Origin of the sequence: Streptococcus downii (genome assembly GCF_004353325.1) — a bacterium.
GTDB classification, from domain to species: Bacteria; Bacillota; Bacilli; order Lactobacillales; family Streptococcaceae; genus Streptococcus; species Streptococcus downii.
Genome location: NZ_MZNX01000001.1, coordinates 1 through 114,568 on the forward strand (window position 1 = coordinate 1; position 114,568 = coordinate 114,568).

The 114,568-nt window shown below is 42.1% G+C and carries 117 protein-coding genes, 1 other RNA gene and 3 pseudogenes (1 of these 121 cut by a window edge); 97 read left to right on the plus strand and 24 right to left on the minus strand.

What is annotated here, in order from left to right; translation table 11 throughout:
• Positions 1-282 precede the first annotated feature (282 nt).
• Together comW and E2R31_RS00010 are read left to right on the plus strand one after the other, a co-directional pair.
• Positions 283-516: a sigma(X)-activator ComW gene (comW, locus tag E2R31_RS09885; protein ID WP_061419175.1), complete on the plus strand. Its 234-nt coding sequence runs from the start codon at positions 283-285 to the stop codon at positions 514-516.
• Between the two features lie 239 nt (positions 517-755).
• Positions 756-2,042, plus strand: a complete 1,287-nt coding sequence (locus E2R31_RS00010; RefSeq protein ID WP_132972212.1) for an adenylosuccinate synthase — start codon at positions 756-758, stop codon at positions 2,040-2,042.
• A gap of 481 nt (positions 2,043-2,523) precedes the next feature.
• Here E2R31_RS00010 and E2R31_RS00015 read toward each other — a convergent pair whose 3' ends face one another.
• The gene (locus tag E2R31_RS00015; protein WP_084947551.1) at positions 2,524-3,069 is read right to left on the minus strand and encodes a hypothetical protein; all 546 of its coding nucleotides are present in this window, start codon (positions 3,067-3,069) and stop codon (positions 2,524-2,526) included.
• Positions 3,070-3,334: 265 nt separating this feature from the next.
• On the opposite strand from E2R31_RS00015, the gene tadA reads away from it, so the two are divergent.
• The 8 genes from tadA (at position 3,335) to E2R31_RS00055 (ending at position 8,631) form a co-directional block, all read left to right on the plus strand.
• Complete coding sequence (gene tadA / locus E2R31_RS00020) at positions 3,335-3,802, plus strand: tRNA adenosine(34) deaminase TadA (protein ID WP_084947550.1); 468 nt, start codon at positions 3,335-3,337, stop codon at positions 3,800-3,802.
• A gap of 32 nt (positions 3,803-3,834) precedes the next feature.
• An RNA gene (ffs, locus tag E2R31_RS00025) (signal recognition particle sRNA small type) lies at positions 3,835-3,931 on the plus strand.
• 57 nt (positions 3,932-3,988) lie between these two features.
• Complete coding sequence (locus E2R31_RS00030) at positions 3,989-4,432, plus strand: dUTP diphosphatase (protein ID WP_000701981.1); 444 nt, start codon at positions 3,989-3,991, stop codon at positions 4,430-4,432.
• Entirely contained in the window at positions 4,383-4,949 is a 567-nt protein-coding gene (locus tag E2R31_RS00035) for a histidine phosphatase family protein (protein ID WP_162284864.1), read from the plus strand. Before E2R31_RS00030 ends, E2R31_RS00035 begins: the two co-directional genes overlap by 50 nt.
• A gap of 13 nt (positions 4,950-4,962) precedes the next feature.
• Positions 4,963-6,324, plus strand: coding sequence for a DNA repair protein RadA (gene radA / locus E2R31_RS00040; protein WP_081021137.1), 1,362 nt, complete (start codon positions 4,963-4,965; stop codon positions 6,322-6,324).
• 72 nt (positions 6,325-6,396) lie between these two features.
• Entirely contained in the window at positions 6,397-6,891 is a 495-nt protein-coding gene (locus E2R31_RS00045; RefSeq protein WP_002876632.1) for a beta-class carbonic anhydrase, read from the plus strand.
• 213 nt (positions 6,892-7,104) lie between these two features.
• Positions 7,105-8,073, plus strand: a complete 969-nt coding sequence (locus tag E2R31_RS00050; RefSeq protein ID WP_000010174.1) for a ribose-phosphate diphosphokinase — start codon at positions 7,105-7,107, stop codon at positions 8,071-8,073.
• Between the two features lie 120 nt (positions 8,074-8,193).
• Complete coding sequence (locus E2R31_RS00055; RefSeq protein ID WP_132972216.1) at positions 8,194-8,631, plus strand: CoA-binding protein; 438 nt, start codon at positions 8,194-8,196, stop codon at positions 8,629-8,631.
• A gap of 26 nt (positions 8,632-8,657) precedes the next feature.
• On the opposite strand, the gene E2R31_RS00060 is transcribed toward E2R31_RS00055, so the two are convergent.
• Entirely contained in the window at positions 8,658-9,668 is a 1,011-nt protein-coding gene (locus tag E2R31_RS00060) for a YeiH family protein (protein ID WP_132972218.1), read from the minus strand.
• Positions 9,669-9,818: 150 nt separating this feature from the next.
• On the opposite strand from E2R31_RS00060, the gene E2R31_RS00065 reads away from it, so the two are divergent.
• The 26 genes from E2R31_RS00065 to purB all read left to right on the plus strand — a co-directional run bounded on the left by E2R31_RS00065 (position 9,819) and on the right by purB (position 35,739).
• Complete coding sequence (locus tag E2R31_RS00065) at positions 9,819-10,988, plus strand: pyridoxal phosphate-dependent aminotransferase (RefSeq protein ID WP_132972220.1); 1,170 nt, start codon at positions 9,819-9,821, stop codon at positions 10,986-10,988.
• A complete protein-coding gene (gene recO / locus E2R31_RS00070; protein ID WP_132972222.1) occupies positions 10,985-11,755 on the plus strand; it encodes a DNA repair protein RecO in 771 nt (256 codons plus the stop codon). Before E2R31_RS00065 ends, recO begins: the two co-directional genes overlap by 4 nt.
• The gene (plsX, locus tag E2R31_RS00075; protein ID WP_132972224.1) at positions 11,752-12,744 is read left to right on the plus strand and encodes a phosphate acyltransferase PlsX; all 993 of its coding nucleotides are present in this window, start codon (positions 11,752-11,754) and stop codon (positions 12,742-12,744) included. Before recO ends, plsX begins: the two co-directional genes overlap by 4 nt.
• Before the next feature lie 4 nt (positions 12,745-12,748).
• Entirely contained in the window at positions 12,749-12,985 is a 237-nt protein-coding gene (locus E2R31_RS00080; protein WP_000136433.1) for an acyl carrier protein, read from the plus strand.
• A gap of 453 nt (positions 12,986-13,438) precedes the next feature.
• Positions 13,439-13,582: a class IIb bacteriocin, lactobin A/cerein 7B family gene (locus E2R31_RS00085; protein WP_000180834.1), complete on the plus strand. Its 144-nt coding sequence runs from the start codon at positions 13,439-13,441 to the stop codon at positions 13,580-13,582.
• A gap of 15 nt (positions 13,583-13,597) precedes the next feature.
• On the plus strand, positions 13,598-13,756 hold the full coding sequence (locus E2R31_RS00090; RefSeq protein ID WP_001056955.1) for a class IIb bacteriocin, lactobin A/cerein 7B family: 159 nt from the start codon (positions 13,598-13,600) through the stop codon (positions 13,754-13,756).
• 396 nt (positions 13,757-14,152) lie between these two features.
• Positions 14,153-14,308 (plus strand): hypothetical protein, encoded by a 156-nt coding sequence (locus E2R31_RS09805; protein WP_165941768.1) that lies wholly within the window; start codon positions 14,153-14,155, stop codon positions 14,306-14,308.
• Between the two features lie 38 nt (positions 14,309-14,346).
• Entirely contained in the window at positions 14,347-14,559 is a 213-nt protein-coding gene (locus E2R31_RS00095) for a bacteriocin immunity protein (protein WP_131200676.1), read from the plus strand.
• Positions 14,560-14,639: 80 nt separating this feature from the next.
• The gene (locus E2R31_RS00100) at positions 14,640-14,828 is read left to right on the plus strand and encodes a hypothetical protein (protein ID WP_132972226.1); all 189 of its coding nucleotides are present in this window, start codon (positions 14,640-14,642) and stop codon (positions 14,826-14,828) included.
• Positions 14,829-14,852: 24 nt separating this feature from the next.
• Positions 14,853-15,062: a bacteriocin immunity protein gene (locus E2R31_RS00105; RefSeq protein WP_132972228.1), complete on the plus strand. Its 210-nt coding sequence runs from the start codon at positions 14,853-14,855 to the stop codon at positions 15,060-15,062.
• Positions 15,063-15,385: 323 nt separating this feature from the next.
• Positions 15,386-15,580: a hypothetical protein gene (locus E2R31_RS09890; RefSeq protein WP_132972230.1), complete on the plus strand. Its 195-nt coding sequence runs from the start codon at positions 15,386-15,388 to the stop codon at positions 15,578-15,580.
• A gap of 164 nt (positions 15,581-15,744) precedes the next feature.
• The gene (comA, locus tag E2R31_RS00115) at positions 15,745-17,898 is read left to right on the plus strand and encodes a peptide cleavage/export ABC transporter ComA (RefSeq protein WP_132972232.1); all 2,154 of its coding nucleotides are present in this window, start codon (positions 15,745-15,747) and stop codon (positions 17,896-17,898) included.
• A gap of 12 nt (positions 17,899-17,910) precedes the next feature.
• A complete protein-coding gene (gene comB / locus E2R31_RS00120; protein WP_132972234.1) occupies positions 17,911-19,260 on the plus strand; it encodes a competence pheromone export protein ComB in 1,350 nt (449 codons plus the stop codon).
• A 167-nt stretch (positions 19,261-19,427) separates the two neighbouring features.
• Complete coding sequence (gene purC, locus E2R31_RS00125; protein WP_132972236.1) at positions 19,428-20,135, plus strand: phosphoribosylaminoimidazolesuccinocarboxamide synthase; 708 nt, start codon at positions 19,428-19,430, stop codon at positions 20,133-20,135.
• Between the two features lie 56 nt (positions 20,136-20,191).
• Positions 20,192-23,917, plus strand: coding sequence for a phosphoribosylformylglycinamidine synthase (locus E2R31_RS00130; protein ID WP_132972238.1), 3,726 nt, complete (start codon positions 20,192-20,194; stop codon positions 23,915-23,917).
• A gap of 12 nt (positions 23,918-23,929) precedes the next feature.
• Positions 23,930-25,372 carry an amidophosphoribosyltransferase gene (gene purF / locus E2R31_RS00135; RefSeq protein ID WP_132972240.1) on the plus strand — a complete coding sequence of 481 codons (1,443 nt, stop codon included), beginning with the start codon at positions 23,930-23,932 and terminating at the stop codon, positions 25,370-25,372.
• Between the two features lie 40 nt (positions 25,373-25,412).
• On the plus strand, positions 25,413-26,435 hold the full coding sequence (purM, locus tag E2R31_RS00140; RefSeq protein ID WP_084947514.1) for a phosphoribosylformylglycinamidine cyclo-ligase: 1,023 nt from the start codon (positions 25,413-25,415) through the stop codon (positions 26,433-26,435).
• Positions 26,432-26,983 carry a phosphoribosylglycinamide formyltransferase gene (purN, locus tag E2R31_RS00145; RefSeq protein ID WP_084947512.1) on the plus strand — a complete coding sequence of 184 codons (552 nt, stop codon included), beginning with the start codon at positions 26,432-26,434 and terminating at the stop codon, positions 26,981-26,983. Before purM ends, purN begins: the two co-directional genes overlap by 4 nt.
• A 3-nt stretch (positions 26,984-26,986) precedes the next feature.
• Complete coding sequence (locus E2R31_RS00150; protein ID WP_084947509.1) at positions 26,987-27,691, plus strand: hypothetical protein; 705 nt, start codon at positions 26,987-26,989, stop codon at positions 27,689-27,691.
• Positions 27,688-29,235 (plus strand): bifunctional phosphoribosylaminoimidazolecarboxamide formyltransferase/IMP cyclohydrolase, encoded by a 1,548-nt coding sequence (gene purH / locus E2R31_RS00155; protein WP_084947506.1) that lies wholly within the window; start codon positions 27,688-27,690, stop codon positions 29,233-29,235. Before E2R31_RS00150 ends, purH begins: the two co-directional genes overlap by 4 nt.
• 121 nt (positions 29,236-29,356) lie before the next feature.
• Positions 29,357-30,619, plus strand: a complete 1,263-nt coding sequence (gene purD, locus E2R31_RS00160; RefSeq protein WP_084947504.1) for a phosphoribosylamine--glycine ligase — start codon at positions 29,357-29,359, stop codon at positions 30,617-30,619.
• A gap of 94 nt (positions 30,620-30,713) precedes the next feature.
• The gene (locus E2R31_RS10090) at positions 30,714-30,830 is read left to right on the plus strand and encodes a phosphoribosylaminoimidazole carboxylase (RefSeq protein ID WP_080641271.1); all 117 of its coding nucleotides are present in this window, start codon (positions 30,714-30,716) and stop codon (positions 30,828-30,830) included.
• Between the two features lie 27 nt (positions 30,831-30,857).
• A complete protein-coding gene (gene purE, locus E2R31_RS00170; protein ID WP_038804287.1) occupies positions 30,858-31,349 on the plus strand; it encodes a 5-(carboxyamino)imidazole ribonucleotide mutase in 492 nt (163 codons plus the stop codon).
• Positions 31,336-32,427 carry a 5-(carboxyamino)imidazole ribonucleotide synthase gene (gene purK, locus E2R31_RS00175; protein WP_084947502.1) on the plus strand — a complete coding sequence of 364 codons (1,092 nt, stop codon included), beginning with the start codon at positions 31,336-31,338 and terminating at the stop codon, positions 32,425-32,427. The genes purE and purK overlap by 14 nt, the downstream gene beginning before the upstream one ends.
• Positions 32,428-34,407 carry a hypothetical protein gene (locus tag E2R31_RS00180; RefSeq protein WP_084947498.1) on the plus strand — a complete coding sequence of 660 codons (1,980 nt, stop codon included), beginning with the start codon at positions 32,428-32,430 and terminating at the stop codon, positions 34,405-34,407. It abuts the gene before it with no gap.
• A gap of 33 nt (positions 34,408-34,440) precedes the next feature.
• Positions 34,441-35,739 (plus strand): adenylosuccinate lyase, encoded by a 1,299-nt coding sequence (gene purB, locus E2R31_RS00185; RefSeq protein ID WP_132972244.1) that lies wholly within the window; start codon positions 34,441-34,443, stop codon positions 35,737-35,739.
• A gap of 58 nt (positions 35,740-35,797) precedes the next feature.
• Here the strand turns inward: purB and strH are convergent, their stop codons facing one another.
• A complete protein-coding gene (gene strH / locus E2R31_RS00190) occupies positions 35,798-39,796 on the minus strand; it encodes an LPXTG-anchored beta-N-acetylhexosaminidase StrH (protein ID WP_132972246.1) in 3,999 nt (1,332 codons plus the stop codon).
• A gap of 299 nt (positions 39,797-40,095) precedes the next feature.
• Positions 40,096-40,812, minus strand: coding sequence for a GntR family transcriptional regulator (locus E2R31_RS00195; RefSeq protein ID WP_001007187.1), 717 nt, complete (start codon positions 40,810-40,812; stop codon positions 40,096-40,098).
• A gap of 316 nt (positions 40,813-41,128) precedes the next feature.
• On the opposite strand from E2R31_RS00195, the gene E2R31_RS00200 reads away from it, so the two are divergent.
• The 9 genes from E2R31_RS00200 (at position 41,129) to E2R31_RS00245 (ending at position 50,081) form a co-directional block, all read left to right on the plus strand.
• The gene (locus E2R31_RS00200) at positions 41,129-42,916 is read left to right on the plus strand and encodes a glycoside hydrolase family 35 protein (RefSeq protein WP_132972249.1); all 1,788 of its coding nucleotides are present in this window, start codon (positions 41,129-41,131) and stop codon (positions 42,914-42,916) included.
• Positions 42,913-43,389: a PTS sugar transporter subunit IIB gene (locus E2R31_RS00205; RefSeq protein ID WP_000156968.1), complete on the plus strand. Its 477-nt coding sequence runs from the start codon at positions 42,913-42,915 to the stop codon at positions 43,387-43,389. Before E2R31_RS00200 ends, E2R31_RS00205 begins: the two co-directional genes overlap by 4 nt.
• 26 nt (positions 43,390-43,415) lie before the next feature.
• The gene (locus E2R31_RS00210; protein WP_000616994.1) at positions 43,416-44,321 is read left to right on the plus strand and encodes a PTS mannose/fructose/sorbose/N-acetylgalactosamine transporter subunit IIC; all 906 of its coding nucleotides are present in this window, start codon (positions 43,416-43,418) and stop codon (positions 44,319-44,321) included.
• Positions 44,308-45,129, plus strand: a complete 822-nt coding sequence (locus E2R31_RS00215) for a PTS system mannose/fructose/sorbose family transporter subunit IID (RefSeq protein WP_000185287.1) — start codon at positions 44,308-44,310, stop codon at positions 45,127-45,129. Before E2R31_RS00210 ends, E2R31_RS00215 begins: the two co-directional genes overlap by 14 nt.
• A gap of 3 nt (positions 45,130-45,132) precedes the next feature.
• Positions 45,133-45,537 (plus strand): PTS sugar transporter subunit IIA, encoded by a 405-nt coding sequence (locus tag E2R31_RS00220; RefSeq protein WP_132972251.1) that lies wholly within the window; start codon positions 45,133-45,135, stop codon positions 45,535-45,537.
• A 223-nt stretch (positions 45,538-45,760) separates the two neighbouring features.
• A complete protein-coding gene (locus E2R31_RS00230; protein ID WP_132972253.1) occupies positions 45,761-46,927 on the plus strand; it encodes an SIS domain-containing protein in 1,167 nt (388 codons plus the stop codon).
• A gap of 10 nt (positions 46,928-46,937) precedes the next feature.
• Entirely contained in the window at positions 46,938-47,933 is a 996-nt protein-coding gene (gene lacD, locus E2R31_RS00235) for a tagatose-bisphosphate aldolase (protein ID WP_132972255.1), read from the plus strand.
• 145 nt (positions 47,934-48,078) lie between these two features.
• Positions 48,079-49,116: an aldose epimerase family protein gene (locus E2R31_RS00240; RefSeq protein ID WP_132972258.1), complete on the plus strand. Its 1,038-nt coding sequence runs from the start codon at positions 48,079-48,081 to the stop codon at positions 49,114-49,116.
• 110 nt (positions 49,117-49,226) lie between these two features.
• Positions 49,227-50,081 carry a VOC family protein gene (locus tag E2R31_RS00245; protein WP_125450525.1) on the plus strand — a complete coding sequence of 285 codons (855 nt, stop codon included), beginning with the start codon at positions 49,227-49,229 and terminating at the stop codon, positions 50,079-50,081.
• A gap of 121 nt (positions 50,082-50,202) precedes the next feature.
• Here E2R31_RS00245 and E2R31_RS00250 read toward each other — a convergent pair whose 3' ends face one another.
• The 3 genes from E2R31_RS00250 to E2R31_RS00260 are packed head-to-tail and all read right to left on the minus strand — an operon-like array spanning position 50,203 to position 52,740.
• On the minus strand, positions 50,203-51,435 hold the full coding sequence (locus E2R31_RS00250; RefSeq protein ID WP_084947481.1) for a sensor histidine kinase: 1,233 nt from the start codon (positions 51,433-51,435) through the stop codon (positions 50,203-50,205).
• Positions 51,436-52,110, minus strand: a complete 675-nt coding sequence (locus E2R31_RS00255; RefSeq protein WP_084947478.1) for a response regulator transcription factor — start codon at positions 52,108-52,110, stop codon at positions 51,436-51,438.
• Positions 52,111-52,119: 9 nt separating this feature from the next.
• Positions 52,120-52,740: a GTP pyrophosphokinase gene (locus tag E2R31_RS00260; protein ID WP_380435603.1), complete on the minus strand. Its 621-nt coding sequence runs from the start codon at positions 52,738-52,740 to the stop codon at positions 52,120-52,122.
• 182 nt (positions 52,741-52,922) lie between these two features.
• Between E2R31_RS00260 and E2R31_RS00265 the strand changes: the two genes are divergently transcribed.
• From E2R31_RS00265 to E2R31_RS00280, 4 genes are all read left to right on the plus strand, one after another.
• Positions 52,923-53,180, plus strand: a complete 258-nt coding sequence (locus E2R31_RS00265) for a metal-sensitive transcriptional regulator (RefSeq protein ID WP_000185156.1) — start codon at positions 52,923-52,925, stop codon at positions 53,178-53,180.
• Between the two features lie 53 nt (positions 53,181-53,233).
• Complete coding sequence (locus E2R31_RS00270) at positions 53,234-54,547, plus strand: DUF6630 family protein (RefSeq protein WP_132972260.1); 1,314 nt, start codon at positions 53,234-53,236, stop codon at positions 54,545-54,547.
• A gap of 31 nt (positions 54,548-54,578) precedes the next feature.
• Positions 54,579-54,857, plus strand: a complete 279-nt coding sequence (locus tag E2R31_RS00275; protein ID WP_132972262.1) for a hypothetical protein — start codon at positions 54,579-54,581, stop codon at positions 54,855-54,857.
• A 131-nt stretch (positions 54,858-54,988) separates the two neighbouring features.
• Positions 54,989-55,477 (plus strand): prolyl-tRNA synthetase associated domain-containing protein, encoded by a 489-nt coding sequence (locus E2R31_RS00280; RefSeq protein ID WP_132972264.1) that lies wholly within the window; start codon positions 54,989-54,991, stop codon positions 55,475-55,477.
• A gap of 43 nt (positions 55,478-55,520) precedes the next feature.
• Here E2R31_RS00280 and E2R31_RS00285 read toward each other — a convergent pair whose 3' ends face one another.
• Genes E2R31_RS00285 through E2R31_RS00295 form a run of 3 tightly spaced genes read right to left on the minus strand, consistent with a single transcriptional unit; the run spans position 55,521 to position 57,791 of the window.
• Positions 55,521-55,817 (minus strand): rhodanese-like domain-containing protein, encoded by a 297-nt coding sequence (locus E2R31_RS00285; protein ID WP_084947468.1) that lies wholly within the window; start codon positions 55,815-55,817, stop codon positions 55,521-55,523.
• Positions 55,807-57,462: an FAD-dependent oxidoreductase gene (locus E2R31_RS00290; RefSeq protein WP_084947465.1), complete on the minus strand. Its 1,656-nt coding sequence runs from the start codon at positions 57,460-57,462 to the stop codon at positions 55,807-55,809. The genes E2R31_RS00285 and E2R31_RS00290 overlap by 11 nt, the downstream gene beginning before the upstream one ends.
• A 20-nt stretch (positions 57,463-57,482) precedes the next feature.
• Positions 57,483-57,791, minus strand: coding sequence for a rhodanese-like domain-containing protein (locus E2R31_RS00295; protein WP_000468869.1), 309 nt, complete (start codon positions 57,789-57,791; stop codon positions 57,483-57,485).
• Positions 57,792-57,965: 174 nt separating this feature from the next.
• On the opposite strand from E2R31_RS00295, the gene E2R31_RS00300 reads away from it, so the two are divergent.
• Entirely contained in the window at positions 57,966-58,523 is a 558-nt protein-coding gene (locus E2R31_RS00300) for a sugar O-acetyltransferase (protein ID WP_084947462.1), read from the plus strand.
• A 292-nt stretch (positions 58,524-58,815) separates the two neighbouring features.
• Positions 58,816-60,051, plus strand: coding sequence for a carbohydrate-binding domain-containing protein (locus E2R31_RS00305; protein WP_132972266.1), 1,236 nt, complete (start codon positions 58,816-58,818; stop codon positions 60,049-60,051).
• A gap of 61 nt (positions 60,052-60,112) precedes the next feature.
• Here E2R31_RS00305 and E2R31_RS10120 read toward each other — a convergent pair.
• Positions 60,113-60,247: pseudogene (locus E2R31_RS10120) on the minus strand (low temperature requirement protein A); the annotation flags it as partial.
• 230 nt (positions 60,248-60,477) lie between these two features.
• On the opposite strand from E2R31_RS10120, the gene E2R31_RS00320 reads away from it, so the two are divergent.
• The 16 genes from E2R31_RS00320 to E2R31_RS00400 all read left to right on the plus strand — a co-directional run bounded on the left by E2R31_RS00320 (position 60,478) and on the right by E2R31_RS00400 (position 72,753).
• Positions 60,478-61,194, plus strand: a complete 717-nt coding sequence (locus E2R31_RS00320; RefSeq protein WP_132972268.1) for an ABC transporter ATP-binding protein — start codon at positions 60,478-60,480, stop codon at positions 61,192-61,194.
• A gap of 1 nt (position 61,195) precedes the next feature.
• Positions 61,196-62,278, plus strand: a complete 1,083-nt coding sequence (locus E2R31_RS00325) for an ABC transporter permease (RefSeq protein WP_132972269.1) — start codon at positions 61,196-61,198, stop codon at positions 62,276-62,278.
• A 39-nt stretch (positions 62,279-62,317) separates the two neighbouring features.
• The gene (locus E2R31_RS00330; RefSeq protein ID WP_125389021.1) at positions 62,318-62,941 is read left to right on the plus strand and encodes a TetR/AcrR family transcriptional regulator; all 624 of its coding nucleotides are present in this window, start codon (positions 62,318-62,320) and stop codon (positions 62,939-62,941) included.
• 272 nt (positions 62,942-63,213) lie between these two features.
• On the plus strand, positions 63,214-63,978 hold the full coding sequence (locus E2R31_RS00340; RefSeq protein WP_000615016.1) for a nucleoside phosphorylase: 765 nt from the start codon (positions 63,214-63,216) through the stop codon (positions 63,976-63,978).
• 33 nt (positions 63,979-64,011) lie between these two features.
• On the plus strand, positions 64,012-65,391 hold the full coding sequence (locus tag E2R31_RS00345; RefSeq protein ID WP_125384926.1) for a TrkH family potassium uptake protein: 1,380 nt from the start codon (positions 64,012-64,014) through the stop codon (positions 65,389-65,391).
• 13 nt (positions 65,392-65,404) lie between these two features.
• Positions 65,405-66,070, plus strand: a complete 666-nt coding sequence (locus E2R31_RS00350; protein WP_001283887.1) for a potassium channel family protein — start codon at positions 65,405-65,407, stop codon at positions 66,068-66,070.
• A gap of 156 nt (positions 66,071-66,226) precedes the next feature.
• Positions 66,227-67,867 carry an SSURE domain-containing protein gene (locus E2R31_RS00355; RefSeq protein WP_132972271.1) on the plus strand — a complete coding sequence of 547 codons (1,641 nt, stop codon included), beginning with the start codon at positions 66,227-66,229 and terminating at the stop codon, positions 67,865-67,867.
• Between the two features lie 80 nt (positions 67,868-67,947).
• Entirely contained in the window at positions 67,948-68,646 is a 699-nt protein-coding gene (locus tag E2R31_RS00360; protein WP_000751223.1) for a response regulator transcription factor, read from the plus strand.
• On the plus strand, positions 68,643-69,677 hold the full coding sequence (locus tag E2R31_RS00365) for a sensor histidine kinase (RefSeq protein ID WP_132972273.1): 1,035 nt from the start codon (positions 68,643-68,645) through the stop codon (positions 69,675-69,677). Before E2R31_RS00360 ends, E2R31_RS00365 begins: the two co-directional genes overlap by 4 nt.
• A gap of 201 nt (positions 69,678-69,878) precedes the next feature.
• The gene (gene rpsD, locus E2R31_RS00370) at positions 69,879-70,490 is read left to right on the plus strand and encodes a 30S ribosomal protein S4 (RefSeq protein ID WP_000092756.1); all 612 of its coding nucleotides are present in this window, start codon (positions 69,879-69,881) and stop codon (positions 70,488-70,490) included.
• A 617-nt stretch (positions 70,491-71,107) separates the two neighbouring features.
• Positions 71,108-71,290, plus strand: a complete 183-nt coding sequence (locus tag E2R31_RS00375) for a hypothetical protein (protein ID WP_000780387.1) — start codon at positions 71,108-71,110, stop codon at positions 71,288-71,290.
• A gap of 75 nt (positions 71,291-71,365) precedes the next feature.
• Complete coding sequence (locus E2R31_RS00380; protein ID WP_000043341.1) at positions 71,366-71,581, plus strand: hypothetical protein; 216 nt, start codon at positions 71,366-71,368, stop codon at positions 71,579-71,581.
• Between the two features lie 72 nt (positions 71,582-71,653).
• On the plus strand, positions 71,654-71,881 hold the full coding sequence (locus E2R31_RS00385; protein WP_009013763.1) for a hypothetical protein: 228 nt from the start codon (positions 71,654-71,656) through the stop codon (positions 71,879-71,881).
• Between the two features lie 113 nt (positions 71,882-71,994).
• Positions 71,995-72,282 carry a hypothetical protein gene (locus E2R31_RS00390; RefSeq protein ID WP_000542381.1) on the plus strand — a complete coding sequence of 96 codons (288 nt, stop codon included), beginning with the start codon at positions 71,995-71,997 and terminating at the stop codon, positions 72,280-72,282.
• Positions 72,283-72,474 carry a hypothetical protein gene (locus tag E2R31_RS00395; RefSeq protein WP_000177340.1) on the plus strand — a complete coding sequence of 64 codons (192 nt, stop codon included), beginning with the start codon at positions 72,283-72,285 and terminating at the stop codon, positions 72,472-72,474. It abuts the gene before it with no gap.
• A 66-nt stretch (positions 72,475-72,540) separates the two neighbouring features.
• Positions 72,541-72,753 (plus strand): hypothetical protein, encoded by a 213-nt coding sequence (locus E2R31_RS00400; protein WP_000710706.1) that lies wholly within the window; start codon positions 72,541-72,543, stop codon positions 72,751-72,753.
• Between the two features lie 286 nt (positions 72,754-73,039).
• On the opposite strand, the gene E2R31_RS10095 is transcribed toward E2R31_RS00400, so the two are convergent.
• A complete protein-coding gene (locus tag E2R31_RS10095) occupies positions 73,040-73,225 on the minus strand; it encodes a hypothetical protein (RefSeq protein ID WP_009013804.1) in 186 nt (61 codons plus the stop codon).
• Positions 73,226-73,253: 28 nt separating this feature from the next.
• Here E2R31_RS10095 and E2R31_RS00410 point away from each other — a divergent pair, with 28 nt between their 5' ends.
• The 6 genes and pseudogenes from E2R31_RS00410 (at position 73,254) to E2R31_RS00435 (ending at position 76,568) form a co-directional block, all read left to right on the plus strand.
• A complete protein-coding gene (locus E2R31_RS00410; RefSeq protein WP_000250556.1) occupies positions 73,254-73,868 on the plus strand; it encodes a CadD family cadmium resistance transporter in 615 nt (204 codons plus the stop codon).
• Between the two features lie 11 nt (positions 73,869-73,879).
• On the plus strand, positions 73,880-74,218 hold the full coding sequence (gene cadX / locus E2R31_RS00415; RefSeq protein ID WP_000711083.1) for a Cd(II)/Zn(II)-sensing metalloregulatory transcriptional regulator CadX: 339 nt from the start codon (positions 73,880-73,882) through the stop codon (positions 74,216-74,218).
• Positions 74,219-74,616: 398 nt separating this feature from the next.
• Positions 74,617-74,862, plus strand: a pseudogene (locus E2R31_RS00420) (TMEM175 family protein); the annotation flags it as partial.
• Entirely contained in the window at positions 74,844-75,185 is a 342-nt protein-coding gene (locus E2R31_RS00425) for a hypothetical protein (protein WP_000397556.1), read from the plus strand. The pseudogene E2R31_RS00420 and the gene E2R31_RS00425, both read left to right, overlap by 19 nt.
• A 13-nt stretch (positions 75,186-75,198) precedes the next feature.
• Positions 75,199-75,522: a potassium channel family protein gene (locus E2R31_RS00430; protein WP_001253404.1), complete on the plus strand. Its 324-nt coding sequence runs from the start codon at positions 75,199-75,201 to the stop codon at positions 75,520-75,522.
• Positions 75,519-76,568, plus strand: a pseudogene (locus E2R31_RS00435) (DUF389 domain-containing protein). Before E2R31_RS00430 ends, E2R31_RS00435 begins: the two are co-directional and overlap by 4 nt.
• Positions 76,569-77,016: 448 nt before the next feature.
• Here the strand turns inward: E2R31_RS00435 and rpmG are convergent.
• Both rpmG and rpmF read right to left on the minus strand, forming a co-directional pair.
• Entirely contained in the window at positions 77,017-77,166 is a 150-nt protein-coding gene (gene rpmG, locus E2R31_RS00445; RefSeq protein WP_001265622.1) for a 50S ribosomal protein L33, read from the minus strand.
• A 15-nt stretch (positions 77,167-77,181) separates the two neighbouring features.
• Positions 77,182-77,364: a 50S ribosomal protein L32 gene (gene rpmF / locus E2R31_RS00450; protein ID WP_000290417.1), complete on the minus strand. Its 183-nt coding sequence runs from the start codon at positions 77,362-77,364 to the stop codon at positions 77,182-77,184.
• A 220-nt stretch (positions 77,365-77,584) separates the two neighbouring features.
• Between rpmF and ilvD the strand changes: the two genes are divergently transcribed.
• Entirely contained in the window at positions 77,585-79,288 is a 1,704-nt protein-coding gene (gene ilvD, locus E2R31_RS00455) for a dihydroxy-acid dehydratase (protein WP_000137380.1), read from the plus strand.
• A 60-nt stretch (positions 79,289-79,348) separates the two neighbouring features.
• Here ilvD and E2R31_RS00460 read toward each other — a convergent pair whose 3' ends face one another.
• A complete protein-coding gene (locus tag E2R31_RS00460) occupies positions 79,349-79,690 on the minus strand; it encodes a metal-sulfur cluster assembly factor (RefSeq protein WP_001206380.1) in 342 nt (113 codons plus the stop codon).
• Between the two features lie 167 nt (positions 79,691-79,857).
• Here E2R31_RS00460 and hisS point away from each other — a divergent pair, with 167 nt between their 5' ends.
• The 10 genes from hisS (at position 79,858) to E2R31_RS00510 (ending at position 86,682) form a co-directional block, all read left to right on the plus strand.
• Entirely contained in the window at positions 79,858-81,138 is a 1,281-nt protein-coding gene (gene hisS / locus E2R31_RS00465; RefSeq protein ID WP_132972275.1) for a histidine--tRNA ligase, read from the plus strand.
• 143 nt (positions 81,139-81,281) lie between these two features.
• Positions 81,282-81,485, plus strand: coding sequence for a helix-turn-helix transcriptional regulator (locus E2R31_RS00470; RefSeq protein ID WP_000916947.1), 204 nt, complete (start codon positions 81,282-81,284; stop codon positions 81,483-81,485).
• Positions 81,485-81,673, plus strand: coding sequence for a hypothetical protein (locus E2R31_RS00475; protein ID WP_001046120.1), 189 nt, complete (start codon positions 81,485-81,487; stop codon positions 81,671-81,673). Before E2R31_RS00470 ends, E2R31_RS00475 begins: the two co-directional genes overlap by 1 nt.
• On the plus strand, positions 81,660-81,863 hold the full coding sequence (locus E2R31_RS00480) for a hypothetical protein (protein ID WP_049478385.1): 204 nt from the start codon (positions 81,660-81,662) through the stop codon (positions 81,861-81,863). Before E2R31_RS00475 ends, E2R31_RS00480 begins: the two co-directional genes overlap by 14 nt.
• Entirely contained in the window at positions 81,860-82,210 is a 351-nt protein-coding gene (locus E2R31_RS00485) for a PspC domain-containing protein (protein WP_049478386.1), read from the plus strand. Before E2R31_RS00480 ends, E2R31_RS00485 begins: the two co-directional genes overlap by 4 nt.
• Positions 82,211-82,223: 13 nt before the next feature.
• Positions 82,224-82,961 (plus strand): DUF3169 family protein, encoded by a 738-nt coding sequence (locus E2R31_RS00490; RefSeq protein ID WP_061428474.1) that lies wholly within the window; start codon positions 82,224-82,226, stop codon positions 82,959-82,961.
• A gap of 9 nt (positions 82,962-82,970) precedes the next feature.
• Positions 82,971-83,612, plus strand: a complete 642-nt coding sequence (locus E2R31_RS00495; RefSeq protein WP_049478388.1) for a CPBP family intramembrane glutamic endopeptidase — start codon at positions 82,971-82,973, stop codon at positions 83,610-83,612.
• A 17-nt stretch (positions 83,613-83,629) separates the two neighbouring features.
• The gene (locus E2R31_RS00500) at positions 83,630-83,848 is read left to right on the plus strand and encodes a hypothetical protein (RefSeq protein WP_000832178.1); all 219 of its coding nucleotides are present in this window, start codon (positions 83,630-83,632) and stop codon (positions 83,846-83,848) included.
• A gap of 151 nt (positions 83,849-83,999) precedes the next feature.
• Positions 84,000-85,763 (plus strand): aspartate--tRNA ligase, encoded by a 1,764-nt coding sequence (aspS, locus tag E2R31_RS00505; protein ID WP_007522677.1) that lies wholly within the window; start codon positions 84,000-84,002, stop codon positions 85,761-85,763.
• Positions 85,741-86,682: a YitT family protein gene (locus tag E2R31_RS00510; RefSeq protein WP_000806299.1), complete on the plus strand. Its 942-nt coding sequence runs from the start codon at positions 85,741-85,743 to the stop codon at positions 86,680-86,682. Before aspS ends, E2R31_RS00510 begins: the two co-directional genes overlap by 23 nt.
• 33 nt (positions 86,683-86,715) lie before the next feature.
• Here E2R31_RS00510 and E2R31_RS00515 read toward each other — a convergent pair whose 3' ends face one another.
• The 5 genes from E2R31_RS00515 to E2R31_RS00535 all read right to left on the minus strand — a co-directional run bounded on the left by E2R31_RS00515 (position 86,716) and on the right by E2R31_RS00535 (position 92,227).
• The gene (locus E2R31_RS00515; protein WP_132972277.1) at positions 86,716-87,702 is read right to left on the minus strand and encodes a LacI family DNA-binding transcriptional regulator; all 987 of its coding nucleotides are present in this window, start codon (positions 87,700-87,702) and stop codon (positions 86,716-86,718) included.
• Between the two features lie 9 nt (positions 87,703-87,711).
• Positions 87,712-88,512, minus strand: a complete 801-nt coding sequence (locus E2R31_RS00520) for a DUF1189 domain-containing protein (RefSeq protein ID WP_132972279.1) — start codon at positions 88,510-88,512, stop codon at positions 87,712-87,714.
• Positions 88,513-88,692: 180 nt separating this feature from the next.
• Complete coding sequence (locus E2R31_RS00525) at positions 88,693-89,535, minus strand: sugar ABC transporter permease (RefSeq protein WP_001065656.1); 843 nt, start codon at positions 89,533-89,535, stop codon at positions 88,693-88,695.
• A gap of 1 nt (position 89,536) precedes the next feature.
• The gene (locus E2R31_RS00530) at positions 89,537-90,829 is read right to left on the minus strand and encodes a carbohydrate ABC transporter permease (RefSeq protein ID WP_000431414.1); all 1,293 of its coding nucleotides are present in this window, start codon (positions 90,827-90,829) and stop codon (positions 89,537-89,539) included.
• A gap of 126 nt (positions 90,830-90,955) precedes the next feature.
• Complete coding sequence (locus E2R31_RS00535) at positions 90,956-92,227, minus strand: extracellular solute-binding protein (RefSeq protein ID WP_000095461.1); 1,272 nt, start codon at positions 92,225-92,227, stop codon at positions 90,956-90,958.
• Between the two features lie 475 nt (positions 92,228-92,702).
• On the opposite strand from E2R31_RS00535, the gene malQ reads away from it, so the two are divergent.
• Positions 92,703-94,220 (plus strand): 4-alpha-glucanotransferase, encoded by a 1,518-nt coding sequence (gene malQ, locus E2R31_RS00540; protein ID WP_049478973.1) that lies wholly within the window; start codon positions 92,703-92,705, stop codon positions 94,218-94,220.
• Positions 94,221-94,244: 24 nt separating this feature from the next.
• Positions 94,245-96,503 carry a glycogen/starch/alpha-glucan family phosphorylase gene (gene glgP / locus E2R31_RS00545; RefSeq protein WP_049490093.1) on the plus strand — a complete coding sequence of 753 codons (2,259 nt, stop codon included), beginning with the start codon at positions 94,245-94,247 and terminating at the stop codon, positions 96,501-96,503.
• Positions 96,504-96,566: 63 nt separating this feature from the next.
• Here the strand turns inward: glgP and E2R31_RS00550 are convergent, their stop codons facing one another.
• Positions 96,567-97,415 carry a putative RNA methyltransferase gene (locus E2R31_RS00550; protein ID WP_001095534.1) on the minus strand — a complete coding sequence of 283 codons (849 nt, stop codon included), beginning with the start codon at positions 97,413-97,415 and terminating at the stop codon, positions 96,567-96,569.
• Positions 97,416-97,566: 151 nt separating this feature from the next.
• On the opposite strand from E2R31_RS00550, the gene E2R31_RS00555 reads away from it, so the two are divergent.
• Together E2R31_RS00555 and E2R31_RS00560 are read left to right on the plus strand one after the other, a co-directional pair.
• Positions 97,567-97,845, plus strand: coding sequence for a DUF6110 family protein (locus E2R31_RS00555; protein ID WP_000910910.1), 279 nt, complete (start codon positions 97,567-97,569; stop codon positions 97,843-97,845).
• A 1-nt stretch (position 97,846) separates the two neighbouring features.
• Positions 97,847-99,907, plus strand: a complete 2,061-nt coding sequence (locus E2R31_RS00560) for a heavy metal translocating P-type ATPase (RefSeq protein WP_000008776.1) — start codon at positions 97,847-97,849, stop codon at positions 99,905-99,907.
• 77 nt (positions 99,908-99,984) lie between these two features.
• Here the strand turns inward: E2R31_RS00560 and tyrS are convergent, their stop codons facing one another.
• The gene (tyrS, locus tag E2R31_RS00565) at positions 99,985-101,241 is read right to left on the minus strand and encodes a tyrosine--tRNA ligase (protein ID WP_132972281.1); all 1,257 of its coding nucleotides are present in this window, start codon (positions 101,239-101,241) and stop codon (positions 99,985-99,987) included.
• A 140-nt stretch (positions 101,242-101,381) separates the two neighbouring features.
• Between tyrS and pbp1b the strand changes: the two genes are divergently transcribed.
• From pbp1b to E2R31_RS00595, 6 genes are all read left to right on the plus strand, one after another.
• Positions 101,382-103,844: a penicillin-binding protein PBP1B gene (gene pbp1b / locus E2R31_RS00570; protein ID WP_132972283.1), complete on the plus strand. Its 2,463-nt coding sequence runs from the start codon at positions 101,382-101,384 to the stop codon at positions 103,842-103,844.
• An 81-nt stretch (positions 103,845-103,925) separates the two neighbouring features.
• Positions 103,926-104,834, plus strand: coding sequence for a DMT family transporter (locus E2R31_RS00575; protein ID WP_125416796.1), 909 nt, complete (start codon positions 103,926-103,928; stop codon positions 104,832-104,834).
• 85 nt (positions 104,835-104,919) lie between these two features.
• Complete coding sequence (gene dapD, locus E2R31_RS00580; protein ID WP_000127460.1) at positions 104,920-105,618, plus strand: 2,3,4,5-tetrahydropyridine-2,6-dicarboxylate N-acetyltransferase; 699 nt, start codon at positions 104,920-104,922, stop codon at positions 105,616-105,618.
• 67 nt (positions 105,619-105,685) lie between these two features.
• On the plus strand, positions 105,686-106,816 hold the full coding sequence (locus tag E2R31_RS00585) for an N-acetyldiaminopimelate deacetylase (RefSeq protein ID WP_132972285.1): 1,131 nt from the start codon (positions 105,686-105,688) through the stop codon (positions 106,814-106,816).
• An 11-nt stretch (positions 106,817-106,827) separates the two neighbouring features.
• The gene (locus E2R31_RS00590; RefSeq protein WP_132972287.1) at positions 106,828-107,370 is read left to right on the plus strand and encodes a 5-formyltetrahydrofolate cyclo-ligase; all 543 of its coding nucleotides are present in this window, start codon (positions 106,828-106,830) and stop codon (positions 107,368-107,370) included.
• Complete coding sequence (locus tag E2R31_RS00595; RefSeq protein ID WP_132972289.1) at positions 107,351-108,031, plus strand: rhomboid family intramembrane serine protease; 681 nt, start codon at positions 107,351-107,353, stop codon at positions 108,029-108,031. Before E2R31_RS00590 ends, E2R31_RS00595 begins: the two co-directional genes overlap by 20 nt.
• A gap of 116 nt (positions 108,032-108,147) precedes the next feature.
• Here E2R31_RS00595 and galU read toward each other — a convergent pair whose 3' ends face one another.
• Positions 108,148-109,047 carry a UTP--glucose-1-phosphate uridylyltransferase GalU gene (galU, locus tag E2R31_RS00600; RefSeq protein ID WP_132972291.1) on the minus strand — a complete coding sequence of 300 codons (900 nt, stop codon included), beginning with the start codon at positions 109,045-109,047 and terminating at the stop codon, positions 108,148-108,150.
• A gap of 21 nt (positions 109,048-109,068) precedes the next feature.
• Entirely contained in the window at positions 109,069-110,085 is a 1,017-nt protein-coding gene (locus E2R31_RS00605; RefSeq protein WP_000745019.1) for an NAD(P)H-dependent glycerol-3-phosphate dehydrogenase, read from the minus strand.
• Between the two features lie 206 nt (positions 110,086-110,291).
• Between E2R31_RS00605 and E2R31_RS00610 the strand changes: the two genes are divergently transcribed.
• The 3 genes from E2R31_RS00610 to E2R31_RS00620 form a co-directional block, all read left to right on the plus strand.
• Positions 110,292-111,998, plus strand: a complete 1,707-nt coding sequence (locus tag E2R31_RS00610) for an ABC transporter ATP-binding protein (protein ID WP_084947356.1) — start codon at positions 110,292-110,294, stop codon at positions 111,996-111,998.
• Position 111,999: 1 nt separating this feature from the next.
• Positions 112,000-113,766 carry an ABC transporter ATP-binding protein gene (locus tag E2R31_RS00615; RefSeq protein ID WP_132972293.1) on the plus strand — a complete coding sequence of 589 codons (1,767 nt, stop codon included), beginning with the start codon at positions 112,000-112,002 and terminating at the stop codon, positions 113,764-113,766.
• 139 nt (positions 113,767-113,905) lie between these two features.
• A protein-coding gene (locus tag E2R31_RS00620) for a gamma-glutamyl-gamma-aminobutyrate hydrolase family protein (RefSeq protein WP_132972295.1) crosses the window boundary here: on the plus strand, positions 113,906-114,568 show its 5' portion. 27 nt of this gene lie beyond the right edge of the window; the window shows 663 of its 690 coding nt (coding positions 1-663); its start codon is at positions 113,906-113,908; its stop codon lies off the right edge, out of view.

Genomic DNA, 114,568 nt, shown 5'->3' on the forward strand with positions numbered 1-114,568 from the left:
TAAAGAAATTATCCAGTGGATGATTTCTTCACGAGTATGAAAATTCGAGAACGAGTAAAGCAGGATATAGCCTTGGTGCAAACCACCCGTTAGACGGGTGGTTATGATTTTATAAATGAAGTAAATTTCTCAAAATTCAAAACTTAATTTTGGCATCTATAATTACCTTTATATTTTATTTTTAGTTTGTTTAGCTTTAAATTCTTCTTTTATAGGATTTGAAGCTTTTTTAGTTCGTTTTTCTGTTAGACTAGTGTTAATAATAAGAAAGGGATTTTTTATATGCTTCAAAAATTTTATGAACGAGCATTTGTCTTTTTGAAACTAGTTGAACAAGAATATGCTTCTTTATGTCAGAGTTGTGCTGAGTGGGAATCACTTCATCTTCGTTTTTTACTTTATTATTTGATAAGATTTAGAATTAAAAGCGATAAAGAGTTTTGTTTATATCATTTTCAGACGGCCTATCGCTTGTATCTAGATAAATTCTTGCTAGAAGGTACTACTCTAAACTAGTGACGTTCATATATCATTTATCACGAACAATAATCTGTATTGATTTTATATTTTGTAGGATTTTGTTTAATTTTTAAGGTTTTGAATTTTGTTATTTACAGAAATTCCAAATCTTTTCCAGTGTTTCTTCTTGATAAAATGGTCTTTTTTTCTTATAATAAATTGTAAGATATAATTGCAGGTGAGACTCCTGCCATGTATATGAGAAAGGAAGAGCTCCTAGTAGCTCAGACAAGATTATGACTTCAGTTGTTGTTGTAGGTACCCAATGGGGCGATGAAGGTAAAGGGAAAATTACAGATTTTCTTTCAGCTAATGCAGAGGTGATTGCTCGTTACCAAGGTGGTGATAATGCTGGTCACACAATTGTGATTGATGGCAAGAAATTTAAATTGCACTTGATTCCATCAGGTATTTTCTTCCCTGAAAAAATTTCAGTTATTGGGAATGGGATGGTTGTGAACCCGAAATCTCTTGTGAAAGAGTTGAGCTATCTTCATGAGGAAGGTGTGACAACTGATAACTTGCGTATTTCTGATCGTGCACATGTCATTTTGCCATATCATATTGAATTAGACCGTTTGCAAGAAGAAGCTAAGGGTGACAATAAAATCGGGACTACTATCAAGGGTATTGGCCCAGCCTACATGGATAAAGCTGCTCGTGTAGGGATTCGAATTGCGGATCTTTTGGATAAGGATATTTTCCGTGAACGCTTGGAACGCAATCTTTCGGAAAAGAATCGTTTGTTTGAAAAATTGTATGACAGTACCCCTATTTCAATTGATGATATTTTTGAAGAGTACTATGAGTATGGCCAACAAATCAAGCAATACGTGACAGATACATCCGTTATCTTGAACAATGCACTTGATAATGGCAAACGTGTGCTGTTTGAAGGTGCGCAAGGTGTCATGTTGGACATTGACCAAGGGACTTATCCATTTGTTACTTCTTCAAATCCTGTCGCTGGTGGTGTGACAATTGGGTCTGGTGTTGGTCCAAGTAAGATTGACAAGGTTGTAGGTGTATGTAAAGCCTACACAAGTCGTGTAGGAGACGGACCTTTCCCAACTGAATTGTTTGATGAAGTGGGAGATCGCATCCGTGAAGTAGGTCATGAATATGGTACAACAACTGGTCGTCCACGTCGTGTGGGTTGGTTTGACTCAGTTGTGATGCGTCACAGCCGCCGTGTATCTGGGATTACCAATCTTTCATTGAATTCTATCGATGTTTTGAGCGGTTTGGATACTGTAAAAATCTGTGTCGCCTATGATCTTGATGGTCAACGTATTGATTACTATCCTGCTAGTCTTGAGCAGTTGAAACGTTGTAAGCCAATCTACGAGGAATTGCCAGGTTGGTCAGAAGACATCACTGGAGTCCGTAATTTGGAAGACCTTCCTGAGAATGCACGTAACTATGTTCGTCGTGTAAGTGAGTTGGTTGGTGTTCGTATCTCAACTTTCTCAGTAGGTCCCGGTCGTGAACAAACTAATATTTTAGAAAGTGTTTGGTCATAGGAGATTTTTAAGATTAGTTTAAGACAGGTTGGGTATACTATAGACAGTTACAAGAAGACCTCCTAACTTGTTGTAACAAATATCCTAAACTTTTCTTTTTCATAATAATCTCCCTATTAAGTCACCGCATTCGGTGGCTTTTTTAGTTCATAAGTCCTATATAGGCTTCTACATGACTTTTTAAGATAAAGAAAAAAACAGTGGGATAGAAATCTCTAGACTAAGTCTCGATTTGGTAAACCTATATCTGTAAGATTTCAACATTTGAGTAAATTGGTTAATGTTGTGAATGGAGAAAAGAAGTTTTGGTAAAAGTAGCTTTTTGAATTCTAAAATACCAACAAATCGTTAAATTTGCTAACACATCAAAGGCTCATAACTAAGCAAAAATGAGGTTGGGATTTTTGATCCCAGCCTCTTCAGTGAACTATTTTCTTTAGAATTTATAAGTTAGATAAAATTAAATTTTTTGTAAATTAGCTTATTTGATAACTTGGTTTCCTGATTTGTCATTTTGAATTTGGTTCATTTCGTGCATAAAAACATCTGCTTTCAGTTTATCTGTGATGATACTGACACTTATTAGCTTATTTAGATTTTTCTCATATCCTTCTAAAAAAATAGGATTTCTAATTTTCATGGTTAACTTTGCACAATTAAAGGGACGCTTTTTAATGGTTATTTGTTTGATATCTTGAAGTTTAAATTGATAATGTAATACGCTGAGGCCTTTGCTACTATAGGTATAATACTGAACAGTATTGTTTTTATGAACTTCTAATTTTACTCCATTTATGAAGAGATAATACCCCATAAACCATAGAAGAAGTGGAGCATAAATCAGTACGATTGCTATAATAATCTTGTCTGTAAAATCGGTATTATAAGCTATCAGATGCTTTAGAATCCAGAGAATCATAACAGATAAAGATATCATGAATGGTCCCCCTGCTCTATTAAATTGATTTTTATATGGAAACATTAAGGTAAATTTTGGTTTATCCAGTAATAACTCTAATTTCATCATTTACCCTTTCATATTGTTTATTGTATAAATATCAGTATATTCATCTCTTGAACTTTCTATGTCAGTTATCCCCATTATTTTAAGTTCATGATTTCTGATTTTCTATCAATTTTGTTAATATTATACTCTTTTTAAAACATTATTTCTACAATCCAGCGATTTGATACTATCTAAAGTTAGTCAGTGTAAATATTATAGAGCTCTTTTTTTGTCTAGGAAAACATGCTATAATGATAGAATTGATAAGCAGGAAAAGAGAGAAACTATGGATTATACAGTTGAAGAAAAAGAATCCTTTATGAGAGAGGCTTTGAGAGAGGCAGAAATTGCTCTGGAACACGATGAAATTCCAATTGGTTGTGTGATTGTCAAGGATGGAGAGATCATTGGTCGTGGGCATAATGCGCGCGAGGAGTTGCAACGGGCGGTTATGCATGCAGAAATCATGGCCATAGAAAATGCGAATGCAAGTGAAGAGAGTTGGCGTCTGCTTGATTGTACGTTGTTTGTGACCATTGAGCCTTGTGTTATGTGTAGTGGGGCGATTGGACTTGCCCGTATTCCAAATGTAGTTTACGGGGCTAAAAACCAGAAATTTGGTGCAGCTGGGAGTCTGTATGACATCTTGACAGATGAGCGTCTTAATCATCGTGTAGAGGTCGAAACGGGAGTTTTGGAGAGTGAGTGTGCAGCGATTATGCAGGATTTTTTCCGAAATCGACGGAAAAAATAATTTCTCTTTAAAAACAGAGGAGAATGTGGTATAATAGATAATGGAGCAACAGTTCTGCGTGAAGCGGGTCAGGGGAGGAATCCAGCAGCCCTAAGCGAGTGTGAATTGTGTGCTCTTTTTTCGTGCTTTTTTCGAATAAATAAGATAAAATAGCCTAGAATAAATGATTATAGAAAAGAGAAAAATATGAAAATTCGTGGTTTTGAATTGGTTTCGAGTTTTACAGATGAAAATTTGCTACCGAAGCGTGAGACAGCTCATGCAGCTGGTTATGATTTAAAGGTTGCAGAACGCACTGTGATTGCTCCAGGAGAGATTGTTCTCGTTCCGACTGGTGTCAAGGCTTACATGCAGCCGACAGAAGTGCTCTATCTCTATGACCGTTCTTCAAATCCTCGTAAGAAGGGTCTGGTCTTGATCAACTCTGTTGGCGTTATTGATGGGGATTATTATGGAAATCCTGGAAATGAGGGACATATCTTTGCGCAGATGAAAAACATTACTGATCAGGAAGTGGTTCTTGAAGTTGGGGAACGTGTGGTTCAGGCTGTCTTTGCACCATTTTTAATCGCAGATGGAGATGAGGCAGACGGCGTGCGAACTGGTGGATTTGGATCGACTGGACACTAGGATGAAAATCATCTTTGTGCGTCACGGGGAGCCAGATTATCATGAACTAGAAGAGCGTTTTTATACAGGTTTTGGAATGGACTTGGCACCCTTATCTGAGAAGGGACGACAACAAGCTCAGGAACTTTGGCAAAATCCTTTGCTACAATCGGCTAATCTACTAGTGACTTCAGCAGTAACGAGAGCTTTAGAAACGGCTTCTTATGTTTCTTGTGCTACTGGACTTCCTTTGAGAGTGGAGCCTATGTTACACGAATGGCAGGTCTATGAAGTAGGCATAGAAAACTTCGAAAAAGCTAGATGTCTGTTTTTAGAAAACAAGGGGGAGTTACTTCCTAATAGCCCTATTCAATATGAGACAGCTACGGAGATGAAGTCTCGATTTCTAGAATCTATGGCTAAGTATCGAGATTACCAGACCGTGATAGTGGTAACTCACAACATGCTCATACGTCAATTTGTGCCAAATGAGAAGATTGATTTTTGCCAAGTGATTGAGTGTGAGATAGAGATTTAGAAAGAGGTTTATTATCGCAAAGAAAAAAGCGACATTTGTATGTCAAAATTGTGGGTATAATTCCCCTAAATATCTGGGACGTTGTCCCAACTGTGGGTCTTGGTCTTCTTTTGTAGAAGAGGTTGAGGTTGCCGAGGTCAAGAATGCACGTGTATCCTTGACAGGGGAGAAAACCAAGCCCATGAAACTGGCTGAGGTGACTTCCATCAATGTCAATCGAACAAAGACGGAGATGGAGGAATTCAACCGTGTACTTGGAGGCGGAGTGGTACCCGGAAGTCTCGTTCTCATCGGTGGGGATCCTGGGATTGGGAAATCAACCCTTCTCCTACAAGTTTCAACCCAGCTGTCTCAAGTGGGGACTGTTCTCTATGTCAGTGGGGAGGAGTCTGCCCAGCAAATCAAGCTACGAGCAGAGCGCTTGGGAGATATCGATAGCGAGTTTTATCTCTATGCAGAAACCAATATGCAGAGTGTTCGAGCTGAGGTGGAGCGCATCCAACCAGATTTTCTCATCATTGACTCTATCCAGACCATTATGTCTCCTGAGATTTCAGGGGTGCAGGGGTCTGTGTCTCAGGTGCGTGAGGTGACCGCTGAGCTTATGCAGCTGGCTAAGACCAATAACATTGCCATCTTTATCGTAGGGCATGTGACCAAGGAAGGAACCTTGGCTGGTCCGCGTATGTTGGAGCACATGGTAGATACGGTACTTTACTTTGAAGGGGAGCGCCACCATACCTTCCGTATCCTGAGAGCAGTCAAAAACCGTTTTGGTTCCACTAATGAGATTGGCATCTTTGAGATGCAGTCAGGTGGATTGGTTGAGGTGCTCAATCCGAGTCAAGTTTTCCTAGAAGAGCGTTTGGACGGGGCGACTGGCTCGTCAATCGTTGTGACCATGGAAGGGACCCGTCCGATTTTGGCGGAGGTTCAGGCTTTGGTGACACCAACCATGTTTGGAAATGCTAAACGCACAACAACAGGTCTTGATTTCAATCGTGCGAGTCTGATTATGGCTGTTTTGGAAAAACGAGCAGGGCTTCTCTTGCAAAATCAGGATGCCTATCTCAAATCTGCTGGTGGTGTCAAATTAGATGAGCCTGCCATTGACTTGGCTGTTGCGGTTGCCATTGCTTCGAGCTACAAAGACAAGCCTACCAATCCTCAGGAATGTTTTGTGGGAGAACTTGGTTTGACGGGAGAGATCCGTCGCGTGAATCGTATCGAGCAACGCATCAATGAAGCGGCTAAGCTTGGATTTACAAAAATCTATGTACCCAAGAATTCCTTGACAGGAATCACTCCACCCAAGGAAATTGAGGTCATTGGTGTGACAACTATTCAGGAAGTTTTGAAAAAGGTCTTTGCTTAATCTGTGACAAATTCTCTTAAAAATGATAAGATAGGAGAAATGTTTGATGATCAAATTTTTAAGGGGGAAATCGTGTCGTATTTTGAACAGTTTATGCAAGCCAATCAGGCTTATGTTGCCCTACATGGGCAGTTAAATTTGCCACTTAAACCCAAAACCAGAGTAGCTATCGTGACCTGCATGGACTCACGTCTGCACGTTGCACAAGCTCTGGGTCTGGCACTTGGGGATGCCCATATCTTGCGGAATGCGGGTGGTCGAGTAACTGAGGACATGATTCGTTCACTGGTGATTTCCCAGCAACAAATGGGGACAAGAGAAATTGTGGTGCTTCACCATACAGACTGTGGAGCTCAAACTTTTCAAAATGAAAGTTTTCATGAACATTTGAAACACGAGCTCGGAGTTGATGTGTCTGATCAAGATTTTTTACCATTCCAGGATGTTGAAGAGAGTGTGAGAGAGGACATGCAGTTGCTTCGAGAATCTCCACTGATTCCTGATGATGTGGTTATTTCAGGTGCTGTCTATGATGTGGATACAGGAAGTATGAGAGAAGTATACTAACTTTGTCTCGAAAAAATCTTATCCTAGCATAAAATCGATTGCTAAAATGTAGGATTTTTAATTTTAATATAGCTAATATAAAAAAGTAAAAAACAAGGGTATAAATGTTTGCTCTTGTTTTATTTTTGATTGAAAAATAAAGGAAAAAGCGCTACAATGGTAGATGGAAAATGTTGTGTAAAAACAAGTGATACATAAATACCGGAGGAAATCATGTCTTTTTCTGATTTAAAGCTGTTTGCCCTTTCTTCTAATAGAGAATTGGCAGAACGTGTGGCGCAAGAAATTGGGATAGAGTTGGGGAAATCGACTGTTCGCCAATTTTCAGATGGGGAGATTCAGGTCAACATTGAAGAATCAATCCGTGGAAAACACGTCTTTATCCTACAATCAACTAGTTCACCTGTAAATGACAATCTGCTCGAAATTTTGATCATGGTAGATGCCTTGAAGCGGGCTAGTGCAGAATCTGTCAATGTTGTTATGCCCTACTATGGCTATGCACGTCAGGATAGAAAAGCGCGCGCGCGTGAGCCAATCACTGCAAAACTCGTTGCAAACATGCTAGAAGTTGCTGGCGTAGATCGTTTGTTGACGATTGATTTGCACGCTGCACAGATTCAGGGATTCTTTGATATTCCTGTAGATCACTTGATGGGTGCTCCATTGATTGCGGACTATTTTGAACGTCGTGGCATGGTTGGTTCTGACTACGTGGTTGTCAGCCCAGACCATGGTGGAGTGACTCGTGCTCGTAAATTGGCAGAGTTTTTGAAAACCCCGATTGCGATTATTGACAAACGCCGTAGTGTAGACAAGATGAATACCAGTGAAGTGATGAACATCATTGGTAAGGTAGAAGGTAAGACTTGTATCTTGATTGACGATATGATCGATACAGCTGGAACCATTTGTCATGCAGCGGATGCTCTTGCTGAAGCAGGTGCTGTTGAAGTTTACGCAAGCTGTACGCACCCAGTACTTTCTGGTCCTGCTATGGATAATATCCAAAAATCAGCTATTAAAAAATTGGTTGTTTTGGATACTATCTACCTACCAGAAGAGCGTTTGATTGATAAGATTGAACAAATTTCGATTGCTCATCTTCTGGGCGATGCTATTATCCGTATCCACGAAAAACGTCCTCTTTCTCCCCTATTTTGTATTGAGAAAAAGATTTAATCTTTCACTTGAAGTAGACAGAACTCCTAGCAGGTTTCTTTTCTTGCTAGGAGATTTTTTGTAGTCAAAATCTGCAAGCCTTTTCAAAATATGCTATACTGAGAAAAAAGGAGGATTTCTATGAGCCAAGAATTTATCAATCCAAGTGATGGTGTGGTCCGTCAATATCTTGCAACCAGTAAAACATTAGCGGTAGTGGGCTTGTCCGACCGTGAAGAAACAACTAGCAATCGAGTGACTAAGGAAATGCAGGCTCGGGGCTATAAAATCATTCCAGTTAATCCCAAGGCTGCAGGTGGTGAAATCTTGGGAGAAAAGGCTTATGCCAGTCTAGATGAGATTCCTTTTCCTGTGGACATTGTCAATGTTTACCGACGTAGCGAGTTTTTACCAGATGTGGCACGTGATTTTCTCAAGGCTGATGCCAAGATTTTTTGGGCACAACTGGGACTAGAAAGTCTAGAAGCGGAAGAAATCTTGCGTGCTGGAGGATGCGACGACATCGTGATGAATCGCTGTATCAAGAGAGAACATACACGCTTAATTCTTGAACAATAAAAGGTAGCCATGGGCTACCTTTTGTGTTAGAAAATGCCGATAAGGGTCTGCATACCAAGACTGGTGAGGATGATGGCAATCCAGCAGATGGCTCCAAGAAGAATGGATTTTCCACTGGATTTGACCATAGCGACCAGATTGGTTTTGAGACCGATAGCACTCATGGCCATGACAATAAGGAATTTAGAGAGTTGTTTGAGAGGGGTAAAGAAACTACTGGACACACCTAGAGAGGTGAGTAGTGTAGTGAGGAGAGAGGCAAGGATAAAGTAAAGGATAAAAAGTGGGAAGACTTTTTTCAGTTGTAGGCTTTGCTTGTTTTCTTGTTGGCGACTTTGCCAGTAGGATAGAAAGAGCGTGATAGGGATAATGGCCAAAGTACGTGTGAGTTTAACAATGGTTGCAGACTCGAGGGTATTGCTTTGGTAAAGACTGTCCCAAGCGCTGGCGGCAGCCGTTACAGAGGAAGTGTCGTTGACCGCAGTCCCTGCAAAGAGGGCGAAGCCTTCATTGGATAGATGAAGCCAGGTGCCGAGGGTTGGAAAGATGAGCGCAGCCAAGACATTGAAGAAAAAGATAACGGAAATGGCTTGGGCTACTTCCTTTTCCTTAGCATCAATAACGGGCGCTGTCGCTGCAATGGCAGAGCCACCACAGATAGAAGAACCTACTCCAACCAAGGTAGCCAGTTTTGTATCCAGTGCAAAGAAGCGCTGGAAGAAATAGGCAATAATCAGAGCTATTGAGATGGTGGACAGGATGACAGGGAGTGAAGATTGTCCGACTGCGAAGACTTGCGAGATATTGAGACCAAAACCAAGCAAGACAACGGCATATTGGAGCAATTTTTTAGAACTAAAGGTCAATCCAGCATCCAGTTGTTTATAAGACGAGAGCCAGGGATGGAGGAGCATCCCAGCAAAAATTGCAAAGACAGGTGCACCCACGACGGGGAAAAATCCTCCCAGGAACCAAGATACGATAGAAATGAGAAGGCAGGCCAAGATTCCTGCTCCATTTTTTGATAAAAATGACATATAAACCTCCGAAAATAAGCACTTATTATTATAGTCCTGTCGAGAAAAAAAGTAAAATAGAAAGTGAAAAATGCAGCTTTCAGATGGATTTTGCGGTCAGGGAGCTTTTGTAGTATAATAGTACTATGTTCTGTAAGCAAGGGGGTATCTATGGACTTAACCAAGCGCTTTAATAAACAATTAGATAAGATTCAAGTGTCCTTGATTCGTCAGTTTGATCAGGCCATTTCAGAGATCCCTGGAGTTCTGCGTTTGACCTTGGGAGAGCCTGACTTTACAACGCCAGATCATGTCAAGGAGGCAGCCAAGCGAGCGATTGACCAGAACCAGTCCTACTATACAGGGATGAGCGGTTTACTGACCTTGCGTCAGGCAGCTAGTGATTTTGTAAAAGAAAAATACCAGTTGGACTACAATCCTGAAAATGAAATCTTGGTTACTATCGGAGCGACAGAGGCCTTATCTGCTACTTTGACAGCTATCTTAGAAGAAGGAGACAGGGTTCTTTTGCCAGCTCCTGCTTATCCAGGATATGAGCCGATTGTCAATCTAGTTGGGGCAGAGATTGTCGAGATTGATACAACTGAAAATGGTTTTGTCTTGACTCCTGAAATGCTGGAAAAGGCAATTTTGGAGCAGGGGGACAAGCTCAAAGCGGTTATTCTCAACTATCCGGCTAATCCGACAGGAATTACCTATAGTAGGGAGCAGTTGGAAGCCTTGGCAGAAGTTTTACGCAAGTATGAGATTTTCGTTGTCTGTGATGAGGTTTACTCAGAATTGACCTATACAGGGGAAGCTCATGTGTCTCTAGGAACTATGCTGAGAGACCAGGCTATTATTATCAATGGCTTGTCTAAATCGCATGCTATGACAGGTTGGCGCTTGGGTCTGATTTTCGCTCCTGCAACTTTCACAGCGCAGTTGATTAAGAGTCACCAGTACTTGGTAACTGCCGCAAATACCATGGCTCAACATGCTGCGGTGGAGGCTTTGACCGCTGGTAAAAACGACGCCGAGCCTATGAAGAAGGAATACATCCAGCGTCGAGATTATATCATCGAGAAGATGACTGCCCTTGATTTTGAGATTATCAAACCAGACGGTGCCTTCTATATCTTTGCTAAGATTCCAGCGGGTTACAATCAAGACTCCTTTGCTTTTCTGAAGGATTTTGCCTATAAGAAGGCCGTTGCCTTTATCCCTGGTGCAGCCTTTGGGCGTTACGGAGAAGGCTATGTGCGTTTGTCTTATGCAGCCAGCATGGAAACGATCACAGAGGCCATGAAACGACTTGAGGAGTATATGAGAGAAGCATGATTCAGTCTATCACGAGTCAAGGTCTCGTACTCTACAATCGTAACTTTCGTGAGGATGACAAGCTAGTCAAAATTTTTACCGAGCAGGCGGGCAAGCGCATGTTTTTCGTCAAACACGCTGGCCAGTCCAAACTGGCGCCTGTTATTCAACCCTTGGTGTTGGCACGATTTCTCTTGCGAATCAATGATGATGGGCTCAGTTACATCGAGGACTACCATGAGGTGATGACCTTTCCCAAGATTAATAGTGACCTCTTTGTCATGGCCTATGCGACCTACGTAGCAGCTCTTGCAGATGCTAGTTTGCAGGATAATCAGCAGGATGCTCCCTTGTTTGCTTTTTTGCAAAAGACTTTGGAATTGATGGAAGAGGGCTTGGATTATCAAGTTTTGACCAATATTTTTGAAATTCAAATCTTGACCCGATTTGGAATTGGGCTCAATTTTAATGAGTGTGTCTTTTGTCATCGAGTTGGTCAGGCTTTTGACTTTTCTTTCAAATATGGAGCCTGCCTCTGCCCAGACCATTATCATGAGGACGAGAGACGTTGCTATCTGAATCCCAATATCCCTTATCTGCTCAATCAATTTCAAGCTATTGATTTTGAGACCTTGGAGACCATTTCGCTCAAGTCCGAAATCAAGCAAGACTTGCGCAAGTTTATGGATCAGATCTACGAAGAGTACGTCGGGATTCACCTAAAATCAAAGAAATTTATTGATTCCCTAGCAGACTGGGGACAATTACTAAAAGAGGAAGACAAATGAAAAAAATCGCAGTAGATGCTATGGGGGGCGATTATGCACCTCAAGCCATCGTTGAGGGAGTCAACCAAGCCCTTACGGACTTTTCAGATATTGAGGTTCAACTCTATGGAGATGAAAGCAAAATCAAGCAATATCTAACGGCGACAGAGCGTGTCAACATTATCCATACGGATGAGAAAATTAACTCAGACGATGAGCCGACAAAAGCTATCCGTAAGAAGAAAAATGCCAGCATGGTATTAGCAGCCAAGGCAGTCAAGGAGGGAGAAGCAGACGCTGTCCTCTCAGCTGGGAACACAGGTGCCTTGTTGGCTGCGGGATTCTTCATTGTGGGTCGTATCAAGAACATCGACCGTCCTGGACTCATGTCGACCTTGCCGACCATTGATGGAAAAGGTTTTGATATGCTAGACCTTGGAGCTAATGCAGAAAATACAGCTCAACACCTGCATCAATATGCTGTCCTAGGTTCCTTCTACGCGAAAAATGTTCGTAGGATTTCGAAACCACGTGTTGGTTTGCTCAACAACGGAACAGAAAGCAGCAAGGGTGATCCCCTTCGTAAGGAAACCTATGCCTTGCTAGTAGCTGATGAAAGTTTGAATTTTATCGGAAACGTGGAAGCGCGTGATTTGATGAATGGCGTTGCGGATGTTGTCGTGACAGATGGTTTCACGGGAAACGCTGTGCTCAAATCCATCGAAGGTACAGCTATGGGAATCATGGGCTTGCTCAAGACAACTATTACAGGTGGTGGGCTTCGAGCAAAACTTGGTGCTCTCCTTCTCAAGGATAGCCTTAAAGGTTTGAAAAAGCAACTCAACTATTCAGATGTTGGAGGCGCTGTTTTGTTTGGTGTCAAGGCACCTGTTGTTAAGACTCATGGCTCAAGTGATGCTAAAGCTGTGTACAGTACGATTCGCCAGATTCGTACCATGCTAGAAACAGACGTAGTTGCTCAAACTGCGCGTGAATTTTCAGGAGAATAAAAAGATGACAGAAAAAGAAATTTTTGACCGTATTGTGATCATTATCCAAGAACGACAGGGAGAGGACTTTGTCGTGACAGAAACCTTGAGTTTGAAAGACGATCTCGATGCAGACTCAGTGGACTTGATGGAGTTTGTCTTGACGCTAGAAGATGAATTTGGAATCGAGATCAGCGATGAGGAAATTGACCAATTGCAAAGTGTAGCAGATGTGGTCAGAACTATTAAAGGTAAGATATAGCAAAAAGCAACATGCAAGTCATGTTGTTTTTTTTATTTGCAGGAAAAAAGAAAAACGTTAAAACTTTTAGTAGAAATTACGAATAAAGAGATGAGAAAGAAAAAAGGAGGAACGTTTATGTACGTGACCGGTTTTTATCCCTGGTTCATTAAGTGGTTTTTAAAATAAAAATGAATGAATTGTTCATTTTCGAATTGTTTTGCGAATGGATAAGTGAGAAGAAAAGAAAGGAGACTACGCGATGTATTTACCAATCTTATTGCCATGGTTTATCAAATGGTATTTAAAATAAATGAAATTTACCTGTTCATTTTAAATCACTTCTTGAATAGATAAGTGAGAAGAAAAGGAAGGAGAGAAAAAATGATTTCAGTAATTTATCCAATCTGGTTTTTAAAATGGTTTAAAATCTAGAAGTCGTAAACTAAAAAATAGAAATAAAGGAGAAAAAAGATGACAAACTTTGACAAAATGGAACAGAACTTTGTAACTCTTACAGAAGAAGAGTTGATGGATGTGGATGGGGGTTCTGTTACTGCTGTGGTAGTAGGGGGCATCCTACTTATTGGCGGTATTGCTTGGGGATACTTTATGTGATAATAGGAGGATAAAATGAATATGAATAATTTAAATAATTGGCCAGAGTTGACAGAAGACGAATTAATGAATACTGATGGAGGCGTGATCACATTCGCTACGATTGGTATTGGAGTGACTATTTTCCTTGGCGGTAGATTAATCGGGCAAGATTTAAAGCGTAGGTTTGGATAAAAAGTGATTAGGTATGAAAAATCGAAAAAATTTAATAGGCGTGCTTTTAATCAGTTTTGGAGCACTCTGCGTTCTAGGTGATTTAAATGTAATTACCTTTAAAGTTGATCAGTATGTAGGCTCGGAATTATGGATTCCAATCCTTATTTTAATGATGAGTTATTTGGATTCAGGCAAAAACAAGGTTTAAAGAGAACTATTGTTAGTGTGTGGGAAATACTATTGAATAGTCATCTTTTAGTTACTATCAATGAAAAAAGAACTAAAAAAATGGAGAAATAAATGAAGATTTCAGAAGAATTTTCAGTAATTATTATATCAGCTTCAGGAATAGTAGAGCTTTTGGTTGGAGTAGCTATTGGATTAGCCAGTATTATTTAAAAAGGAGAGAGAAAAATGAAAAAACTGGATGAAAAATTTGACATCATGACAGAAGCAGATTTGGCTCTTACTGAAGGAGGCTTCGTTGTCACTACTTCCACAGCAATAGCTTGGGGTATATTAGGAGTAGCTTCTTATATGTATGGGCGTTATCTAGGAAGTAGACGTTAAGCTAAAAATTTGGGATAAAGTAGGTAAGGAAATTAACCATGAATCACAACATTAATCTCAACACACTCTTACCTAAATTAGCCACTGTATTTCCTTTGTTGGCAATCGGCCTGCATCTTGCGCTTCATGTGATTCGTACAGGTTCATTAGTATCCTTTGATTGGCAATGGACTTTAGTTGGTTTGCTTGCTTCTGGCTATTTTGGTATTTTTTGTAAAGATTTGTCAAAAAATAATCAAAACTATAAATGATGAATCTGAATGAAAAGGATTTTGTGCATATGAATGGCGGAGTTTTTCCACCTTTCTTATCAGGTAAATAGGAGTCTACCATGAAAAAATTCTTATTAGGATTTGCTGAGGGATATTTTATTGTATCACTCATTATCTACATCGCAACGTATTTGATTTTGAAAAATCCGATCAATACCTTGTTTTATCCAGAAACCTATCCGATTCTGCTTGGTCTGTTTTATGTAGGATATAAGTACGAAACAAAAGAAAGTACGATTGGGAATTGATGGACCATCAGATTGGAGTTCGGGATGAAAGTTGTTCAATTACTAGGAAAAGCTTGGCCAGAGACCACTGTATTGTTTAGCTCGATGGCTTATCTAATTATTAGAATCTTGGCTGATGTAAACAAAATAAACCTAGCTACATGGTTTGAATATTATGATATACCTACGATTTCATTATTCTTGATAACCTTTATCTTACTTTATAGAAGTGAAGAAAAAGATGACAAGTGGTGACAATATTAGTCTGATTTCTGTAGCTCCAGCATAAAAGCAATCTTGGAGTGTTAGACCAATGAACCGTAATCTACATTTAGTTAGGAAGGTGTCTATATGTTAAAAAAGAAGTGATGTTATTAGGGGGCTTCTACTAGTACGTATTGTGCTTTCTATCCTTCAAGTTTTAATGGACTATAAGCTATTGCCAGGAAAGTATAGTGTAAATTTCATGGAAGTTTCATACTTGTTCTCTTATCCCCTACTTCTTTTAATCATTTACATAGCGGTAAAATACCATACTATCCAGAAAATAACGGCTAAAGAAGGCAATGAGGACGAAAATGACTAAGATTTTAAAATCTATTCTTGTATTCACTTTCCTATTTTTGATGAATATTTTCATCTTTGGGATACTAGCAACTCTTGGATTTCAAGTAACAATGAGTGAAAATAGTTATATGGTGCCCCCGGTGTTTGCGTTTATCGTTTTATACGCCATTCACAAAAGAAGTGGGAAAGGTAAGAAATCTCTGTAATTGAATGATCTAGGTAGGACGTTTGTTCTGCCTATTTTTTGCCAAAAAAAGTGCAGTTTAGGCGTGGATATTGTTTTTTCAGAAATAATTCCCTTATTTCTTCTTCGTTTGGTTAAAATAATCTTACAAAGTTTTTAAGAGATTATTAGAAAAAGGAGATGGATATGAAATTTGGGAAAAGACACTATCGCCCTCAGGTGGATCAGATGGATTGTGGTGTGGCTGCATTGGCCATGGTATTTGGCTACTATGGTAGTTATTACTCCTTGGCTCATCTACGAGAGTTAGCCAAGACGACCATGGATGGGACGACGGCTTTGGGTCTTGTAAAGGTAGCAGAGGAGCTTGGTTTTGAAACGCGGGCTATCAAGGCGGATATGACGCTCTTTGATCTGCCAGATTTGACCTTTCCGTTTGTAGCCCATGTGCTCAAGGAAGGGACATTGCTCCACTATTATGTGGTGATAGGTCAGGATAAGAAAACGATCCATATCGCTGATCCAGATCCTGGTGTCAAGCTGACCAAGATTTCCCGTGAGCGATTTGCGCAAGAATGGACAGGGGTCAGTCTCTTTATGGCGCCATCTCCAGACTATAAACCCCATAAGGAGAAAAAACAGGGACTCCTATCCTTCTTGCCGATATTATTCAAACAACGTGGCTTAATTGCCAATATCGTCCTAGCGACACTCTTGGTGACCCTGATTAACATTGTAGGTTCTTATTATCTGCAGTCTATCATTGATAGTTACGTACCAGACCAGATGCGTTCGACCTTGGGTATTATCTCTATTGGGCTGGTCATCGTCTATATTCTCCAGCAGATTTTGTCTTATGCCCAGGAGTACCTCCTACTAATCCTTGGGCAACGCTTGTCAATTGACGTGATTTTGTCTTATATCAAGCATGTTTTTCACCTGCCAATGTCCTTTTTTGCGACACGCAGGACAGGAGAAATCGTGTCTCGTTTCACGGATGCTAACAGTATCATTGACGCGCTAGCTTCGACCATTTTGTCTATCTTTTTGGATGTGTCGACGATTTTGATTATCTCGCTTGTCTTGTTTTCACAAAATATGACACTCTTTTTCATTAGTCTACTTGCGCTTCCCATCTATACAGTGATTATCTTTGCCTTTATGAAGCCTTTTGAAAAGATGAATCGGGACACTATGGAAGCCAATGCAGTTCTGTCTTCTTCCATCATCGAGGACATCAATGGTATTGAGACTATTAAGTCTTTGACCAGTGAAAGTTCACGCTATCAAAAGATTGACAAGGAATTTGTAGCTTATCTGAAAAAATCCTTTACCTATAGTCGAGCAGAGAGTCAGCAAAAGGCTCTGAAAAAGGTTGCCCATCTCTTGCTCAATGTCGGCATTCTCTGGATGGGAGCTGTTCTGGTCATGGATGGCAAGATGAGTTTGGGGCAGTTGATTACCTATAATACCTTGCTTGTTTACTTTACCAATCCTTTGGAAAATATCATCAATCTGCAAACCAAGCTTCAGACAGCGCAGGTTGCCAATAATCGTTTAAATGAAGTGTATCTGGTAGCTTCGGAGTTTGAGGAGAAGAAAACGGTCGAGGATTTGAGCATGATGAAGGGAGATATGACTTTCAATCAGGTTCACTACAAGTATGGTTACGGTCGAGATGTTTTGTCGGATATCAATTTGACGATTCCGCAAGGTTCTAAAGTGGCTTTTGTGGGAATTTCGGGATCAGGCAAGACAACTTTGGCCAAGATGATGGTTAATTTTTACGATCCAAGTCAGGGAGAGATTAGTCTGGGTGGTGTCAATCTCAATCAGATTGATAAAAAAGCCTTGCGCCAGTATATCAACTATCTGCCTCAACAGCCCTATGTATTTAACGGAACGATTTTGGAGAATCTTCTCCTTGGAGCTAAGGAAGGGACGACACAGGAAGATATCTTACGGGCGGTCGAGTTAGCTGAGATTCGGGAAGATATTGAGCGGATGCCATTGAATTACCAGACAGAGTTGACTTCGGACGGAGCTGGAATTTCTGGCGGACAACGGCAGAGAATTGCTCTGGTGCGTGCTCTTTTAACGGATGCACCTGTTTTGATATTGGACGAGGCGACCAGCAGTCTGGATATCTTGACGGAGAAGCGGATTGTGGATAATCTTATGGCTTTAGACAAGACCTTGATTTTTATCGCCCACCGCTTGACCATCGCTGAGCGGACAGAGAAGGTTGTTGTCTTGGATCAGGGCAAGATTGTCGAAGAAGGAAACCATGTAGACTTGCTTGCCCGAGGTGGATTTTACGCCCATTTGGTCAATAGCTAGAAAGAGGAGAAGATGCAACCAGAATTTTTAGAAAGTGCGGAGTTTTACCATCGTCGTTATCATAATTTTTCCAGTCGGGTGATTGTACCCATGACGCTTTTGCTCGTGTTTTTACTTGGCTTTGCAGTCTTTGCAGAGAAGGAGATTAGTTTGTCTACCAGAGCGACTGTCGAACCTAGTCGGATCATTGCCAATATCCAATCGACTAGCAATCAACGCATTGTGGCTAATTATCTAGAAGAAAACAAACTAGTCAAGCAGGGAGATCTCCTCGTTCAGTACCAGCAAGGGGCTGAAGCTGTTCAAGCTGAAGCATACGCCAGTCAGTTGGAGATGTTAAAGGATCAAAAAAAGCAGTTGGGTTATTTGCAATCCAGTTTGAAAGAGGGAACTGATCAATTTCCAGAGGCGGATAAGTTTGGTTATCAGGAGATGTTTCGAGACTATCTCAGCCAAGCTAGTAGTCTTAGGAGTAATGTTTCTCAGCAAAATGCCAACATCTCCTCTCAAAATGCGGCAGCAAGTCAGAGTCAGGCCGAGATTGGCAATCTTATCAGCCAAACGCAGGATAAAATTCGAGATTACAAAACAGCTAAGTCGGCGATTGAAACAGGAGCTCAACTGGATAGTCAAAATGCGGCCTACTCTTTTTATCAGACCTATAAAAACCAAGCTGGAGAAGATCCGCAATCCAAATCGCAAGTTATTGCACAGGTGGATGCACAAATCGCCCAGCTAGAGTCTAGTTTAGCTACTTATCGTGTGCAGTATGCGGGATCTGGAGCTCAACAAGCCTACGCAACGGGACTGGATAGTCAACTTGAATCCCTCAAGTCCCAGCACCTAGTCAAAGTCGGTCAGGAGTTAACCCTTTTGGATCAGAAAATTTTAGAAGCAGAGTCTGGTAAGAAAGTCCAAGGAGGTCTGCTGGACAAGGGGAAAATTACAGCAAGTGAGGATGGGGTGCTTCACCTTAATCCTGAAACCAGTGATTCTACCATGGTCGCAGAAGGAACCCTGCTAGCCCAACTCTACCCATCCTTGGAGAAAGAAGGGAAAGCCAAACTCACAGCCTATCTCAGTTCAAAAGATGTTGCAAGGCTTAAGGTAGGTGATTCTGTTCGCTTTACTACAACCAAGGATGCCAACAAAGAGCTCGTTCTTGTTTCTGCGATTACGAATATTGATGCGACAGCTACTAAGACTGAAAAGGGAAATTTCTTTAAAATAGAGGCGGAGACAAGTCTGACTCCTGAACAAGCAGAAGAGCTTCGCTACGGTTCAGAAGGACGTTTGACACTAATCACAGGAAAGAAAAGTTATCTGCGATACTACTTAGATCAATTTTTAAACAGAGAATAATGTTTGTTTTTAACGCGATATTATACTTTTAAAACTGTAAAATGTTTTGGTTTTACAGTTTTTCTTAATATTTAAAAGAGGTATCTTCGCCGTCGTTCGCAAATTCTTGCTATTTCCGTTATTTTGTAGTAGAATGAAGTAAAGAAATACGAAAGGCGAACTTTAAAATGTCAAAAGAATTGATCTATTCGGGAAAAGCCAAGGATATCTATACAACTGAGGATGAAAATCTCATTATTTCAACTTACAAGGATCAGGCGACTGCTTTCAACGGTGTCAAGAAGGAGCAGATTGCGGGCAAGGGAGTGTTAAATAATCAGATTTCATCTTTTATTTTTGAGAAATTAAATGCGGCTGGTGTAGCGACTCACTTTGTGGAGAAACTTTCGGACACGGAACAGCTCAATAAAAAGGTTGAGATTATTCCTTTGGAAGTTGTGCTCCGCAACTACACGGCTGGTTCCTTTTCAAAACGTTTTGGTGTGGATGAGGGCATCGCCTTGGAGACTCCGATTGTTGAATTTTACTATAAAAATGATGATTTGGATGATCCCTTTATCAATGACGAGCATGTGAAATTCCTTAAAATTGCGGATGACCAGCAGATTGCTTACTTGAAGGAAGAAACCCGTCGTATCAATAAACTTTTGAAGGCTTGGTTTGCTGAGATTGGTCTTAAATTGATTGACTTTAAGCTAGAGTTTGGTTTTGACAAGGATGGTAAGATTATCTTGGCAGACGAGTTTTCACCAGATAACTGCCGTTTGTGGGATGCAGATGGCAACCACATGGACAAGGATGTTTTCCGTAGAGGACTCGGAGAATTGACAGATGTTTATGAGATTGTCTGGGAGAAATTGCAGGAGTTGAAGTAATAACCTAAAGGCTGTTTGGGAATATTGCAAGAGCTGAAATAAAGGAATAAGAATTGATGAATAAACGTATTTTTGTTGAGAAAAAGGCCGATTTTCAGGTTAAGTCAGAGAGTTTGGTAAGAGAACTCCAGCATAACTTGGGGCTTTCAACCCTGAAAAGTATTCGCATTGTGCAAGTTTATGATGTCTTTGACTTGGCTGAGGACTTGTTTGCGCCTGCAGAGAAACACATCTTCTCTGAGCAGGTGACAGACCATGTCTTGGACGAAGCGGTTGTGCAGGCGGATCTTGCCAATTATGCTTTCTTTGCTATTGAAAGCCTGCCTGGTCAATTTGACCAACGTGCAGCTTCTTCGCAAGAAGCCTTGCTTTTACTGGGAAGTACGAGTGATGTGACGGTCAATACAGCCCAACTGTACTTGGTTAATAAAGATATTGATGCGACTGAGTTGGAAGCAGTCAAGAACTACCTGCTCAACCCAGTTGATTCTCGTTTCAAGGACATCACGACAGGAATTGCCAAGCAGGAATTTTCAGAGTCAGACAAGACCATTCCAAAATTGACTTTCTTTGAAAGCTATACGGCAGAAGACTTTGCCCGCTACAAGGCAGAGCAAGGGATGGCCATGGAAGTGGATGATTTGCTCTTTATCCAAGACTACTTCAAGTCAATCGGGCGCGTGCCGACGGAAACAGAGCTCAAGGTTTTGGACACTTACTGGTCTGACCACTGCCGTCACACGACTTTTGAGACCGAGTTGAAACAGATTGATTTCTCAGCTTCTAAATTCCAAAAGCAGTTGCAGGCGACTTATGAAAAGTATATTGCCATGCGTGAGGAGTTGGGCCGTTCTGAAAAACCGCAAACCTTGATGGATATGGCGACTATTTTCGGTCGTTATGAGCGCGCTAATGGTCGTTTGGATGATATGGAAGTGTCTGACGAAATCAATGCTTGCTCGGTTGAAATCGAAGTGGACGTTGATGGTGTCAAGGAACCTTGGCTCCTCATGTTCAAAAACGAAACCCACAACCACCCAACGGAAATTGAACCATTTGGTGGGGCTGCTACTTGTATCGGTGGTGCCATTCGTGACCCATTGTCAGGTCGTTCCTACGTTTACCAAGCCATGCGTATCTCAGGTGCAGGTGACATTACAGCGCCGATTTCGGAAACGCGTGCTGGTAAATTGCCACAACAGGTCATTTCTAAGACAGCGGCTCATGGTTATTCTTCTTACGGGAATCAGATTGGTCTTGCGACGACCTACGTTCGTGAGTACTTCCACCCAGGCTTTGTAGCCAAACGCATGGAGCTTGGTGCCGTTGTTGGTGCTGCTCCCAAGGGCAATGTTGTCCGTGAAAAACCTGAAGCGGGCGATGTGATTATCCTCCTTGGAGGTAAGACTGGGCGTGATGGTGTCGGTGGTGCGACAGGGTCTTCTAAGGTTCAAACAGTTGAATCGGTTGAAACAGCTGGTGCTGAAGTTCAAAAAGGAAATGCCATCGAAGAGCGCAAGATTCAACGTCTTTTCCGTAATGGCGATGTCACTCGTCTTATTAAGAAATCCAATGACTTTGGTGCTGGTGGTGTCTGTGTAGCCATCGGTGAATTGGCAGACGGTCTTGAAATCGACCTCAACAAGGTTCCTCTTAAATACCAAGGCTTGAATGGTACAGAAATTGCCATCTCTGAATCACAAGAACGGATGGCGGTTGTGGTTCGTCCTGAGGACGTAGATGCCTTCGTTGCAGAATGTAATAAAGAAAATATTGACGCTGTTGTGGTTGCGACAGTGACTGAAAAACCAAATCTTGTCATGCACTGGAATGGTGAGACAATCGTGGACTTGGAACGCCGTTTCCTTGATACCAATGGTGTGCGTGTCGTTGTCGATGCCAAGGTTGTGGACAAGGATGTCAAGCTTCCAGAAGAGCGCAAGACAAGTGCTGAAACCCTTGAAGCGGATACTCTTGCAGTCCTATCTGACCTCAACCATGCGAGTCAAAAAGGCTTGCAGACTATCTTTGACTGCTCGGTCGGTCGTTCAACGGTTAACCACCCACTTGGTGGTCGCTACCAACTCACGCCAACTGAGGCATCTGTGCAGAAATTGCCAGTTCAACACGGCGTGACTCATACTGCGTCTGTCATGGCTCAAGGGTTCAACCCTTATCTAGCAGAATGGTCTCCATATCACGGGGCTGCCTATGCAGTTATCGAAGCGACAGCTCGTTTGGTGGCTACTGGTGCCAACTGGTCTAAGGCTCGTTTCTCTTACCAAGAGTACTTCGAGCGGATGGACAAGCAAGCAGAGCGTTTCGGTCAGCCAGTAGCAGCTCTTCTAGGCTCTATCGAAGCACAAATCCAACTTGGCTTGCCATCTATCGGTGGTAAGGACTCTATGTCTGGTACCTTTGAAGAATTGACCGTACCACCAACCTTGGTTGCCTTTGGGGTGACGACAGCGAATAGCCGCAAGGTACTCTCTCCAGAGTTCAAGAATGTTGGTGAAAACATCTACTACATCCCAGGTCAAGCCCTCTCTGCAGAGATTGATTTTGACTTGATTAAGCAAAACTTTGCTCAATTTGAAGCCATCCAAGCTGGACACAAAGTAACATCTGCATCAGCTGTTAAATACGGAGGTGTCCTTGAAAGCTTGGCACTTGCTACCTTTGGAAATCATATCGGTGCAGAGGTGACCTTGCCTGAATTTGAAACAGCCTTGACAGCTCAATTAGGTGGATTTGTCTTCACATCTCCTCAAGAAATCGCTGGAGTAGAGAAGATTGGACAAACAAGCGCAGACTTTACACTCCTTGTCAACGGTGTGAAGCTAGATGGACACAAACTTGACAGTGCCTTCCAAGGAAAATTAGAAGAAGTCTACCCTACTGAATTTGCACAAGCTAAAGAATTGGAAGAAGTGCCAGCTGTCGCTTCTAACGCAGTCATCAAAGCCAAGGAAAATATTGAAAAACCGGTGGTTTATATCCCAGTCTTCCCAGGAACCAACTCAGAATATGACTCAGCTAAGGCATTTGAAAAAGAAGGTGCAGAGGTTAACTTGGTGCCATTTGTGACCTTGAATGAAGAAGCTATTGTCAAGTCAGTTGAAACCATGGTTGACAATATCGGCAAGGCAAACATTCTCTTCTTTGCAGGTGGCTTCTCAGCTGCGGACGAACCAGATGGATCAGCTAAGTTTATTGTCAATATCCTGCTCAATGAAAAAGTGCGTGCAGCCATTGATAGCTTTATCACTCGCGGTGGCTTGATTATCGGTATCTGTAATGGATTCCAGGCCTTGGTCAAATCAGGTCTTCTTCCATATGGAAACTTTGAGGATGCTAATAGTACTAGTCCAACCCTTTTCTACAATGATGCCAACCAGCACGTGGCCAAGATGGTGGAAACTCGAATTGCCAATACCAACTCACCATGGTTGGCTGGAGTGCAAGTGGGCGATATCCATGCCATCCCAGTATCGCACGGTGAAGGGAAGTTTGTCGTGACGGCTGAGGAATTTGCAGAGCTCCGCGACAATGGTCAAATCTTTAGCCAATACGTTGACTTTGATGGCAAACCAAGTATGGATTCTAAGTACAATCCAAATGGTTCTGTAAATGCCATCGAAGGAATTACTAGCAAGAATGGTCAAATTATCGGTAAGATGGGACACTCAGAACGTTATGAAGACGGTCTCTTCCAAAACATCCCAGGAAATAAAGACCAGCACCTGTTTGCATCGGCTGTGCGTTATTTCACAGGGAAATAAAAGGTATAAAAAATGACATACGAAGTAAAATCTCTTAATGAAGAATGTGGTGTTTTCGGTATCTGGGGACATCCAGATGCTGCTAAATTGACCTATTTTGGTCTCCATAGTCTTCAGCACCGTGGTCAGGAAGGGGCAGGAATCCTCTCCAATGATCAGGGGCAATTGAAGCGTCATCGTGACATGGGGCTTTTATCAGAAGTGTTCAGAAATCCAGCTAATTTGGATAAATTGACAGGAACGAGCGCGATTGGGCATGTGCGTTATGCGACTGCTGGCGAAGCTTCTGTGGATAACATCCAGCCCTTCCTCTTTCGCTTTCATGATATGCAGTTTGGACTTGCTCACAACGGAAACTTGACCAATGCCGAATCGCTCAAAAAAGAATTGGAACAAAGAGGAGCAATTTTCAGTTCAACTTCAGACTCGGAAATCTTGGCCCACCTCATTCGTCGGAGTCACAATCCGAACTTGATGGGCAAAATCAAGGAGGCGCTCAGTCTTGTAAAAGGTGGCTTTGCTTATATCTTGCTGTTTGAGGACAAGTTGATTGCGGCGCTTGACCCTAATGGCTTCCGTCCGCTTTCGATTGGGAAAATGACCAACGGAGCGGTGGTGGTTTCGTCAGAAACCTGTGCCTTTGAAGTCATTGGTGCCGAGTGGATTCGCGATGTAAAACCAGGGGAAATTGTGATTGTGGATGACAATGGGATTCAGTACGATAGCTATACGAATGATACCCAGTTGGCGATTTGTTCTATGGAGTATATCTACTTTGCTCGCCCTGATTCTAATATCCATGGTGTTAATGTCCATACAGCTCGTAAGAGAATGGGGGCACAATTAGCGCGTGAATTCAAGCATGAAGCAGATATCGTGGTTGGTGTGCCCAATTCTTCACTCAGCGTAGCCATGGGCTTTGCGGAAGAATCAGGTCTGCCAAACGAAATGGGGCTGATCAAAAACCAATACACCCAGCGTACCTTTATCCAACCGACTCAAGAATTGCGGGAGCAAGGGGTGCGGATGAAACTGTCTGCTGTTTCGGGCGTTGTCAAAGGCAAACGTGTGGTCATGATTGATGATTCCATTGTTCGTGGGACAACTTCTCGCCGCATCGTTCAGCTTTTGAAAGAAGCAGGTGCGTCTGAGGTTCACGTTGCTATTGGAAGTCCAGCGCTAGCTTATCCATGCTTCTACGGGATTGATATCCAGACGCGTCAGGAGCTGATTGCGGCTAATCATACGGTCGAAGAAACTCGCCAAATCATTGGAGCGGATAGCCTGACCTATCTTTCGATTGATGGCTTGATTGATTCGATTGGTATTGAAACAGATGCGCCGAACGGTGGTCTCTGTGTCGCTTACTTTGACGGCGACTACCCAACTCCTCTCTACGACTATGAGGAAGACTATCGTAGAAGTTTGGAAGAAAAGACCAGTTTTTACAAATAGGCGGATAACGATTTTCCATTAAAGAAAAGGAATGAATAAAATGACGAATAAAAATGCTTATGCGCAGTCTGGTGTGGATGTTGAAGCGGGTTATGAAGTTGTTGAACGGATCAAAAAGCACGTAGCTCGTACGGAGCGTGCAGGTGTTATGGGAGCTCTAGGTGGTTTCGGTGGCATGTTTGACCTTTCAAAGACAGGGGTCAAAGAACCCGTCTTGATCTCAGGGACTGACGGTGTCGGAACTAAGCTCATGCTAGCTATCAAGTATGACAAGCACGATACTATCGGTCAGGACTGTGTGGCCATGTGTGTCAATGACATCATCGCTGCAGGTGCGGAGCCCCTCTATTTCCTTGACTACGTCGCAACTGGTAAGAATGAACCAGCTAAACTAGAACAAGTCGTTGCTGGTGTGGCAGAAGGTTGTGTGCAGGCAGGCGCTGCCCTCATCGGTGGGGAAACGGCTGAAATGCCTGGTATGTATGGCGAAGATGACTATGACTTGGCAGGTTTTGCGGTCGGTGTGGCTGAAAAATCTCAAATCATCGACGGTTCAAAAGTGGTAGAAGGAGATATTCTTCTCGGACTTGCTTCAAGTGGAATTCACTCCAATGGTTACTCACTCGTGCGCCGTGTCTTTGCGGACTATACAGGTGAGGAAGTCTTGCCAGAATTGGAAGGCAAGAAACTCAAGGAAGTCCTTCTTGAGCCGACTCGTATCTATGTCAAGGCTGTCTTGCCACTCATCAAGGAAGAGCTGGTCAACGGTATTGCCCACATCACAGGTGGTGGTTTTATCGAAAATGTCCCTCGTATGTTTGCAGCTGACTTGGCTGCAGAGATTGAGGAAGAAAAAGTTCCAGTCCTTCCGATTTTCAAGGCTCTTGAAAAATACGGTGAAATCAAGCATGAAGAAATGTTTGAAATCTTCAATATGGGTGTGGGACTCATGTTGGCAGTTAGCCCTGAAAATGTAGGTCGTGTCAAGGAATTGCTGGATGAACCAGTCTATGAAATTGGTCGCATCGTCAAGAAAGAAAACGAAAGTGTCATCATCAAATGAAAAAAATAGCGGTTTTTGCCTCTGGTAATGGCTCAAATTTTCAGGTGATTGCCGAAGAATTTCCATTGGAGTTTGTTTTTTCAGACCATCGTGACGCCTATGTGCTCGAGCGTGCAGACAAGCTCGGCGTTCTGTCCTATGCTTTTGAACTCAAGGAGTTTGAGAACAAGGCAGACTACGAAGCAGCTCTTGTCGAACTATTGGAAGAACACCAGATTGACTTGGTTTGCCTAGCAGGATATATGAAAATCGTTGGGCCAACTTTGCTCGCTGCTTACGAGGGTCGGATCATTAACATTCATCCGGCCTACCTACCAGAATTTCCAGGAGCTCATGGAATTGAGGATGCTTGGAATGCTGGTGTTACTGAGAGTGGCGTGACCATTCACTGGGTGGACTCAGGTGTGGATACAGGCAAGGTCATCAAACAAGTCCGTGTGCCACGTCTAGCAGATGATACTATCGAAAGCTTTGAAGCTCGGATTCATGAGGCAGAGTACAAGTTGTATCCAGAGGTGCTGGATAGCTTGGGAGTGGATAGGAAGTAAATTTTGAATAATAAAGCTGTTAAGACTTTACTAGACAAAGTTAAAGAATTTGAAGAATTTTTTAATGAGTATGAAAAACAATTTTACCCTAAAGTAATAAAAATTAGAAATAAATTTCTAATTAGCTTAATTGTATTTATTACCCTAATGTTAACAAGTTATGTAGTTTGGTTGTGGGATTTTGGTGATTTGTGTATTAAAATAGCTTCTCTTATTTTTACTATGTTTTCTTTGATGTACTTTATTTATCTCAGTCGAAAATTTGATAAAATTTCAGATGGAAAACCTAATAAATTTGAAGAGCTATGTAGAGAAATAAAGTATGAATTGATTCTTATGTATGGAGAAAAAGCTAGTTATGCTGTGAAGTTGTTAATAGCTGATTTGACAGATAAACAGGATAATAAAATTAAGAAGTATGAAAGTTTAGTAAAGTCGATAGGCATAGTTGGTATAATTTTGGTAACGTCTTTTATCACTTTGGCTTTAAATAAATTATTTGTTGCAGATGAGACAGCTATTTCTGTTGAAACATTTTTGGGTTTAATTTTAATCGTAGCTATAATAGTATGGTTGATTAATTTCATAGATAGTGGAATAAAAAATATTATTAAATACCCTATATGGGGTAAAGCTTCAAAAGAAGTGTATCTAATAGATATTTTATACGAAGTTAAATATATGGTTTTAGAAAAGGAGAACAAATGACTAAACGCGCCTTAATCAGCGTCTCAGACAAAGCGGGCATTGTTGAATTTGCCCAAGAACTTAAAAAACTTGGTTGGGACATCATCTCGACAGGTGGGACTAAAGTTGTCCTTGATAATGCTGGGGTGAAGACCATTGCTATCGATGATGTGACTGGTTTCCCAGAAATGATGGATGGTCGTGTCAAGACTCTCCACCCAAATATCCACGGTGGTCTCCTTGCTCGTCGTGACTTGGATAGCCACTTGGAAGCGGCTAAGGACAATCAGATCGAGCTCATTGACCTTGTAGTGGTCAACCTCTATCCTTTCAAGGAAACGATTCTCAAACCAGATGTGACTTATGCGGAAGCCGTTGAAAACATCGATATTGGTGGTCCATCTATGCTTCGCTCAGCAGCGAAGAACCACGCTAGTGTAACTGTTGTGGTAGATCCTGCAGACTATGCAGTGGTTTTGGACGAGTTGTCAGCCAATGGTGAAACGACTTACGAAACTCGCCAACGTTTAGCAGCCAAGGTTTTTCGTCACACAGCGGCTTATGACGCCTTGATTGCAGAATATTTCACAGCTCAAGTGGGCGAAGCAAAACCAGAAAAGCTCACTTTGACCTATGACCTCAAACAAGCCATGCGCTATGGGGAAAATCCTCAGCAGGACGCTGACTTCTACCAAAAAGCTTTGCCGACTGACTATTCGATTGCTTCAGCGAAACAGCTCAACGGTAAGGAATTGTCCTTCAATAACATTCGTGACGCGGATGCGGCCATCCGTATTATCCGTGATTTCAAAGATCGTCCAACCGTTGTGGCTCTCAAACACATGAACCCATGTGGAATTGGTCAAGCTGATGACATCGAAACTGCTTGGGACTATGCTTATGAGTCTGACCCGGTGTCTATCTTTGGTGGAATTGTCGTCCTTAACCGTGAGGTGGATGCTGCGACTGCTGAGAAGATGCACGGCGTTTTCCTTGAGATCATCATCGCACCAAGCTATACGGATGAAGCGCTAGCCATTTTGACCAACAAAAAGAAAAACTTGCGTATCCTTGCCTTGCCATTTGACGCTCAAGAGGCTAGTGAAGTGGAAGAGGAATACACAGGTGTGGTCGGTGGACTTCTGGTGCAAAACCAAGACGTGGTCAAGGAAAGCCCAGCTGACTGGCAAGTAGTGACTAAACGCCAACCAACCGAGACAGAAGCGACAGCTCTTGAGTTCGCTTGGAAGGCTATCAAGTACGTCAAATCAAACGGAATCATCGTGACCAACGACCACATGACACTTGGTGTTGGCCCAGGTCAAACCAACCGAGTGGCTTCTGTTCGCATCGCCATTGACCAAGCTAAAGACCGCCTTGACGGAGCTGTTCTTGCTTCCGATGCCTTCTTCCCATTCGCCGATAACGTGGAAGAAATCGCTAAAGCAGGAATTAAGGCTATCATCCAGCCTGGTGGCTCTGTCCGTGACCAAGAATCCATCGAAGCTGCTGACAAATACGGCTTGACCATGGTTTTCACAGGCGTAAGACATTTTAGACATTAAGAAGACAAAAGGGAAGAAAACAGTTTCTTTCCTTTTTTTGCCTAAAACGCGGAGCGGAACAAGATTAAAACGAACGTTTGTGATATAATGTTAGTAAATAATTCGCAAAAGAGGTTGAAAGATGAAGCTATTAGTTGTCGGTTCGGGTGGTCGTGAACATGCGATTGCCAAGAAGTTGCTTGAATCAAAAGACGTTGAAAATGTCTTTGTAGCTCCTGGAAATGACGGGATGACTCTGGATGGTTTAGAATTGGTAAATATCTCTATTTCCGAACATTCTAAGTTAATTGAGTTTGCAAAGGCCAACGATATTGCTTGGACCTTCATCGGGCCAGATGATGCCCTTGCTGCTGGTATCGTGGATGACTTTAATCAAGCTGGGCTCAAAGCCTTTGGCCCGACCAAAGCTGCAGCGGAGCTAGAGTGGTCTAAGGATTTTGCTAAGGAAATCATGGTCAAATACGGCGTTCCGACAGCAGCCTATGGCACATTTTCAGATTTCGAGGCAGCTAAGGCTTATATCGAAGAAAAAGGTGCCCCAATCGTAGTCAAGGCGGATGGTTTGGCGCTTGGGAAGGGCGTCGTCGTTGCTGAGACGGTTGAGCAAGCGGTCGAAGCCGCACATGAGATGCTCTTAGACAATAAATTCGGTGATTCTGGTGCGCGTGTGGTCATCGAGGAATTTCTTGACGGAGAGGAATTTTCACTTTTTGCCTTTGTCAATGGTGACAAGTTCTACATCATGCCAACGGCTCAGGACCACAAACGTGCTTACGATGGCGACAAGGGCCCTAACACGGGCGGGATGGGTGCCTATGCGCCAGTTCCTCACTTGCCACAGAGCGTGGTTGATACGGCGGTTGACACCATTGTCAAGCCAGTCCTTGAAGGGATGATCAAAGAAGGTCGTCCTTATCTTGGTGTCCTCTACGCGGGGCTTATTTTGACTGCTGGCGGTCCTAAAGTCATCGAGTTCAACGCTCGTTTTGGAGATCCAGAAACACAAATTATCTTGTCTCGTCTGACCTCCGATTTTGCACGAAATATCACGGATATCCTCGATAGCAAGGAGCCAAACATCACTTGGACGGATAAGGGTGTGACTCTGGGAGTGGTTGTCGCGTCAAACGGCTATCCGCTTTCTTATGAGAAAGGTGTCAAGCTTCCAGCCAAGACCGAAGGTGACATCATCACCTACTATGCAGGGGCTAAGTTTGCGGAAAATAGCAGAGCACTGCTATCCAACGGCGGACGTGTCTATATGCTCGTCACCACAGCCGATACCGTCAAAGAAGCCCAAGATACCATCTACAAGGAACTCGACAAACAAAACACAGAAGGCCTCTTCTACCGAACAGATATCGGAAGCAAGGCTATAAAGTAAAAGTATAAAAATAACGCGACGAAGTCGCCAAATACGATAATGGTCGTTTGACTTGCGAGCATTAGCGAGCTAATATAGAGCAATCACCGCCGTTGTGAAAGAACGATTGGATTATAAGTCAATCGTTCAGGGAAATCGGAAGACCTTGGGCTTCCGATTTAGGCATGAAACACCTTTGGTGGCTGCTGCCGTCCCTCACAACCTAAGGTGATTGTTGAAAGGAAGAAAAGGAAAAATTATGACTAAACCAGTAATTTCCATCATCATGGGCTCAAAATCCGACTGGGCAACCATGCAAAAAACAGCTGAAGTTTTAGATCGCTTCGGTGTTGCCTACGAAAAGAAAGTCGTCTCTGCCCATCGCACGCCCGACCTCATGTTTCAGCATGCCGAAGAAGCCCGCAGTCGTGGTATCAAGGTCATTATCGCAGGTGCGGGCGGCGCAGCCCATTTGCCAGGAATGGTCGCAGCCAAAACAACCCTTCCTGTCATCGGTGTACCTGTCAAATCGCGTGCTCTTAGCGGTGTGGACTCGCTCTACTCTATCGTACAGATGCCGGGTGGCGTGCCTGTGGCGACAATGGCTATCGGTGAAGCAGGTGCGACAAATGCGGCACTCTTTGCCCTCCGTCTCCTGTCAGTAGAGGATCAGGCTATCGCGACAGCGTTGGCTGATTTCGCAGAAGAACAAGGAAAAATCGCAGAGGAGTCTACAAATGAGCTCATCTAAAACAATCGGAATTATCGGTGGTGGTCAGCTGGGACAGATGATGGCCATTTCTGCTATCTACATGGGGCACAAGGTTATCGCGCTGGATCCTGCGGCGGATTGCCCGGCCTCTCGTGTGGCGGAAATCATCGTGGCTCCTTATAACGATGTGGATGCCCTCCGTCAGCTAGCTGAGCGTTGCGATGTCCTCACCTATGAGTTTGAAAATGTTGATGCTGACGGTTTGGATGCTGTCATCAGGGATGGACAACTTCCTCAAGGAACTGACCTGCTCCGCATTTCTCAAAATCGTATCTTTGAAAAGGACTTCCTTTCCAAGAAGGCCCAAGTAACGGTGGCTCCATACAAGGTTGTGAATTCTAGCCAAGACTTGGCGGAGATTGACCTGGCCAAAAACTATGTCCTCAAGACGGCGACTGGTGGCTACGATGGGCATGGGCAAAAGGTCATTCGCTCAGAAGCAGACTTGGAAGAAGCCTATGAACTAGCAGATTCAGCTGACTGTGTCTTGGAAGAATTTGTCAATTTTGACCTTGAGATTTCTGTCATCGTATCAGGAAATGGCAAGGATGTGACGGTTTTCCCAGTTCAGGAAAATATCCACCGCAACAATATCCTATCTAAGACCATTGTGCCTGCTCGAATTTCTGCAAGTCTAGCTGAAAAAGCCAAAGCAATGGCAGTGCGAATTGCAGAACAGCTTAACTTGTCTGGAACCCTCTGCGTGGAGATGTTTGCGACAGCTGATGATATTATCGTCAACGAGATTGCCCCTCGCCCACATAACTCAGGGCATTATTCAATTGAAGCTTGTGACTTCTCGCAATTCGATACTCATATTTTGGGCGTTCTGGGAGCACCGTTGCCAGAAATAAAATTACATGCTCCAGCAGTCATGCTTAACGTTCTCGGTCAACACGTCGAGGTTGCTGAGAAATATGTCGCAGAAAATCCAAGCGCCCACCTCCATATGTATGGTAAAATAGAAGCGAAGCACAACCGCAAGATGGGACATGTGACTTTGTTTAGTGATGTGCCAGATGAGGTGGAGGAGTTTGGGAAAGGGATTGATTTTTAGGTGTTAGATAACAAGATTACTGAATTTAATTTTTTTACAGAAGAATACTTAAAACGGCAGAATGCCCAAATATTTATCTACATATTGATTATAATTAAAGGAAGATACAAAGTGTATGATAATCCTGAAGTCCTAGAATTAATAAAAAAATATTCTGAGGAAAAAGGAGTTGATATACCTGATGAAATAGTACTTGGTAATGGAAGAACTGTCAATAATTTTTTTCTTAATAAAATTATTAAAGAAAGTAAACTTAATATAACTGGGGATTATTTTTGTGAAGAATACATTTTTGAAACATTAAATGAATTAATTAATGAGTCAATCGAAAAGATTCTTGATTTGTATCCTAGAAAAAAATTATTAATAAATTTAATAATATTTGCGAGTTTTGTTTCTACTTTATCACAAAATCAAGAAATAGATTTAAATAAAGAACCTGAAAATGATTTGGAAAAATTGATATTTCTCGTACAGAAAGTTGGATGTACAAAAGATGATTTAAGTACTGCATTATTGGGTGAAATGAAAGCATCTGTTAATTACATGATTAATTTATTATTGCTCAGGGAGGAAAGAACTTCTGCTGAGGAAATAGAAGCTGAGAAGTATTTTGAACGATATGGAACAGATTATAATTTGTTATTTTATTGGGGAGTAATCAAGTGTATATTTACATCTGACTCAAATTCTAGGTATTTTGTTAAGAGGTGGAATAATAGTAAGAGGATAAGCTTTAGTAATAATCAGTGGGGGGAGTTCCCACCAGCGGACTTGCAGTCAAAATTTGATGAAATTTGTCTATACTGTAATAAGGAAACATTAGGCTTGCATAAGAGAATGTCAAAGTCTATATTTCCAAAATTTTTTAATGAGTTTAAATTTGATCCTATAAAAATAAGAGATTCTTTCAAGAGAAATATTCAGGGGTATACATTGTCCTATAAAACATTGGATATTATTGCTGAATCTGATTGGCCAGAGTTTTTGAAAAAAAATCAAAGTTGTGGAGAGATTGGAGATGAGGGAAGAATAAATGAATCAGTTTTCTTAGAAAATGATATATATCAACTTAGAACATCTATCTATAATTTTGTAAATAAAATAGAAGAATATAATAGTGAAGTTAATTATTTATTAAGTGATACTAAAAATATAAATAGAATAGTTGATATGTTAAATAAAAAAATTTATTCTAGAATAGAGACTCCGGATGAAGTGAAGGAAATTTTTAATGCTTTTGTTAGTAAACATGTAAGATTAAGTAAGGAGCTTAGATTAGATTGCTCACCTATTGATATCTCAAAATTTCACTCTTTTGTGGCTGAGTTTGTATCATTCAAAAGGCTTTCAATTTTTCATAAACCATTATTAAAATATAAGAATTATTATTTAACAAGTTTATCTTTATTAAATGAGGGTGTGTGGCATCTCCCTGGAGATATATTATCAAGGAGAATTTCCTCACATCACAACATAAATAAAGAAATAACTAAATTTTATGATGAACAAACATTACCATATATCAAATTATGCCTAATGTCTAAATATGATTTTTCAATAATCAACTGTGATTTAATGGTCAATAATAAATCAGGGAAACCGGCATTTCCAAAGATCAAGCAATTGTTGGGTGGAGACTATAAGGGGGTAAAGAGAGAATTAGATATCTTGTTTGCTTCAGACGGTACGTTGTATATTTATGATTTAAAAAATTACGGGCTACAACATTCTCTTGATGAAATTACTAGATTAGTAAATAGAGTTGATAAAGAGATATCGAAACTAGAAAAAATAAAGAAAATATTTTTAGATAATAAATCAATTTTTGAGGAGGAGTTGAAAGTTCGTTTTGACTGTGTTGAAATAGGGATTATTACTGTTAACTCTACAATTTTTGATTTTGTTCCGAGTATTTTTGATGGAGTTTATATTAAATCAGTCCATAATTTTATTATGGAAATCGGAAATATTAACTAATAAGCAATATGTTGTTAAAATAAGGAGGAAACAATGATCAACCGTTACTCTCGCCCCGAAATGGCGAACATTTGGAGTGAAGAAAATAAATACCGTGCTTGGCTTGAGGTGGAAATCTTGGCTGACGAGGCATGGGCTGAGTTGGGGGAAATCCCTAAGGAAGATGTGGCTTTGATTCGCGAAAAGGCGAACTTTGACATCGACCGTATTTTGGAGATTGAGCAGGAGACGCGCCACGATGTGGTGGCTTTCACGCGTGCGGTTTCTGAGACTCTTGGTGAAGAGCGCAAGTGGGTTCACTATGGGTTGACTTCTACCGACGTGGTGGATACGGCCTATGGTTACCTCTACAAGCAGGCCAACGACATCATCCGTCGTGACCTTGAAAACTTCACCAACATCATTGCTGACAAGGCTAAGGAGCACAAGTTCACCATCATGATGGGGCGTACCCACGGTGTGCACGCTGAGCCTACAACTTTTGGTCTTAAATTGGCGACTTGGTATAGCGAAATGAAGCGCAACATCGAGCGTTTCGAGCATGCAGCTGCTGGTGTGGAAGCTGGTAAAATCTCTGGTGCAGTTGGTAACTTTGCCAACATCCCACCATTTGTAGAGGAATACGTCTGTGACAAGCTTGGTATCCGTGCTCAAGAAATCTCGACACAGGTCCTTCCTCGTGATCTTCACGCTGAGTACTTTGCAGTTCTTGCCAGCATCGCCACTTCCATCGAGCGCATGGCAACGGAGATTCGTGGTTTGCAAAAGTCTGAGCAACGCGAAGTAGAAGAGTTCTTTGCTAAAGGGCAAAAAGGGTCTTCAGCAATGCCTCACAAACGCAATCCTATCGGTTCTGAAAACATGACGGGTCTTGCGCGTGTTATCCGTGGCCATATGGTGACAGCCTATGAGAACGTCGCTCTCTGGCACGAACGCGATATTTCTCACTCATCAGCTGAGCGTATCATCACACCAGATACGACCATTTTGATTGACTACATGCTCAACCGTTTTGGAAATATCGTCAAGAACTTGACGGTCTTCCCAGAAAACATGATTCGCAACATGAACTCGACTTTCGGTCTTATCTTTAGCCAACGTGCTATGTTGACCTTGATCGAGAAAGGCATGACTCGTGAGCAAGCCTATGACTTGGTGCAACCAAAAACAGCCTACTCTTGGGACAACCAAGTGGACTTTAAACCACTGCTCGAAGCAGATCCAGAAGTGACCTCACGCCTCACTCAAGAGGAAATTGACGAAATCTTCAACCCTGCATACTACACCAAACGTGTGGATGATATCTTTGAACGTATCGGACTTGGTGATTAATCCTAACAATAAAAAGCGAGATTCAATCTCGCTTTTTTTGTATTCTTGTCGAAGGGGTTTAATCTTCTTTTCTCTTAGTGAGTCCGTAAGCTGCTAGTGTGGCCATGAGTCCTACTGCGACCAAGCCTGCAGAGTCTTGGCTTCCTGTTGCAGGGAGTTGTTTTTCATCTGCTTTGTTAGTAGTTGCTTCAGCTTGCTTAGCTTTCTCAAGGGCAGTGCCGACTTCGACAACCTGAGCGACCGCTTCCTGCGATACCGCACTATTGACAAGGGTTCTTTCTTCCTTTCCGTCAGCAGTAGTGCTAACAGAGTAGAAGACGGTACGGCGGCCATTTACTCCGGAAACGACGACTTGACTTTGTCCTTTTGGCAATTGGGGATTTTCACGTGTCACGGTAGTGAACGGAATCTCTTCTTCTTGGATGTCTAGTCTAGGTTTTGCTTCTGCAGCTGGGGCAAGACCGTGTTCATCCCCTACATGGGTAACAAGGGTTCCGACTTCAATGACTTGTGTCACTGCTTCTTGCGTTACAAGGCTATCGACAAGAGTCTTCACTTCTTTGCCATCAGCAGTAGTACTCACAGAGTAGTAATGGCTGCGACGACCGTTAGCGCCTTTAGTAACGACTTGAGTCTTCCCTTTGAGCAATTGCGGATTTTCACGTGTCACAGTAGTGAACGGAATTTCTTCTTCTTGGATGTCCAGTCTAGGTTTTGTCTCTGCGGCTGGAGCAAGACCGTGTTCATCCCCTTTGTGAGTAATAGGGGCGCCGATTTCAACCACTTGGGTCACAGGTTCTTTGGTTACTTGGCTATCTAGAACCGTTTCTGTTTGTTTCCCATTTTCAGTAAGGACAGAGATGTAATGAGTACGTTCGCCCTCTACACCTGGTGTGATGATCTTTTCCTGACCGGCTGGGAGGTTCGGATTTTCCTTCTTGATAACTTCAAATGGAATCTTTTCTGCTCTTGTGATGAGTTCCGGTTTGGTTTCAACATTGGCAGCTAGTTCGTTTTCATCGAGGCTTCCTGAGTGGGTTGCTGCTGGTTTAAGGCCTAGGCGGGCTGCCTTGAGTTTGGCTACGAGAGCATCTAACTCGGCTTGTTTGTTACGGTTGAGGTTGTAGTTGAGAGCTTCTTTAGCTGCATTTAGGGCATCCAAGCTTTCCTTGCTGTATCCATCCAAGTTTGCAGGGATTTGAGCAAGTTCCTCACGGAGGGCATTGTAGTTAGCGTGGAAGTAGTCTTTGTTATTGTCTGCAAAGGCAGTCATGAGTTCAAAAATTTCTTCTTCCTTGTACTCAGCGCTTGGTCTATCTGCCCAGATGGCAAGCATGCTTCCAACTGTTGGAAGGTCTACCTCAGGATATTTGGTAGATGCAAGCTGGTTAAATGGCACTTTACCAGAGTTTTCAAGTGCTTTTGATAGTGGGTAGGCTTCATCTGGTTTGTGATTACCTAGCACGTAGTACCAGTCTCCGTTGGTGTTGAGGAGTTTATAGCCTTTGCTTGCTAGGTACTGAGGCGTCGCAAGGTTGTAACCCCACCATCCCTTAGACCAGTAAGAGATGATGACATCCTTGTCAAACTCAACATCATCCTTGTCTTCATAGTAGAAACCATCGTTGAAGGCCATTGGTTGAAGGCCTCTTTCTTTGGCCATGGCAGCAAGGGTGTTAGAGTACTCAGCAAACTTGCCATAGAGTCCATACCATTTGAGGTAGTACCAGCCTTGCGCGTTGGTAGCATCATTGGCATATTCGTCTGTACCGTAGTTGAAGATCTTAGTCTTGCCTGCAAAGAAGTCCATGTACTTGCCGATGAGGGCTTTGACAAAGTTCATCGCCTCTTCGTTTTCAAGGTCCATGGTTGTTTTGGATACCTTGTCAAAGTTGGCTTGAGGATTCTTGATTCCAAGCTTTTCCATAGCGACGAGCATGGCATCCATGTGACCTGGGCTGTTGATCGCTGGGATGAGTCCGAGGCCTTTTGATTTTGCGTACTCGATCAATTCAGTGATTTCAGCTTGACTAAGAGTGGTTCCGTTTGGATCATCGTAGTAAGCTTTTGTTCCTTCGATGATAGCCTTCTTGACATCATCACTTGCATAAGTTTTTCCGTTAGCTGTGATGGTCATGTCATCAAGGAGGAAGCGAAGTCCATCATTTCCTAGGAGAAGATGCACATCAGAGTAGCCGAGCTCGCTCGCCTTGTCTACGATGCGTTTGAGTTGGTCGAGCGTGAAGTACTTACGTCCAGCATCAATAGAGATTACCTTGTTCTTGGCAAGTTTTTCAACTTCGCGTTTCGCGTCTTCTTCTTTTTGAGCTTCTGGTGTGAAGGTCAAGTTGCTGACAGCTTCTTGGAGTTTCGCGATTGCTTGATCAATGGTGTCTTGTTGGGCACGGCTGAGGTTGCTATCAAGTGAGCGAATAGCTTTTTCAGCTTCTTTTACAGCTGCGACACTTTCTGCAGTATAGCGGTTAAGGTCTGTTGGTACTTCTTTCAGAGCTTGTTCAGCAGACTCATAGTCAGCTGCGAAGTATTCAGCATTGGCATTTGCGAAGCTGCGCATGAGTTTGAAGAGGCGTGATGGTGAATAGCGTGCAGATGGGGTATCCGCCCAAGCAGCTACCATACCACCGATGAATGGGATAGTAGCCCCATCAGATTTTGGTACAGAAGTGATTGGAGTGTTCTTGATACCATTGAGTCCTTGGTCGAGGTTGTACCAGCCTTGGCCATCGGCATTTCGTCCGAGAACGTAGTACCAAGCATCGTTGGTATTAAGGATTTGGTGGCCTTTTTCAACTAGAAATTTAGAAGAAGCGACGTCGTATCCGCCCCATCCACCAGTCCACATAGAAACGATGATGTCTTTGTCAAAAGTTCCAAAGCTAGTGTCGCTATTATAGTAGATACCATCGTTAAAGGCCATTGGTTTGAGACCGTGAGATTTGACGATGCGAGCAAGGTCATTGGCGTAGGCGATAAATTTCTCATATCCTCCTACAGGGTAGCCTTCATTTGGATAGTATTTATCAGCCTGGAGAACGCTCCATCCTTTGGCATCTGTAGCGTCGTTGGCATATTCGTCTAGCCCGATATTGAAAATATCAGTTTTTCCAGCAAAGTATGCTGCATACTTGTCGATCAGGGCTTTGGTAAATGCAACAGCTTCTTTGTTATCAAGGTCAACGGTACGAGCAGATTCCTTACCAAAGTAGTTGAAGTTCGGCTTTTGGATGCCTAGTTCTTTCATGGCATGCAAAATCGCATCCATGTGACCAGGGCTGTTTACAGTTGGGATGAGACCAATGCCTTTGTTTTTAGCATAGTTGATCAAGTCCGTCATCTGACTTTCTGTTAAATGATTGCCGTTTGGATCCTTGTAGTAGGCATCGGTTCCGTTTTCGAGTGCACGTTTGACATCGTCGCTTGCATAGGTTTTGCCATTGGCTTTGATCGTCATGTCGTCCAACATAAAACGCATGCCGTCATTTCCAACTAGTAGATGAAGATCAGTATAACCGTAGTGTTTGGCTTTGTCGATGATTTCTTTGAGTTGGTCTGGAGAGAAATACTTGCGTCCAGCGTCGATTGAGATCATTTTTCTTTTTGCCAGTTTTTCATTTACTTGACTTGCTCGTTCAGTAGTGCTAGGAGCAACTGCAGCAGGTGTGGCTGGTTCATTTTTCTTGTCTTCGTCGGTTTTTACTGGTTCTGAGTTTTCTTCTGAAACAGGAGTAGCTTTTTCAGTGACTGGAGTCTCGTCAACTTTCTCTGCAACTGCTGGGGATTCAGTTTTTTCGACTGTTGGAGCGATTGTGGCTGAAGCTCCTTTTGCCTCGACTGTTTTTTCAAGCTTGCTTTCAACCGATGTCTCAGCTGTCTGTGGCTCTCCTTGAGCAGTCTGAGCTGCGCTTGGATTTTCTGGTGTTGGAGTGACGCTGTCGGCAGACACGACTTGGGTACCAAAAGCAAATCCTATGAGTACAGAAGCCGCTCCAATCGCGTACTTACGAATGGAGAAGCGCTGTTTCTTTTCTAGTTTCATGATAAAACCTCCCTATTATTATATTGTATGATAGCGTTTACACAAAACTGTTTTTATTTTATTATCTAAGATATAAAAAGTCAAGCGGCTTTATGAAAGAACTATAATAAATGGAGGAAATCATAAGATTTAGGAAAAAATTGTCAAAAAACTAAAAACAAAGAAAATCTAGCCAATATTTAACTTGTTTTTAGTAAAAGCACTACTAATTAAAGAATTACCCTTCGTCATATGTTCATACCAAGTGGTGCATGCTATAATGAACATAGAAAAAGCCTGAGCTAGGCTCAAGCTTTTTCTTAATGACCTCGATCACACGAGATGAATTTGATTTTGTAGTAGTCAGCTCGCTTATAAGTTTCACTATAGGCAAGGACTTGGCCAGTGGCCTCAAGTTTTGTAGTCTTTGTTTGGAAGACAGTTGGAAATTGTGTATCAATTCCCAACGTAGAAGCAGCATGCTCTGGTGTTGGGAATGCGATTTCGTTGATTTCCTCAAAATGCTCATCAGTCATGTGAATGCGGTAATCCAATTTGAAACGTTTATAGATAGAACTATAATAGTCAAGATTTGGATAGTTGGCATTGATATATTGTTCGGGAATATAAGAAGTGTGGTAGATATAGGTCACACCGTTAGTTTGACGTGTCCGTTCGATCTTGTAGTAGAACTGGTCTCCACGCAAACCAAGTTTTTCCAAATATTCAAGCTTATTTCCACGTTCGATAGAAAGGACAGTTACCTTATCGTCTTTTGTTTCAAAAATTTCGACATCTGAAAATTCAACGAGTTTGTGCTTACGAGCGCGTGAAACAAAAGTTCCTTTTCCTTGCTGGCGGACAATATAGCCATCTTTGGCAAGGTCGTTCAAAGCACGAACAACTGTGATAGAACTGACATCATACATGGCGATCAACTCTGCTTCGGTATAAAACTTGTCTCCACTCGCAAATTGACCTGAAATGATTTTATTCTTGAGTTCGTCTTTAATATATTGGTATTTTGGAATAGCCATAATTGCACCTCAATTTTTTTCTTTCTCCTTCTTTGATTTTACCACAAACACAAAGAAAATAGTAGCATTTAGATGCAAAAATAACATAATACATTAAAAATATTATTTTGCACATATATAAAAGTGTCATCGAAACAGAGGTCGTGCAAAAGCTCTCATCTTATGCTATTTTTTAGATAATTTTGGTAAAAAAGAAGTAAAAAAATAGAAAAATTTTAAATAATTTTCTAAAACCTATTGACAAATGCACGAGATTTGATTATAGTTAATATTATAACAAATGAAAGCGCAAACTTAATTTGTCAGAGGTAATAACATGACAAGATTTAAAATTGAGGACGATTTCTATTTAGACGAAAAACCGTTCAAGATTTTGTCCGGCGCCATTCATTATTTTAGGATTCCAGCAGAGGATTGGTATCATTCTCTCTATAACTTAAAGGCGCTTGGCTTTAATACAGTTGAGACCTATGTGGCTTGGAATTTACACGAACCTGTTGAAGGGGAGTTTGATTTTGAAGGTGCCAGAAATTTGGAGAGATTTCTTCAAATTGCACAAGATTTGGGCCTCTACGCTATTGTACGCCCGTCTCCATTTATCTGTGCGGAATGGGAATTTGGTGGCTTGCCGGCTTGGCTCTTGACCAAGGACATGCGAATCCGCTCGTCCGACCCGGCCTACATTGAGGCAGTTGCTCGTTATTATGACCAATTATTGCCAAGGCTTGTGCCTCGCTTGTTGGAAAATGGCGGAAACATTCTCATGATGCAAGTCGAAAATGAATATGGTTCTTATGGAGAAGATAAGTCTTATCTGAGAGCGATTCGAAAATTGATGGAAGACCGAGGGATTGATTGCCCACTCTTTACTTCAGACGGTCCTTGGAGAGCGACTCTGAAAGCCGGAACCTTGATCGAAGATGACCTCTTTGTGACAGGGAACTTCGGTTCTAAAGCTCCTTATAACTTCTCACAGATGCAAGAATTCTTTGATGAGCATGGTAAGAAATGGCCCCTCATGTGCATGGAATTCTGGGATGGCTGGTTCAACCGTTGGAAAGAACCCATCATCACGCGTGATCCAAAAGAGTTGGCAGAAGCTGTTCGAGAGGTGTTAGAGCAAGGCTCCATCAACCTTTATATGTTCCATGGCGGCACAAACTTTGGTTTTATGAATGGTTGCTCAGCTCGAGGAACTCTGGATTTGCCACAAGTTACATCTTACGATTACGATGCCCTTCTCGATGAAGAAGGAAATCCAACTGCTAAATACCTAGCAGTCAAGAAGATGATGGCGACACACTTCCCAGAGTATCCGCAGTTGGAACCACTTTACAAGGAAAGCATGGAAATGGAATCCATTCCACTAGTCGAAAAAGTTTCCTTGTTTGAAACTCTGGATAGCCTGGCAAGTCCAACTGAAAGCCTCTATCCAAAAGCGATGGAAGAACTTGGTCAGAGTTATGGCTACCTTCTTTATCGTACCGAAGCAAGTTGGGATGCAGAAGAGGAACGTCTCCGTATCATCGATGGACGTGACCGAGCTCAACTCTATGTAGATGGTCAATGGATCGCCACTCAATACCAGACAGAAATTGGTGAAGATATCTACTGTCAGGGTAACAGAGAAGGCTTTTCAGAGATTGATATCTTGGTCGAAAATATGGGGCGTGTCAACTACGGACATAAGTTCTTGGCAGATACGCAACGTAAAGGAATTCGGACAGGTGTCTGCAAGGATCTACACTTCATGTTAAATTGGAAACAATATCCACTTCCATTGGATAATCCTGAGAAAATTGATTTTTCAAAAGGATGGACAGAAGGGCAACCAGCCTTTTACGCTTTCGACTTTACTGTTGAAAAACCTAAGGATACCTACTTAGACTTGTCTGAGTTTGGTAAGGGAGTTGCCTTTGTCAACGGGCGTCACCTAGGGCGTTTCTGGAATGTCGGCCCGACCCTCTCACTTTATATCCCTCATAGCTATCTCAAGGAAGGCGCTAACCGCATCATCATCTTTGAAACTGAGGGTGAATATAAAGAAGAGATTCATTTAACTCGTAAACCTACACTAAAACACATAAAGGGGGAAAACTTATGACAATTGTAGGATGCCGTATCGATGGACGTTTGATCCACGGTCAAGTAGCCAATCTTTGGGCAGGGAAACTAAACGTTTCTCGCATTATGGTTGTAGACGACGAAGTTGTTAACAACGATATTGAAAAGAGTGGTTTGAAGCTTGCGACACCACCAGGTGTGAAACTCAGTATCTTGCCAGTTGAGAAAGCAGCAGCAAATATCCTTGCTGGTAAATACGATAGCCAACGTCTCTTTATCGTTGCACGTAAACCAGACCGTTTCCTTGGTTTGGTTGAAGCAGGTGTTCCGCTTGAAACACTCAATGTCGGCAATATGTCTCAAACACCAGAAACTCGCTCTATCACACGTTCTATCAATGTGGTAGATAAGGATGTGGAAGATTTCCACAAACTGGCAGAAAAAGGTGTGAAACTCACTGCTCAAATGGTTCCAAATGATCCAGTTTCAGACTTTTTGAGCTTGTTAAAATAGGAAAAAATTTTTAGGAGGTCATTGTTATGATACAATGGTGGCAAATTTTACTTCTCACTTTGTACTCAGCTTATCAAATCTGTGATGAGTTGACAATCGTTTCATCTGCAGGTTCCCCTGTATTTGCTGGTTTCATTACTGGTTTGATCATGGGAGATGTGACAACTGGTTTGTTTATCGGTGGTAGCTTGCAGTTGTTCGTTCTCGGGGTTGGTACCTTCGGTGGTGCTTCTCGTATCGACGCAACTTCTGGTGCGGTTCTTGCAACAGCATTCTCTATCTCTCAAGGTATTGATACAGACCTTGCGATTACAACAATCGCTGTACCAGTAGCAGCACTTTTGACATACTTCGACGTTCTTGGACGTATGACAACTACTTTCTTTGCACACCGTATTGATGCTGCGATCGAACGCTTTGACTACAAGGGAATCGAACGTAACTATCTTCTTGGTGCAGTTCCTTGGGCTCTTTCTCGTGCCCTTCCAGTATTCTTCGCCCTTGCTTTCGGTGGAGAATTCGTACAAGGTGTTGTAAACCTTGTTAAAGAATACCAATGGGTTGCAGACGGTTTGACTCTTGCAGGTCGTATGCTTCCAGGTCTTGGATTTGCAATCTTGCTTCGTTACCTTCCAGTTAAACGTAACCTTCACTACCTTGCTATGGGATTCGGTTTGACAGCTATGTTGACTGTTCTTTACTCAAACGTAACAAGTCTTGGTGGAGCAGTTGCTGGAATCATTGGCACTCTTCCTGCTGAAGTTGCTGAAAAAATTGGCTTTGTTAACAACTTCAAAGGATTGTCTATGATCGGTATCTCTATCGTGGGTATCTTCCTTGCAGTTGTTCACTTCAAGAACAGCCAAAAAGTTGCTGTAGCAGCACCTTCTACACCATCAGAAAGTGGGGAAATCGAAGATGACGAATTCTAATTACAAACTTACAAAAGAAGATTTTAATCAAATCAACAAACGTAGCTTGTTTACTTTCCAATTGGGTTGGAACTACGAACGTATGCAAGCTTCTGGTTACCTTTACATGATCTTGCCTCAATTGCGTAAAATGTATGGGGATGGAACTCCTGAATTGAAAGAAATGATGAAAGTTCATACTCAATTCTTTAATACTTCTCCATTCTTCCACACTATTATCGCTGGTTTTGACCTTGCTATGGAAGAAAAAGATGGTGTAGGTTCAAAAGATGCCGTTAACGGTATCAAGACAGGTTTGATGGGACCATTTGCTCCTCTTGGAGACACAATCTTTGGTTCACTTGTACCTGCTATCATGGGATCTATCGCAGCAACTATGGCTATCGCTGGCCAACCATGGGGTATCTTCCTTTGGATCGCAGTTGCAGTTGCATATGACATCTTCCGTTGGAAACAATTGGAATTTGCCTACAAAGAAGGGGTTAACCTTATCAACAACATGCAAAGTACTTTGACAGCTTTGATTGACGCTGCATCTGTACTTGGTGTCTTCATGATGGGTGCTCTTGTAGCAACAATGATCAACTTTGAGATTTCTTATAAATTGCCAATCGGTGAAAAGATGATTGACTTCCAAGACATCTTGAACTCAATCTTCCCACGTTTGCTTCCAGCAATCTTTACTGCCTTTATCTTCTGGTTGCTTGGTAAGAAAGGTATGAACTCTACTAAAGCGATCGGTATCATTATCGTTCTTGCAGTAGGTCTTTCATTCATCGGTAAATTCTTGCTTGGAATGGGCGCATAATTTATGGTGAAATCGTTAATTTTGGTGAGTCATGGTCGTTTCTGTGAAGAACTTAAAGGTAGCACTGAAATGATTATGGGTCCACAAGACAACATTCATGCAGTGGCTCTTCTTCCAGAAGATGGTCCAGAAGAATTTACTGCAAAATTTGAAGCTGCTATCGAAGGATTGGATGATTTCCTAGTCTTTGCAGACCTTCTCGGTGGAACACCATGTAACGTGGTAAGCCGTTTGATCATGGAAGGTCGCGACATTGAACTCTACGCAGGGATGAATCTTCCAATGGTGATTGAATTTATCAATGCCAGCCTTACAGGTGCAGATGCGGACTACAAGGGCCGTGCTGCAGAAAGCATTGTGAAAGTCAATGATTTGTTAGCTGGCTTCGATGATGACGAAGACGAATAATACTCTTCGAAAATCAAATTCAAACCACGTCAGCGTCGCCTTGCCGTACTTTAGTACAGCCTGTGGCTAGCTTCCTAGTTTGCTCTTTGATTTTCATTGAGTATACGATGTGACGACGTAAAAATCGCTAGAGCATTTTATATAGAATATACATGGGAATGGGAGTCAATCCCATTCCCATATTTTCAATAGGAATGAAACAATAATAGATTAGAGGAACTCTATGCTAAATTACACAAAAGAAGAATTACTTGAACTGGGTGCGGAAATTACGACTCGTGAAATCTACCAACAGCCTGATGTATGGAAAGAGGCTTTTGAAGCCTATCAAGCGAAACGGGAAGAAATTGCAGCCTTTCTGCAAGGGATCGCTGATAAACATGACTATATCAAGGTCATCTTAACGGGTGCTGGTACTTCTGCTTATGTGGGAGATACCTTGGTACCATACTTTAAGGAAGTCTATGACGAACGCAAATGGAATTTTAATGCCATTGCGACAACAGATATTGTAGCCAATCCAGAAATCTATCTGAAAAAAGATGTGGCAACTGTCCTTGTATCCTTTGCTCGTAGTGGGAATTCGCCTGAAAGTGTAGCGACAGTTGATCTGGCTAAAGCCTTGGTTGATGACCTCTATCAAGTGACCATTACATGTGCTGCAGAAGGGAAATTGGCTCTTCAAGCTCATGGAGATGACCGCAATCTCTTGCTCTTGCAACCAGCTGCTTCCAATGACGCTGGCTTTGCCATGACTTCTAGCTTTACATCTATGATGTTGACAGCACTCTTGGTGTTTGACCCGACAGAATTTGCTGTTAAAGCTGAACGTTTTGAAGTTGTGGTTAACCTTGCCCGTAAGGTCCTAGACAATGCAGAAGATGTCAAAGAGTTGGTTGACCTCGACTTTAATCGTGTCATCTATCTGGGGGCAGGTCCTTTCTTTGGCCTTGCTCATGAAGCTCAGCTCAAGATTTTGGAATTAACAGCTGGTCAAGTGGCAACTATGTATGAAAGCCCAGTCGGCTTCCGTCACGGTCCAAAATCTCTTATCAATGAAGATACAGTTGTTTTGATCTTTGGCACAACGTCAGACTACACTCGCAAGTACGACTTGGACTTGGTTCGTGAAGTTGCTGGTGATCACATTGCTCGTCGTGTTGTGCTTTTGAGTGATCAAGCCTTTGGTCTTGAAAATGTCAAAGAAGTAGCCCTTGGTTGTGGCGGTGTCTTGAATGACATTTACCGTGTCTTCCCTTACATCGTTTATGCTCAACTCTTTGCCCTATTGACTTCGCTCAAAGTGGAAAACAAACCAGATACACCGTCTCCTACAGGTACAGTAAACCGTGTGGTACAAGGTGTTATCATTCATGACTATCAAAAATAAGGAAGTGTCTATGAGTAAATTACAATTAAGTCCTAATAAAGTAGCTTGCTTGCAAAAACTCTCTGACGAGAACGGCATTATCTCAGCTCTTGCCTTTGACCAACGTGGTGCTTTGAAACGCCTCATGGCTCAATACCAAACGGAAGAGCCAACAGTCGCTCAAATGGAAGAACTTAAAGTATTGGTTGCAGATGAATTGACCAAATACGCATCATCAATGCTCCTTGACCCTGAGTACGGACTTCCAGCTACAAAAGCGCTTGATGCCAATGCTGGTCTTCTCCTTGCTTATGAGAAAACAGGATACGATACAACAAGCACCAAACGCTTGCCAGACTGCTTGGACGTTTGGTCTGCAAAACGTATCAAGGAACAAGGTGCAGATGCTGTTAAGTTCTTGCTTTACTATGACGTAGACAGCGCTGACGAACTCAACCAAGAAAAACAAGCCTACATCGAACGCATCGGTTCTGAGTGTGTGGCGGAAGACATTCCATTCTTCCTTGAAATCCTCGCTTACGATGAAAAAATCGCTGACGCAGGTTCTGCAGAATACGCAAAAGTGAAACCACACAAGGTTATCGGTGCCATGAAGGTCTTTTCAGACCCACGCTTCAACATCGATGTTTTGAAAGTGGAAGTTCCAGTCAACGTCAAATACGTTGAAGGCTTTGGCGATGGCGAAATCGTGTATACTCGTGAAGAAGCAGCAGCCTTCTTCAAAGCTCAAGACGAAGCAACGAACTTGCCATACATCTACTTGAGTGCGGGAGTGTCAGCCAAACTCTTCCAAGAAACCCTTGTCTTTGCCCACGAATCAGGCGCAAACTTCAACGGAGTTCTTTGCGGCCGTGCAACATGGGCTGGATCAGTTGAAGCTTACATCAAAGATGGTGAAGCAGCAGCCCGTGAATGGCTTCGCACAACTGGATTTGAGAACATTGACGAACTCAACAAGGTTCTTCAAACAACAGCGACTTCATGGAAAGAACGTGTAGAAGCATAAAATAAGAATAGAAGAATCCCTTTTGTTAAGAAGAGACTTAAGGTTTTCTGACAAAGGATTCTGAAAATAGAAACTACAACCATAGATGGTAAATACACTTTCTATGGTTTGTTTACTTAAGAAAAATGGATCAAAGGAGAGAAGAATGAAAGCATACACAGAGCGTGTATTTGGAAATCATGAGGGTAAGGATGTCTTGGCCTATCGCTTTGAGACTGATGGTGGCTACCAGCTAGAAATCATGACTTATGGTGCGACCATTTTGCGCTATGTAACGCCTGATAAGGCTGGAAATTTTGCCAATGTTATCTTGGGCTTTGATGATTTTGCTAGCTATGTAGGCAATAGTCCCAAGCATGGAGCGAGTGTAGGTCCTGTGGCAGGTCGTATCGCAGGTGCGACATTTGAGCTCAATGGCAAGACCTATGACCTTGAAGTCAATAATGCTAGCAACTGTAATCACAGTGGTTCAACGGGTTGGGATTCGAGCTTATTTGAATTGGTCGAAGTGAGCGACCATGGCTTGACTCTCTACACAGAGCGTACAGAGGGGACAGGAGGATTTCCTGGCAATCTTAAGATTTGGATTAGTTACCACTTGGAAGAAACTGGTGCCTACGAAGTCAGCTACAAGGTAACGACCGATCAGGATACGCTGGTCAATCCAACTAATCACAGCTACTTCAACTTGTCTGGTGATTTCACGCAGACAGTTGACCGCCATGTCTTCCAATTAAACACAGAGGGCATTTACCCAATCGCTCCAGACGGTGTTCCAGCTAAGACTCCAGATGCTAATCGTGATGTGGTTAAACACATCTACAATGGTGCTTTGTTGAAGGATATCTTTGCAGAGGAAGATGAGCAAATCCAGCTGGTATCTGGTTTAGACCATCCATTTGCTCTTCCTACAGGTCATGACAATGCTGGTTTTCTTTATGACCAAAATTCAGGTCGCTTCTTGCTTTTCAAGACAGAAGCCCCTTGCTTTGTGGTCTACACAGCAAACTTTGTGGATGAAAGTGTCATTATCGGAGGCCAGCCAATGGTACAGCACAATGGGATTGCCCTTGAAGCGCAAGCTTTACCAGATGCCATTCACAGTGACCTCAAAGACCAAGTCATTCTCAAAGCAGGGGAAACTTTCACCAGCAAAACTCGCTACGAGCTTGTTGTAAAATAAAAAGAAGAGCTGGTTTCCAGCTCTTTTGAGTTGTATTCGTTGACATTTTATCTCAATAGTGTATAATTGATGTAATTAACAAAGTTACAACAAACAAAAGGAGACACCCTATGACTTATGCATACCAAAGCCACATTTATCTAGCAGAGGTGGTTTTAAATGTCAAGGATTTAACGAGTCAAACGGCTTTTTATCACCAGATTATTGGCTTGGAGATTTTATCCCAAACAGAGACAGAAGCGATTTTGGGACTTGGTCGAAAAGCCTTGGTTCACTTGATTCAGGCAGAAAAGTCTGGCGAAGTAAGGGAGCATTATGGGCTCTACCATCTGGCGATTTTGTTGCCAACACGAAAAGCCTTGGCAGATGTTTTGAAACACCTAAGTGACTTGCGGATTCCTCTGGTTGGAGGTGCAGATCATGGATACAGTGAGGCTATTTATCTAGAGGATTTGGAAGGAAATGGCATTGAACTCTACCGTGATAAGCCAGTGTCTTCATGGGATATTCGAGAAGATGGTCGCATTATCGGTGTGACCGAAGTCCTTGCGGCACAGGACATCTATGAGTTAGGAGAAAAGGTGGATCCCTTTATCCTAGCTGAAGGGACGAGAATGGGGCATATCCATCTATCGGTTAAGGATAGTCGCGCGGAGAGTCAGTTTTATCAAAAGGCGTTAGGACTAGAAGATAAATTTAGCATTCCTAGTGCTAGTTGGATAGCGGCTGGTCAGTACCATCACCACCTGGCTGTCAACGAATGGGCTGGAAAAGGGCTAGCTCCGCGTGAGCAAGGCTTGCCAGGTTTGGCTTACTATGTCCTTGAAGTCGAAAGCAAGGAAGAACTTCTAGCCATCGTTAAGCAAGCACAAGAGCTAGAAGCACCGATCAAGTGGCTAAATTCGAGTGAACTGAATCTTGTAGACCCGGATGGAATTGTGACTCGCATTCGCTTGGCACGATGAGATGTGAAAAACACATCATTTATTTTAGAGACATAGAAAAAGGCGGACAAGCTCGTATTCTGTTTTTAGAATGCGGACTTGTTCGCTTTTTATGAAATGATAAAGAGTAAAAGAGTTATAGCTATAACCAGATGGTAAAGGTAATCACCTGCTTTTTGTAGGTGACAAAGATTTTCCCTCTAAACAGGCTGACAAGGTGTTGAGCCATAGAGAGGCCAATGCCATACCCAGAGGTGGTTTGGTTATTGTGTGATGTTTCAGCGCGATAAAAGCGGTCAAAGAAGCGTTTAATATTGGCAGGCCGCCCGTCTTTGTAGTCGTTAGACACAGTGATACAGGTGCGCTTGCGTAGGAGATAGGCTTTGCGTTTGAGAGTTAGACGGATAGTGCCTGCTGGATCACAGTATTTGCGGGCATTGTCAAGAAGAATGCTAAGAAGCTCATAAAATTCCTCTTGGGCTACTTTTTCTATGATATCTGCTTCAATCAGACTTTCAAAGTTTTTATCTTCCTTTTTAAAGAGGGGAGCAAAATCTGTCGCAACTTTCTCAGCGATAAGCGAGATATTTTGCTGGGTTAGCTTGATGTCTTCTTGTTCTTCGAGACGAGCGAGACGAATGAGTCGCCCGATTAGGTGATTGAGCCGCTCGGTTTGTTCTTTGGTGCTGACGCTCCACTCGGTCTCCCCTTCCATGAGTTCCTGAAGCTCGGTATTGGCTGAGATGATAGCCAGTGGTGTTTTGAGTTCATGCCCTGCATTGGTGATAAACATTCGTTGCTTTTCATAGTTTTTGACGAAGGGACGGATAACAATCCCAGAAATCAAGGTAAAGAGCAGAGCAAGGAGAAATAGGCTAGCCAGTGATAACCAAATAGAGACTTGAAAGAGGGTGTCCCGTTCGCGAATGTAGTTGGTAGCTTCAAAGAAGACTAGGAGCTTACCCGAAGCTGTCTGACTAATCTGGTAGGTGAAGTGGCGCCCGTTGCGAGTAATCGTGCCATAGGTTTCCGGTTTTTTAAGAATTTTCTGGAGAAAACCTCTGACGTCTGCTTCGGTCAGTGATTGGACATTCCCTAGAGAAATAGTGTAGTCATTCCCCTTTTCTCTGACAGAGAAGTACTGAAAATTGTAGATAATCCCTTCCTGGATGTTCTTTTTGGTGAAATTTTCCTTGGTTTCATCTGTGATTGGGAGTTCGCCTTCATTTTTAGACAAGATGGAGAGGACGGTTTGGATATTATCCTCTGTCTGAGTATAGACGATGCTATTCATCAAGACCAGAAAGAAAGCAAGAATCAGAGCGATAGCAGCAGTGGCTGTGACAATAAACTTGATGCGTAGTTTTCGAAACATCTAGTCTCCTCCTATCAGTTGGAAAGGCCCTTCTGCAGATCCTAAGATTTGCAAGTTGGACTGAACGCTTTGGAGTTTTTGGCGGAGATAGGAAATATAGAGAAAAACGAGCTCGTAATCACTTTCTTCCAGCTCCTCTGGCCAGACTTGCTCTAGTAGTTGTTGACAACTGAGGGTCTGGTTAGCATGCTGAATGAGGAGGGTCAAGAGTTGAGTCTCCTTTTTCCCTAAACGAATGCTGTTTGTAGCAGCTAATTCTTGTTCGTCAATATCCAAGCGAGTATTTCCTAATTGGACCGTATCTGGGGTATAGTCCTCCAGACGGCGGGCAGTAGAACGGAGCCTAGCCAATAGTTCCTTGAGTGAGAAGGGCTTGGTCAAGTAGTCGTCGGCACCTGCATCGAGTCCGGTTACACGATCATCTACTTCAGCCATGGCTGTCAGCATGATGATGTGGGTCGTATTGCCCAACTGGCGGATTTCTTTGAGGGCTTCGATTCCAGTTTTAATTGGCATCATGATGTCAAAAATCATGAGGTGATAGTGGTTAGTTGTAGCTTTTTCGACAGCATCTTGTCCATTAAAAACAGAATCAACGCTATAGCCTTCGCGTTCTAAAGCAACAGTGATGACGCGATTTAGTTGAGTTTCATCTTCGGCAAGTAGGATTTTCATAGGTTCTCCTTAGTCTTGGTCAGATCGCTGAATCAAATCACGGATGGTCTGCATGGTCAAGTCGCATGAAGCAAGCTCATCGGCACAACGTTTGAGCTCGCGCGTGATTCGTTCAGGATTTTGGATGTTTTTCTTGTACTTCATCTGGTGCTCAAGGCTGGCCCAAGAGTCCATAGCAATCGTGCGTAGCTGGATCTCGATAAAGTAGGTACCTTGGGCATTTCCCAGGCAATCTGGATAGGGAGTGGTCACTTCGAGGATCAGATGATAGGAGCGGTAGCCATTGGGCTTGACCTGACGAATATAGTCCTTCTCCTTAAAAATCTGGATGGTGGGTATCTGACGAATATACTCTACGATGCGGTAGATATCATCTGTAAAGCCTGTGATGATACGAACGCCGATAGCATCTCGGATTTCTTTGAGAGCGGATTGACTCGTCTGAGGAAGGCCTTTGCGTTGGCATTTTTCACGCATACTTTTTTCTGTTTTGATGCGTGCATGCAAATGCTCATATAGTTTGAGGGAGGTTTCTTTTTTGTAATTAGCTGCGGCTTTTTCCATATCTTGAATAAAGGTCTGCAAGATAGTGGGTAAGTAGACTTCGCAAGGGCCATAGATAGAGTTCATAGGCTGGTCCATTCTAAGAATGACTCGTATTGCTACGAGCATAGATTCTAATAGTATTTGTCATTCTATTATACCATGAAAGCGATAGCAGGGTGAGATTCTATTGATAAAGAGGGAACGAGAATTTTGACAAAGGAGTCCATTAGAGATATAATGAAGAAAAATCGACCAAGGATAAGAAGATGACAAACTCAAAGTATATTACACGCCTGAAACGTTCAGAGGGGCAGTTGCGTGGAATTCAAAAGATGATCGATGAAGATCGTGATTGTGCAGATATCATTACCCAGTTGACAGCGGTTCGTTCGAGTGTGGAGCGCGTGATTGAGATGATCATTACCGAGAATCTCACAGCCTGCATCAACCAACCCCTAGACGACCCTGAGGCTCAAAAAGAGCGCTTAGAAAAAGCTGTTCAGTACCTTATCAAACGAAAATAGTAGTTCTCTATGTGATAGAACAAGGATAAGAAAGTAGATCACAGGTGGGAAAGATGACAAAAGAAGAACGAGCAGAAAAATGGTTTCAGAGTGTTCCTGAGGCAGAAGCTATTCCTATACAAACTAAAATGGAGATCTGTAGTCAGGCAGCGAAGCGAATGGCGTTTATCTGGCTTGTACTACTTGGTGTGGAATGCTTGTCCCTATTCTGGGTCACTAGAGGAGAACTGTTCAATCAAGTAGCGGACTTTCTAAATCAGCTATCAGAAGGGAGCCCCACAAAAAATCGATATAAGGGTCTCGCACTTGCAGGGACTCTTATTTGTCTGCCTGTCTTGATTTTGCCTAGCGTTGTTGCCCATTTCTTTAGACAAGGTTGGATTCAAAAAGAAGCTGAAAAGGTAGTCAAAGTGATGACCCCTGTTACAAGTGATCAGCCTTATCTAGATGGAGATGAGGGAGCAGATTTTGCGAGTATTTCCGGAAGAATCTTTGCGGATTGGGTGCTAGATGATGGTGAGAAGGAACAAAATGGCTTTGAACTTGAGGAAGTATGGCAGCAACTGGCAGCTGTACAAGATGGTGATAGGGATTTTCTCATTTTAATACCTCAGCAACCAGTTAAACTAGAGGGGAGTCAGCTTGTATCGGATTTTGTACAGGTTTGTCAGGATGAAGATTCGGACGCTTTTCACTTTGAGATCAGTGTTGCCGATGCTGAACGGATCAATGAGAATGTAATCTACGAAAAAAATGGGCTGAGCAAGAAAGAAACTCAAGACATGCTTCGGGCATATTTGGAGAACAGAGTCACATCAGAGCTAGAAGACTGGGAAATTGTACTAGATATGCGGACAGATGAGCAGAAAAATATCGCAATCTATCAGGAAATAACCCAATTGCTAACAGATGATAGTGAGGTACGATCTCGTTTGACCTCCTGTTTTGAATCACCGAAAGCCTATTTCAAGCAGTATGCAGAGAGATATGATGAGCGGGGCATAGGAGAAGAAGTCAATGAATCTACGATTAAATGGCTTGCTATTGCTGATGAACTACTTGCTGTGGATGCAGTCATTGAGTTAGACTGGAAGACAGATAAGGACGAATTTCTGTACCAACTAGCACCTCTGGCAGCTAAACAAACTCTTGATTTGGAGGAGAATTGGTTCGACGAGGGTGATAACATCCCTACTTGGTGTAAAATTTTGGACGAAAGATGGGCTGGACACGATTTCTGTCTTGCTTGTATGGATATTAATAGTGATAGTTATGTGCTATTTATCTGCAAGAGAGATATTCTGGAAAAATTAGTCACTCTGAGTCACACAATCAATCAGCGTTTCGGCCATGCAAAAAATATGTAATTGCTAGTGTATTTCAAGGAGGAAGTTCAAGATGACTTTTGCATTTAAGGATGCACCCAACACAGCCTGTATAGTTTGTCACCATGTCTTGGTTGGGAAAAATCCGATCACCTTTATCTCCCACGATGAAGAGGATGGCATGTGGCAATTTTTGTGTTCAGAAGACCACACTGGAGAGGATGCACGCCTCATTTCCTTAGCTGAAGCATTTAAACTAGACGCATCCATCGGACAAGTCGCGGATATACCTTGTGGCTATGCGGTAGAAAGAAAAGATATGCTTGCTGGCTGGAAATCATGCCCATCCTAACAGTTGGGGCTCCGTCTAAGATAACTTGTATGAAAATGAAAGAAACCTAGAGATGCTTGGATATAAATTGGAAGAAAACCCATTTTGTGGTATAATTAAAGGTAGTAAGACAAGTTAAAGGAGGCCAGCAAATGGAAGCATACGAAAAAGTAGTAGAGATGCTAAATGGGCTAGATATTCCTTTTGAAATCGTGGAGCACGAGCCAGCCTTGACAACAGAGCAAGCCGATAGCTTTATCGAAGGGATCGAAGGTGTCCGTACAAAAACCATGTTTCTCACCAACAAAAATAAAACAGCCTATTATCTCGTGATTATGGATGATAAGAAACGTTTGGATATGGACCTCTTGAAAGACTTGGTAGGAGCCAATAGAATCCGTATGGCTTCCTCTGAGAGCTTGTTTGAAAAAATGATGTTACCAGCAGGTGCAGTATCTCCATTTGGCTTGCTGAACAATGCTGACAAAGATATTCAGATTTATTTCGACAAAGAAATCATGTCTGAAAAACGGATGAGTTTTCACCCCAATACCAATGAAAAAACTCTCTTTTTGGATACGACAGATATACTCAAATTCCTAGAAGCCATTGGTTATGAGGCTCATATCATTGAGTTATAAAGATTAAAGAAACCGACTAAGTTCATCTTAATCGGTTTTTTGATTATTCTACCTCACCTGGCCAGTGGTTCATACCACCTTCTACATTGGTAACGGTAAGGCCTTGGGCGCTGAGAAATTGACAGGCAGAGGCAGAACGCACTCCACCTTGACAAATGACATGGTATTCATGGTCAGGTTTGAGTTCTTTGTAGCCTTGCTCCAAGGTACTTAAAGGCAGATTTTTTGCACCTGGCGCATGTCCTGCTTGGAATTCATGTACTTCACGTACATCGATAAGATCTAGTTTTTCATTTTGATATTTTTCATAAAAGTCAGCCATGCTGATACTAGTTACCATATTCTACTCCTTCTGGGTTAGCCATTTTGTATAGTGAATAAGCGCCGTCAAGGTTTTGGACGGTAAATCCTGCTTGTTTGAGGATACGCTCTGCGATATAGCTGCGCAAACCACTGTGGCAGCTAACGATGTAGGCTTGGTTCTTGTCCAGTTCGTCCAAGCGTTCCCGTAGTTCGTTTAGGGGGATGTGGATGGTGTCGACTTTGAGTCGACCACTTTGGAATTCGCCACTGGTCCGCACGTCTAGGAATTTCTTTCCTTTAGCTAGTTCGTCTTCGAGCTGGTACCATTGAACGTTGTCGCTGAGACCTTCGATAAGGTTCAAGGCTGCGTAACCCAGCATATTGACGGGATCCTTAGCGGAGCCAAATGGTGGCGCGTAGGTGAACTCCAATTCTGGTAAGTCAAAGACGGTGAGATTTCCCTTGATAGCAGTTGCCAGGATATCGATTCGCTTGTCAACACCTTTCTTCCCGACTCCTTGGGCACCGTAGATTTTTCCAGTGGTTGGGTCAAAGAGGAGCTTCAAGGTCATATCAGTAGCGCCTGGATAATAACCAGCGTGGTCTTTCCCACTGACATGAAGGGCTTTATATGGGATTTGGTTGGTACGAAGAGTACGCTCGCTGAGACCAGTCGAAACAGCTGTCATATCAAAGGCACGAACGATAGCAGTGCCGATACTGCCCTTGTTTGTACGACCGAGTCCTGCGATGACGTCCGCCACTTGGCGTCCTTGACGATTGGCAGGAGAAGCTAGAGAGATGAGGGCATCTTGGCCAGTAATCTCTTGCTTGACGACGATGGCATCTCCAACTGCAAAAATATCTTTTTGACTGGTTTCGTAGTGTTCGTCGACCAAGATACCGCCACGTAGTCCCAGTTCAATCCCAGCTGCCTGAGCCAGTCCGTTTTCAGGTTCAACACCGACAGAAAGGATGGTGAGGTCAGAAGCAATCTTTTGACCATTTTCGAGAACGATGGTTTTTCCTTGCTCTTCAAATCGAGTCGCAGACTGAGAAGTGATAACGAGAACGCCGTTTTTGACCAATTCTGCTTGGACAAAGGCCGCCATTTCCTGATCTAATGGTGGCAAGACATGGGGTGCTTTCTCCACGATGGTGACTTGCAATCCACGTTTTGCCAGATTTTCAGCCATTTCAAGCCCGATAAAGCCTGCACCGATAACGACAGCTTCTTTTGGATGATTGTCCAAGGCTGCCATAATTTCGTCGAGATCAGGAACATTGCGAAGCGTGTAGGTATGCTTAGCTTCTGCCAAGCCTTCGATGGTAGGGATAAAGGGCTTGGCTCCTGGGGAGAGAATCAGCTTGTCGTAGCTTTCTGTGAATTCCTGTCCATCGTGTCGCACCGTTACAGTGTGTTCTTCTGGCGAAATCTGGATGACCTCGTGAAATGGCCGCACATCGAGATTAAAGCGTGCCCGGAGACTTTCAGGAGTTTGGACCAATAAACTCTCACGGTTTGCAATTTCTCCTGAAACATAGTAAGGAAGTCCGCAGTTTGCAAAGGAAACAAAGGGACCTTTCTCAAAAATAGTGATTTCAGCGTCTTCCATGAGGCGTCTGAGACGGGTTGCTGCTGACATACCGCCTGCAACTCCTCCGACAATGATAATTTTCATTGACTTTCTCCTTTATACTTCTAGATGACCTTACCTGTCCAAGCGCTCATACCGCCTCGGACATTGATGACATCGTAGCCTTTTTTCTTAAGCTTTTTCGCAGCTAGTTTGCTTCGTACACCAGAATGACAAATGACATAGAGTGTTTCTTTTGTCGCTGGTGTGTAAGAACCGATTTCCGTTAAAGGAACATTTTTGGCATTTTTGATATGACCTCTACGGAATTCCATAGGCGTCCGAACATCTAGTAGCTGAATCGGTTCCTTGAGTTTAGCTTCTAACTCGCTGGTAGAAATACTGTCAATTTTTGTAAATAATAAGTGAAACATAGGCACCTCCAAATATACCCTTATGGGGTATATTAAACCATGAAGTCAAGCTTTTGTCAAGCAAGTTGTTTTAACTTGGAGGGGATTGGTTTTGAGAGTCTAGAAAGCAGGCTATTCTTGACCTTTCAAAGGCTTTTTGATATGATGAGTCCAAAGTAAGTATGAGGTGTTAAGATGACCAGCGAATACCAGAAAATGATAGCAGGGGAGCCTTACCGTCCGTCGGCCCCAGAGTTACGGGCCTTGGCGCAGGCTTCTCGCCAAAAACAGGCTGCCTTTAACAAGGAAGAAGATCCCTTGAAGGGAGCAGAGATTATCAAGACTTGGTTTGGTTCAACTGGGCAAAATCTCTATGTCAATCCACGCTTGGTGGTTGATTATGGGGTCAACATCCATCTAGGGGAAAATTTTTATTCTAATTGGAACTTGACCATGCTGGATGTTTGTCAGATTCGCATCGGGAACAACGCCATGCTTGGCCCCAACTGTCAATTTTTAACCCCACTCCACCCACTGGATCCGCATGAACGCAATTCAGGGGTCGAATACGGCAAGCCCATCACCATCGGAGATAATTTCTGGGCTGGAGGTGGTGTCATTGTCCTTCCTGGGGTGACACTGGGTAATAATGTCGTCGCAGGAGCAGGGGCCGTGATTACCAAGTCCTTTGGAGACAATGTCGTCCTAGCTGGCAATCCTGCGCGTGTGATTAAGGAAATACCTGTGAAATAGAAGTGAAAAGGAACAGCTAGGGCTGTTCTTTTTATGAGTTTTAGTCTTATAAATTTTTCTTCTTTTTGGCTTTCTTGGTCGAGGAGACATCGCACTGGGGAATCTTGGTTTAAAAAATCTATTAAAGGTAGTCTAGAGTTCAAAAATTGTTTCTAGCAGTCCTTTCTAAAAAATTACTAGGCGAAACGTAATTGAAACTAAATTTAAGGAAACTTTCAGAAAAGTTTTAGTTTTGTTTCAGGAATCTTCTGTAGACTGTCTAGCTATATCATACGAAGGAGAGGAAAAAGGTATGAAATCAAAAAAATGGACCCTACTCGCAACGAGTTTAACGGCAATGGTGCTGATGGCAGCATGTGCCCAGTCAACAACTACATCCAATACCAATGCAACGACAAATAATGCAACAACAACTGCAACAAAGACAAACCAATCATCCTATTTTACAGATAAGGACAATGATACCTCTTATGACGAAAGCACAGCTTCTAAAATTGAGCTATCTGGCTCATCTGCAAATGTTTCTGGGGATGGGGTGACAGTTTCTGGCTCGACAGTGACTATCACAAAATCTGGCACCTATGTGATTTCAGGTCAGTCTGACGGAGTGCAGATCAAGGTCGAGGCAGATAAGTCTGCAGATGTTCATCTAGTCCTAAAAGGTGCGACCATGACCAATACCAATGCAACGATATCTGCGACATCAGCTGGTCATGTCTACTTGACTCTAGCAGAGGGAACCACCAACAGTCTCTCTGACTCAAGCTCTAACAGTGACGAAAAAGCAGACGCAGCTCTCTTTTCTAAGGTGGATTTGACCATCAACGGGAAAGGAACTCTCAATGTAGATGGCAAGAAGAACAATGGTATCAAGGCCAACGACACCCTCCACATCACGGGTGGAACCTATAACATCACAGCAGTTGGCGATGCCTTCAATGTCAATGATGAACTCAACATCACTGGTACGACCATGACCATCGATGCCAAAGAGGATGGGGTCAAGGTGGACAATGACGAGGATACTTCAGTTGGGACCATGTACCTATCCAACAACAACATCACCGTCACAGCAGGAGATGATGGCATCCACGCATCTGGAGACCTCGTCATCGATAGTGGTACCTACACCGTCAAGAATTCGACAGAAGGACTTGAAGGTAAGTCAATCACTATCAACGGTGGGGATATTAGCATCTACTCAACAGATGATGGAGTCAACGCAGCTAACAAAAACGCCCAACAGAATGAAATCTTCTTCACTATGAACGGCGGGAATCTGACTGTAGAAGTCGGCCAAGGAGACACAGACCCAATCGACTCAAACGGCAATATTACGGTCACAGATGGGACCATTAAAATGACTGGTCAAACAGGTTTTGACTTTGATGGAACAGCGACCTACACAGGTGGAGATATCTATCTCAACGGTGAAAAACAAACGGAAATCGTCAATTCTATACCTGGAGGCGGTGGACCAAATGGAGGCCCTCAAGGCGACGGTCCAGCCCCTGGCGGACAAGGATAAAAAAGAATCTCCTTTCTCGAAAGAGAAGGGAGAGTTTTTGTGTTTGAGAGATGGATTGTAGCTAAAACAACTCCCAATTAGGTCTTGAAAATTTCTTAGTCTGTTTCATATAAAAATGAGTAAAATGAATTTCCATCGCCAAGGTCATTAGAGTTGCGATAGCAATGACGATGGTAGGATTGGCTGAGAAAAGTAGAGGAAGAATAGGCCTTTAAAAAGTGGACAGGAAAGACCATTTCGGAGTATAGAGAGGAAGTTCAAAAACATTTTTAGAAATAAGACATGTGCATTATAAAAATCAGATACGAATCTGGTGTTTTATTTTTTTAAAGAATTTAACCCTTTCTCTTGACAAGTGAGTGATTACTCACTATAATAGCTTCGGTGATTTAAAAAGTGAGTATTAACTCACTAAGGAGGAAGTAAATGAAAACATTACTACATTTACAAGATTTAGTAAAATCTTTTGACCATCAAATAGTTCTGAATCATGTCAGCTTTGAATTGCATCCAGGAGAAATTATAGGCTTAATTGGTCCGTCTGGTGCTGGTAAATCAACCATGATTAAAACCATGTTAGGGATGGAAAAAGCAGATGGAGGTGTCGCTTTAGTTTTAGACCATACCATGCCTAATCGTCATATTTTAGGAGATATTGGCTATATGGCCCAGTCAGATGCTTTATACGAGGCCTTGTCAGGCCAAGAAAATCTGGAATTTTTTGGTCAGCTAAAGGGGCTTTCTAAAAAAGACCTGAAGGCGGAAATAGCTCATATAGCTCAGGTAGTAGATTTGACAGACCATTTAAACAAGGCAGTCTCTGGTTATTCTGGAGGGATGAAACGACGCTTGTCGCTTGCTATCGCGCTGTTAGGGAATCCTCAACTCTTGATTTTGGACGAACCGACAGTTGGAATTGATCCTTCTCTTCGAAAGAAAATCTGGAAAGAATTATTCGCGCTTAGAGACAATGGGATTGGGATATTAGTTACTACCCATGTTATGGATGAAGCAGAGTTGACGGATAAGGTCGGCTTATTATTAGGCGGAAAAATCATTGCTTTTGATACACCGCAACACTTAAAAGAAAGTTATCAAGTTTCAAGTATTGAAGAAGTATTTTTAAGAGCAGAAGGTGAGTAAAATGAGAACAATAGCGATTGCAAAAAAAGTCATCAAAGAATTACTTCGTGACAAACGAACTCTAGCCCTGATGTTTATAGCACCTGTTTTTATCATGTGGCTGATGAACCTCATGTTTTCAGCTAGTACAACCGTGAATGTCAAGTTAGCAACACAGGATCTACCAACTGGTTTGGTAACGAAAATGGATGAGCTCGATCATGTGGACGTCGAGACTTATCAAGACTTAGATCAAGCCAAAGAAGCGCTAGCAAATGAAAAAGTCGATGCTGTGATTTCTTATAAAAACGGTGAGTACCAGGTCGACTACGCAAACACAGATGCCTCCAAGACCTCTATGATACGACAAGTGTTACGGACAAGTATCGCCAGTGAAGGCACCGATCAGTTACTATCTCGTGTTAAAAAAGCTCTTCCACAATTGGACTTGGACGCAAAAACACCAGAAATCAAGGAGTCTTACCAGTATGGAGATGAAAATACAAGCTTCTTTACCAATATGATTCCGGTTTTGATAGGTTTTGTAGTTTTCTTCTTTGTCTTTTTGATTTCAGGTATGGCGCTTTTGAAAGAACGCACCAGTGGAACACTAGAACGTTTGTTAGCAACACCAGTGAAACGATCTGAAATCGTCTATGGCTATATGTTGTCTTACGGTATTATTGCGATTTTTCAAACGGCAGTTGTCGTTTTAGCAGCAATTTGGCTACTAGATGTAGAAGTTGTAGGAAGTATTTTAAATGTTATAATAGTTAATGTGGTACTGGCTCTTGTAGCACTAGCTTTTGGAATTCTCTTGTCTACTCTAGCAAAATCAGAATTCCAAATGATGCAATTTATTCCTCTCGTGATTATGCCCCAACTTTTTTTCTCAGGAATTATTCCATTGTCATCCATGGGAGAATGGGCTCCAACTGTGGGAAAATTTTTGCCATTAACCTATTCTGGTGATGCAATAAGCCAGATTATTCTTTACGGACACAATCTTGGTGATATTTTGCCAAATCTTGGTATTTTAATGATTTTCTTGATCATTTTAACAATTCTCAATATTGTTGGATTGCGTCGTTATCGTAAAGTTTAGAAATCAACATAAATAATGCTAAAAAGGTGTGAAGATTAGATGGATAAGACTGTTTTTGAATCGTTTGAAGATTATTTAGAAGAAGCGAATTACCCTCAAGGAAAGAAAAAAATCATGCAGGCAGCAGTGGATCTCATATCAACCAGGAGTTACCATGGGACCTCAACTCTTCACATAGCTGAGCGTGCTGGACTAAGCCAGGCAACTTTGTTTAAGTATTTTAAGACGAAGGATGATTTACTGACGGCTATTTTACATCCTGTAGTCCCAGGCATTTTCGGTAGTTTTTTTGAGGAACTCTTAGCTTTTGAAACGACAGAAGAGAGGGTTCGTTATCTCGTCCATGATCGTATGAGCTATCTCAAAAAAAATCGTGCTTTGATGAAAATCATTCTGCAGGAGAGTTTTTCAAATAAAAAACTAAAAAATGAACAGATTTTTATCTGGAATGCTATTCAAGATAAACTTCGAGTGCTTCATAAGGAATTGCTGGCAGATCCACGTGTAAATCCAGAGATAACGATTCCTCAAATGGTTCGTATTTGTGTTGGTCCATTGTTTGCTTACTTCGCTCAGCTTTATGTCGTTAGCGACAATGGAGAAATAAAAGAAGAAGACCTAGACTTATTAGAAAAACAGATTTTAGGTGGTTTGTGGAAATAAGGGAGTTCTAGAAGAACTAAGGTTTATTTACTTGACTTTCAAACAAGCTAAAAAAGACATGTTCTGCTTATTTCAGATTCATGTCTTTTTGTTATTGCATTTGATATGTGTTTATAAGTCCTCAATCATTTTGCCAAAACAGAAACCAACCTCTCCAGCGGTGCAACGATTTCTTAAGTGTATGGAAGAGGAGATTTCTGGCTTGCTAAAGTCTCCTCCTTGACACTCCGTCAGCTTTTGATACAATAGTACAAAATTAGAGGAGGTGGGCTATGATTCAGAAGCATGCGATTCCCATTTTGGAGTTTGATGACAATCCCCAGGCGGTCCTTATGCCAACACATGAGGGATTGGACTTAAAGTTGCCAAAAAAGTGCATCTATGCATTTTTGGAGGAAGAGATTGACCGCTACGCTCAGGAAGCAGGAGCGGACTGTGTTGGTGAGTTCGTTTCTGCCACCAAGGCTTATCCAGTCTATGTCATCAACTACAAGGGTGAGACGATTTGTCTAACCCAGGCGCCCGTGGGTTCTGCCCCAGCTGCCCAGTTTATGGATTGGTTGATTGGCTATGGTGTGGAGCAAATCATTTCCACTGGAACCTGTGGCGTCCTAGCCGATATAGAGGAAAATGCCTTTCTCGTCCCTGTTCGCGCTCTGCGAGATGAGGGGACCAGCTACCATTATGTAGCGCCTTCTCGTTATATGGAGATGCAGATTGAGGCTGTCTCTGCCATTGAGCAAGTTTTGGAGCAAAGAGGCATTCCTTATGAGGAAGTTATGACCTGGACGACAGATGGTTTTTACCGAGAGACGGCTGAAAAGGTTGCCTATCGCAAGGAAGAAGGCTGCGCTGTTGTGGAAATGGAGTGCTCGGCTCTTGCGGCAGTGGCTCAGCTACGTGGTGTTGTCTGGGGAGAATTGCTCTTTACTGCAGATTCCTTAGCGGATCTGGACAACTACGACAGTCGTGACTGGGGCTCAGAAGCTTTTGATAAGGCACTCGAACTCTGTCTTGCCATTGTGCACCACATGTGAGTGTTCTGACTGTTTTTATGGTAGAATGTAGTTATGTTATTCAAATCTTTTTTGGAAAAAATCAAGACGATACTGGGACGCTTGTCGCCAGCCCGTCGCATCTTTTTAAGTTTTGCCCTAGTAATCTTCTTGGGTTCTCTCCTTTTAAGTCTCCCCTTTGTGCAAGCAGAAACGTCACAAGCGACCTACTTTGACCATCTCTTTACGACCGTGTCCATGGTCTGTGTGACAGGGCTTTTCACTCTGCCAGTGGCTTCGACTTATAATATCTGGGGCCAGTTGATCTGTATGATTTTGATCCAGATTGGTGGTTTGGGGCTCATGACCTTTATCGGAATCTTTTATATCCAAGGCAAGCAAAAGCTCAGCCTTCGTGGTCGTGAGACTATTCAAGAAAGTTTCAGTTATGGAGAAACCCAGTCTCTAAAGGACTTCATCCGCTCAATCTTTCTGACGACTTTTTTGGTGGAAGGAATTGGTGCCTTTCTCTTGAGTTTTCGCTTTATCCCCGAATTTGGCTGGGGGCGAGGGATTCTAACCTCTATCTTTTTGGCTGTTTCAGCTTTCTGTAATGCTGGATTTGATAATTTTGGAAGTACGAGTTTGGTAGCCTTTCAAACGGATCCCTTGATCAATCTAGTGATTGCAGGCTTGATTATCACTGGTGGTCTAGGATTTATGGTCTGGTTTGACCTAGCGACCCAGTTTGGGAAGAAGAAAAAACGCCGCCTGCGTTTCCATACCAAGCTGGTTCTCTTTTTAACGGCGGGAATTCTGCTCTTTGGAACAGTATCGACTCTCTTAATTGAGTGGAATAATCCTGGGACGATTGGAAATCTCAGCGCTCCAGAGAAACTGCTGGTTAGTTTCTTCCAGACAGTCAGTATGAGAACGGCAGGCTTTGCTTCCATTGACTACACCCAGGCTAGACCAGTTACCTTACTGATCTACATCTTGCAGATGTTTCTGGGCGGGGCACCTGGAGGGACAGCAGGCGGGCTCAAGATTACGACCTTCTTTGTCTTGTTGGTCTTTGCTCGCAGTGAACTATTGGGCTTGCCTCATGCTAATGTGGCTCGGAGGACCATTGAACCCCGAACCGTACAAAAGTCTTTCAGTGTCTTTATTATCTTCATGCTAACATTCTTGCTGGGCTTGATCCTACTAGGGATAACAGCAGAGGGAAATCCGCGCTTTATCTACCTCATGTTTGAGACCATTTCAGCCCTTGCAACAGTTGGGGTGACGGCAAATTTAACACCAGAGTTAGGTAAGTTAGCCCTCAGTATCGTTATGTTGTTGATGTTTATCGGCCGTATTGGTCCCTTGACACTACTGGTCAGTGTAGCGGAATACCAGCCAGACAAGAAAGATACGATTCACTATATGAAGGCAGATATCACTATCGGATAAGAAAGGAAAAACGATGTCAGATCGGACAATTGGAATTTTAGGCTTGGGAATTTTTGGGAGCAGTGTTTTGGCTGCCCTAGCCAAGCATGACATGAATATCATTGCTATTGATGACCACGAGGAACGCATTAATCAATTTGAATCAGTGTTGGCGCGTGGAGTAGTTGGAGATATCACGGATGAAGAACTCCTTCTATCAGCGGGGATTGACACCTGTGATACCGTAGTCGTCGCAACAGGTGAAAATCTGGAGTCCAGTGTTCTTGCGGTCATGCACTGCAAGAGTTTAGGAGTGCCGACCGTTATTGCCAAGGTCAAAAGCCATACGGCTAAAAAGGTGTTGGAAAAAATTGGTGCAGACGCAGTCATCTCACCAGAGTTTGAAATGGGGCGCTCATTAGCACAGACCATCCTCTTTCATAACAGCGTAGACGTCTTTCAGCTGGACAAGAATGTATCGATTGTCGAGATGAAAATCCCCCAATCATGGGTAGGTAAAAGCCTCAGTCAGTTGGATTTACGTGGGCGATACAACCTCAATGTACTTGGTTTTCGTTCCTACGAAAATGCTCCTCTGGATGTCCAATTCGGACCCAATGACCTCTTGCAGGCAGATGCCTACATCATGGCAGTCATTAATAACCAACATTTGGACACTCTAGCTGAACTGAGTGAGTAGGAGAGGAAAGGCTACTCTCTTTCCTAATAATTAACGAGTCAATATAAGTATTTTATAAGAGGGATTTAAGAAAAATTTTAACTTTTTCTTAATCCTTTTTAATTTTAGGAGATTATACTAGAGTCATCAAAAAAAGAAAACTCTAAGGAGAATCCTATGAAATTCAATCCAAATCAGAGATATACTCGTTGGTCTATTCGCCGTCTCAGTGTAGGCGTTGCTTCAGTTGTTGTGGCTAGTGGCTTCTTTGTCCTAGTTGGTCAACCAAGTTCTGCGCGTGCTGATGTCGTCAATCCGACTCCTGCCCAAGTCGTGCCAGACGCTGCTTCGGTGAGTGAAAAGAGCGACTTACCAGCAGAGGTTCTCAAAAAAGCAGTCGATGTAGCTCTTCCTTCAGAACAGTCTATTCCAACACCTAAAGCAAGTGTGGATACCACAAGCTCTTCAGAAAAAGCGGACGCAACTGCTAAAGAGCCTGCAGTAGTGCCAAAAGAAGAAGTGCAAGCACAACCTGACTCTAAGAAACAAACAGAAGATGCAGTTAAACCTGTGGAAAGTCCTGCGTCTACAGTTTCTGGACAAGACCGTGAAGTCAGTGAAGCGCAACCAGCGACCACTCCAGCTGAAGTCCAAAAAGGTGTGGCTGACAACACCAAAGATACAGTAGATGTCCCAGCCACTTACTTGGACAAGGCTAACTTCCCAGGACCATTTACAGCCGGTGTCAATCAAGTTATTCCATATGAATTCTTCGCTGGTGATGGCATGTTGACTCGTCTTATCTTGAAAGCCTCTGATAAGGCTCCATGGTCAGACAACGGAACAGCTAAAAATCCAGCTCTCCCACCAGTAGAGAAATTGGGCAAAGGCCTTTATTTCTATGAAGTGGACTTGGCAGGCACCCAAGGTAAATCTGATAAAGAGCTGCTTGACTTGTTAAAACAAAACGGCACTCAAAGCTATAAAGCAACTATCAAGGTGTACGGTGCAAAAGACGGCAAGCCTGACTTAACTAATCTTGTAGCGACTAAAGATTTGACTGTTAATTTGAATGGTTTGACCACACCAAATCAGGTTAAAGCCTCTGTTGTTAACAATGTCAAAGACATGATTGATGTTCCAGCTAGCTACCTTGATAAGGCTAAGGTTCCTGGACCTTTCTTGGCCGGTGTCAACCAAGTTATTCCATACGAAGCTTTTGGTGGAGATGGTATGTTGACTCGCCTCTTGTTAAAAGCTTCCGACAAAGCCCCATGGTCAGACAACGGAACAGCTAAAAATCCTGCTCTATTGCCACTTGAAGGCTTGGCTAAAGGCCAATATTTCTACGAAGTGGATTTGAATGGCAATACGGTTGGCAAAGATGGTCAGGCCTTGCTGGATCAACTTCGAGCTAACGGAACCCATACGTATCTAGCTACTGTTAAAGTTTATGGCGCTAAAGACGGCAAACCTGATTTGACCAATCTGATTGCTACTCGTCAAGTAACGATTCAGCTTCGTGGAAAAGAAATGGCGACAATACCATCTCAACAAGGTCAGATGAATACGAAGCCTTCTGAAACAGGCTCTACAGGTACGACTGAGGGTATGATGGGTACAAATCACCATATGTCAGATATGAAAGTAGATCAACCAGCTTCTAGCCCAATGGCTAATATGATGAAAAAAGATGATAAAGCGATGCTACCAAATACTGGGGAAGCTAAAACAGCTACAGCTGGCCTTGGTATCTTTGGTCTAGCCTTGGCAGGGCTTGTTGGACTTTTGGGTTTGACAACCAAACGAGAAGATTAAGATTCAAATCACTTAAACATTAGAGAAAATAGTGTTATACTAAAGCAAGTATAACACTGTTTTTATCGAAGGAGTGTCAGATGAAAAAGACAATTTTGCTGGTTGATGATGAGATAGATATTCTAGATATTCAAAATCGCTATCTTATACAGGCAGGTTACGATGTTTTGGTCGCCCATGATGGCAAGGAGGGATTAGAACTTTTCAGAAAAAAATCTATCGACCTTATTATCACAGATATCATGATGCCCAATATGGACGGGTATGATTTTATCAGCGAAGTTCAGTATATCGCTCCGGATCAACCCTTCCTCTTTACAACTGCTAAGACAAGCGAACAGGATAAGATTTATGGATTAAGTTTGGGGGCAGATGATTTTATAGTCAAACCCTTTAGCCCACGCGAATTGGTTTTAAGAGTGAATAATATCTTGCGTCGCCTTAGCCGTGGAGGAGAGACAGAACAGATCGAGTTTGGTGACTTGGTAATCAACCATGTGACTCATGAAGTTCGCATTGGGGAGCAACCTTTGGAATTGACAGTAAAATCCTTTGAACTTTTATGGATATTAGCCAGCAATCCCGAGAGAGTCTTTTCAAAGACGGAACTTTACGAGAAGGTATGGCAAGAGGACTATGTGGATGATACCAATACACTCAATGTTCATATCCATGCTTTGAGGCAAGAGTTGACCAAGTATACAAATTCAAATGCTCCTGCTATCAAAACGGTCTGGGGTTTGGGCTATAAGATGGAAAGACCAAGAGGTAGAAAATGAAATTAAAAAACTATATTTTAGTGGGGTATCTAGTGTCGACTCTACTAACGATTTTGGTCGTTTTCTGGGCAGTCCAACGAATGTTGATCGAGAAAAGTGAAGTTTACTTTCTAGTTGGAATGACCTTGATTGCTAGTTTCATTGGCGCTGCAGTGAGTATCTTTCTTTTGTCGCCTGTGTTCTCTTCTCTGAAACATTTGAAAAAACAAGCTCAGGATATAGCAAGCAAGGATTTCAGTACAGAAATTGAAACCAAAGGCCCATTAGAATTTCAAGAGCTGGGCCAAGCTTTTAATGACATGTCCCACAATTTGCAAGCTACCTTTCAATCACTTGATGAGAGCGAGCAAGAAAAGAGAATGATGATTGCGCAGCTCTCTCACGATATTAAAACTCCCATTACCTCCATTCAGGTTACTGTGGAGGGAATTCTAGATGGAGTGATCAAGGAAGAGGAGCGGCTCCACTACTTAACCACGATTGGTCGTCAAACTGAGCGTCTAAACAAGCTAGTGGAGGAATTGGATGTTTTGACTCTGAACACACAACCTCAAGATACTGCTGATGAAGAAGTCGAAGAGGTCTTTTTAGACCAGTTGCTGATTGAGTCAATGAGTGAATTTCAACTCCAGATTGAACAAGAGGAGCGAGATGTTTACATTCAAGTGTCACCTGAGTCGGCGAAAATCAAGAGCCATTCTGACAAACTTTCTCGCATTCTGGTCAACTTGTTAAACAATGCCTTTAAATATTCAGAACCAAGAACCAGAATCGAGGTTCTTGCCCAATTAACAGAACAAGAGCTGACAATCAGTGTGAAAGACGAGGGGCAGGGGATTCTTCCTGAGGATTTGGAAAAGATCTTTAAACGACTTTATCGTGTAGAAACTTCGCGCAATATGAAGACAGGTGGACATGGATTAGGACTTGCGATTGCACGCGAACTAGCCCATCAGCTTGGTGGCGAAATCACAGCAGAAAGTCAATATGGCTTAGGAAGCAAATTTACATTCAGCCTCAATTTGAAATAAAGCTGTAAAATCCCTTTACATATCTAGCTTTTCATGGTATAATAGCCTTTGTGTGAAATAGCAGCAGGAAAGCATGAAGCTCGTCAACAGGTGTCTTATGACAAGTAACCTTGGCTGTTTAGGCGAAGGGCATCTGCACGAATCAGGGCTTTCTAAGTGACTATTTCCGCCAAATATTATTTATATCAGGAGGACATACATATGTCACGTTATACAGGACCATCTTGGAAACAAGCTCGTCGCCTTGGCCTTTCACTTACAGGTACAGGTAAAGAATTGGCACGTCGTAACTACGTACCAGGACAACACGGACCAAACAACCGTTCTAAATTGTCAGAATACGGTTTGCAATTGGCTGAAAAACAAAAACTTCGTTTCACTTACGGTGTAGGTGAAAAACAATTCCGTAACTTGTTCGTACAAGCTACAAAAATCAAAGGCGGAATCCTAGGTTTCAACTTCATGCTTCTTTTGGAACGTCGTTTGGATAACGTTGTTTACCGTCTTGGTCTTGCGACTACTCGTCGTCAAGCTCGTCAATTCGTAAACCACGGTCACATCCTTGTTGACGGAAAACGCGTTGATATCCCATCATACCGTGTAACTCCAGGTCAAGTAATCTCAGTTCGTGAAAAATCATTGAAAGTTCCAGCAATCCTTGAAGCAGTAGAAGCTACTCTTGGACGTCCAGCATTCGTATCATTCGATGCTGAAAAATTGGAAGGTTCATTGACTCGCTTGCCAGAACGCGACGAAATCAACCCAGAAATCAACGAAGCACTTGTCGTTGAATTCTACAACAAGATGCTTTAATTTTAAGAAATATCTTACAGAAAGCCTACAACAGTGGGCTTTTTGCTTTGTCTTAAAAGGTTGATTTCTGGGTTTGCTTAGATATTTGCTAGATTGATTTCATTGCTGCTTCAAAGAATGAGACGGCTTTTTTTGCGTTCTCTTTTGAGAGGTAAAAAGAAGCGTGACCCTCCCACAGCTATAGAGCTTTTAGGCGGGAAAACCACACTTCTTTCTTGAATTAATTTTACATCATTTTGACTTAAAAAACAAATAGAGGCGTCCCACCTCCTACCGCAGAAAGATCTGTTTCAAGGGGAGATGGAAAACCTCTATTCGTTAATTTAATTATAGCCTAAAAAACTTTTAAATACAAGGCTATTGAGATAGTAAGGGGGAAAAAAGAAGTAACCATCATTCCGACCACATAGTAGACAGGGGGGAACAAGATTACTTCCTTTATTTACTTAAGTATACAACATTTTTACAAGAAAGCAAAGTAGCAGGTTAGTCTAATGGGGTGCTTGTTGTACTTTAGCAAGTAAGGTGTGCTATAATGCTTTTAACAGGAACTAAAAGCCATTAGTAAATAACTAATATTGGGTCATATTGTTCCGATGTTAGAGAGAAGGAACTTAATGAAATTATGGGAATATGTTGATAAAAATGTTCGCCTTATTTTAGAAGATGGGACCTCCATCAAGGGTAGGGTGGTTGATTGGTTTGACGGTTATGATTTAGATGGTCCTGACGAAATAGTTATAGGTGATCGCTCATATCCTGAAGATATTATCAAGAAAATCAAAATTATTAGTGCTTAGTTCAACCTAGGCGATTTTATCGACTAACTATAAAAAGTATAAGAACTATCGAAAAAATAGCAGAGAGGAAAATAAATGAGTAAACAGCTTTGGAAGTATCTTCGATCAAGGGTTCAGATAGTCACTAATTGCGATAAGATAATCAAGGGACGTGTCATAGACTTTGTTGACGAAATGGACAATGATGAGCAAGATGAAATCACTATTCTCATTGCTAATCCTAGTCCAGATGAAGCTACTGAAATTTCTCTCTTTGAGAGTGAGATTGTCTCGATTAAAACAATCTCATAGGACTTAGAACAATCTAGGTGCTTTTACCTGCCTTATTTGAAAGAAAACACTATGGAAAAGGATTTAGTTTATATGGCAATATTAGATGATTTACAAGAGTTATATGACAATGGTTGGGATGCCTCTTTTGATTATAATGGTCAAGTATGTGGGATTTTTCCTAATTCTGTTCATGATATTGTAGTGGTGATTGGAGATAAGGAATACCAGGTATCATCATTCATTGATCTGATTTCTCTAAAAATTGACGATAACACTTTAGTAGAAATTATGGATGGAATTGAAGTGCAGTATTATTAAAATAAAAATCATCTTTGATGAATGAACTGCACCCCAAAAATTAGATTTTGTCTGTTAAATTTTTGGAACGTAGCTCAATATGCTACAACGTTCTTATTAGGAGGGGAAGGGTAATGGGTTATAGTCAACAAGTATTAGACATGCTCCAGCAAACAGTCAGTGGTCAGATTGATAATTTTTGGGATTTTTCCTTTACGTTTAACGCTCTTTTTGGAGAAGATGCGGAATTTTCCGAGGCTTGGGATAATGAAAACTCTGAAATGTTTGACGCTCTCAATGACTTTGAGTTGATGATATTTTTAGAGGAACATGATCCAAGCGACAAACAAGGTTTTATCGATTTCTTAACACCTTACTACGAAAAAGCAAAGCAATTAGCCAATATTGAAAGGAATATTTAAATGACACTCTGGAAATTTAACCGTACAGATGTAATTATCACGTTAAAAAATGGCGCGGTAGTTAGAGGATTTGTAGAAGACTATTGTGACGCCTCTGACAATGACGAGGAGATTGACTCCTTGCTGGTAGATGTTGATGGAACTCTTTATGAATATTTTGAAGATGAAATCGTCAGCATCATAGAAAGCTAGTAGTGGGAATAGAATCTAAGGAAAAAATCTTGTTTGTTGAGATTGTTTTAGTTGGGATGGTCCTATATGAAAAAGGATGAAATTAAAAAATATTTAGACAAAGATCTTGAATTTAATTATAATAGCCGAGGTGCTTGCTTTTTATCGAGTATATGTGTAGTTGGTTATGATTATGAAGGTCAGCAGTTTGATACAATTGATGAAGCTATGGAAGCTAAAGTATTTGACGGGAAAAGCTTAGTAGATATATGGGATGAAGTTTTTCCACAAGTTTTTTAAAATGAAAAGCACCTTTGATGAACTGCACCCCAAAAGTTAGATTTTTTCTGTCTAACTTTTGGGGTGCAGTTCAAATGTATGAGATATTTTTAGTTTTGATTTAATTTCGATATTTTTCCGGAAAATACTTATTTTTCGGAAAGTCAAGATTTTGTTATTATTTATGATATACTGGTACCGTAATTATATCCTTACAGAGGTTAAGTAAGGGTTTCAGTACACGTCAATAGATGTCAAAATATTGATTTTAAGCGATTTTTGATTTTTGGAAACTCATTATATCGCACTACAAATCAATAAAAACTCTACCTTTTACTCTACCTTTTTTAGATAAATATATCATCTGGATATTGAAGTTAAGCCCTGCTATCATTTCGATGGCAGGGCTTTTTAATGTTTGGGACACTACCTTCTTATCTATATTTTGATGGAGCTGAAGTTGACATCTACAAAGTTTAATGTTAAAATACATTCAAAAATATATTTGAATGAGGTGCTTTATGGTTCAAAATGTTGTTACTTCAATAATCCTGTATTCTGGGACAGCCGTAGACTTACTTATTATCCTAATGTTATTTTTTGCCAAAAGAAAAAGCAGAAAAGACATCATTAACATCTATTTAGGACAATTTCTAGGCTCTGTTAGTCTAATATTGCTAAGTTTACTTTTTGCATTTGTCTTAAATTATATTCCTAGTAAAGAGATTTTAGGTTTGCTCGGTTTGATTCCAATTTTCCTAGGACTCAAAGTTTTGCTTTTAGGAGATTCTGATGGAGAAGCTATTGCAAAAGATGGTTTGCGCAAAGATAATAAAAACCTGATTTTTCTAGTCGCTATGATTACTTTTGCAAGTTGTGGTGCTGACAATATTGGTGTTTTTGTCCCATATTTTATTACCTTAAATTTAGCGAATTTGATAGTGGCTTTACTTACCTTTCTAGTCATGATTTATCTCTTGGTTTTTTCTGCCCAAAAATTGGCACAAGTCCCTTCTGTTGGAGAAACTTTGGAAAAATATAGCAGATGGTTTATTGCCGTTGTTTATTTAGGACTGGGGATGTATATCCTGATTGAAAACAACAGCTTTAACATGCTAAGGACTGTGTTCGGCTAGGAGAAAAAATTATGAAAAAAGATAGTATCTGCCAAGTGAATATTATAAATCAGCAAAATGTTACAACCGCAACGAACTACCTTGAAAAGGAAAAAGTCCAAAAATCACTTCGTATTTTATCAAAGTTTACCGATAATAAACAGATAAATATCATCTTTTATCTCCTTGCTGTTGAAGAACTCTGTGTCTGTGATATAGCCTGTTTACTAAATCTCAGTATGGCATCTGCCTCCCACCATCTTCGTAAACTAGCCAATCAAAACATCTTGGATACTAGAAGAGAGGGGAAAATTATATATTATTTTATAAAAGATGAGGAAATCAAAGACTTTTTTAATCAACTAGGATAACAACTATTTTTACTACTTTATCATGATTATATATAGGACTTATCTATGAAATTTTTTGATAAAAATTACTCACATGAAAGACTACTCGTAGCAAATCTTTAAGAAAAAAGTATAATTTAAAGCAAAGCGACCTAGGTAATGCAGGTCAAGTTAGCCAAGTTTAAAAGGGAGAAATCTGAAAGAAAATGTATCTTTGATAGTAGTCATTTATTGTGAAATATGATATATTTATTGATTAGATGGATGAATATTTCTAAAGTTAAATAAAATATGACAGATACATGCTTTTTAGTGTATCTTGTTTGTACTCAAAATATGAAGTGACTATCCAATATTTAAGATTAATAAATATTATACGATGAGATAGAATACTACAAAATGAAAGGCAACGTAATCTGATGAAGAAAGATAGATTAATTGCATTGACAGATGCTGTTCTAGCAATTATTATGACCATTTTGATTTTAGAGTTAGAAAAACCAACGACACCAAGTCTTCAAGCTTTTTGGGATTTACGGCAAAATTTCTTTGCTTATTTTCTTTCCTTTTTCTGGTTGGGATCGTTATGGATGGCACTAAACACATTATGGGAAAAGGTTGAGAAAATTTCCTCAGAAATTATTTGGTGGAATTTGTTTCTACTCTTGGAGCGGCAGGAGTTCTCTTTGGAGAATTTCATGCCATCCAAGATACCAGTCTGAATGATGTGGTGGACCGGATCTATATAAATGTCAAGGATTTACCGTTTCAGTCCTTGGGAGCTTTAGCTAATATCCTGTCTGATGTTAAGAAGGGACTGATTCAAGACAGTCATATCTGGTCTTTCTTCCAGTCATTTTTCAAACAATATCAGTTGATAATCAGCTTAAATCAGATCTATCAGTTTGTCTATCTTTCTCTGATGGAGATCATGTCCTATCTTCACTTTGATTATTGGAAAAAACGGCTCGGTCAGGAGCTAGTATGAATAAGGAGAACAAATGAGACGTTTAAAAATGTTATGGCATATTATACAGGTTACGGGTTTTACTCGGTTTGCTCTGAGTTTTGTGACCTTTGTTTTTGGGTCAGGAGGCGTGCTTTTCCTAGTTGAACCTGCTATCACAAATTACGGAGACGGTCTTTGGTATGCTTTTGTGACTTCGACGACTGTCGGCTACGGGGATCTCCTAGCTGTGACCTTGATTGGAAGGATTACCAGTGTCTTCTTGACGATTTATGGGCTCATATTTTTTGGCTGTTTATCAGCTGTTATTATTAATTATTATACCGATTTAAATAAGGAAAGAGGAGAGGACAAATGACTGCCAATTATTCAACACGGGAATACCGTGAGAAATTATACGATGACCTTCATGTTCGATTGAGAGATACAGCGATTTTGATGTGTGCAATTTTTATTGCCTCTATCGGTCTAAATATGAATTCAACAGCTGTTATTATTGGAGCCATGTTAATTTCACCTCTCATGACACCGATTGTTGGACTGGGATTCGGTTTAGCTATTTTTGATACGCGTTTAATCAAGTAATCTCTAGAGGTTTTATTGACTCAAGTGTTGGTCAGTTTGCTTGTCTCGACTCTGTATTTCTGGATTTCTCCCTTGTCTTATGCAAGTAGCGAGTTGATCGCACGAACCTCTCCAACCATTTGGGATGTTCTCATTGCTATTGCTGGTGGGATTGCTGGTGTGATCGGTTCAAGGAAAAAAGAAGCAAACAATATCGTGCCAGGAGTAGCCATTGCTACAGCTTTGATGCCGCCTATCTGTACTGCTGGCTATGGTTTAGCTAATGGGAATGTACGATTTTTATTGGGGGCTCTCTATCTTTTCTTGATCAACTGTGTCTTTATCATGCTAGCCAACATTGTTGGAACAAGAATTTTGATGAGAAAATCTCCTTTAACTTCATTTAAAGAGCTGAGCATTAAAATGAGAATTGGCTTGATTTCTTTGATTGTATTGTTGATTCTTCCAGCTAGCTATTCGGCAGTTACTCTGACAATAGAACAAGCGCGCAAAGAAGGGATCAAACAGTTTGTAGGAAAAGAGTTCGCCAATTATACGGTTATTAATCAAGTCTACAAGTCAAGTAACAATGAATTGGTCTTGACGGTTGTTGGAGATCCGATTTCAGAAGAAGAATTAGAAACACTCCACCAAAAACAAGCCTCTTACGGTATTCAATCTGTTCAATTGAAAGTGAATCAAGTTCAGAACTCGCCAACATTAGATAGTGAAGCGACCAAGGAATTTTATGAAAACATTGACAAGTATATTGATCAAAAACTCTCTGAAAAAGATTCACAAAACGATCTCGTAAAAGAAAATGAAGCAGACAAGGATTGAGGACAATGAACTGAATCGGTTTTTACGCCGTGTTTTTCTTGTATCTTCCTCTTTCTTACTTATAGCAGGTTGTTTTTGCTTGAATAAGAAATAAATTAGAAGTTCTATCATCTAAGAAAAATGATGAAAAAAATCATTTAACTAATGGTGTGAACGTTTAGTGTTTATCAGCTCCATTCTCTGTAATTTTGGGGGTAAAATCCACACCATTTAGATAAAATTAGTTGAATTTGATTGGAAAAACGCTTTTATAAAAGCGGAGAAAAGTCTTGATATTACGCTGTTTTTAGTCCAACTGAAATTCATACTTTCCAAACCAGGTCTTAAGAAAAAAGGTAGAGAAAAAGGTAGAGTTTGGATTGAAATACAGTGCAATATATCGCATTTGGCAAAAAGAAAAAACGCTTTAAATCAGCGTTTTTCTTATGTATTGATTCGTATTGAACCCCTACTTAACTTCTGTAAACACTACGTGCTTGCGAAGTTTTGGTGAGTATTTCTTCAATTGAAGACGGTCTGGAGTGTTACGTTTGTTTTTAGAAGTAAGGTACAAGCGTTCACCAGATTCTTTGTGTTCAAGTGTGATATTTACGCGCATGGTATCTCCCTTCTATTATTCAGCTGATGCAGCTTTAGCGATTTTACGTCCTTTGTAGTATCCTTTAAGTGATACGCGGTGAGAACGTGAGTAATCTCCAGTAGTTTCGTCAAAGTTTACAGATGGAGCTGTTACTTTGTAGTGTGTACGACGTTTGTTTTTCTTCGCTTTTGAGGTGCGACGTGCAGGTACTGCCATTTTCTTTTCTCCTTTAGGTATTTAAATTCGATTCAATCTAGTGATTTTCATCAACCATACTAGGATAACACATTTTTTTTGTAAAGTAAAGTTACTTGACAAAAAAAGATAAAAAAATTAGAAGCTAGTAATCGAAATTTTCTGAAAATTCAAGAATTTTATTCTGTTCTTCATGCGGAAATTGTGCTATAATGGTAAAAACTGAAATGGGAGGGAACAAATGACAGAATTAGATACACGTCACCGCAGTAGCGTTTATGACAGCATGGTAAAATCACCTAACCGTGCCATGCTTCGTGCGACTGGTATGACAGATAAGGACTTTGAAACACCGATTGTTGGGGTCATTTCGACTTGGGCGGAAAACACACCGTGTAATATTCACTTGCATGACTTTGGGAAATTGGCTAAAGAAGGTGTTAAATCTGCTGGTGCTTGGCCTGTGCAGTTTGGAACCATTACGGTAGCCGACGGGATTGCCATGGGAACGCCTGGTATGCGTTTCTCTTTGACATCTCGTGATATCATTGCGGACTCTATTGAGGCTGCGATGGGTGGTCACAACGTGGATGCCTTTGTCGCTATCGGTGGCTGTGACAAGAACATGCCTGGTTCTATGATTGCCATTGCCAATATGGATATTCCAGCTATTTTCGCCTATGGTGGAACCATTGCACCGGGAAATCTTGATGGCAAAGACATTGACTTGGTTTCTGTCTTTGAGGGAATCGGAAAATGGAACCACGGTGACATGACAGCTGAGGACGTGAAACGTCTTGAATGTAATGCCTGTCCTGGCCCTGGTGGTTGTGGTGGTATGTACACAGCTAATACCATGGCGACTGCTATCGAAGTTCTAGGGATGAGCTTGCCAGGCTCTTCATCTCACCCAGCTGAATCAGCTGACAAGAAAGAAGATATCGAAGCAGCAGGACGTGCTGTTGTTAAGATGCTGGAGCTTGGTCTCAAACCATCTGATATCTTGACTCGTGAAGCCTTTGAAGATGCCATCACTGTAACTATGGCTCTCGGTGGTTCTACAAATGCCACTCTTCACTTGCTTGCTATTGCCCATGCGGCTAATGTTGATTTGTCCCTTGAGGACTTCAATACAATCCAAGAACGTGTGCCTCACTTGGCCGACTTGAAACCATCTGGTCAGTATGTCTTTCAAGACCTCTATGAAGTCGGTGGTGTGCCTGCGGTTATGAAATACCTCTTGGCAAATGGTTTCCTTCATGGCGACCGCATCACATGTACTGGTAAGACAGTCGCTGAAAACTTGGCTGACTTTGCAGACCTTACACCAGGCCAAAAAGTCATTATGCCACTTGAAAATCCAAAACGTGCAGACGGTCCGCTTATCATCTTGAACGGGAACCTTGCCCCTGACGGTGCGGTTGCCAAGGTATCAGGTGTTAAAGTGCGTCGTCACGTTGGACCTGCTAAGGTCTTTGACTCAGAAGAAGATGCGATTCAGGCCGTTCTGACAGATGAAATCGTTGATGGCGATGTTGTCGTTGTTCGTTTTGTTGGACCTAAGGGTGGTCCTGGTATGCCTGAGATGCTCTCACTTTCATCCATGATCGTTGGTAAAGGTCAAGGAGACAAGGTTGCCCTCTTGACAGACGGACGCTTCTCTGGTGGTACTTATGGTCTGGTTGTTGGACATATCGCACCTGAAGCTCAGGATGGTGGACCGATTGCCTACCTCCGTACAGGCGATATCGTTACGGTAGATCAAGATACTAAAGAAATTTCTATGGCTGTATCCGAAGAAGAACTTGAAAAACGCAAGGCAGAAACAACCTTGCCACCACTCTATAGCCGTGGTGTCCTCGGTAAATATGCCCACATCGTATCATCCGCTTCTCGCGGAGCTGTGACAGACTTCTGGAATATGGACAAGTCAGGTAAAAAATAAACTCAAAAAGCAAGCCATTTTCGGCTTGCTTCTTTTTAACTTCAAAAGTGATTTGCCTCATTAACGAGGTGGCAGTCCAAGGGCAATACGGCCGTAGCGACTGATTCGTGTAATCTTCCAAGCGGGAGACCAGGTAACTTCAACCTTGACATCTTCGATACCCTCGATTTGTTTTAGACCTGCAACGATTTCGATAGGCAGGCTTTCGGCGCAATCGCAGGCGGTGTCAGTGAAGGTCATGACAATCTTGCAGAGACCCGTTTCATCCAGATTGATTTCATAAATCAGTCCTAGATTGTAAACATCCAATTCCACATCTGTATCAAAAACCTTCTCTAGTTTTTCGATAATTTGGTCTTGCAAGGCCAAAGCACGGTCATTGATTTTGATATCCTCTCTCATTACAGTCCCTCCACGTGATAAATATCCTCTATTTTCTCATAATTCTGACAATTTGGCAAGTTTTTGATGAATTTTCTGAAAAGACTCTCTTGCGATTTTCTCCTCTCACTGTTTTAATCCCTCTATTTATGGTAAAATAAGACTATTAAGTTTAAAGAGGATTCCCTATGAAATTACAAAAACCAAAAGGAACACAGGATATTCTACCTGCTGAGTCTGCCAAGTGGCAGTACGTTGAGGGCTTTGCCCGTGAGATTTTCAAGCGCTATAACTACGCAGAAGTGCGTACGCCTATTTTTGAGCATTACGAGGTTATCAGTCGCTCTGTCGGGGATACAACCGATATCGTAACCAAGGAAATGTACGATTTTTATGACAAGGGTGATCGCCATATTACCCTCCGTCCAGAAGGAACTGCGCCCGTTGTTCGTTCCTATGTGGAAAATAAACTCTTCGCCCCAGAAGTGCAAAAGCCAAGTAAGTTCTACTACATGGGCCCTATGTTCCGTTATGAGCGTCCACAGGCAGGTCGTTTGCGCCAGTTCCACCAGATTGGTGTCGAGTGCTTTGGCTCTAGCAATCCAGCTACCGATGTGGAAACCATCGCTATGGCAGCTCATTTCTTGAAAGAAATCGGCATTCAAGGTGTCAAACTACACCTCAACACTCTCGGAAATCCTGAGAGCCGTGCAGCCTACCGTCAAGCCTTGATCGACTATTTGACACCGCTCAAGGAGACCTTGTCTAAGGATAGCCAACGTCGTTTGGAGGAAAATCCTCTCCGTGTCTTGGACTCTAAGGAAAAAGAAGACAAGGTGGCAGTAGAAAATGCGCCGTCTATATTGGACTTCCTTGATGAAGAAAGCCAAGCTCACTTTGATGCTGTGCGTCAAATGTTGGAAAATCTTAGAGTAGATTACATCATTGATACCAATATGGTGCGTGGTCTGGACTACTACAACCACACGATTTTCGAGTTTATCACTGAGATCGAGGGCAATAACTTGACGGTCTGTGCGGGTGGTCGCTACGATGGTTTGGTTGCCTACTTTGGTGGTCCTGAAACTGCTGGATTTGGATTTGGACTTGGTGTAGAGCGCCTGCTTCTTATCCTTGAAAAGCAAGGTGTGGCCCTTCCTATTGAAAACGCCCTAGATGTTTATATCGCAGTCTTGGGTGAAGGAGCAAATGTCAAGGCCTTGGAATTGGTACAAGCCCTTCGCCAACAAGGTTTTAAAGCAGAGCGTGATTACCTTAATCGGAAGCTCAAAGCTCAGTTCAAGTCAGCCGATGTCTTTGCTGCTAAGACCCTCATCACTCTCGGAGAGAGCGAAGTCGAAAGCGGACAAGTGACAGTCAAGAACAACCAAACTCGAGAAGAAGTTCAAGTATCACTTGAGACCATTAGCCAAAACTTTTCAGAAATATTTGAAAAATTAGGCTTTTAATAGTAGAAAAACTGGTCAGGACCTTACTCCTGACCTTTTTCTTTTGCAAAACGACAAAAATCTTAAACTTTTTGACAAATATACTTGTCAAAAAGAAAAGGATGTGTTACAATGTAAGCAAGTTAAGAGTAAAGGAGAAAGGAATGCTTAAAAATCGTTTAAAAGAGCTTCGGGCTCGCGATGGTCTCAATCAAACCGAACTGGCCAAGTTAGCAGGAGTTTCCAGACAGACCATTAGCCTACTAGAACGGGACGAATACACCCCGTCCATTGTGATTGCCCTGAAGATTTCACAGATATTCAATGAACCAGTCGAGTCGGTATTTCGTATAGAGGAGGACGAGTGATGAACAAGTATAAAGTAATTTATTATATGAGTGTTTTTGCCTTTATTGTGAATGCTTTTGCTATGATTGGAACATTACTGGGTTGGTTCTATTTTGTTGAAAGTAAGTATTTGTTTTGGATTAATTTAGTCCTCTTGTCCATTTTCAATCGGTTGAAGAAAAAGGAGAAAAATGATGAACAAGTATAAAGTAATCTATTATGTAGTTGCCATAGCTCTATTAGTCAGCGTATTTCTACTGATTGGGATGGACCTAGGCTGGTTTAATCCATATCAAAGCGACCAATTTGTTTGGGCCTACTTTGCTCTCATCCCAGTAGTTGACTGGATTGAAAAGAAATTCAAAAATCTAGCAAGTGAAAAAGGAGAAAAGTTATGAAAGAGTTTTCAGCGGGTTTTCAAGTCGATACTGAACACAAAGCACTTGCAGGTGTTTGTGCAGGTTTAGGAAATTATTTTAACATTCAAGCCAATATCGTTCGTTTGGTGACAGTTTTGTTGTTTCTCTCTTCTACAGAGATTGGTATTTTAACAGTTACAGCCTATGCTTATCTAGCAGGTTGGCTTGGCAATGAACCCTTGGGGGATGGAGCAAAAAAAGCTAGAAACCAAGCTATTCTCTTACTTGCTGTTTGTTTGATTTTGGTGTCACTTGGAACAGAAGGCTTGACAGCTATTTTTGAATCAGGTAAAGCCTTTGGTCAGTGGTTGGCTGGCTTAGTTTAGAGGGAGGGTGAATATGAAAAAGAAACGTGGATTATTATTGTTTTTAGCAGCTGTTGTCTTTGGAGGTTTCTTGGGCATGTTTATAGGGATTTTTAAGGCACGTGCCGAATCCCACGGAATTATGTTAGATGTAAAAGTCTTGATACCCTGGATATCAGCTATTTGTTTACTGATAGGTTTCATTAGCATTCTTTTGACGTTCAATTTCTTAAAGAAAAGCAGAAAATTTCACTCCTTGTATCAAGAGGAAATGGATGATGATCTGAATGAAACCTATTATGTGCAAATGTATCGGAATCTCGAGTTTGGAACCATTGCTTTTAATATTGCAAGCGTAGCGATTTTATTGGCTTTCTTCATTTCAGTAAGTGAAGAGATTGTACTAAATAGAAGCAATCTAACCTTATCTCTTTCTTTTTTGGCATTAGTGTTGGTTTTCAATGCTCAAAAATATCTTTATAAAACCATTTCGATTGTTCGTCAGTTTGATTTGGCATTTTTCTCTACACCAAAGGATGTCTTGGACTATATCAATTCTTACGATGAAGGGGAGCGCCAAGCTAATTTGGAACAGAGTTTTCGGATTTTATTCCAATTAAATAACTATGTCTTGCCAGGTCTCTACATTCTAATTGATCTCTTTTCCTTACTGACAGGAGAGATTCAGTTACTCGCCTTATTGCTTGTCGGAGCTATCCATATTTATATCAATGTGATGCAGTTACCTATGGTGAAACGCTATTTCAAATAGGAGTCTTTTATGAAACTACTTAAAAATCTTGGCTGGTTTCTTCTAGCTATTCTATCCTTTTACTTTGGCTATGGTCTGGTTCAGAGTATGGCTTTATCAGCGCTTGACCTAGGGGCTTCAATCTTTGGAGTCTTGCCACTCTATATCGTCCTGTCAGGGGCCTATGTTTATGGAGTTTACAGATGGTATCAGACAGAAAAGGTTAGCATCCAGACGACGATTTTTAATCGTTATATTTGGTTGCCTACTCTGGTTTTGCTAGTGGCGATTACAGCCCAGTTCTTTTTGCCAGAAGATCCGTCAGTCAATCAACAAATCGTATCTCAACTGACAGTGGCTCAGCCTGTATTTGGTTTCTTTATGGTAGTGGTCTTTGCTCCTCTGACGGAAGAACTCATCTTTAGAGGGATGTTAGCGCGCTATCTCTTTCCTAAGCAGAACAACGGCAAACAGACAGCTCTGTTTCTCCTCGTATCGAGTGTGCTTTTTGCCTTGATTCATTTTCCAGGGACTTTGCAACAGTTTTTAGTTTATGCCAGTCTGGGATTGAGTTTGGGTCTAGCTTATGTGAACCGAAAAGGTCTTCTTTACAGCATTTCTCTCCACGCTTTGAATAATTTAATCGGCTTTTTGATGATACTCATGCTATAATAGAGTCAGGAGGTCACATGAAACGAGTAATTTTATTAGCAGTGATACAGGCGGTCGTTCTCTTCTTTATCATCGGGGCACTTGCCTATGCCTTTAAAGGCGACTTCTTTTACAACTATCTAGCGGTTGTCTTTGCGCCTATTGCAGGTGTCTTGCGTTTTGCGACAGCTTATGCGACGGAGATTGTTCTACCTAAAAAGGCAGCTGAGATTGCTGAAAAGCGTAAAAAAGGTTAAGAATCATAATCAGAGAATCCGATGACGTTTTCATCGGATTTTTTGTCTGTTTGTTTTGATTACTAAAGACAATCAAACTTTTCTGCTGATTTTCATGAAGTGCCTGCGCTTTTATGGTAAAATAGTAACAGAATAAAAGAGGAGAGAAAACATGAAACGTAGTATGTATGCTGGTCGTGTTCGTGAGGAACACATCGGACAAGAAATGACCTTGAAAGGCTGGGTTAGCCGTCGTCGTGACCTTGGTGGTTTGATCTTTATCGACCTTCGTGACCGTGAAGGAATCATGCAGTTGGTTATCAACCCTGAAAAAGTATCTGCAGAGGTTATGGCAACAGCTGAAAGCCTTCGTAGCGAATTTGTTATCGAGGTGACTGGTCAAGTCGTTGCGCGTGAGCAAGCCAATGATAAATTGCCGACTGGTGCGGTTGAGTTAAACGTGACAGCTTTGACAGTGCTTAATACAGCTAAAACAACGCCTTTTGAGATTAAAGATGGGATTGAGGCCAATGACGATACACGTTTGCGTTACCGTTACCTTGACCTTCGTCGTCCAGAAATGCTAGAAAACCTTAAGCTTCGTGCCAAGGTGACCCACTCAATCCGTAACTACTTGGATGAGTTGGAGTTTATCGATGTGGAGACGCCATTCCTTTCTAAATCAACGCCAGAAGGGGCACGTGACTATTTGGTGCCATCTCGTGTCAATAAAGGGCATTTCTACGCTCTTCCTCAGAGCCCACAGATTACAAAACAGTTGTTGATGAATGCTGGTTTTGACCGTTATTACCAAATCGTCAAATGTTTCCGTGACGAGGACTTGCGTGGTGACCGCCAGCCTGAGTTCACTCAGGTCGACTTGGAAACATCCTTCCTTACGGAGCAGGAGATCCAAGATATTACAGAAGGCTTGATTGCACGCGTGATGAAAGAAACAAAAGGCATCGACGTGACGCTTCCATTTCCTCGTATGAAGTATGATGACGCAATGGCTCTTTACGGTTCTGACAAACCTGATACCCGTTTTGACATGTTGCTTCAGGACTTGACAGAAGTAGTCAAGGGTGTTGATTTCAAAGTCTTCTCAGAAGCACCTGCCGTTAAAGCTATTGTGGTCAAAGGAGCTGCAGATAACTACTCACGTAAAGACATCGACAAGATGACCGAAGTAGCCAAACAGTACGGAGCCAAAGGTCTTGCTTGGGTCAAGGTAGTTGATGGAGAATTAAATGGACCAGTTGCCAAGTTCTTGACTGGGATCCAAGCAGATTTGACTGCAGCACTTGGTCTTGAAGATAAGGATTTGGTTCTATTTGTGGCGGATACGCTTGAAGTGGCCAATGCAACACTAGGCGCCCTTCGTGGCCGTATCGCCAAAGAGTTTGACTTGATTGATAACGATAAATTCAACTTCCTTTGGGTGGTTGATTGGCCAATGTTTGAATGGTCTGAAGAAGAAGGCCGCTACATGAGTGCCCACCATCCGTTTACTCTTCCACAGGAAGAAACAGCTCACGAATTAGAAGGTGATTTGGCTAAGGTTCGTGCCATTGCTTACGATATCGTCTTGAATGGTTATGAGCTTGGTGGTGGTAGTCTTCGTATCAACCAAAAAGACCTTCAAGAACGCATGTTTAAGGCTCTTGGTTTCTCAGCTGAAGAAGCCAATGACCAGTTTGGCTTCCTTCTTGAAGCCATGGACTATGGTTTCCCACCACATGGTGGCTTGGCTATTGGACTTGATCGTTTTGTGATGCTCTTAGCAGGAGAAGAAAATATCCGTGAAGTCATTGCCTTTCCTAAGAACAATAAGGCAACCGACCCAATGACTCAAGCTCCATCAACAGTCGCTCTCAAACAACTAGAGGAACTCAGCTTACAAGTAGAAGAAGATGAAACAAGCAAAACGAATTAAGCGGTGGCGCTATTATCTGCGCCGCTTTGCTTATCAGATAAAAATCTTACGAGTTTTACAAAGTATCTCTCGGGAAAAATATGATGAGAAAGTATCGGCTTCTCTGGTTTATGGCTTTCTGTCAGCGGTAGCAGTCAATTTCTTTTTTCAACCAGGACACGTTTACTCCAGTGGTGCGACAGGTCTGGCACAGATTATCTCTGCCTTGAGTAATCACTGGTTTGGTTTTTACATTCCGATATCGCTAACCTTTTATGCTATCAATTTTCCGTTGATGATTTTGGCTTGGTATCAGATTGGGCATAAGTTTACAATCTTTACCTTTATCACAGTATCCATGAGTTCCCTCTTTATCCAGCTTGTACCAGTTGTGACCTTGACAGAGGATCCCATTATCAATGCTCTTTTTGGGGGTGTTGTCATGGGCTTGGGGATTGGTTTTGCGCTCCGTAACAATATTTCTAGCGGAGGTACAGATATCGTCAGTCTGACCATTCGAAAGAAAACGGGTAAGAATGTCGGTAGTATTTCTTTCCTAGTAAATGGAACCATCATGCTGATAGCAGGATTGACCTTTGGTTGGAAATACGCCCTCTACTCCATGATTACTATCTTTGTCTCCAGTCGTGTGACAGACGCGGTCTTTACCAAGCAAAAACGCATGCAGGCCATGATTGTGACCAATAATCCTGACAAGGTAATTGCAAAAATCCATAAAAAATTGCACCGCGGAGCAACCATGATCCACGATGCAGAAGGAACCTATAATCATGAGAGAAAAGCAGTCTTGATTACAGTTATCACACGAGCAGAGTTTAATGATTTTAAACACATCATGAAACAGGTCGATCCGACAGCCTTTGTCTCTGTATCCGAAAATGTCCACATCCTAGGACGATTCGTAGAAACAGACAATTAATAATACTCAAAAGACCAGCCTTGGGGCTGGTCTTTATTTTTCGATAATTTTGTGTCCAATCAACTGGCGGTAACAAATCTGTTTATTGTTTTTAGCATCGTTGATGATCTGGAGAATGGTTTCAAAGGAAACGCGCCCGAGTTCTAAACTATTGATATCCACATAGGCTGCCAAGTTCAGTTTAGGGTTGACCGAGTCAAAGCTGAGGACAGGGACATCCAGTTGGTGTTTTGCGATGTAATCACAGACCCCTGCAGCAAGAAGGCTATCAATAGTAATAATAGCATCAATATTTGGATCATGTTCGAAGAGAAGTTTACTAAAGCGATAACCATTATCTTCAAGAAATTCGGTCGCAAAGTAGGTCAGATTGGGATCAATAGGAAGTTGGTATTGTTTAAGAGCTAACTCATAACCCATTAGACGATCTTGTGTTACGAAAAGTTTTTTGGTTCCTCCGATGAAGGCAATTCGCTTGCATCCTTTTTTGATGAAATATTCTGTCGCATCAAAACCTGCCTGGACATTGTCATTATCGACAAGAGGGATAAAGGGTGAAGTGGATTTTCCGAGAATGAGGAAAGGGAACTGCTCATCCGCTACTAGTTTGACTAGAGGATCTTCTTCTTCAGCGTAGAGGAAAATCAAACCATCAACACGCTTACCATAAACCATCTGAGAAATGGCATTGAGACGTTCTTTTTCATCTTTCCCCGTTGCAATCTGAATAGCGTAGTGGTTTTCAGATGCGACTTGGGCGATCCCTCGTAGGACAGATGGGAAGAAAGGATTTTGGTAAAAGGCATCTGAGTCGTCAGGAAGCACCAGGCCGATAACTTGAGTATAGCTACTAACTAGACTACGAGCATTGAGATTGGGATGGTAGTTGAGTTCCTTCATAGCCTTGCGAACTCGTTTTTTGGTTTCATCACTAATCGTTGATTTATTTTGAATGACGCGGGTTACGGTTGAAGGTGAGACACCTGCAGCCTTGGCCACATCTTTAATCGTAACGGGCATAAAAATCTCCTATTTATGATAATCTGGATCACGGAAATGTGTCTTGTAAAAAATAGTGACCAGATACAGAACAAAAAGAATGTTTTGTACAGTGATAAGGGTTGTCATATTTTGGCCAAAAAGTCCCAAAATAAGCGTAATCAGAGTGGGAAATCCTAAACAGTTCAAGATAAAATGGTAGCACTCTTTAAAGCTCCTAAATGAAAAGAGGCGTGATTTTTTGGTGATATAAAGGAGAAGACTAGCTCCAAGGGAGACAATGAAGAAATTCAATCCAAAGAGGAAGCTAGCACCAAGAACGAGAAAGAGACTGATATAGACCCGATTTTGTTGGTACCAATCTTTAGAAATGGCCTGGGTTAGATCTTCCTTACTCTGGAAACTCTCCGTTTGAATCGCGTGGTAGCGAATGCGAGTCAGTTCCTTACTTTCCTTACTGATGACGAGTTCTTCCGTATCAAAATGAAGTTGCAAGTCCTTTGGCAATTCTTTGTTTTGGCTCGGGCCAATCAAAAGAGAAGGCTGCTGATTCTTAGTGCCTGAGTAGTTCAGCTTTCCATCAATGATTTGTGCATTCTCTGACAAGTCCATGATGGCTTCATCTGTCAGTGGAGTGTAGACATTATCGATAAAGGTATCCAGTGGATACGTTTCCTGTGAGCTGTTTTGAATGGCAATTGGAATCATGGACAAGCTGATGAGGAAAATGCTAGTAAAGAGGAGTTGAAACCAGTTGAGTCCAAAACGTTTTGACAGGGGCTTACGAAATCCCCAAATACTTGAAAAATATGAAAATGGATATGGAAGCATTTGTATCTTTCTAAAAGGTGTTTTCTATATGAGTATTATTATATAGAGAAATGTGCTTTATTTCAAGTCTAGTAGATAAATTGCTTACTGAAAAGCTGATTTTGCTACTATTTGCGGTCTTGTGTCTAATCTTTCAACTTTAGAAACAAGATCAAAATGAAAAAGGGTGGCGGGGATAAATTATCCCTTGTCGCCACCACTTGTAAGTCCTGAAACAAAGTTCTTTTGTAGGAAGAAGAAGAGAATACAGATTGGAAGGGCGATGAGGATAGCACCTGCTGAGAAGTAGGCAATCTTCAAGTTTTTCACATTGCTGACAAAGGTCTGTAGACCAACGGCAACTGTAAAGTATTCTTTCTCACGAAGCAAGAAACTAGAGAGGATATAGTCTCCGAAAGGTCCCATGAAGGCCCAGAGCGCTTGTACAGCCACCATTGGGCGAACGAGTGGGAGAACAATTTGCCAGAAGCGACGGAAGTGTCCTGCACCATCTAGTTTTGCTGATTCATCAAGAGACATCGGTACTGTGTCGAAGTAGCCTTTCATCAACCAAGCATTCATCGGAATACCTCCACCAACATAAAGGAAGATGAGGAACCAGCTTTGGTTAAGCGCATTCAACATAAGGGCCATAACGAAGAAGGCTGTCAAAGCGGCCATAGTTGGCACCATTTGGATGATCAAGAAGAAGACCAAACTTTGTTTACGAGCCAAGAAGTTGTAACGGCTGTAGGCATAACCAGCAAGTACGATGATACTTGTTTGAACAGCCATGGTAATCAAGGCGATAATCAAAGTGTTGAGGTACCAAGTGCCGTACAAGGTTTCAGTGAAGAGCCCTTGGAAGTTGGCAAAGCTAAAGTCGACGTTAGCATCTAGTTTAAAAGCTACGACGTTACCAGTCTTGAAGGCTGACATAATGGTGATCAAAAGTGGATAAATAATCACGATTGAAAGACCAATCAAGTAGAGGTAAGTGAGGGTTTGAGTCAGTCTACGTTTGAGTTTGATTGAGTTATTCATCTTAGACGTCCTCCATATCAAATGCGTGTAGTTTCTTGAATGCGATCATAGAGATAGAGATGACAATGATAGAGATGATCAAGGTAACAGCTGCCGCCATAGAGTATTGAGGAGATGTACCTGTTGTCAAACGATAAATCCATGAGATCAAGATATCAGTTGAACCGGCTCCACCACCAACGCTACCAGGACCTCCGCCGTTGAAGAGGTACATGATAGAGAAGTTGTTAAAGTTGAAGGTGTATTGGCTGATCAATGTTGGTGCTGCAACAGCCAAAATCATAGGGAAAGTGATGTTGCGGAATTTTTGCCAAGCATTGGCACCATCGATGTAAGCCGCTTCGTAGAGGTCGTTAGGAATCGACTGCAAGATACCCAAAGTCAAAACGTAGATGTATGGGAATCCTAGCCAACCTTGCATCATAATCAAGGCAATCTTAGTCCAAGTTGGGTCTGTTTTCCAAGGGATAAGCGCTCCGTCAAGGAAAGGAAGGACCTTAGCCAAGATAGGCAATACTTGAGTGTTGATCGCTCCGACACTATCGTTAAACATGTTTGAGAATGTCAAGATAGTGATGAAGGCTGGAACAGCCCAAGGAAGAAGGAAAATAACACCAAAGATACGTTTTCCTTTGATAAATGGTTGGTTAGCAATGATTGCTGTGAAGATACCAATCACAATCTGCAAAGTAGAAGCAGACAAGGCCCAGATGATGGTCCAAGAAAGAACTGCACCGAAGGCTGAACGGAAGGTACTTAAGCTCCAGATGTTTGTAAAGTTAGTTAAACCAACCCAGTCCAACAATTTGTTTGGTGGCAAGTGTTGGAAGTCATAGTTGGTAAAGGCAATCATCAAGGTTACGATAACTGGGAAGATAATCGCAAATGTCATAGCGACGTAAGATGGGATGATCAAGAGGTAAGGGAAACCATTCTCATAAATACCTTTGATCATATCTTTAAAAGTACGTGGGACAGGAATTCCATTGTTAATACGTTTTGCGATTGTATGTGCATCTTTAATATTTGAGAAATAAAAGAGCACATAAACGACTACAAAGATTAAATGGAAGGCACCACGAATCAGCATAAAGAGGGAATTATCACGACCTGGCTTGTCACCAAGAGTGATCAAATTGTGCAATTCAGGGGCTGCAAGTGCTAGGAAATAAAGAACAAATACGATAGTTACACCAAGGAAGATAAAACCTTTCGCCTTTTGTTTATTGTAAATCTGTCCTAACCCAGGAATCACTGAAAGCAAGGCTGCTTTGCTAGGTTGTTGGTTTTCCATGAATACTCCTTTCATAGGATACGAGATTGAAGTTTGTCTCCAATCGCTAGATAGGCAACTGCAATCATTCGTAAATTTATAAAATCAAAGGGGGATCTGTATTCTCCCCCCTTGTAACGAATTCAATTATTCACCAAATTTTTGTTTGATTGTTTCTTTGATCAATGTTACAGCATCGTTAGCAGCTGTCTTAGCATCTTTTTTACCACTTACAGCGTCAAAGAGCATTGTTTTAGCTGGATCCCAAACAGCTGACATTTGAGAAATGTTTGGCATTGGTTGAGCGTTCTTGAACTGTTTGATAACAGCTGTTGTCAACTCATCGTTTTTACCTTCAGCGTATGAACGAGCTTCAGTGTTAGCTGGGATTTCGTTAGTTGCATCGTAGAATGCTTTTTGTTGTTCAGTTGAAACAAGGAAGTCTACAAATTTTTGTGCAGCTTCAAGGTTCTTAGTGCTTGATGGGATGATCCAAGCTTTACCACCACCGAATGGTGTGTATTCTTTACCATTTGGAAGAGTTGGAATAGTAGCAACACCGTAGTTTACTTTAGCATCTTTGAATGCTTGAGCTTTCCAAGGTCCATCGATGATAGCAGCTGTTTTACCTTCTTGGAATTGAGTTTGGATCAAGTTTGCAGCACCTTCAGTATCTTGCATACCTTTAGGCCATTTTTCATACCAAGATTTAGCGTAGTTGACACCAGTGATAGAACCGTCGTTTGCAAGACCGATGTCTTTAGCGTCTTTACCGTTTTGTCCGAATACGTAACCACCGTTACCAGCAAGGAGTCCGTATGCGTAGTAGAAGTTTGTCCAGTCAGCTAGGAATGCAGTAGTTTTGCCATCTTCACCAGCGAAAGCGTATTTGCTGTCTTTAGCAAGTTCTTCTAATTCAGCAAAAGTTTTTGGAGCTTCTTTAAGCAAGTCTTTGTTGTAGTACATAACAAGTGACTCGATAACGGCAGGAGCACCGTAAACTTTACCGTCAGCAGCTGTTACAAGAGATTTAGTTTTATCATCTGTTTTAGCGCCGTCGCTCAAAGTAACTTCTGAAAGTTGTCCGTCAGTACCAAGGCTACCTACACGGTCGTATGGAGCCATCATAACGTCAGCAGCTTGACCTGATTGGTTGTCAAGTGAAAGTTTGTCAAGTCCACCAAGTTGGTCACCTGATTTGATGTTAACTTTTGTACCTGATTCTTTTTCATAAGCTGCAGCAACTTTTTCAGCGTAGGCTTTGTATTGGTCTTCAACGTAGAAAGTGATTTCTTTTGCTTCAGATGAGCTAGTATCAGCTGCTTTATCAGCAGTTTTGCTTCCGCAAGCTACCAAAAGTAAGCTAGCAAGAGTAGCAGTTCCGAGCACAGCAGCGCTCTTCATGAATTTAGATGACATAGTGTATTCCTCCTAAAGAATAACAAAAATAATTTAATGAGAAAACGCAAACGTTTTCTTTTACGAACTTAGTATAGCACAAACAGAAAACGGTTGCAAGCGTTTTTAGGAAATTTTTTAAAAAAATTTTAAGGTTTCAAACATTTGTTAAAGCCCATATATAGGAAAGAACTTAAAATGTTTGTTTTTTTTGAATTGAAAATATATTAGGGAAACGATTGCGTAAATTCGGCTCGATTTTTCAGAAAATAGAGCAGAAGTTTGGAATGAATTATCTTAAATCAGAAAATTTTTAAAAAATTTTTCGCTCATTTCATAAAATATCAATGGGAACAAGTTTTGGTTGATTAAAATAATTCAAAAAAATTTTTTAAAAACGCTTGCATTTGTTTTTGAAATGCGTTATACTTAAATTAACGCAAACGTTTGCGCCTTAATTGCGCAACGTTTTATAACAAACACATGAGGTGCTATTATGAAAAAACGTCAAAGTGGTGTGTTGATGCACATCTCTTCTCTGCCAGGAGCATACGGGATTGGATCATTTGGCCAAACTGCCTATGATTTCGTTGATTTCTTGGTTCGTACGAAGCAACGTTACTGGCAAATCCTCCCTCTCGGGACAACAAGCTATGGAGATTCTCCATACCAATCATTCTCAGCCTTTGCTGGAAATACGCATTTTATCGACCTTGATATCTTGGTAGAACAAGGCTTGCTCGAAGCTAGTGACCTTGAAGGTGTTGACTTTGGTAGCGATGCATCTGAAGTTGATTATGCGAAGATTTATTACGCACGTCGTCCGCTTTTAGAAAAAGCAGTTAAACGCTTCTTGGAAGTGGGTGATGTCAAAGATTTTGAGAAGTTTGCTCAAGACAACCAATCATGGCTTGAACTCTTTGCAGAGTATATGGCGATCAAAGAGCATTTTGACAATCTTGCTTGGACAGAATGGCCAGATGCAGATGCTCGTGCGCGTAAAGCTTCAGCACTTGAAAGCTACCGTGAGAAATTGGCAGACAAGTTGGTTTACCATCGTGTGACTCAATACTTCTTCTTCCAACAATGGTTGAAATTGAAAGCCTACGCTAACGATAACCACATCGAAATCGTTGGTGACATGCCTATCTACGTAGCGGAAGATTCAAGCGACATGTGGGCAAATCCACACCTCTTCAAGACAGATGCCAATGGTAAAGCAACTTGCATCGCAGGATGCCCACCAGATGAGTTTTCTGCCACTGGTCAGCTTTGGGGGAACCCAATCTATGACTGGGAAGCGATGGACAAAGACGGTTACAAATGGTGGGTTGAACGCTTGCGCGAAAGCTTCAAGATCTATGATATCGTTCGTATCGACCATTTCCGTGGTTTCGAATCTTACTGGGAAATCCCTGCTGGTTCCGATACAGCAGCACCTGGTAAATGGGTGAAGGGTCCAGGCTACAAGCTCTTTGCAGCTGTTAAAGAAGAACTTGGTGAGCTAAACATCATCGCAGAAGACCTTGGTTTCATGACAGATGAAGTCATCGAGTTACGTGAACGTACTGGCTTCCCAGGAATGAAGATTCTTCAGTTTGCCTTCAACCCAGAAGACGAAAGTATCGATAGCCCACACTTGGCACCTGCCAACTCTGTTATGTACACAGGAACACACGACAACAATACGGTCCTTGGTTGGTACCGTAATGAGATCGACGATCCAACTCGCGAATACATGGCTCGTTACACGAACCGTAAAGAGTACGAAACAGTGCCACACGCAATGCTTCGCACAGTATTTTCATCTGTTAGCTTCATGGCTATTGCAACCATGCAAGACTTGCTAGAACTAGATGAGTCAGCTCGTATGAACTTCCCATCTACTCTTGGCGGAAACTGGTCATGGCGTATGACAGCAGATCAACTCACACCAGCGGTTGAAGAAACTTTGCTTGACTTGACTACAATTTATCGCCGAATCAATGAAAATTTGGTAGAATTAAAGAAATAAGACAATATCAGGAGACACATAAACATGTTACCATTAAACGAATTTGTACAAAAGCGTTACAATAAAACCATTGCAGAATGTAGCAATGAAGAGCTTTACCTTGCTCTTCTCAACTACAGCAAACTTGCAAGCAGCCAAAAACCAGTCAACACTGGTAAGAAAAAAGTTTACTACATCTCAGCTGAGTTCTTGATCGGTAAACTCTTGTCAAACAACTTGATTAACCTTGGTCTTTATGACGATGTGAAAAAAGAACTTGCTGCTGCAGGTAAAGAGTTGATCGAAATCGAAGAAGTAGAATTGGAACCATCACTTGGTAACGGTGGTTTGGGACGTTTGGCAGCCTGCTTTATCGACTCAATCGCTACACTTGGTTTGAATGGTGACGGTGTTGGTTTGAACTACCACTTTGGTCTTTTCCAACAAGTTCTTAAAAACAACCAACAAGAAACGATTCCTAACGCTTGGTTGACAGAGCAAAACTGGTTGGTACGCTCAAGCCGTAGCTACCAAGTGCCATTTGCACACTTCACATTGACATCTACTCTTTACGATATCGATGTACCTGGTTACAAGACAGCTACTAAAAACCGCTTGCGTTTGTTTGACTTGGATTCAGTTGATTCTTCTATCATCGAAGATGGTATCAACTTTGACAAGACAGATATCGCTCGCAACTTGACTCTCTTCCTTTACCCAGACGATAGCGACAAGCAAGGTGAATTGCTCCGTATCTTCCAACAATACTTCATGGTTTCAAACGGTGCACAATTGATCATCGACGAAGCAATCGAAAAAGGAAGCAACTTGCATGACCTTGCGGACTATGCAGTTGTACAAATCAACGATACTCACCCATCAATGGTGATTCCTGAATTGATCCGTCTTTTGACTGCACGTGGTATCGAACTTGATGAAGCAATCTCAATCGTTCGTAGCATGACTGCCTACACTAACCACACAATCCTTGCTGAAGCCCTTGAAAAATGGCCTCTTGAATTCTTGCAAGAAGTGGTTCCTCACTTGGTACCAATCATCAAAGAATTGGACCGTCGTGTGAAAGCAGAATACAAAGACCCAGCTGTTCAAATCATTGATGAAAACGACCGTGTACACATGGCTCACATGGATATCCACTACGGATACAGTGTTAACGGGGTAGCAGCACTCCACACTGAGATCTTGAAGAATTCAGAGTTGAAAGCTTTCTACGACATCTACCCAGAAAAATTCAACAACAAAACAAACGGTATCACATTCCGTCGTTGGCTCATGCATGCCAACCCAAGACTATCTCACTACTTGGATGAGATTATTGGAGAGGGATGGCACCATGAAGCAGATGAGCTTGAAAAACTCTTGTCTTACGAAGACAAAGCAGCTGTCAAAGAAAAATTGGAAAGCATCAAGGCTCACAACAAACGTAAATTGGCTCGTCACTTGAAAGATCACCAAGGTGTGGAAATCAATACAAACTCTATCTTTGATATCCAAATCAAACGTCTTCACGAGTACAAACGCCAACAAATGAACGCTTTGTATGTCATCCACAAATACCTTGATATCAAGGCTGGTAACATCCCTGCTCGTCCAATCACAGTCTTCTTTGGTGGTAAAGCAGCTCCTGCCTACACAATCGCCCAAGACATCATTCACTTGATCCTTTGCTTGTCAGAAGTGATTGCAAATGATCCAGAAGTAGCTCCACACTTGCAAGTGGTTATGGTTGAAAACTACAACGTTACTGCAGCAAGCTTCCTCATCCCAGCATGTGATATCTCAGAACAAATCTCACTTGCTTCTAAAGAAGCTTCAGGTACTGGTAACATGAAATTCATGTTGAACGGAGCTTTGACTCTTGGTACTATGGACGGAGCTAACGTGGAAATTGCTGAGTTGGTTGGCGACGAAAATATCTACATCTTCGGTGAAGATTCAGAAACTGTTATCGACCTTTACGCAAAAGCAGCTTACAAATCAAGCGAATTCTACGCTCGTAAAGCTATCAAACCATTAGTTGACTTCATCGTGAGTGACGCTGTTCTTGCAGTAGGCAAGAAAGAACGCTTGGAACGTCTTTACAACGAATTGATCAACAAAGACTGGTTCATGACTCTCCTTGACTTGGAAGACTACATCAAAGTGAAAGAGCAAATGCTTGCTGACTACGAAGACCGTGACGCATGGTTGGATAAAGTCATCGTCAACATTTCTAAAGCAGGATTCTTCTCATCTGACCGTACAATCGCTCAGTACAACGAAGATATCTGGCACTTGAACTAATAATTACATAATTTAAACCCGTACCTTGAAGGTGCGGGTTTTTGTCTTATCTGAAAGTTTTAATTACAGTGCTTTCCCAACTAGAATCTCTGCTTCAATGGTAATCTCTGTCAGTTGGCTCCAGTCAATCTTGGTATGGTCAACGTGAAAGAGTAAGGGCGTCATGGCAAGCAGGGCTTGGCGTTGCTCAGCCGAGATAGGTTTTGTTAAGGAAGCAATCTGACTAGATTGGATACTGAAATGTTCCTGGAAATGTTCTTTGATATCTTGGTTGGAATAATCCTTCTTTGTCAGCTGGTCCTGCACCATTTGACGGATTTCTTTGAGGTGATTTTCAGTTGGGATGACCTTGATCAAAATACCGTCTTTGGATAAAACGCGACGGAATTCCCCATAGTTGGCAGGCGAGAAGATATCAAGCAGGATATCCATGCTGGCGTCTTTTATAGGAAGACGAGCCAGGTCGCCGACAAACCAGTTGACCGCCCAGTTTGGTTCGCTCTTGGCAGCGATTTGAACGGAATCTTTTGAAATATCAAAGGCGTAAAAGGTTTTGTCAGAGTGACTTTCTTGGAGCTTGCGAGAGTAGAAACCTTCGCCACAACCGATATCCAAGACTGTTTTTGCGGATGGATTAGTTGTTAGTAAGTCCGAGATACCTTCTAAAATAGCCTGATAAAAACCAGCTTCAAGAATTTGCTGGCGGTTTTGGAAGTTTTCCTTGTCGTAGTTGGCAGATTGCTTGATTTGCGGAGCCAAGTTGACATAGCCGAATTTTGCCAGATCAAAAGAATGGCGGTTGCTACACTTGAGGCTAGACTCTACCAAGGCCAGATTTTCTTGGCAGATAGGGCAGGAAAAGGCAGTCGCAGAAGCAAAACGCTGAAGTTTGGGTTTGAGGTTTGTATTCATAGTTTAAGTGTATCAAAAGAGGCAAATGAAAGCAACTTTAGAAATAAGTAGATGGGAGATTCAGTAGAAATAAAACTAATTCTCCAATTTATAGAATAAAATTGCTTTTATATCTAAATTTCTATATAATAATGATAAGGAGGAAATAAGTATGTTAAAAGAAGTATTAACCGTTGCAAAAGTTGCGAAAAAATCATCACTCTTTTTGGGTGGTGTCGCATTTGGTACCCTTGGTTTGAAAATCTTGGCAAGTAAGGAAGCTAAAAAAGGTTATTCTAAAGCTTTGGCTAAGGCTTACAAGTTGAAAGACGGGCTAGATGCATCTGTTTCTGTTGTGAAACAACATGGAGACGATGTCTTGCAAGATGCCAAATATTTGTACGAGCAAGAGAAAAAAGAAGAGCAATTAGATAGCCTTATAGGAGAATAATATGTCTTTTAAAGTGCTACATAGAGGATACCAACATATCCGACTATCATCTTCTTTTTCACTCACCTTGGATATTCAAGACTATCTTCGTTCCTTGGCGAGAGATGAAAAGGGGATTGAGTCTATCCAGTTTTACATGGATCAACAGCACTTTACTCTACGCATAAAAGAAGGCTTTTCTGTATTAGATAATGCAGAAGCCTTTTTAAAAAGAATTGATAAAGGGAAAGTTTCTGAGTTGATGACTCTTCCCATTCGTAGAGAAGAGAGTGCTTATTCTATTGTTTCAGGTGCAGCGATTAAGCGTGTACTTTTTCGTAGTTTTGTGCCGTATCCTATTCGCTATATATGGACTTGTTATCAGGCTTTGGGTTATATTAGAGAAGCCTATCAAACACTAGCGCGTAAGGAACTAACGATGGAAGTCTTGGACTGTTCGGCGATTTTATTGTCCTTGTTTATGAACCAATCCAAGACAGCTAGCAATATCATGTTTATGCTTGATTTGGGGAATCATTTAGATCAGTGGTCTTTGAAAAAAACTGCAACAGATTTAGAACAAAGCCTTCTTGCAAAAGAGAGCGACGTATTCTTAGTACAGGGCGATACGGTTGTTAGTATCAAGAGTTCCGATGTTCAAATAGGAGATGTCTTGGTCCTATCTCAAGGAAATGAAATTCTGTTTGATGGACAAGTAGTTTCAGGTTTAGGTATGGTCAACGAAAGTTCCTTGACGGGAGAGAGTTTTCCAGTTGAAAAAAGAGAGTCTGATTTGGTTTGTGCAAATACAGTATTAGAAACTGGAGAGTTACGCATTCGTGTAACCGATAATCAGATGAACAGCCGGATTTTACAACTGATTGAGTTAATGAAGAAATCTGAAGAAAACAAGAAAACGAAACAACGCTATTTCATCAAGATGGCGGATAAGGTCGTCAAATATAATTTCTTGGGGGCTGGGCTAACTTACCTATTAACAGGTTCTTTTTCTAAGGCTATTTCTTTCCTATTAGTCGATTTCTCCTGCGCTTTGAAAATCTCTACTCCTGTAGCTTATTTGACAGCTATCAAGGAGGGGTTGAACCGTGAAATGGTGATTAAGGATGGAGATGTTTTGGAGAAATATCTGGAAGTTGATACTTTCTTGTTTGATAAGACGGGAACAATCACAACTAGCTATCCGATAGTTGAAAAGGTGTTACCTTTTGGAGACTATAGTGAGGAAGATATTCTCAGAATCAGTGCCTGTCTTGAGGAACACATTTATCATCCTATTGCTAATGCCATCGTCAAGCAAGCTGAGATAGAGGGGATTGAACATGAGGAAATGCATGGGAAACTCCAATATATCGCAAGCAAGGGGATCAAATCTCATATAGATGGCCAACCAGTTCTTATTGGGAATTATGTCTTGATGCAGGATGAGCAGATTCATATCAGTTCAGAACAAAATGCTTTAATTGAAGAGTACAAGAGTCACTACAATCTCTTATTCTTGGCTTATCAGAATGAATTGATTGGAATGTTCTGCATTCATACTCCTTTGAGAAAAGAAGCAAAAACAGCCTTGGATAAACTTAAGGCACAGGGGAAAAAATTGATTCTGGCAACAGGGGACACCTTGGTTAGGACAGAGGAATTAGTCAAAGATTTGCCCTTTGATCAGGTATATACAGACTTGAAACCTGATGGGAAATTTGAGTTAGTAGAGGAACTGCAGAAAGCAGGTCACACTATTTTGATGGTTGGAGATGGATTGAATGACTCAGCGGCTCTAACCCTATCAGATATCGGTGTGGTGATGAATGAGAGTGCAGATATTTCTAAGCAGATGAGTGATATCTTATTGTTAGATAATCGTTTGGATTTCTTCCAAGAGTTGGATTCGCTATCATCATCTTTGCAAACACTCATTAAGAAGAATATTCAAGATACCGTTGTCGTAAATAGTAGTTTGATTGGCTTTGGCTTGTTTAACTGGCTCAGTCCTTCAAATCTCTCTATCTTACATAATCTAACAACCTTACGCATTGTACTGCGTAGCCTGTCTATTAAGGGATAGGTGGGGACTATTCACAGCAAAAAGGAGTTACCTTTCTCGAGGGTAACTCCTTTGTTTATAGGTAAATGTTGAACAATTTAGTAAGTCAATACAAAGTATTTTTTCTTCCCACGACGGATAACAGTCAGTTCGTTTTCGAGCTTGTCTGCGTCGCTTAAGACATAGTCAAGGTCTTGGATGCGGTCGCCGTTGACGTAGATGGCTCCATTTTGAACATCTTCACGGGCTTGGCGTTTTGAGTTAACCACACCAGATGACACGAGGAGTTCCACGATGTTGTGGTTTTCGTCTGCTTGAACTTGGTAGTTTGGCACTCCACGAAGTCCTTGTTTGAGTTCTTTGACAGAAAGGTTTTTGATGTTTCCTGCAAAGAGTTGCTCAGTGATGTTAAGGGCTTCCTTGTAGGCTTCTTCTCCGTGAACAAGTGTCACGACTTCACGAGCCAAGACTTTTTGAGCCAAGCGTTCGTGTGGAGCTGCTTCAAATCGTTTTCGGATGTCTTCAATTTCATCCAGTGACAAGAAGGTAAAGATTTTCAAGAAGCGAACAGCGTCAGCGTCCATGACATTCATCCAGAATTGGTACATTTCGTATGGAGAAGTCTTTTCAGGGTTGAGCCAAACAGCGTTTCCTTCTGATTTACCAAATTTCTTACCAGTTGCATCTGTAATGAGTGGAACAGTGATAACGTGACCAGTCTTGTCAGCCTTACGACGAAGCAATTCGGTACCTGCGGTCATATTTCCCCACTGGTCAGAACCACCGATTTGTAGTGTTACGTTGTGCTCTTGGTTAAGGACGTAGAAGTCGTACCCTTGCATGATTTGGTAGGCAAACTCAGTGTAAGAAATCCCTGTTTCGATCCGTTTCTTCACAGACTCCTTGCTCATCATGTAGTTGACGGTAAAGTATTTTCCGACATCACGGAGGAAGTCAATGAAGCTGATGCTGCCAAACCAGTCGTAGTTGTTGACCATGACAGCTTTATTTTCACCGTTTTCAAAGTCAAGAAAGCGAGAAAGTTGTCCTTGGATAGACTTGACCCAGCCATCCACTGTGTCTTTTGTTTGGAGACTACGCTCAGCATCTTTGAAGGACGGATCTCCGATGAGACCTGTAGCACCGCCAACGAGCGCATAAGGTTTGTGACCTGCTAACTGCAAGCGACGACTGGTTAAGATTGCGACAAGGTGGCCTAGGTGAAGGCTGTCAGCAGTTGGATCATAGCCGGTATAATAAGAAACTTGACCTTCTTCTAGGGCTTTGCGCAAAGCTTCTTCATCAGTCGTTTGAAAAATCAAACCACGCTCTTTTAGCTCATCAAAAATGTGCATGTGTCTTTTCTCCTTTATAAAATATTGTTTCTACCTATTGTATCACAAACTTGATTAATAGCCTAGTAGAATAGGGAAGAAAGTGGCTATTTTATTGAAAGTTTCCCTTTTATGGTATAATAGAGAAAGCGAGGACATTCATGAAAGAAAGAATTGATGAATTAAAAACAAAAATGCTGCATTTTTTCCAGCAACTAACTGCCAAATGGAAGAAAAAACAAGCAAGTAAAAAGACTGATAAGAAATTAGCTTCTTCTGACAACGTTAGAAAGGTAGGGTCTATTTTTGCTAAGATTTTAAGTGCTTTTAAAGTGACCTTCAACACTCTCTTTATTCTGGCCTTTATCGGTGGCCTTTTTGGAGCTGGTGTGGCTATGGGTTATGGAGTCGCTCTATTTGACAAGGCCCAGGTTCCGCAAACAGAAGAACTGGTCAAACAAGTGAAGGATATTGCCTCTATCTCAGAAATTACCTATGTTGACGGAAGTACCATCGCTTCGATTGAAGGAGATCTATTGCGCACGTCAGTCGCTTCGGAGGCTATCTCAGATAATCTCAAGAAGGCTATCATTGCGACAGAGGACGAGCATTTCAATGAGCACAAGGGAGTTGTGCCTAAGGCCGTTATTCGTGCGACCTTGGGAACCTTTGTCGGTCTAGGCTCGTCTAGTGGTGGTTCGACCTTGACCCAGCAGGTCATCAAGCAACAAGTAGTGGGGGATGCTCCGACCTTGGCTCGTAAGGCGACAGAAATCATAGATGCTCTTGCCTTGGAGCGCGTCATGAGCAAGGACGAAATTCTGACAACCTATCTGAATATTGCTCCTTTTGGTCGCAATCATAAAGGTCAAAATATTGCAGGTGCCCAGCAGGCTGCAGAAGGGATCTTTGGGGTTAAGGCTTCGGATCTAACGGTCCCTCAAGCAGCCTTTATCGCAGGATTGCCACAGAGCCCAATTAGTTACTCCCCTTATGAATCTGATGGTAGTATGAAGAGTGATGAGGATATGGCTTTGGGAATCAAGCGTGCCAAGGATGTCCTCTACAATATGTACCGGACAGGTGCTCTGAGCCAGGAAGATTACGACAAGTACAAGGATTATGACTTCAAGCAAGACTTTCTACCATCAGGTAGTGTCAACGGAAGCTCACGCGACTATCTTTACTTTGCAACCTTGGCAGAAGCTACCGATCGGATGTATGATTATCTAGTTGAGAGAGATCATGTCTCTGCTCAAGAGTTAAAGAATGAGTCTATCCAGAAAGCTTATCATGACCTAGCAACCAAGGAAATTGAAAACGGTGGTTATAAAATTACCACTACCATTAATAAAAACGTGCATGCCGCAATGCAAAATGCGGTTGCGACCTATGGCTATCTGCTAAATGATTCGACAGGCCAGCCTGAGGTAGGAAATGTCCTTATGGACAACCAAACGGGAGCTATTCTTGGCTTTGTTGGTGGTCGTAATTATCAAGAAAATCAGAATAATCACGCTATTGACACCAAGCGTTCTCCAGCTTCAACCACTAAGCCTATACTGGCCTATGGTATCGCGATTGACCAAGGTTTGATGGGAAGTGCAAGCATCTTGTCTAACTACCCGACAAACTTTGCAAACGGCAATCCCATCATGTATGTCAATAGTCCTGGTACAGGGATGATGACCTTAGGAGAGGCCCTCAATTATTCATGGAATATCCCAGCCTACTGGACTTATCGTACGCTTCGAGAGAAGGGTGTCGATGTCAAGGGTTATATGGAAAAAATGGGTTATGAAATCCCAGAATATGGTATTGAAAGTCTGCCGATGGGTGGGGGGATTGAGGTTACAGTTGCCCAGCATACCAATGGGTATCAGACCTTGGCTAATAATGGGGTCTACCACAAGAAACATATGATTGCGAAGATCGAATCGACGACGGGACAAGTGATTTATGAGCATAAAAGTCAACCTGTCCAAGTTTATTCGAAAGCGACAGCGACCATCATGCAGAGTTTGCTTCGCGAGGTGATCTCATCTCGAATTACTTCGAGCTTCCAGACCGACTTGGCTTCCATCAATCCAAGCCTAGCTCGCGCAGACTGGATTGGAAAGACTGGTACGACCAATGAAGATGAAAATATGTGGCTTATGCTTTCTACGCCACGCTTGACTTTGGGTGGCTGGTTAGGTCACGACGACAACCGACCGTTAGCTAAAGGAGCAGGTCACTACCGCAACGCCAATTATATGGCTCACTTGGTCAATGCTATCCAGCAAGCCGAACCTGGCATATGGGGAAATGAGCGCTTTAGTCTAGATCCAAGCGTGACCAAGTCTCAAGTCCTCAAATCGACAGGAGAGAAACCTGGCAAGGTCACAATCAATGGCAAAGAAGTCACCGTTTCAGGTTCTACAGTAATGAGCTATTGGGCTACTAAAGAAGGGGCGCCAGTAACTACTTACCGTTTTGCCATCGGAGGGAGCGATGCCGATTATCAAAATGCTTGGAAGAGCATTTTAGGAAGTTTACCCACTCTTCCTACCCCAACTCTCCCAAGCTCAAGTGGTAGTTCGGGAACAAGCTCATCAACTCGCTCAAATCAATCAAATCGATAGAATAAAAAAGTAGCATGATTCATTCAATAATATTTTTTCATGCTACTTTTTTCTTTTTTCATTTCGTGTTACAATAGGAGAATGAATAAGTATCAAAAGAAGATTTTTAAGGGAACTCTATATTCACTGTTGTCAGGTCTGATTTGGGGAATTTGTGGTATTTTAGGAGAATATTTTTTCGCCCATTATCAGGTGTCGTCTGGCTGGATCACTTCCATGCGCTTGCTAGTGGCAGGGAGTTTGGTTTTAGTTTTATCAGCCTTTCAGTTACGCACCCAGTTATTGGATATCTGGCGGGACAAGAAAAATTATCTGCCTTTTTTAGCCTATGCTATTCTAGGTATTTTTTCTGTGCAGTTTTTCTTTTATCTCTGTGTTGAATATTCGAATGCGACGACAGCAACGATTTTGCAATTTATCAGTCCAGTTTTTATCTTGTTTTATAATCGTATCGTCTATCAAAAGAAGGCTTCTATCACAGCCATTCTCTATGTTTTGATTGCCATGTTAGGTGTTTTTTTGATGGCCACAAAAGGAGATTTGTCCCAGTTATCCATGACTCCCTTAGCTTTGGTCACTGGACTCCTCAGTGCTGTAGGGGTTATGTTCAACGTTATCCTGCCTCAGCGTTTTGCACGTGACTATGGTTTTGTGCCGACTGTTGGTTGGGGGATGTTGCTAGCAGGTATTTTTAGCAATTTTCTTTATCCTATTCATCAGATTACCTTCCAACTTGATGTGACGAGCCTTTTGATTTGTTTTACTATTGCTGTGTTTGGAACGGCTTTTGCTTTTTTCCTTTCGATGAAGGCTGTGCTACTCGTCTCACCTTTAGTTGTATCAGTTGTGAGTGCCAGCGAACCTTTATCTTCCGCATTGTTAAGTGTGCTATTTCTAGGTATGGTTTTGGATGGTTTTCTAGCTTTGGCTATGATTTTGATTATCGTCCCAATGGTTTTCTTATCAATAGAGGAAACGAAGGAAAGGTAAAATGTTCTGTTCGAGTGCTTAAGGCTTCAAATTTGAAGCCTTTTTTGGTAGAATAGGTATCATTATAAGGAACCAGGAGGCGCCTATGACTGCCACAAAAATGAATGCTCAAGAAATTATCCAATTTATCGCCAATGCTGAAAAGAAAACCAGTGTTAAAGTAACCTTTGAGGGACAACTCGCAACTGCTGTACCTAGCTCTGTTGTCAAACTAGGGAATGTTCTATTTGGAGACTGGAAGGACGTCGCTCCGCTTCTCGATGGTTTAGTAGAAAATCAAGACTATGTTGTTGAGCAAGATGCTCGTAATTCGGCAGTTCCCTTGCTAGATAAACGTGCTATCAACGCTCGTATCGAGCCAGGTGCTATTATCCGTGACCAGGTTGAAATTGGTGACAATGCTGTTATCATGATGGGGGCTGTTATTAATATCGGTGCTGAAATCGGTGCAGGAACCATGATTGACATGGGTGCTATCCTTGGTGGCCGTGCTATCGTTGGGAAAAACAGTCACGTTGGCGCGGGTGCAGTTTTGGCAGGTGTGATTGAGCCAGCTAGCGCTGAACCAGTCCGCGTCGGAGACAATGTTCTTATCGGGGCTAATGCAGTGGTTATCGAAGGAGTCCAAATCGGCAGTGGTTCAGTTGTCGCAGCAGGAGCTATCGTTACCCAAGATGTCCCAGAAAACGTGGTGGTAGCAGGTGTTCCAGCTCGCATTATCAAAGAGATTGATGCCCAAACTCAACAAAAAACAGCGCTAGAAGATGCGCTTCGTACTTTGTAATTGTAAAAGTAAAAAAGAGGCGGAACCCTTTTTCCAGCCTCTTTCTGCTATATCGGAGGATAGATAGATGTTAGATTTGATTCAGACTAGACGAGATTTGCACCAGATTCCAGAGATTGGCTTGGAGGAGTTCGAGACTCAGGCTTATTTGCTGGATGTGATTGAGAAATTGACTGCGGGCAAGGACTTTGTCCAAGTTCGAACTTGGCGGACAGGTATTTTGGTCTACTTACAGGGAAGTCAGCCAGAGCGAACCATTGGTTGGCGAACAGACATTGATGGTCTGCCTATTGTCGAACAAACAGGTCTACCTTTTGCTTCTCAGCACCAAGGTCGCATGCATGCTTGTGGACATGATTTTCATATGACCATTGCTTTGGGCTGTCTTGAGCGCGCCCTTGAGGAGCAACCCAAGAACAATCTTCTCTTCCTTTTTCAACCTGCAGAAGAAAATGAAGCTGGCGGAATGCTTATGTATGAAGACGGTGCTTTTGGGGACTGGCTACCAGACCAGTTTTATGGACTCCATGTTCGTCCGGATTTGAAGGTTGGTCAGATTGCGACCAATACCCATACACTCTTTGCAGGGACTTGTGAGGTGAAAATTCGTTTCAAAGGCAAAGGTGGCCACGCGGCCTTTCCGCATGAAGCCAATGACGCCTTGGTGGCTGCTAGTTACTTTGTGACCCAGGTGCAGTCAGTGGTTAGCCGTAATGTCAACCCAATCGAGGGAGCGGTGGTGACTTTTGGAGTTTTCCAAGCTGGAACAACCAACAATGTCATCACGGACACAGCCTTTTTGCATGGAACTATTCGAGCCTTGACCCAGGACATGAGTCTCTTGGTGCAAAAAAGAGTCAAAACAATCGCAGAAGGAGTTGCAGCAGCTTTTGATATGGAAGTCGAAGTGGAGCTTAAGCAAGGGGGCTACCTACCCGTTGAGAATGATCCAGCCTTGGCGCGTGAACTGATGGACTTCTTTGAAGAAAAAGATGGGATTGAGCTGATTGATATCAAGCCTGCTATGACTGGTGAGGATTTTGGCTATCTACTTTCGAAGGTAGATGGCGTTATGTTTTGGCTAGGTATCGATAGTCCCTACGCACTTCATCACCCTCAGATGAGTCCCAAGGAAGAAGCCTTAGCCATTGGAGTGGATGCGGTCTCTAGTTTCCTGAAAAAGAAGGTAGCAGAGTAGAGGTATTGTCTATGAAAGTAGCACTACGTAAGCAAGTCTTGCAAGAAATGATGGCTATTCCTCAGGAGCAAAAAAATACTATGGATCGAGTTTTAACAGAACGATTTTTGAGTCACCCCTTTTACCAAGAAGCCGAGGTCATTGCAACCTATCTCTCTTTTCCGCACGAGTTTCAAACGCAGGAACTAATCGGGCAGGCGCTGAAGGACGGCAAAAAAGTTTTGATACCCAAAACCTATCCCAAGGGGCAGATGGAGTTTGTGGTCTACAATCCGCAGCAGTTAGTAAAAACTTCCTTTGGCTTACTGGAGCCACAGGGCGACTTGGAAGTGGTAGATGCCTCTCAGATTGATTTGATTCATGTTCCGGGCTTGGCTTTTACAACTGAGGGCTATCGGATTGGATATGGCGGAGGCTATTACGATCGCTATCTAGAGAATTTTGCTGGGCATAGCATGAGTACAATCTATCCTTGTCAAATTCAGGATTTCAACTCGGAAGACCATGATATTCCCGTTCAGGAGGTGCTAATCTATGAAGGAAATCTTCGATAAACGCTACCCTGTGACTAGTTTTTTCCTCCTAGTGACAGCTTTGGTATTTCTACTGATGCAGATTACTACGGGTATCAACTTTGATCAAGCCAAAACTTTGCTTCAGTTTGGAGCTATGTATGGACCAATAATTCGCCTGTTCCCTGAGCAGATTTGGCGCCTTTTTTCGGCTATATTTGTGCATATTGGATGGGAGCATTTCATTGTCAATATGATTTCGCTCTACTTTCTTGGACGACAAGTGGAGGAGATTTTCGGTTCTAAGCAGTTCTTCTTTCTCTATCTCTTATCAGGAATGATGGGCAATCTCTTTGTTTTTGCTTTCACACCGAAAGTTGTAGCAGCAGGGGCCTCCACTTCTCTTTACGGACTATTTGTTGCGATTATCGTCTTGCGTTACGCAACTCGCAACCCCTATATTCAGCAGTTAGGGCAATCCTACCTGACGCTTTTCGTGATAAATATCATTGGAAGTATTCTGATTCCAGGAATCAGCCTAGCAGGGCATATTGGTGGCGCAGTAGGTGGTGCCTTTCTAGCAGTCATCTTTCCAGTTAAATGGGAGAGAAAGATGTATAGTACCAGCCAGCGAATCGGAGCAACCGTACTTTTTATCGCACTAGCCGTTTTCCTATGCTATAAGGGAATGAGCTATGTGTAGAGGGAATAGTTAAAAGCGAGCACCGATTCGGTTGCCAATAAGTCATCTGCAAAGATGGCTTTTTTATTGCAAGCTTCAACAAAAAAAAGCCCTTATTTAAGAGCTTTGTTTTTCTTCTATTTCCCCTCAGCTAACTCTTTCCCAAGTTGGATGAGGTAGTCTTTCAAGTCGTCTTTGACTTGTGGGTGTTTGAGAGCGTAGTCGATGGAGGTTTTCATAAAGCCAAACTTGTCCCCGACATCGTAACGAGCCCCCTTGAACTCACGAGCAAATACACGTTGTGTTTTATTGAGGGTGTCGATCGCATCTGTCAGCTGAATTTCATTTCCTGCACCTGGAGCTTGGTTCTCGAGGATTTGGAAAATTTCAGGTGTGAGGAGGTAGCGTCCAATAATAGCAAGATCGCTAGGAGCGTCCTCTGGAGCAGGTTTTTCAACAAAGGTTTCAACACTGTAAAGGCCGTTTTTCCCTTCGCCTTGCGGAGCAATAACCCCATAGGCAGATACTTCATCGTGAGGGACAGGCATGACAGCGATAGTAGACGCGTGGGTACGTTCATAGTCATCCATGAGTTGTTTGGTGAGCGGAACAGCCTTTTCATTAGTGATATCCATCAAGTCATCCCCAAGCATCACGACAAAAGGTTCATTTCCGACGAAAGCCTTGGCTTGCAAAACGGCATCGCCGAGACCACGTGGATGCGTTTGGCGGATAAAATGTAGGCGCATGCCAGTTGTTTCATCAACTAGCTTCAAAAGATCTGTTTTCCCTTTTTCTTTGAGGTTGTATTCCAATTCGAAGTTTGAATCAAAATGGTCCTCAATGGAACGTTTTGACTTACCAGTAACAACCAAGATATCTTCGATTCCAGATTTGAGGGCTTCTTCAACGATAAATTGGATGGTTGGTTTATCTACGATTGGCAACATTTCCTTGGCCAAGGCCTTGGTTGCAGGGAGGAAACGAGTTCCCAATCCAGCTGCAGGGATGACTGCTTTTCTGACTTTTTGTTTCATAATGTTCCTTTCCATAAGGGTCTAAGACCATTCGTTTTCTGCTTTAAATTCGTTGTTCATGATGTCATTGATTGCTTCTTTGATATTGACACCTTCATAGATAACTCGATAAATGGCTTGTGTGATTGGCATGTAGACACCCAATTCCTGAGCCAGTTCGTAAGCTGCTCGAGTCGTTGAAATTCCTTCAATGACCATGCCCATGTTGGCTTCGATGTCTGCGAGGGATTCTCCACGACCGAGAGCGTCACCTGCCCTCCAGTTACGAGAGTGGACAGATGTCCCCGTTACGATCAAATCACCAACTCCAGAAAGACCGCTATAAGTCAGAGGATTAGCTCCAAGAGCGACACCTAGACGGGTGATTTCTGCCAAGCCACGGGCGATGATGGCTGCCTTGGCATTGTCGCCAAATCCTAGGCCATGTAGTGCCCCAGCGCCAACTGCGATGATGTTTTTGAGAGCCCCAGCGGTTTCAACTCCGATAACATCCGTATTGGTATAGAGGCGGAAGTAGTGATTGCTAAAGAGATTTTGTACGTACTGGGCAGTTTCAAGATCTTTAGAGGCTGCAGTGATCAAGGTAATATCCCGTACAATCGTTTCCTCAGCGTGGCTTGGTCCTGAAACAACGACAATGTCACTACGGAGGTCAGCTGGAATTTCCTCTTCCAGAATGGTTGATAGGCGTTTGTGACTATCTGGTTCCAAGCCTTTGGAGGCATGCATGATGACAACCTTGTGATTGAGTACCTTTGCTACTTGTTGGGCAACCAGTCTCGTTACTTTTGTTGGGACTACAAATAAAACAGCATCCACATCCTTTAGTGTTTCTTCCAAGTCATGGTATGCCTTGATGTTTTCGTCGAGTAGGATGTCTTTAAAGTAGCGTTTGTTTGTATGTTGGCTATTGATTTCATCGATTTGGTCAGGAATATTTCCCCAAATCCGAACCTCGTGTCCATTGTCGTTTAGGACCTGCGAAAGGGCAGTTCCCCAAGAACCAGGACCCAAGACAGCGATGGTTTGTTTCTTCATCTTCTCCTCCTTTTAAGAGTTCTTCTTTTCATTTTACCATAAAAAGCCTTTTCATGCATTACTTGCGAGTGAAAGCGCACTAATTTATAATAAGAAAACGCCTTTGACAAGATTCCTCTTTTTTGCTAGAATAGCATCAACATGAAAGAATGAGAGGAGCTGGCGAATTTCGTCACTCCCTTTTGTCTATCTGATTAGGAGGAAGTATGCTGATTGAAAAAATTAAAGCCTATAAATGGCAAGCCTTGGCATCCTTTGTGATGACAGGCTTGATGGTTGCGAGCTCGCTCTTGCAACCTCGCTATTTGCAGGAGGTTTTAGATGCTCTACTGGCTGGCCAACATGAGGCGATTTATAGTATTGGGGCATGGTTGATAGGAGTAGCCCTCGTGGGTCTGGTTGCAGGTGGTGTCAATGTTATTCTTGCAGCCTATATCGCTCAGGGAGTATCTTCGGATCTTCGGGAAGATGCTTTTCGTAAGATCCAAACCTTTTCTTATGCCAACATTGAGCGGTTTAATGCTGGAAATCTGGTTGTCCGCATGACCAATGATATCAACCAAATTCAGAACATGGTGATGATGGTTTTCCAAATCCTTTTCCGTCTTCCTTTGCTTTTTATCGGTTCCTTTATCTTAGCGGTTCACACCCTGCCTTCGCTTTGGTGGGTAATTGTCCTTATGGTAGTGCTGATTTTTGCGCTTACAGGTATCATGATGGGGATGATGGGGCCGCGCTTCGCCAAGTTTCAAACTCTTCTTGAACGAATTAATGCCATCGCCAAGGAAAATCTACGTGGTGTGCGTGTGGTCAAATCCTTTGTGCAGGAAAAAGAGCAATTTGACAAGTTTACTGAGGTCTCAGATGAGCTTCTGGGACAAAATATTTATATTGGCTATGCCTTTTCAGTAGTGGAACCTTTTATGATGCTCATTGGGTACGGAGCGGTTTTCCTCTCCATCTGGTTGGTTGCGGGAATGGCTCAGTCGGATCCGTCAGTCGTTGGTTCTATTGCTTCCTTTGTTAACTATCTCAGTCAAATTATCTTTACAATCGTCATGGTTGGATTTTTAGGGAATTCTGTCAGTCGGGCTATGATTTCGATGATGCGTATCCGTGAGGTTCTAGATACCGAGCCAGCGATGACTTTTAAGGATCTTCCAGATGAGGATCTAGAAGGAAGTCTCTCTTTTGAAAATGTGACCTTCACTTATCCTACCGATGAAGAGCCCATGCTTAAGAATGTAAGTTTTGAAGTTGCACCAGGTCAGATGGTCGGTGTGGTGGGAGCGACTGGGGCAGGTAAGTCCACCCTTGCCCAGTTAATCCCACGACTTTTTGATCCACAGGAGGGCTCTATCAAGATTGGTGGCAAGGACATTCGAGACGTCAGCGAGGGAACCTTGCGTAAAACAGTTTCCATTGTCTTGCAACGTGCTATTCTCTTTAGTGGGACCATTGCAGATAATCTTCGTCAAGGAAAAGGCAATGCCAGCGTGTCAGAAATGGAACGTGCGGCGCGGATTGCCCAAGCCAGTGAATTTATCGGACGCATGGAAAACAAATTTGAGAGTCAGGTTGAAGAACGGGGCACCAACTTTTCTGGTGGACAAAAACAACGGATGTCGATTGCTCGAGGGATTGTCAGCAATCCCCGTATCCTGATTTTTGACGATTCGACTTCAGCCTTGGATGCCAAGTCAGAGAGACTCGTTCAGGAGGCTTTGAATAAAGACCTGAAAGGGACAACAACGATTATCATCGCTCAAAAAATCAGTTCAGTCGTCCATGCAGACAAGATTTTGGTCTTGGACCAAGGACGCTTGATTGGAGAAGGAAGGCATGCAGACTTGGTAGCTAACAATGCCGTCTACCGCGAAATCTACGAAACACAAAAGGGAAAGGAGGAATAAAATGAAAACCGTTCGATTTTTCTGGAATTATTTTAAAGTTTACAAGCTCTCCTTTGTCATTGTGATTCTGATGGTTGCAGTTGCGACGATTGCCCAAGCCCTCTTTCCAGTTTTTTCAGGTCAAGCAGTGACCGAACTTGCTAATCTAGTCCTAGCCTATCAAAATGGCACTTCAGAACTAGCCTGGCAGAGTTTGTCAGCTCTGATGCTGAATCTAGCCATGGTTGTGCTGGTCTTGGTTGTGTCCAGTTTGATTTACATGATTTTGATGACCCGTATTATTTCTGAGTCAACTAATGAGATGCGTAAGGGCCTCTTTGGCAAGCTTTCGCGTCTGACTGTTTCTTTCTTTGACCGCCATCAAGATGGCGATATCCTTTCACGCTTCACTAGTGACTTGGACAATATCCTTCAGGCTTTCAATGAAAGCCTAGTTCAGGTCATGAGCAATATTGCTCTTTACATCGGCTTGATTTTTGTCATGTTTTCAAAAAATGTGACGCTGGCGCTAATTACCATTGCCAGTACACCAGTAGCCTTTCTCATGCTGGTTTTTATTGTAAAAATGGCTCGCAAGTACACCAACATCCAGCAACAAGAAGTCGGAAAACTCAATGCCTACATGGATGAAAGCATCTCAGGTCAAAAGGTTGTCATCGTTCAAGGAATTCAAGAAGACATCATAGCAGGATTTGTGGAGCAAAATGAGCGCGTGCGCAAGGCGACCTTTAAGGGGAGAATATTCTCAGGCATCCTCTTTCCAGTTATGAATGGGATGAGCTTGGTCAATACGGCCATCGTCATTTTTGCAGGTTCAGCCTTCTTGCTGAACGATCCAAGTATTGAAACAACGACAGCCCTAGGTTTGATTGTCATGTTTACCCAATTTTCTCAGCAGTACTACCAGCCGATTATCCAGGTGGCTGCGAGTTGGGGAAGTCTTCAGTTGGCCTTTACTGGAGCGGATCGTATCCAAGAAATGTTCGATGCAGAAGAAGAGATTCGCCCGCAAAATGCCCCTGCCTTTACGGAATTGCGAGAAGGCGTTGAAATCAGTCATATTGATTTCTCTTATGTGCCTGACAAGCCGATTTTGAAAGATGTTAGCATTTCAGCTCCTAAGGGGCAGATGATAGCAGTTGTAGGTCCGACTGGTTCAGGGAAAACGACCATCATGAACCTCATCAATCGTTTCTACGATGTGGATGCAGGTAGCATTTCCTTTGATGGGAAAGACATCCGTGGCTACGACTTGGACAGCCTGCGGAGCAAGGTCGGGATTGTCTTGCAGGATTCGGTCTTGTTTAGTGGAACGATTCGGGACAATATCCGCTTTGGTGTGCCAGATGCCAGTCAGGAAATGGTCGAAGCAGCTGCCAAGGCAACTCATATTCATGACTACATCGAAAGCTTGCCTGATAAGTATGATACCCTTATTGATGATGAGCAAAATATCTTCTCGACTGGTCAAAAACAATTAATTTCCATCGCTCGAACCCTGATGACAGATCCTCAAGTCCTAATCTTAGATGAAGCGACTTCCAATGTCGATACCGTAACAGAAAGCAAGATCCAGCATGCTATGGAGGCAGTAGTAGCAGGTCGAACTAGTTTTGTCATTGCCCATCGTTTGAAGACCATCCTCAATGCCGATCAGATTATTGTCCTCAAAGATGGAGAGGTCATTGAACGTGGAAATCATCACGAGTTACTCAAACTCGGTGGTTTCTACTCGGAACTGTATCACAATCAATTTGTTTTTGAATAAAAAAGAAAGTTGTCCTCGTGGGCAACTTTTTCTTGCCCATAAAAAATACTTATCACGGTCTTTAAAAAAACATATTAGACAGGAAAAGGTTGGAGTGATAAGATAAGACTGTCGCAAGAAAATCGAAAGGAGACACATCATGGCTAGAACGGTTGTAGGAGTTGCTGCAAATCTATGTCCTGTAGATGCAGAAGGGAAAAACATTCATTCATCTGTATCCTGTAAATTTGCAGAGAGCATTCGTCAAGTCGGAGGTCTCCCTTTAGTGATTCCTGTTGGAGATGAGTCCATTGTGCGCGATTATGTGGAAATGATTGACAAACTCATCTTGACAGGTGGGCAAAATGTCCATCCTCAGTTTTATGGAGAGAAAAAAACCATCGAGAGCGATGATTACAACCTAGTGCGTGATGAGTTTGAACTGGCTCTTTTGAAAGAAGCTCTTCGTCAGGACAAGCCCATTTTGGCAATCTGTCGTGGTGTTCAGCTGGTCAATGTTGCTTTTGGCGGTACTCTCCACCAAGAAATTGAAGGTCACTGGCAAGGCTTGCCTTTTGGGACATCTCATTCTATTGAGACAGTGGAAGGAAGCGTGGTGGCTAAGTTGTTTGGCAAAGAAAGTCAGGTCAACTCAGTTCATCGACAAAGTATCAAAGATCTGGCACCTAATTTCCGTGTGACAGCTATTGATCCAAGAGACCAGACCATCGAAGCGATTGAGTCTATCGACGAGCATCGTATCATCGGCTTGCAGTGGCACCCAGAGTTCCTGGTCAATGAAGAAGACGGCAATTTAGAACTG

Excerpts from the sequence above, each read along its gene's own strand:
- rpmG (WP_001265622.1), bottom strand. The coding sequence starts at position 77,166 with ATGCGCGTAAATATCACACTTGAACACAAAGAATCTGGTGAACGCTTG.
- E2R31_RS00520 (WP_132972279.1), bottom strand. The coding sequence starts at position 88,512 with ATGCTTCCATATCCATTTTCATATTTTTCAAGTATTTGGGGATTTCGT.
- E2R31_RS09805 (WP_165941768.1), top strand. The coding sequence starts at position 14,153 with ATGAAAAAACTGGATGAAAAATTTGACATCATGACAGAAGCAGATTTG.
- E2R31_RS00510 (WP_000806299.1), top strand. The coding sequence starts at position 85,741 with ATGAAACAAGCAAAACGAATTAAGCGGTGGCGCTATTATCTGCGCCGC.
- E2R31_RS00615 (WP_132972293.1), top strand. The coding sequence starts at position 112,000 with ATGAAAACCGTTCGATTTTTCTGGAATTATTTTAAAGTTTACAAGCTC.
- purC (WP_132972236.1), top strand. The coding sequence starts at position 19,428 with ATGTCAAAAGAATTGATCTATTCGGGAAAAGCCAAGGATATCTATACA.
- purN (WP_084947512.1), top strand. The coding sequence starts at position 26,432 with ATGAAAAAAATAGCGGTTTTTGCCTCTGGTAATGGCTCAAATTTTCAG.
- comW (WP_061419175.1), top strand. The coding sequence starts at position 283 with ATGCTTCAAAAATTTTATGAACGAGCATTTGTCTTTTTGAAACTAGTT.
- E2R31_RS00410 (WP_000250556.1), top strand. The coding sequence starts at position 73,254 with ATGGTTCAAAATGTTGTTACTTCAATAATCCTGTATTCTGGGACAGCC.
- E2R31_RS00195 (WP_001007187.1), bottom strand. The coding sequence starts at position 40,812 with ATGGCTATTCCAAAATACCAATATATTAAAGACGAACTCAAGAATAAA.
- E2R31_RS00595 (WP_132972289.1), top strand. The coding sequence starts at position 107,351 with ATGAAGGAAATCTTCGATAAACGCTACCCTGTGACTAGTTTTTTCCTC.
- aspS (WP_007522677.1), top strand. The coding sequence starts at position 84,000 with ATGAAACGTAGTATGTATGCTGGTCGTGTTCGTGAGGAACACATCGGA.
- purD (WP_084947504.1), top strand. The coding sequence starts at position 29,357 with ATGAAGCTATTAGTTGTCGGTTCGGGTGGTCGTGAACATGCGATTGCC.
- E2R31_RS00275 (WP_132972262.1), top strand. The coding sequence starts at position 54,579 with ATGACTTTTGCATTTAAGGATGCACCCAACACAGCCTGTATAGTTTGT.
- purK (WP_084947502.1), top strand. The coding sequence starts at position 31,336 with ATGAGCTCATCTAAAACAATCGGAATTATCGGTGGTGGTCAGCTGGGA.
- E2R31_RS00060 (WP_132972218.1), bottom strand. The coding sequence starts at position 9,668 with ATGTCATTTTTATCAAAAAATGGAGCAGGAATCTTGGCCTGCCTTCTC.
- E2R31_RS00100 (WP_132972226.1), top strand. The coding sequence starts at position 14,640 with ATGAAAAAATTCTTATTAGGATTTGCTGAGGGATATTTTATTGTATCA.
- purB (WP_132972244.1), top strand. The coding sequence starts at position 34,441 with ATGATCAACCGTTACTCTCGCCCCGAAATGGCGAACATTTGGAGTGAA.
- glgP (WP_049490093.1), top strand. The coding sequence starts at position 94,245 with ATGTTACCATTAAACGAATTTGTACAAAAGCGTTACAATAAAACCATT.
- E2R31_RS00355 (WP_132972271.1), top strand. The coding sequence starts at position 66,227 with ATGAAATTCAATCCAAATCAGAGATATACTCGTTGGTCTATTCGCCGT.
- E2R31_RS00585 (WP_132972285.1), top strand. The coding sequence starts at position 105,686 with ATGTTAGATTTGATTCAGACTAGACGAGATTTGCACCAGATTCCAGAG.
- E2R31_RS00530 (WP_000431414.1), bottom strand. The coding sequence starts at position 90,829 with ATGGAAAACCAACAACCTAGCAAAGCAGCCTTGCTTTCAGTGATTCCT.
- E2R31_RS00395 (WP_000177340.1), top strand. The coding sequence starts at position 72,283 with ATGACACTCTGGAAATTTAACCGTACAGATGTAATTATCACGTTAAAA.
- E2R31_RS00220 (WP_132972251.1), top strand. The coding sequence starts at position 45,133 with ATGGTGAAATCGTTAATTTTGGTGAGTCATGGTCGTTTCTGTGAAGAA.
- E2R31_RS00550 (WP_001095534.1), bottom strand. The coding sequence starts at position 97,415 with ATGAATACAAACCTCAAACCCAAACTTCAGCGTTTTGCTTCTGCGACT.
- E2R31_RS00430 (WP_001253404.1), top strand. The coding sequence starts at position 75,199 with ATGAGACGTTTAAAAATGTTATGGCATATTATACAGGTTACGGGTTTT.
- E2R31_RS00365 (WP_132972273.1), top strand. The coding sequence starts at position 68,643 with ATGAAATTAAAAAACTATATTTTAGTGGGGTATCTAGTGTCGACTCTA.
- E2R31_RS00525 (WP_001065656.1), bottom strand. The coding sequence starts at position 89,535 with ATGAATAACTCAATCAAACTCAAACGTAGACTGACTCAAACCCTCACT.
- E2R31_RS00470 (WP_000916947.1), top strand. The coding sequence starts at position 81,282 with ATGCTTAAAAATCGTTTAAAAGAGCTTCGGGCTCGCGATGGTCTCAAT.
- E2R31_RS00345 (WP_125384926.1), top strand. The coding sequence starts at position 64,012 with ATGTTATTCAAATCTTTTTTGGAAAAAATCAAGACGATACTGGGACGC.
- E2R31_RS00265 (WP_000185156.1), top strand. The coding sequence starts at position 52,923 with ATGACAAACTCAAAGTATATTACACGCCTGAAACGTTCAGAGGGGCAG.
- E2R31_RS00015 (WP_084947551.1), bottom strand. The coding sequence starts at position 3,069 with ATGATGAAATTAGAGTTATTACTGGATAAACCAAAATTTACCTTAATG.
- E2R31_RS00085 (WP_000180834.1), top strand. The coding sequence starts at position 13,439 with ATGACAAACTTTGACAAAATGGAACAGAACTTTGTAACTCTTACAGAA.
- E2R31_RS00055 (WP_132972216.1), top strand. The coding sequence starts at position 8,194 with ATGAGCCAAGAATTTATCAATCCAAGTGATGGTGTGGTCCGTCAATAT.
- E2R31_RS00205 (WP_000156968.1), top strand. The coding sequence starts at position 42,913 with ATGACAATTGTAGGATGCCGTATCGATGGACGTTTGATCCACGGTCAA.
- E2R31_RS00535 (WP_000095461.1), bottom strand. The coding sequence starts at position 92,227 with ATGTCATCTAAATTCATGAAGAGCGCTGCTGTGCTCGGAACTGCTACT.
- E2R31_RS00215 (WP_000185287.1), top strand. The coding sequence starts at position 44,308 with ATGACGAATTCTAATTACAAACTTACAAAAGAAGATTTTAATCAAATC.
- rpsD (WP_000092756.1), top strand. The coding sequence starts at position 69,879 with ATGTCACGTTATACAGGACCATCTTGGAAACAAGCTCGTCGCCTTGGC.
- recO (WP_132972222.1), top strand. The coding sequence starts at position 10,985 with ATGATTCAGTCTATCACGAGTCAAGGTCTCGTACTCTACAATCGTAAC.
- rpmF (WP_000290417.1), bottom strand. The coding sequence starts at position 77,364 with ATGGCAGTACCTGCACGTCGCACCTCAAAAGCGAAGAAAAACAAACGT.
- E2R31_RS00300 (WP_084947462.1), top strand. The coding sequence starts at position 57,966 with ATGACCAGCGAATACCAGAAAATGATAGCAGGGGAGCCTTACCGTCCG.
- hisS (WP_132972275.1), top strand. The coding sequence starts at position 79,858 with ATGAAATTACAAAAACCAAAAGGAACACAGGATATTCTACCTGCTGAG.
- E2R31_RS00240 (WP_132972258.1), top strand. The coding sequence starts at position 48,079 with ATGAAAGCATACACAGAGCGTGTATTTGGAAATCATGAGGGTAAGGAT.
- E2R31_RS00305 (WP_132972266.1), top strand. The coding sequence starts at position 58,816 with ATGAAATCAAAAAAATGGACCCTACTCGCAACGAGTTTAACGGCAATG.
- E2R31_RS00295 (WP_000468869.1), bottom strand. The coding sequence starts at position 57,791 with ATGTTTCACTTATTATTTACAAAAATTGACAGTATTTCTACCAGCGAG.
- E2R31_RS00285 (WP_084947468.1), bottom strand. The coding sequence starts at position 55,817 with ATGGTAACTAGTATCAGCATGGCTGACTTTTATGAAAAATATCAAAAT.
- E2R31_RS00105 (WP_132972228.1), top strand. The coding sequence starts at position 14,853 with ATGAAAGTTGTTCAATTACTAGGAAAAGCTTGGCCAGAGACCACTGTA.
- E2R31_RS00605 (WP_000745019.1), bottom strand. The coding sequence starts at position 110,085 with ATGAAGAAACAAACCATCGCTGTCTTGGGTCCTGGTTCTTGGGGAACT.
- E2R31_RS00515 (WP_132972277.1), bottom strand. The coding sequence starts at position 87,702 with ATGCCCGTTACGATTAAAGATGTGGCCAAGGCTGCAGGTGTCTCACCT.
- tyrS (WP_132972281.1), bottom strand. The coding sequence starts at position 101,241 with ATGCACATTTTTGATGAGCTAAAAGAGCGTGGTTTGATTTTTCAAACG.
- E2R31_RS00460 (WP_001206380.1), bottom strand. The coding sequence starts at position 79,690 with ATGAGAGAGGATATCAAAATCAATGACCGTGCTTTGGCCTTGCAAGAC.
- E2R31_RS00575 (WP_125416796.1), top strand. The coding sequence starts at position 103,926 with ATGAATAAGTATCAAAAGAAGATTTTTAAGGGAACTCTATATTCACTG.
- E2R31_RS00325 (WP_132972269.1), top strand. The coding sequence starts at position 61,196 with ATGAGAACAATAGCGATTGCAAAAAAAGTCATCAAAGAATTACTTCGT.
- E2R31_RS00390 (WP_000542381.1), top strand. The coding sequence starts at position 71,995 with ATGGGTTATAGTCAACAAGTATTAGACATGCTCCAGCAAACAGTCAGT.
- E2R31_RS00490 (WP_061428474.1), top strand. The coding sequence starts at position 82,224 with ATGAAAAAGAAACGTGGATTATTATTGTTTTTAGCAGCTGTTGTCTTT.
- E2R31_RS00035 (WP_162284864.1), top strand. The coding sequence starts at position 4,383 with ATGAGGCAGACGGCGTGCGAACTGGTGGATTTGGATCGACTGGACACT.
- E2R31_RS00250 (WP_084947481.1), bottom strand. The coding sequence starts at position 51,435 with ATGTTTCGAAAACTACGCATCAAGTTTATTGTCACAGCCACTGCTGCT.
- purH (WP_084947506.1), top strand. The coding sequence starts at position 27,688 with ATGACTAAACGCGCCTTAATCAGCGTCTCAGACAAAGCGGGCATTGTT.
- E2R31_RS00555 (WP_000910910.1), top strand. The coding sequence starts at position 97,567 with ATGTTAAAAGAAGTATTAACCGTTGCAAAAGTTGCGAAAAAATCATCA.
- E2R31_RS00340 (WP_000615016.1), top strand. The coding sequence starts at position 63,214 with ATGATTCAGAAGCATGCGATTCCCATTTTGGAGTTTGATGACAATCCC.
- E2R31_RS00350 (WP_001283887.1), top strand. The coding sequence starts at position 65,405 with ATGTCAGATCGGACAATTGGAATTTTAGGCTTGGGAATTTTTGGGAGC.
- E2R31_RS00380 (WP_000043341.1), top strand. The coding sequence starts at position 71,366 with ATGAGTAAACAGCTTTGGAAGTATCTTCGATCAAGGGTTCAGATAGTC.
- E2R31_RS00560 (WP_000008776.1), top strand. The coding sequence starts at position 97,847 with ATGTCTTTTAAAGTGCTACATAGAGGATACCAACATATCCGACTATCA.
- cadX (WP_000711083.1), top strand. The coding sequence starts at position 73,880 with ATGAAAAAAGATAGTATCTGCCAAGTGAATATTATAAATCAGCAAAAT.
- purE (WP_038804287.1), top strand. The coding sequence starts at position 30,858 with ATGACTAAACCAGTAATTTCCATCATCATGGGCTCAAAATCCGACTGG.
- lacD (WP_132972255.1), top strand. The coding sequence starts at position 46,938 with ATGAGTAAATTACAATTAAGTCCTAATAAAGTAGCTTGCTTGCAAAAA.
- purF (WP_132972240.1), top strand. The coding sequence starts at position 23,930 with ATGACATACGAAGTAAAATCTCTTAATGAAGAATGTGGTGTTTTCGGT.
- E2R31_RS00360 (WP_000751223.1), top strand. The coding sequence starts at position 67,948 with ATGAAAAAGACAATTTTGCTGGTTGATGATGAGATAGATATTCTAGAT.
- E2R31_RS00290 (WP_084947465.1), bottom strand. The coding sequence starts at position 57,462 with ATGAAAATTATCATTGTCGGAGGAGTTGCAGGCGGTATGTCAGCAGCA.
- E2R31_RS00230 (WP_132972253.1), top strand. The coding sequence starts at position 45,761 with ATGCTAAATTACACAAAAGAAGAATTACTTGAACTGGGTGCGGAAATT.
- comA (WP_132972232.1), top strand. The coding sequence starts at position 15,745 with ATGAAATTTGGGAAAAGACACTATCGCCCTCAGGTGGATCAGATGGAT.
- E2R31_RS00030 (WP_000701981.1), top strand. The coding sequence starts at position 3,989 with ATGAAAATTCGTGGTTTTGAATTGGTTTCGAGTTTTACAGATGAAAAT.
- E2R31_RS00245 (WP_125450525.1), top strand. The coding sequence starts at position 49,227 with ATGACTTATGCATACCAAAGCCACATTTATCTAGCAGAGGTGGTTTTA.
- plsX (WP_132972224.1), top strand. The coding sequence starts at position 11,752 with ATGAAAAAAATCGCAGTAGATGCTATGGGGGGCGATTATGCACCTCAA.
- E2R31_RS00500 (WP_000832178.1), top strand. The coding sequence starts at position 83,630 with ATGAAACGAGTAATTTTATTAGCAGTGATACAGGCGGTCGTTCTCTTC.
- E2R31_RS00065 (WP_132972220.1), top strand. The coding sequence starts at position 9,819 with ATGGACTTAACCAAGCGCTTTAATAAACAATTAGATAAGATTCAAGTG.
- ilvD (WP_000137380.1), top strand. The coding sequence starts at position 77,585 with ATGACAGAATTAGATACACGTCACCGCAGTAGCGTTTATGACAGCATG.
- E2R31_RS00080 (WP_000136433.1), top strand. The coding sequence starts at position 12,749 with ATGACAGAAAAAGAAATTTTTGACCGTATTGTGATCATTATCCAAGAA.
- E2R31_RS00050 (WP_000010174.1), top strand. The coding sequence starts at position 7,105 with ATGTCTTTTTCTGATTTAAAGCTGTTTGCCCTTTCTTCTAATAGAGAA.
- pbp1b (WP_132972283.1), top strand. The coding sequence starts at position 101,382 with ATGAAAGAAAGAATTGATGAATTAAAAACAAAAATGCTGCATTTTTTC.
- E2R31_RS00010 (WP_132972212.1), top strand. The coding sequence starts at position 756 with ATGACTTCAGTTGTTGTTGTAGGTACCCAATGGGGCGATGAAGGTAAA.
- E2R31_RS00320 (WP_132972268.1), top strand. The coding sequence starts at position 60,478 with ATGAAAACATTACTACATTTACAAGATTTAGTAAAATCTTTTGACCAT.
- E2R31_RS00260 (WP_380435603.1), bottom strand. The coding sequence starts at position 52,740 with ATGAACTCTATCTATGGCCCTTGCGAAGTCTACTTACCCACTATCTTG.
- E2R31_RS00255 (WP_084947478.1), bottom strand. The coding sequence starts at position 52,110 with ATGAAAATCCTACTTGCCGAAGATGAAACTCAACTAAATCGCGTCATC.
- E2R31_RS09890 (WP_132972230.1), top strand. The coding sequence starts at position 15,386 with ATGACTAAGATTTTAAAATCTATTCTTGTATTCACTTTCCTATTTTTG.
- E2R31_RS10095 (WP_009013804.1), bottom strand. The coding sequence starts at position 73,225 with ATGTATTTTAACATTAAACTTTGTAGATGTCAACTTCAGCTCCATCAA.
- E2R31_RS00095 (WP_131200676.1), top strand. The coding sequence starts at position 14,347 with ATGAATCACAACATTAATCTCAACACACTCTTACCTAAATTAGCCACT.
- E2R31_RS00475 (WP_001046120.1), top strand. The coding sequence starts at position 81,485 with ATGAACAAGTATAAAGTAATTTATTATATGAGTGTTTTTGCCTTTATT.
- dapD (WP_000127460.1), top strand. The coding sequence starts at position 104,920 with ATGACTGCCACAAAAATGAATGCTCAAGAAATTATCCAATTTATCGCC.
- E2R31_RS00485 (WP_049478386.1), top strand. The coding sequence starts at position 81,860 with ATGAAAGAGTTTTCAGCGGGTTTTCAAGTCGATACTGAACACAAAGCA.
- E2R31_RS00200 (WP_132972249.1), top strand. The coding sequence starts at position 41,129 with ATGACAAGATTTAAAATTGAGGACGATTTCTATTTAGACGAAAAACCG.
- E2R31_RS00330 (WP_125389021.1), top strand. The coding sequence starts at position 62,318 with ATGGATAAGACTGTTTTTGAATCGTTTGAAGATTATTTAGAAGAAGCG.
- E2R31_RS00280 (WP_132972264.1), top strand. The coding sequence starts at position 54,989 with ATGGAAGCATACGAAAAAGTAGTAGAGATGCTAAATGGGCTAGATATT.
- malQ (WP_049478973.1), top strand. The coding sequence starts at position 92,703 with ATGAAAAAACGTCAAAGTGGTGTGTTGATGCACATCTCTTCTCTGCCA.
- purM (WP_084947514.1), top strand. The coding sequence starts at position 25,413 with ATGACGAATAAAAATGCTTATGCGCAGTCTGGTGTGGATGTTGAAGCG.
- E2R31_RS00375 (WP_000780387.1), top strand. The coding sequence starts at position 71,108 with ATGAAATTATGGGAATATGTTGATAAAAATGTTCGCCTTATTTTAGAA.
- E2R31_RS00130 (WP_132972238.1), top strand. The coding sequence starts at position 20,192 with ATGAATAAACGTATTTTTGTTGAGAAAAAGGCCGATTTTCAGGTTAAG.
- E2R31_RS00610 (WP_084947356.1), top strand. The coding sequence starts at position 110,292 with ATGCTGATTGAAAAAATTAAAGCCTATAAATGGCAAGCCTTGGCATCC.
- E2R31_RS00480 (WP_049478385.1), top strand. The coding sequence starts at position 81,660 with ATGAACAAGTATAAAGTAATCTATTATGTAGTTGCCATAGCTCTATTA.
- comB (WP_132972234.1), top strand. The coding sequence starts at position 17,911 with ATGCAACCAGAATTTTTAGAAAGTGCGGAGTTTTACCATCGTCGTTAT.
- E2R31_RS00590 (WP_132972287.1), top strand. The coding sequence starts at position 106,828 with ATGAAAGTAGCACTACGTAAGCAAGTCTTGCAAGAAATGATGGCTATT.
- E2R31_RS00270 (WP_132972260.1), top strand. The coding sequence starts at position 53,234 with ATGACAAAAGAAGAACGAGCAGAAAAATGGTTTCAGAGTGTTCCTGAG.
- E2R31_RS00210 (WP_000616994.1), top strand. The coding sequence starts at position 43,416 with ATGATACAATGGTGGCAAATTTTACTTCTCACTTTGTACTCAGCTTAT.
- strH (WP_132972246.1), bottom strand. The coding sequence starts at position 39,796 with ATGAAACTAGAAAAGAAACAGCGCTTCTCCATTCGTAAGTACGCGATT.
- E2R31_RS00090 (WP_001056955.1), top strand. The coding sequence starts at position 13,598 with ATGAATATGAATAATTTAAATAATTGGCCAGAGTTGACAGAAGACGAA.
- E2R31_RS00385 (WP_009013763.1), top strand. The coding sequence starts at position 71,654 with ATGGCAATATTAGATGATTTACAAGAGTTATATGACAATGGTTGGGAT.
- galU (WP_132972291.1), bottom strand. The coding sequence starts at position 109,047 with ATGAAACAAAAAGTCAGAAAAGCAGTCATCCCTGCAGCTGGATTGGGA.
- E2R31_RS00495 (WP_049478388.1), top strand. The coding sequence starts at position 82,971 with ATGAAACTACTTAAAAATCTTGGCTGGTTTCTTCTAGCTATTCTATCC.
- E2R31_RS00400 (WP_000710706.1), top strand. The coding sequence starts at position 72,541 with ATGAAAAAGGATGAAATTAAAAAATATTTAGACAAAGATCTTGAATTT.
- tadA (WP_084947550.1), top strand. The coding sequence starts at position 3,335 with ATGGATTATACAGTTGAAGAAAAAGAATCCTTTATGAGAGAGGCTTTG.